119 protein-coding genes and 1 pseudogene (2 of these 120 running past the window's edge) are annotated in these 114350 nt (G+C 41.7%); 49 read left to right on the top strand and 71 right to left on the bottom strand.

The annotated features are described in order from the left end of the window. The 22 genes and pseudogenes from H4K34_RS16375 to H4K34_RS16270 all read right to left on the bottom strand — a co-directional run. Positions 1-671, bottom strand: partial view of a hypothetical protein gene (locus H4K34_RS16375; protein WP_210758465.1) — the 5' portion only. The gene continues 196 nt to the left of window position 1, outside the view; the window shows 671 of its 867 coding nt (coding positions 1-671); it begins with the start codon at positions 669-671; its stop codon lies beyond the left edge, outside the window. Between the two features lie 78 nt (positions 672-749). Further along, positions 750-1334, bottom strand: a complete 585-nt coding sequence (locus tag H4K34_RS16370) for a hypothetical protein (RefSeq protein ID WP_210758464.1) — start codon at positions 1332-1334, stop codon at positions 750-752. A 263-nt stretch (positions 1335-1597) separates the two neighbouring features. Beyond that, positions 1598-1969, bottom strand: a complete 372-nt coding sequence (locus tag H4K34_RS16365) for a TIR domain-containing protein (RefSeq protein ID WP_210758463.1) — start codon at positions 1967-1969, stop codon at positions 1598-1600. Between the two features lie 18 nt (positions 1970-1987). Next, positions 1988-2959 carry a caspase family protein gene (locus H4K34_RS16360; RefSeq protein ID WP_210758462.1) on the bottom strand — a complete coding sequence of 324 codons (972 nt, stop codon included), beginning with the start codon at positions 2957-2959 and terminating at the stop codon, positions 1988-1990. Between the two features lie 99 nt (positions 2960-3058). Then, entirely contained in the window at positions 3059-3550 is a 492-nt protein-coding gene (locus H4K34_RS16355; protein WP_210758461.1) for a toll/interleukin-1 receptor domain-containing protein, read from the bottom strand. Positions 3551-3554: 4 nt separating this feature from the next. After that, positions 3555-4019, bottom strand: coding sequence for a TIR domain-containing protein (locus tag H4K34_RS16350; protein WP_246452142.1), 465 nt, complete (start codon positions 4017-4019; stop codon positions 3555-3557). A 659-nt stretch (positions 4020-4678) separates the two neighbouring features. After that, complete coding sequence (locus H4K34_RS16345) at positions 4679-7330, bottom strand: TrlF family AAA-like ATPase (protein ID WP_407644583.1); 2652 nt, start codon at positions 7328-7330, stop codon at positions 4679-4681. 527 nt (positions 7331-7857) lie between these two features. Beyond that, positions 7858-8025 (bottom strand): type II toxin-antitoxin system RelE/ParE family toxin, encoded by a 168-nt coding sequence (locus H4K34_RS18155; RefSeq protein ID WP_322107633.1) that lies wholly within the window; start codon positions 8023-8025, stop codon positions 7858-7860. After that, positions 8018-8179 (bottom strand): annotated as a pseudogene (locus H4K34_RS16335) (type II toxin-antitoxin system ParD family antitoxin); the annotation flags it as partial. The pseudogene H4K34_RS16335 and the gene H4K34_RS18155, both read right to left, overlap by 8 nt. A gap of 41 nt (positions 8180-8220) precedes the next feature. After that, positions 8221-8961, bottom strand: coding sequence for an IS3 family transposase (locus H4K34_RS16330; protein WP_246452228.1), 741 nt, complete (start codon positions 8959-8961; stop codon positions 8221-8223). A gap of 77 nt (positions 8962-9038) precedes the next feature. Further along, positions 9039-9305, bottom strand: a complete 267-nt coding sequence (locus tag H4K34_RS16325; RefSeq protein WP_210757338.1) for a transposase — start codon at positions 9303-9305, stop codon at positions 9039-9041. 52 nt (positions 9306-9357) lie between these two features. Next, complete coding sequence (locus H4K34_RS16320) at positions 9358-9456, bottom strand: ribbon-helix-helix domain-containing protein (RefSeq protein ID WP_210758458.1); 99 nt, start codon at positions 9454-9456, stop codon at positions 9358-9360. Positions 9457-9784: 328 nt separating this feature from the next. Then, positions 9785-11017, bottom strand: a complete 1233-nt coding sequence (locus H4K34_RS16315) for an erythromycin esterase family protein (protein ID WP_210758457.1) — start codon at positions 11015-11017, stop codon at positions 9785-9787. A gap of 335 nt (positions 11018-11352) precedes the next feature. Continuing rightward, positions 11353-11901, bottom strand: a complete 549-nt coding sequence (locus tag H4K34_RS16310; protein WP_210758456.1) for a hypothetical protein — start codon at positions 11899-11901, stop codon at positions 11353-11355. 174 nt (positions 11902-12075) lie between these two features. After that, complete coding sequence (locus tag H4K34_RS16305; protein ID WP_210758455.1) at positions 12076-12630, bottom strand: 2OG-Fe(II) oxygenase; 555 nt, start codon at positions 12628-12630, stop codon at positions 12076-12078. Positions 12631-13051: 421 nt separating this feature from the next. Beyond that, complete coding sequence (locus tag H4K34_RS16300) at positions 13052-13309, bottom strand: hypothetical protein (protein ID WP_210758454.1); 258 nt, start codon at positions 13307-13309, stop codon at positions 13052-13054. A gap of 9 nt (positions 13310-13318) precedes the next feature. Next, entirely contained in the window at positions 13319-14017 is a 699-nt protein-coding gene (locus tag H4K34_RS16295; RefSeq protein ID WP_210758453.1) for an SMI1/KNR4 family protein, read from the bottom strand. 175 nt (positions 14018-14192) lie between these two features. After that, on the bottom strand, positions 14193-14555 hold the full coding sequence (locus H4K34_RS16290; protein WP_210758452.1) for a hypothetical protein: 363 nt from the start codon (positions 14553-14555) through the stop codon (positions 14193-14195). Positions 14556-14628: 73 nt separating this feature from the next. Further along, entirely contained in the window at positions 14629-15255 is a 627-nt protein-coding gene (locus H4K34_RS16285) for a hypothetical protein (RefSeq protein WP_210758451.1), read from the bottom strand. Between the two features lie 195 nt (positions 15256-15450). Beyond that, the gene (locus tag H4K34_RS16280; RefSeq protein ID WP_210758450.1) at positions 15451-16254 is read right to left on the bottom strand and encodes a CPBP family intramembrane glutamic endopeptidase; all 804 of its coding nucleotides are present in this window, start codon (positions 16252-16254) and stop codon (positions 15451-15453) included. A gap of 57 nt (positions 16255-16311) precedes the next feature. Then, positions 16312-16785 (bottom strand): GNAT family N-acetyltransferase, encoded by a 474-nt coding sequence (locus H4K34_RS16275; RefSeq protein WP_210758449.1) that lies wholly within the window; start codon positions 16783-16785, stop codon positions 16312-16314. A gap of 120 nt (positions 16786-16905) precedes the next feature. Beyond that, entirely contained in the window at positions 16906-17283 is a 378-nt protein-coding gene (locus tag H4K34_RS16270; RefSeq protein WP_210758448.1) for a hypothetical protein, read from the bottom strand. A gap of 189 nt (positions 17284-17472) precedes the next feature. Between H4K34_RS16270 and H4K34_RS16265 the strand changes: the two genes are divergently transcribed. The 8 genes from H4K34_RS16265 (at position 17473) to H4K34_RS16230 (ending at position 22368) form a co-directional block, all read left to right on the top strand. Next, positions 17473-18270, top strand: coding sequence for a hypothetical protein (locus tag H4K34_RS16265; RefSeq protein ID WP_210758447.1), 798 nt, complete (start codon positions 17473-17475; stop codon positions 18268-18270). Positions 18271-18305: 35 nt separating this feature from the next. Next, the gene (locus H4K34_RS16260) at positions 18306-18851 is read left to right on the top strand and encodes a hypothetical protein (protein ID WP_210758446.1); all 546 of its coding nucleotides are present in this window, start codon (positions 18306-18308) and stop codon (positions 18849-18851) included. Between the two features lie 50 nt (positions 18852-18901). Continuing rightward, the gene (locus tag H4K34_RS16255; protein WP_210758445.1) at positions 18902-19150 is read left to right on the top strand and encodes a hypothetical protein; all 249 of its coding nucleotides are present in this window, start codon (positions 18902-18904) and stop codon (positions 19148-19150) included. Continuing rightward, the gene (locus H4K34_RS16250) at positions 19116-20390 is read left to right on the top strand and encodes a DUF4272 domain-containing protein (RefSeq protein WP_210758444.1); all 1275 of its coding nucleotides are present in this window, start codon (positions 19116-19118) and stop codon (positions 20388-20390) included. Before H4K34_RS16255 ends, H4K34_RS16250 begins: the two co-directional genes overlap by 35 nt. Positions 20391-20563: 173 nt before the next feature. Then, on the top strand, positions 20564-20965 hold the full coding sequence (locus H4K34_RS16245) for a hypothetical protein (RefSeq protein ID WP_210758443.1): 402 nt from the start codon (positions 20564-20566) through the stop codon (positions 20963-20965). A 40-nt stretch (positions 20966-21005) separates the two neighbouring features. Further along, complete coding sequence (locus H4K34_RS16240; RefSeq protein ID WP_210758442.1) at positions 21006-21356, top strand: ADP-ribosylation/crystallin J1; 351 nt, start codon at positions 21006-21008, stop codon at positions 21354-21356. Continuing rightward, the gene (locus H4K34_RS16235; RefSeq protein ID WP_210758441.1) at positions 21337-21816 is read left to right on the top strand and encodes a hypothetical protein; all 480 of its coding nucleotides are present in this window, start codon (positions 21337-21339) and stop codon (positions 21814-21816) included. The genes H4K34_RS16240 and H4K34_RS16235 overlap by 20 nt, the downstream gene beginning before the upstream one ends. 18 nt (positions 21817-21834) lie before the next feature. Next, positions 21835-22368, top strand: a complete 534-nt coding sequence (locus H4K34_RS16230) for a nuclear transport factor 2 family protein (protein ID WP_210758440.1) — start codon at positions 21835-21837, stop codon at positions 22366-22368. A gap of 444 nt (positions 22369-22812) precedes the next feature. Here H4K34_RS16230 and H4K34_RS16225 read toward each other — a convergent pair whose 3' ends face one another. The 3 genes from H4K34_RS16225 to gyrA all read right to left on the bottom strand — a co-directional run bounded on the left by H4K34_RS16225 (position 22813) and on the right by gyrA (position 28670). Further along, the gene (locus tag H4K34_RS16225; protein WP_210758439.1) at positions 22813-23523 is read right to left on the bottom strand and encodes a YebC/PmpR family DNA-binding transcriptional regulator; all 711 of its coding nucleotides are present in this window, start codon (positions 23521-23523) and stop codon (positions 22813-22815) included. A gap of 103 nt (positions 23524-23626) precedes the next feature. Next, on the bottom strand, positions 23627-26068 hold the full coding sequence (locus H4K34_RS16220; protein WP_210758438.1) for a T9SS type B sorting domain-containing protein: 2442 nt from the start codon (positions 26066-26068) through the stop codon (positions 23627-23629). A 73-nt stretch (positions 26069-26141) separates the two neighbouring features. Further along, the gene (gene gyrA / locus H4K34_RS16215) at positions 26142-28670 is read right to left on the bottom strand and encodes a DNA gyrase subunit A (protein WP_210758437.1); all 2529 of its coding nucleotides are present in this window, start codon (positions 28668-28670) and stop codon (positions 26142-26144) included. Positions 28671-28899: 229 nt separating this feature from the next. On the opposite strand from gyrA, the gene H4K34_RS16210 reads away from it, so the two are divergent. After that, positions 28900-31482, top strand: coding sequence for an ATP-dependent Clp protease ATP-binding subunit (locus tag H4K34_RS16210; protein ID WP_210758436.1), 2583 nt, complete (start codon positions 28900-28902; stop codon positions 31480-31482). 234 nt (positions 31483-31716) lie between these two features. Here H4K34_RS16210 and H4K34_RS16205 read toward each other — a convergent pair whose 3' ends face one another. From H4K34_RS16205 to H4K34_RS16195, 3 genes are all read right to left on the bottom strand, one after another. Beyond that, positions 31717-32571 carry a hypothetical protein gene (locus tag H4K34_RS16205; protein ID WP_210758435.1) on the bottom strand — a complete coding sequence of 285 codons (855 nt, stop codon included), beginning with the start codon at positions 32569-32571 and terminating at the stop codon, positions 31717-31719. A 125-nt stretch (positions 32572-32696) separates the two neighbouring features. Continuing rightward, positions 32697-33428 carry a LytR/AlgR family response regulator transcription factor gene (locus H4K34_RS16200; protein WP_210758434.1) on the bottom strand — a complete coding sequence of 244 codons (732 nt, stop codon included), beginning with the start codon at positions 33426-33428 and terminating at the stop codon, positions 32697-32699. Between the two features lie 2 nt (positions 33429-33430). Next, positions 33431-36202, bottom strand: a complete 2772-nt coding sequence (locus tag H4K34_RS16195) for a PAS domain S-box protein (RefSeq protein WP_210758433.1) — start codon at positions 36200-36202, stop codon at positions 33431-33433. A gap of 104 nt (positions 36203-36306) precedes the next feature. On the opposite strand from H4K34_RS16195, the gene H4K34_RS16190 reads away from it, so the two are divergent. Then, positions 36307-37728 (top strand): SLC13 family permease, encoded by a 1422-nt coding sequence (locus H4K34_RS16190; RefSeq protein ID WP_210758432.1) that lies wholly within the window; start codon positions 36307-36309, stop codon positions 37726-37728. On the opposite strand, the gene H4K34_RS16185 is transcribed toward H4K34_RS16190, so the two are convergent. After that, positions 37714-38631 (bottom strand): hypothetical protein, encoded by a 918-nt coding sequence (locus tag H4K34_RS16185; protein WP_210758431.1) that lies wholly within the window; start codon positions 38629-38631, stop codon positions 37714-37716. The genes H4K34_RS16190 and H4K34_RS16185 overlap by 15 nt on opposite strands. A 20-nt stretch (positions 38632-38651) precedes the next feature. Continuing rightward, complete coding sequence (locus H4K34_RS16180) at positions 38652-39557, bottom strand: Tll0287-like domain-containing protein (RefSeq protein WP_210758430.1); 906 nt, start codon at positions 39555-39557, stop codon at positions 38652-38654. A gap of 118 nt (positions 39558-39675) precedes the next feature. Here H4K34_RS16180 and H4K34_RS16175 point away from each other — a divergent pair, with 118 nt between their 5' ends. Continuing rightward, a complete protein-coding gene (locus H4K34_RS16175; RefSeq protein WP_210758429.1) occupies positions 39676-40644 on the top strand; it encodes a YpdA family putative bacillithiol disulfide reductase in 969 nt (322 codons plus the stop codon). A 489-nt stretch (positions 40645-41133) separates the two neighbouring features. Here H4K34_RS16175 and H4K34_RS16170 read toward each other — a convergent pair whose 3' ends face one another. After that, on the bottom strand, positions 41134-41961 hold the full coding sequence (locus tag H4K34_RS16170; protein WP_210758428.1) for a CvfB family protein: 828 nt from the start codon (positions 41959-41961) through the stop codon (positions 41134-41136). Beyond that, positions 41961-43553: a SulP family inorganic anion transporter gene (locus H4K34_RS16165; protein ID WP_210758427.1), complete on the bottom strand. Its 1593-nt coding sequence runs from the start codon at positions 43551-43553 to the stop codon at positions 41961-41963. The genes H4K34_RS16170 and H4K34_RS16165 overlap by 1 nt, the downstream gene beginning before the upstream one ends. Before the next feature lie 110 nt (positions 43554-43663). Between H4K34_RS16165 and xseA the strand changes: the two genes are divergently transcribed. The 3 genes from xseA to H4K34_RS16150 all read left to right on the top strand — a co-directional run bounded on the left by xseA (position 43664) and on the right by H4K34_RS16150 (position 45957). After that, positions 43664-45049: an exodeoxyribonuclease VII large subunit gene (gene xseA, locus H4K34_RS16160; RefSeq protein ID WP_210758426.1), complete on the top strand. Its 1386-nt coding sequence runs from the start codon at positions 43664-43666 to the stop codon at positions 45047-45049. Further along, on the top strand, positions 45042-45245 hold the full coding sequence (xseB, locus tag H4K34_RS16155) for an exodeoxyribonuclease VII small subunit (RefSeq protein WP_210758425.1): 204 nt from the start codon (positions 45042-45044) through the stop codon (positions 45243-45245). The genes xseA and xseB overlap by 8 nt, the downstream gene beginning before the upstream one ends. A 76-nt stretch (positions 45246-45321) precedes the next feature. Then, positions 45322-45957, top strand: a complete 636-nt coding sequence (locus H4K34_RS16150) for a DsbA family protein (protein ID WP_210758424.1) — start codon at positions 45322-45324, stop codon at positions 45955-45957. On the opposite strand, the gene H4K34_RS16145 is transcribed toward H4K34_RS16150, so the two are convergent. The 12 genes from H4K34_RS16145 to H4K34_RS16090 all read right to left on the bottom strand — a co-directional run bounded on the left by H4K34_RS16145 (position 45954) and on the right by H4K34_RS16090 (position 57028). Further along, on the bottom strand, positions 45954-46496 hold the full coding sequence (locus H4K34_RS16145; RefSeq protein ID WP_210758423.1) for a DUF4287 domain-containing protein: 543 nt from the start codon (positions 46494-46496) through the stop codon (positions 45954-45956). The genes H4K34_RS16150 and H4K34_RS16145 overlap by 4 nt on opposite strands. A gap of 24 nt (positions 46497-46520) precedes the next feature. Beyond that, positions 46521-46919 carry an SRPBCC domain-containing protein gene (locus H4K34_RS16140; RefSeq protein ID WP_210758422.1) on the bottom strand — a complete coding sequence of 133 codons (399 nt, stop codon included), beginning with the start codon at positions 46917-46919 and terminating at the stop codon, positions 46521-46523. Positions 46920-46959: 40 nt separating this feature from the next. After that, the gene (locus H4K34_RS16135) at positions 46960-47742 is read right to left on the bottom strand and encodes an acetolactate decarboxylase (RefSeq protein WP_210758421.1); all 783 of its coding nucleotides are present in this window, start codon (positions 47740-47742) and stop codon (positions 46960-46962) included. Further along, complete coding sequence (locus H4K34_RS16130; protein WP_210758420.1) at positions 47733-48188, bottom strand: hypothetical protein; 456 nt, start codon at positions 48186-48188, stop codon at positions 47733-47735. The genes H4K34_RS16135 and H4K34_RS16130 overlap by 10 nt, the downstream gene beginning before the upstream one ends. 29 nt (positions 48189-48217) lie before the next feature. Further along, positions 48218-48634 carry a hypothetical protein gene (locus tag H4K34_RS16125; protein ID WP_210758419.1) on the bottom strand — a complete coding sequence of 139 codons (417 nt, stop codon included), beginning with the start codon at positions 48632-48634 and terminating at the stop codon, positions 48218-48220. Further along, positions 48634-49161, bottom strand: coding sequence for a DUF1572 family protein (locus H4K34_RS16120; protein WP_210758418.1), 528 nt, complete (start codon positions 49159-49161; stop codon positions 48634-48636). Before H4K34_RS16120 ends, H4K34_RS16125 begins: the two co-directional genes overlap by 1 nt. 3 nt (positions 49162-49164) lie before the next feature. Beyond that, entirely contained in the window at positions 49165-49488 is a 324-nt protein-coding gene (locus tag H4K34_RS16115) for a putative quinol monooxygenase (RefSeq protein WP_210758417.1), read from the bottom strand. 5 nt (positions 49489-49493) lie between these two features. Then, complete coding sequence (gene ctlX / locus H4K34_RS16110) at positions 49494-50453, bottom strand: citrulline utilization hydrolase CtlX (RefSeq protein ID WP_210758416.1); 960 nt, start codon at positions 50451-50453, stop codon at positions 49494-49496. Positions 50454-50505: 52 nt separating this feature from the next. Next, complete coding sequence (locus H4K34_RS16105; RefSeq protein WP_210758415.1) at positions 50506-51054, bottom strand: YfiT family bacillithiol transferase; 549 nt, start codon at positions 51052-51054, stop codon at positions 50506-50508. 3 nt (positions 51055-51057) lie between these two features. Further along, positions 51058-52434, bottom strand: a complete 1377-nt coding sequence (locus tag H4K34_RS16100; RefSeq protein WP_210758414.1) for a LamG domain-containing protein — start codon at positions 52432-52434, stop codon at positions 51058-51060. Between the two features lie 97 nt (positions 52435-52531). Beyond that, positions 52532-54757 carry a S46 family peptidase gene (locus tag H4K34_RS16095; protein ID WP_210758413.1) on the bottom strand — a complete coding sequence of 742 codons (2226 nt, stop codon included), beginning with the start codon at positions 54755-54757 and terminating at the stop codon, positions 52532-52534. 93 nt (positions 54758-54850) lie between these two features. After that, positions 54851-57028, bottom strand: coding sequence for a peptidylprolyl isomerase (locus H4K34_RS16090; protein ID WP_210758412.1), 2178 nt, complete (start codon positions 57026-57028; stop codon positions 54851-54853). A 191-nt stretch (positions 57029-57219) separates the two neighbouring features. On the opposite strand from H4K34_RS16090, the gene H4K34_RS16085 reads away from it, so the two are divergent. Continuing rightward, positions 57220-58293: a coiled-coil domain-containing protein gene (locus tag H4K34_RS16085; RefSeq protein ID WP_210758411.1), complete on the top strand. Its 1074-nt coding sequence runs from the start codon at positions 57220-57222 to the stop codon at positions 58291-58293. After that, entirely contained in the window at positions 58286-59131 is an 846-nt protein-coding gene (locus H4K34_RS16080) for a hypothetical protein (RefSeq protein WP_210758410.1), read from the top strand. The genes H4K34_RS16085 and H4K34_RS16080 overlap by 8 nt, the downstream gene beginning before the upstream one ends. On the opposite strand, the gene H4K34_RS16075 is transcribed toward H4K34_RS16080, so the two are convergent. Together H4K34_RS16075 and H4K34_RS16070 are read right to left on the bottom strand one after the other, a co-directional pair. Then, positions 59128-60639, bottom strand: a complete 1512-nt coding sequence (locus tag H4K34_RS16075; protein WP_210758409.1) for a sodium/proline symporter — start codon at positions 60637-60639, stop codon at positions 59128-59130. The two genes, H4K34_RS16080 and H4K34_RS16075, sit on opposite strands and share 4 nt — an antisense overlap. A 3-nt stretch (positions 60640-60642) precedes the next feature. Further along, entirely contained in the window at positions 60643-62016 is a 1374-nt protein-coding gene (locus tag H4K34_RS16070; protein ID WP_210758408.1) for a pyridoxal phosphate-dependent decarboxylase family protein, read from the bottom strand. 161 nt (positions 62017-62177) lie between these two features. On the opposite strand from H4K34_RS16070, the gene H4K34_RS16065 reads away from it, so the two are divergent. Beyond that, on the top strand, positions 62178-62720 hold the full coding sequence (locus H4K34_RS16065) for a cysteine dioxygenase (protein ID WP_210758407.1): 543 nt from the start codon (positions 62178-62180) through the stop codon (positions 62718-62720). 8 nt (positions 62721-62728) lie between these two features. On the opposite strand, the gene H4K34_RS16060 is transcribed toward H4K34_RS16065, so the two are convergent. Next, positions 62729-65296, bottom strand: a complete 2568-nt coding sequence (locus H4K34_RS16060; RefSeq protein WP_210758406.1) for a putative LPS assembly protein LptD — start codon at positions 65294-65296, stop codon at positions 62729-62731. A gap of 135 nt (positions 65297-65431) precedes the next feature. Here H4K34_RS16060 and H4K34_RS16055 point away from each other — a divergent pair, with 135 nt between their 5' ends. From H4K34_RS16055 to H4K34_RS16025, 7 genes are read left to right on the top strand one after another with little or no spacing between them, the layout of a single operon-like run. Beyond that, positions 65432-66670 (top strand): N-acetylmuramoyl-L-alanine amidase family protein, encoded by a 1239-nt coding sequence (locus H4K34_RS16055; RefSeq protein ID WP_210758405.1) that lies wholly within the window; start codon positions 65432-65434, stop codon positions 66668-66670. A gap of 35 nt (positions 66671-66705) precedes the next feature. Then, on the top strand, positions 66706-67719 hold the full coding sequence (locus H4K34_RS16050; RefSeq protein ID WP_210758404.1) for an MlaD family protein: 1014 nt from the start codon (positions 66706-66708) through the stop codon (positions 67717-67719). A 21-nt stretch (positions 67720-67740) separates the two neighbouring features. Further along, positions 67741-69057 carry a 4Fe-4S dicluster domain-containing protein gene (locus H4K34_RS16045; protein WP_210758403.1) on the top strand — a complete coding sequence of 439 codons (1317 nt, stop codon included), beginning with the start codon at positions 67741-67743 and terminating at the stop codon, positions 69055-69057. A gap of 9 nt (positions 69058-69066) precedes the next feature. Beyond that, a complete protein-coding gene (locus H4K34_RS16040) occupies positions 69067-69501 on the top strand; it encodes an LNS2 domain-containing protein (RefSeq protein ID WP_210758402.1) in 435 nt (144 codons plus the stop codon). Then, the gene (locus tag H4K34_RS16035; protein ID WP_210758401.1) at positions 69491-70114 is read left to right on the top strand and encodes a hypothetical protein; all 624 of its coding nucleotides are present in this window, start codon (positions 69491-69493) and stop codon (positions 70112-70114) included. The genes H4K34_RS16040 and H4K34_RS16035 overlap by 11 nt, the downstream gene beginning before the upstream one ends. Next, the gene (locus tag H4K34_RS16030) at positions 70114-70905 is read left to right on the top strand and encodes a (Fe-S)-binding protein (RefSeq protein WP_210758400.1); all 792 of its coding nucleotides are present in this window, start codon (positions 70114-70116) and stop codon (positions 70903-70905) included. The genes H4K34_RS16035 and H4K34_RS16030 overlap by 1 nt, the downstream gene beginning before the upstream one ends. Before the next feature lie 9 nt (positions 70906-70914). Next, the gene (locus tag H4K34_RS16025; RefSeq protein WP_210758399.1) at positions 70915-71409 is read left to right on the top strand and encodes an ABC transporter ATPase; all 495 of its coding nucleotides are present in this window, start codon (positions 70915-70917) and stop codon (positions 71407-71409) included. On the opposite strand, the gene H4K34_RS16020 is transcribed toward H4K34_RS16025, so the two are convergent. Genes H4K34_RS16020 through mtaB form a run of 3 tightly spaced genes read right to left on the bottom strand, consistent with a single transcriptional unit; the run spans position 71406 to position 73838 of the window. After that, positions 71406-72206: an inositol monophosphatase family protein gene (locus H4K34_RS16020; protein WP_210758398.1), complete on the bottom strand. Its 801-nt coding sequence runs from the start codon at positions 72204-72206 to the stop codon at positions 71406-71408. The two genes, H4K34_RS16025 and H4K34_RS16020, sit on opposite strands and share 4 nt — an antisense overlap. Continuing rightward, the gene (locus H4K34_RS16015) at positions 72196-72504 is read right to left on the bottom strand and encodes a hypothetical protein (RefSeq protein ID WP_210758397.1); all 309 of its coding nucleotides are present in this window, start codon (positions 72502-72504) and stop codon (positions 72196-72198) included. Before H4K34_RS16015 ends, H4K34_RS16020 begins: the two co-directional genes overlap by 11 nt. After that, positions 72504-73838, bottom strand: a complete 1335-nt coding sequence (gene mtaB, locus H4K34_RS16010) for a tRNA (N(6)-L-threonylcarbamoyladenosine(37)-C(2))-methylthiotransferase MtaB (protein WP_407644574.1) — start codon at positions 73836-73838, stop codon at positions 72504-72506. The genes H4K34_RS16015 and mtaB overlap by 1 nt, the downstream gene beginning before the upstream one ends. A 135-nt stretch (positions 73839-73973) precedes the next feature. Here mtaB and H4K34_RS16005 point away from each other — a divergent pair, with 135 nt between their 5' ends. The 11 genes from H4K34_RS16005 to H4K34_RS15955 all read left to right on the top strand — a co-directional run bounded on the left by H4K34_RS16005 (position 73974) and on the right by H4K34_RS15955 (position 82554). Beyond that, entirely contained in the window at positions 73974-74672 is a 699-nt protein-coding gene (locus H4K34_RS16005; protein WP_210758395.1) for a hypothetical protein, read from the top strand. Next, positions 74662-75201, top strand: coding sequence for a hypothetical protein (locus tag H4K34_RS16000; RefSeq protein ID WP_210758394.1), 540 nt, complete (start codon positions 74662-74664; stop codon positions 75199-75201). Before H4K34_RS16005 ends, H4K34_RS16000 begins: the two co-directional genes overlap by 11 nt. Before the next feature lie 52 nt (positions 75202-75253). Continuing rightward, a complete protein-coding gene (locus H4K34_RS15995; protein WP_210758393.1) occupies positions 75254-76147 on the top strand; it encodes a hypothetical protein in 894 nt (297 codons plus the stop codon). Positions 76148-76228: 81 nt separating this feature from the next. Next, the gene (locus tag H4K34_RS15990) at positions 76229-76648 is read left to right on the top strand and encodes a hypothetical protein (protein ID WP_210758392.1); all 420 of its coding nucleotides are present in this window, start codon (positions 76229-76231) and stop codon (positions 76646-76648) included. A gap of 40 nt (positions 76649-76688) precedes the next feature. After that, complete coding sequence (locus H4K34_RS15985) at positions 76689-77132, top strand: hypothetical protein (protein ID WP_210758391.1); 444 nt, start codon at positions 76689-76691, stop codon at positions 77130-77132. A gap of 100 nt (positions 77133-77232) precedes the next feature. Further along, the gene (locus tag H4K34_RS15980) at positions 77233-77814 is read left to right on the top strand and encodes a hypothetical protein (RefSeq protein ID WP_210758390.1); all 582 of its coding nucleotides are present in this window, start codon (positions 77233-77235) and stop codon (positions 77812-77814) included. Positions 77815-78029: 215 nt separating this feature from the next. Further along, entirely contained in the window at positions 78030-78596 is a 567-nt protein-coding gene (locus H4K34_RS15975; RefSeq protein WP_210758389.1) for a hypothetical protein, read from the top strand. Between the two features lie 138 nt (positions 78597-78734). Continuing rightward, positions 78735-79277: a hypothetical protein gene (locus tag H4K34_RS15970; RefSeq protein ID WP_210758388.1), complete on the top strand. Its 543-nt coding sequence runs from the start codon at positions 78735-78737 to the stop codon at positions 79275-79277. A gap of 56 nt (positions 79278-79333) precedes the next feature. After that, positions 79334-79975, top strand: coding sequence for a hypothetical protein (locus H4K34_RS15965; RefSeq protein WP_210758387.1), 642 nt, complete (start codon positions 79334-79336; stop codon positions 79973-79975). A gap of 187 nt (positions 79976-80162) precedes the next feature. Next, positions 80163-80807, top strand: coding sequence for a hypothetical protein (locus H4K34_RS15960; RefSeq protein ID WP_210758386.1), 645 nt, complete (start codon positions 80163-80165; stop codon positions 80805-80807). Positions 80808-80820: 13 nt separating this feature from the next. Continuing rightward, positions 80821-82554: a VanW family protein gene (locus H4K34_RS15955; protein WP_210758385.1), complete on the top strand. Its 1734-nt coding sequence runs from the start codon at positions 80821-80823 to the stop codon at positions 82552-82554. A 394-nt stretch (positions 82555-82948) separates the two neighbouring features. Here the strand turns inward: H4K34_RS15955 and H4K34_RS15950 are convergent, their stop codons facing one another. From H4K34_RS15950 to H4K34_RS15855, 20 genes are all read right to left on the bottom strand, one after another. After that, positions 82949-83986, bottom strand: coding sequence for a tetratricopeptide repeat protein (locus H4K34_RS15950; RefSeq protein WP_210758384.1), 1038 nt, complete (start codon positions 83984-83986; stop codon positions 82949-82951). A 109-nt stretch (positions 83987-84095) separates the two neighbouring features. Beyond that, positions 84096-85076, bottom strand: coding sequence for a hypothetical protein (locus tag H4K34_RS15945; RefSeq protein WP_210758383.1), 981 nt, complete (start codon positions 85074-85076; stop codon positions 84096-84098). A gap of 79 nt (positions 85077-85155) precedes the next feature. Beyond that, positions 85156-85920 carry an NAD(P)H-binding protein gene (locus H4K34_RS15940; protein ID WP_210758382.1) on the bottom strand — a complete coding sequence of 255 codons (765 nt, stop codon included), beginning with the start codon at positions 85918-85920 and terminating at the stop codon, positions 85156-85158. 589 nt (positions 85921-86509) lie between these two features. Continuing rightward, positions 86510-87337, bottom strand: coding sequence for a hypothetical protein (locus tag H4K34_RS15935; protein WP_210758381.1), 828 nt, complete (start codon positions 87335-87337; stop codon positions 86510-86512). Between the two features lie 210 nt (positions 87338-87547). Continuing rightward, positions 87548-88195: a hypothetical protein gene (locus H4K34_RS15930; protein WP_210758380.1), complete on the bottom strand. Its 648-nt coding sequence runs from the start codon at positions 88193-88195 to the stop codon at positions 87548-87550. Between the two features lie 27 nt (positions 88196-88222). Continuing rightward, on the bottom strand, positions 88223-88600 hold the full coding sequence (locus H4K34_RS15925; RefSeq protein ID WP_210758379.1) for a hypothetical protein: 378 nt from the start codon (positions 88598-88600) through the stop codon (positions 88223-88225). Between the two features lie 173 nt (positions 88601-88773). Next, positions 88774-89265 (bottom strand): hypothetical protein, encoded by a 492-nt coding sequence (locus H4K34_RS15920; RefSeq protein WP_246452141.1) that lies wholly within the window; start codon positions 89263-89265, stop codon positions 88774-88776. A 25-nt stretch (positions 89266-89290) separates the two neighbouring features. Next, on the bottom strand, positions 89291-90196 hold the full coding sequence (locus tag H4K34_RS15915; protein ID WP_210758378.1) for a hypothetical protein: 906 nt from the start codon (positions 90194-90196) through the stop codon (positions 89291-89293). Positions 90197-90211: 15 nt separating this feature from the next. Then, positions 90212-90913 (bottom strand): hypothetical protein, encoded by a 702-nt coding sequence (locus H4K34_RS15910; RefSeq protein WP_210758377.1) that lies wholly within the window; start codon positions 90911-90913, stop codon positions 90212-90214. Between the two features lie 108 nt (positions 90914-91021). Next, a complete protein-coding gene (locus H4K34_RS15905; RefSeq protein ID WP_210758376.1) occupies positions 91022-92008 on the bottom strand; it encodes a hypothetical protein in 987 nt (328 codons plus the stop codon). 32 nt (positions 92009-92040) lie between these two features. Then, positions 92041-92682 carry a hypothetical protein gene (locus tag H4K34_RS15900; RefSeq protein WP_210758375.1) on the bottom strand — a complete coding sequence of 214 codons (642 nt, stop codon included), beginning with the start codon at positions 92680-92682 and terminating at the stop codon, positions 92041-92043. Positions 92683-92812: 130 nt separating this feature from the next. Then, entirely contained in the window at positions 92813-93385 is a 573-nt protein-coding gene (locus H4K34_RS15895) for a hypothetical protein (protein WP_210758374.1), read from the bottom strand. Between the two features lie 246 nt (positions 93386-93631). Continuing rightward, positions 93632-94426 carry a hypothetical protein gene (locus H4K34_RS15890; protein ID WP_210758373.1) on the bottom strand — a complete coding sequence of 265 codons (795 nt, stop codon included), beginning with the start codon at positions 94424-94426 and terminating at the stop codon, positions 93632-93634. 642 nt (positions 94427-95068) lie between these two features. Beyond that, complete coding sequence (locus H4K34_RS15885; RefSeq protein WP_210758372.1) at positions 95069-95536, bottom strand: DUF4304 domain-containing protein; 468 nt, start codon at positions 95534-95536, stop codon at positions 95069-95071. 90 nt (positions 95537-95626) lie between these two features. After that, positions 95627-95758: a DUF418 domain-containing protein gene (locus H4K34_RS18210; RefSeq protein WP_210758371.1), complete on the bottom strand. Its 132-nt coding sequence runs from the start codon at positions 95756-95758 to the stop codon at positions 95627-95629. A 211-nt stretch (positions 95759-95969) separates the two neighbouring features. After that, the gene (locus H4K34_RS15875; protein ID WP_246452140.1) at positions 95970-96779 is read right to left on the bottom strand and encodes a DUF5984 family protein; all 810 of its coding nucleotides are present in this window, start codon (positions 96777-96779) and stop codon (positions 95970-95972) included. 679 nt (positions 96780-97458) lie between these two features. Continuing rightward, positions 97459-97902 (bottom strand): hypothetical protein, encoded by a 444-nt coding sequence (locus tag H4K34_RS15870; RefSeq protein WP_210758369.1) that lies wholly within the window; start codon positions 97900-97902, stop codon positions 97459-97461. Between the two features lie 149 nt (positions 97903-98051). After that, positions 98052-98474 (bottom strand): hypothetical protein, encoded by a 423-nt coding sequence (locus tag H4K34_RS15865; RefSeq protein ID WP_210758368.1) that lies wholly within the window; start codon positions 98472-98474, stop codon positions 98052-98054. 217 nt (positions 98475-98691) lie between these two features. Beyond that, positions 98692-99654: a hypothetical protein gene (locus tag H4K34_RS15860; RefSeq protein WP_210758367.1), complete on the bottom strand. Its 963-nt coding sequence runs from the start codon at positions 99652-99654 to the stop codon at positions 98692-98694. Between the two features lie 536 nt (positions 99655-100190). Further along, positions 100191-101759, bottom strand: coding sequence for an ORC-CDC6 family AAA ATPase (locus H4K34_RS15855; RefSeq protein ID WP_210758366.1), 1569 nt, complete (start codon positions 101757-101759; stop codon positions 100191-100193). 334 nt (positions 101760-102093) lie between these two features. Here H4K34_RS15855 and H4K34_RS15850 point away from each other — a divergent pair, with 334 nt between their 5' ends. The 9 genes from H4K34_RS15850 to ccsA (H4K34_RS15810) all read left to right on the top strand — a co-directional run bounded on the left by H4K34_RS15850 (position 102094) and on the right by ccsA (H4K34_RS15810) (position 109499). Beyond that, on the top strand, positions 102094-102702 hold the full coding sequence (locus H4K34_RS15850; protein WP_210758365.1) for a glutathione peroxidase: 609 nt from the start codon (positions 102094-102096) through the stop codon (positions 102700-102702). A gap of 107 nt (positions 102703-102809) precedes the next feature. Then, a complete protein-coding gene (locus H4K34_RS15845; protein WP_210758364.1) occupies positions 102810-103697 on the top strand; it encodes a PIG-L deacetylase family protein in 888 nt (295 codons plus the stop codon). Positions 103698-103724: 27 nt separating this feature from the next. After that, positions 103725-104078 carry an iron chaperone gene (locus tag H4K34_RS15840; RefSeq protein ID WP_210758363.1) on the top strand — a complete coding sequence of 118 codons (354 nt, stop codon included), beginning with the start codon at positions 103725-103727 and terminating at the stop codon, positions 104076-104078. Positions 104079-104083: 5 nt separating this feature from the next. Continuing rightward, complete coding sequence (locus H4K34_RS15835; RefSeq protein ID WP_210758362.1) at positions 104084-105121, top strand: hypothetical protein; 1038 nt, start codon at positions 104084-104086, stop codon at positions 105119-105121. Beyond that, the gene (locus tag H4K34_RS15830) at positions 105122-105823 is read left to right on the top strand and encodes a heme exporter protein CcmB (protein ID WP_210758361.1); all 702 of its coding nucleotides are present in this window, start codon (positions 105122-105124) and stop codon (positions 105821-105823) included. An 8-nt stretch (positions 105824-105831) separates the two neighbouring features. Continuing rightward, positions 105832-106488, top strand: coding sequence for a cytochrome c biogenesis protein CcsA (ccsA, locus tag H4K34_RS15825; RefSeq protein ID WP_210758360.1), 657 nt, complete (start codon positions 105832-105834; stop codon positions 106486-106488). After that, positions 106472-106678 (top strand): CcmD family protein, encoded by a 207-nt coding sequence (locus H4K34_RS15820; protein ID WP_210758359.1) that lies wholly within the window; start codon positions 106472-106474, stop codon positions 106676-106678. The genes ccsA (H4K34_RS15825) and H4K34_RS15820 overlap by 17 nt, the downstream gene beginning before the upstream one ends. Continuing rightward, on the top strand, positions 106675-107076 hold the full coding sequence (locus H4K34_RS15815) for a cytochrome c maturation protein CcmE domain-containing protein (RefSeq protein ID WP_210758358.1): 402 nt from the start codon (positions 106675-106677) through the stop codon (positions 107074-107076). Before H4K34_RS15820 ends, H4K34_RS15815 begins: the two co-directional genes overlap by 4 nt. A gap of 8 nt (positions 107077-107084) precedes the next feature. Further along, positions 107085-109499, top strand: coding sequence for a cytochrome c biogenesis protein CcsA (ccsA, locus tag H4K34_RS15810; protein WP_210758357.1), 2415 nt, complete (start codon positions 107085-107087; stop codon positions 109497-109499). Here ccsA (H4K34_RS15810) and H4K34_RS15805 read toward each other — a convergent pair. Then, entirely contained in the window at positions 109496-111436 is a 1941-nt protein-coding gene (locus H4K34_RS15805; protein ID WP_210758356.1) for a T9SS type B sorting domain-containing protein, read from the bottom strand. The genes ccsA (H4K34_RS15810) and H4K34_RS15805 overlap by 4 nt on opposite strands. 80 nt (positions 111437-111516) lie before the next feature. Between H4K34_RS15805 and H4K34_RS15800 the strand changes: the two genes are divergently transcribed. The 5 genes in view from H4K34_RS15800 to nhaC are tightly spaced (at most 43 nt apart) and all read left to right on the top strand, a layout consistent with a single transcriptional unit that may run on beyond the window. After that, positions 111517-112260 (top strand): Rossmann-like and DUF2520 domain-containing protein, encoded by a 744-nt coding sequence (locus H4K34_RS15800; RefSeq protein WP_210758355.1) that lies wholly within the window; start codon positions 111517-111519, stop codon positions 112258-112260. After that, positions 112244-112777 (top strand): KdsC family phosphatase, encoded by a 534-nt coding sequence (locus H4K34_RS15795; RefSeq protein ID WP_210758354.1) that lies wholly within the window; start codon positions 112244-112246, stop codon positions 112775-112777. Before H4K34_RS15800 ends, H4K34_RS15795 begins: the two co-directional genes overlap by 17 nt. Next, positions 112771-113703, top strand: a complete 933-nt coding sequence (locus tag H4K34_RS15790) for a geranylgeranylglycerol-phosphate geranylgeranyltransferase (RefSeq protein ID WP_210758353.1) — start codon at positions 112771-112773, stop codon at positions 113701-113703. Before H4K34_RS15795 ends, H4K34_RS15790 begins: the two co-directional genes overlap by 7 nt. After that, positions 113694-114275 (top strand): Maf family nucleotide pyrophosphatase, encoded by a 582-nt coding sequence (locus H4K34_RS15785; protein WP_210758352.1) that lies wholly within the window; start codon positions 113694-113696, stop codon positions 114273-114275. The genes H4K34_RS15790 and H4K34_RS15785 overlap by 10 nt, the downstream gene beginning before the upstream one ends. Before the next feature lie 43 nt (positions 114276-114318). Continuing rightward, on the top strand, positions 114319-114350 hold the 5' portion of the coding sequence (gene nhaC, locus H4K34_RS15780; protein WP_210758351.1) for a Na+/H+ antiporter NhaC. 1411 nt of this gene lie beyond the right edge of the window; 32 of the gene's 1443 nt are visible here — the first part of the coding sequence; the start codon lies at positions 114319-114321; its stop codon lies beyond the right edge, outside the window.

Raw genomic sequence — 114350 nt, 5'->3', positions numbered from 1 at the left:
TTATACTGACGATCACTTATGTATTCTGAATGCACGTAATTTGAGTAAAGCTTCCAACTTTGTTGAATACGACCCAAGCCTGACTTTTCCATTAACACGCTTTTCTTCTCAATAAGGGCGTGTTTTGGATTCTCATATTTCCTGCGCAAATCAATATCAGCACCTTTATAGATTGCCGATTCTTTAAGCAAACTTAAAACTTGCTCATGTTCACTTAGGAGACCCTGTTTTCTTTTATCAGTATTTACAATGTGACTTACTAATTCAAGCTGTCTTAAGATTCCGTTTAGCTTGTAGGTTAAGTTTCTAAACTCCCTTTCGTCTTCAGAAACACCCTCAAAATAAAGGTGGTAGCAGGTTAAAAAAGTTTCAATTTGTTGCCTACTTAGGGAATACACTGAAAACACATCAAATATCTCAATCCGCTGGTCCCTTAAATTAGTTTGATATCCTTTCGAAATCCTAATTATACTTTCATTAGCATAGTATATTCTAAATAACTTACTCTCCAAATCGCCTGCATATTTCCATTTTTCCTTATTATCGTAAATCGAATTTGATATAATCCCAAAATCCTTATTAAGAGAACTATAGTATTCGATAAGTTCATAAAGGTTGGAACCTACTGTTACTCTCTGAAAATCCAATAAATGCTCAATATGTTCCTTCATAATATTTGCAATTCAACCATATGGTTATGTTCTACACATACCGCAGGCATCAATTCATTAAGCTAACACATACTGTCATTACAACACTGCTATCATAAAAGATAGCACAGAAAAAATTAATAAAATCAGCTGGTAGTAAAAATACTTCCAAGATAATCTACCAAGCAACAAAGCCCTTTTACGCAGATCTTTAAACTTACATTTTATTAATCTATCATCTTTAATTTCAGAATCCTTTATGTAGTAGTACCTAGATGTTAATGAATCTAAAAAAGTGGTAAAAATGGGTATCCCTTTAATCGAGATATAGTCATCATCAAGCATCTTGAAGGCATTATCATATGCCTTTATTCTAACAGTATTGATATGACGGGTCAATCTAAGATCAAATAATCTTGATAACATTGTAATTATTCCACAACAAATTGACATAAAAGCTAGTATGGCTGATAGCCTTGACAATGTGATATCCCAATCAATATCGAGTAGCGTGAACCTAATATTCACATTTGTCCCTAATTCTTTCAAGATAAACCCTAAGATTCCAATTGCCACTACAAGAAAGAAATTATTGGCAAACCCAAATTGTGTCAAAGTTTTATCTGCCCAAAACCTATGTCGTTCACGGTATTCCTTGGCAGTATATTTTTGATCCTCTGTCATATCAAATTAATGTAACCAATAATAAATTTGAGAAATAGCGGATTTCAAATCCCTACACTGTCAGATTGCTTCGAATTTTGATTTATAGTTTAATGTTTCCAAATACCACTGAACCCAATTTTGCTTCTCTAAAATATTGTAAACACATACTTTTTCAATTTCTTTTCTATAAGCTTTTGGGCGGCCATACTCTTTGGCAAGTTTTGGATTGTGCGGCTGATTTGAGCGACTACCATTGGTGTTTGGACGCGAAGGGTAAGGAATTAAAGTGAATCAATAAATTCCTTGATATTGTCCCAGGTCCAAACTCTTGTGTAAACTCCTTCGAGGTTTGTTCTGTCGTCTGTGTAAGCCCAAATTCCTCTAACTTTTTTACCTTCTTCTCTTGCGCATTGAATTTCCCATTTCTGGCCACTTGATGTCAATGAATTCTTGCTCACCAAAGCAATCACTCCATCAGAACGTTTAATTCTTGTTCTTACTTTTTCTTTCCATTCTGAGTCGTAAGCCTTTTTTACAGACATATCAATGTACTCAAAAGGTGATTTAGTGTTAAGGGATTGACCTTTTAGAAAGTCTCTCTGTCTTTCGTCTTCAATTGCAAATGCTATAAAAACTACTTTTTTTTCTGCCATGATATTTTTATTTAAGATTTAAATTCTTTTGTCTTTTACTAGTCGCCAATAGTGATAACCCAGTGCTGTGAGTCGGCATGTTTTTGAATGCATTGCTGCGAAATACATATGTTGTTCATCAACTGGAACAACTAATCCAACACTTGCTAGCTTTTGTAGATCCTTAAAGACAACAACATTATTCTCATTTGCATAAGGTTCTGCAAACTCATGTTCAATAGCAGGGTCATTAGTGAACTCAAATGATGGATCAAGCTGAAACTGTTCTTCAGGCGATGTAAAGTATTGATTTAATCTTCTAAGAATTTCTGGCGAAACTTGGGGTGATACTGTTCTTAATGATGTAAAGCGGGTGATGTTTGTTTTAAATACCGGTCTTTGATCCCATGGACCCAAAGCTTGGTCAATGTAGGAGTATATGCTACCTGGTGTAATATGACCTCTCAAATCTGCTGCTCCGCCTTGCAATGCATCCAACAAAAGATTTGTGAAAACACCGTGTCCGTTAACTTCCATAGAAGGCTCGTCTTCCTTACTCGCTGTGAGAATTGAGACCCCTTCTCCGATTTGAGCGTTTTGATTACCACCTAATTTGGGTGTGCCGAATGCTCCTGAATGGCAACAGTCAAGAATTATAACACGGTTTTTGGCTTTTGATTCATTTGCAATATTCAAGATTTCATCCATTGAAATTCCTTCATCATTTGCTTTAAAGTCAGGAGTTACGATTATTCCACCTCCAGTATCATCAAAAAATCCATGACCAGAGAAATAGAATAAAGCCGTTTCACAATCTCCAGCGAATAGTTCTTTGATGTGTCCTTTTAATTCTCCTTTTGTTGGAACATCAGTTAGTAGACGAACATCAAAATTTGGAGAGCCATCTCCATTAGTTTCCAATGTATTTCCAAAAGCAGAAGCATCATTGATACACCCATACAATTCGGCTGTAGAGTAGTTGTTTATTCCTATTACAAGTGCTTTTCTCATATGGTGAAAATATTTACGCTTCGATTCCCTATAATTACCCCTGATTTAAACCATGAATCGAATTGTGAATACGAAAACTCACTCTCGATAACCCATAGTTTATCTTCGTTGGTGCCTTTCAGGGGTATTTTTTTTTATAAATGGGTATAGAATAAGATATTCCGAACCTTTGAATGACTTTGGAGGAGTACCTTCCTTTGATACAGGTATGATTGCACATTTATTTGTATTACCATCTACATACCCCAGTTCCCAAGGAATCCATTTAGACATTGCGACATTTGTAGAAATAGCAAGAAGAAGCGTTTTGGAATTTTTCATCCTATCTCTTACAAGAGTTGCAGATTTTTTAGTAATCCTGGTCCTATCAAGGTGAGGATCCACTATCCAATCAACATAAACAGAGTATCCAAAATCTGTCAACTCCTGATAAAGTCCTTGAACTTCCATTTTGTCTAGAAAACTATGGGATAAAAAAATGTCAAATTTTGTTGTTACTGGAACATCCCTAGCGCTAAACATTTTTTTTTCAAATAACCTCTGTTTTTTTGTTGCAATACTTTTTAGTTCTGCACTACTGTAAATACCCATGATTTTATATCCTTTTAATGACCTTGGCTAAATTATCCCAAGACCATGTGATTACTTTTTTACCCCTCAATTCTGGTGGAATTGCTCCTTGATCGTTTTTTTTGATGTGCATTCCGATTACTGGCAAACCTTCTTCTTTTGCACATTTTATTTCCCAACGTGTGCCACTCGAATGCCAAGTATTTTTGCTTAAAAGGACTATCATCCCGTCACATGACTTTATTTTGGAACGGCATTTCTGTTTCCAAATTTTCTCGTCCCATGGCTTCTTCACTGACATATCTACAAATGTGAAAGGCGACATTTCGTTTTTGGCTTGTTTCACCAAATAACCCCTGTATTTCTCATCTTCTATGGCAAAGCTGATAAAGATGCGTTTCTTCATCTCCTTGCCTGTATCTTTTTCATTTTCAAATAGTGCTTTTAGAAGAAGAGCAACAGCACCCGCTCCAATGATTACTGGCCACATACTTGACTTTTATGTTTTGTTCTCATTCATTTTACTCTTTCAGCTTTTAACTGTGTGTCGGCAAAAAAACCAAATGCGCTAATAGTGCGGGCGGCTTTTTTTGCATGGCATACAACTTGTTTTTATCCTTACCAATACTCCACATATACCGCATTTTCCAAATAAAAACAGAGCTTCATATCAGGATAATTCAAAATTTCAGCTAATCCTTAGTACCCTGCTCCATACCTCATTCAATTGCGGCTAGATCAGTACTATTCCAGCATTTAGTACCAGCCCAAAATACCCAAAACCAATAAGCTGAGCTTTTACCTTGTTTAAAAAGAGGGAATATCCTTATTGGGGGATGGGGGATTTTCCTGGAGGATGGAAGTGAGAAGTGGGAAGTGAGATTTGATACTCAGAGGGATTCAAGGCACTTAAGAATCTAAGATATTACTTAAGGTTTTGTAGTCAAGCTTGGATAAAATAGCTCTTGCTTTTATAAGTTCCTCGATTCTTATGATTATTCAGTTAGGCATAACGGTTTAGCCATGCGCAGTGCGAGATTAAGGAGCACTTCACTGTCCCCTACCGATATGTTTGCTAATATTCATTTACTTTCAATTTACCACCAAAACCCGCATTACGGATAGCCATTGTTGGAGGCTGGCTTTTTTTTATATTCCATAGATTTCCTGTCTTTGTTTGAATGCACTTTTACCGCCTTCAAGAATTTCACAACAAATCTCTCGTGTCGCTCCACGATCAATGGAACCTTCTCCCATTACATGTGATTTGACGCTTGTACTTTTAAGTGGTATAATTAATTCGGCATCACCTAATACTGCAATGTTTGGATTATGCGTAACAATAATGACTTGACGAGCTTCTTTAATTTTTCTGAGATTTATAACGATCGTTTTAAAAATAAACTCGCTATCAAGGTTGTCTTCTGGCTGGTCAATGATTAAGGGTCTCTTGCTCTTAGAAAGCATTAAAATTGCAAGTAAAACAGATTGTTGTTGACCGAGAGATAACTGAGAGATGGTTTTGGAGTTTCTTATCGTTTTACTTCCATCATCCTTAAAAATCTTTGTTACAGTGATACTTGGTAAATCATCAAATTCTATACTCTCAAAATCTTCATACCTATGTTCGTTCTTTAATCTTTGAATCATCGTAGATATCTCTGAACTCGTTAGGAGCTGGTTGCCATTTGAGTCTTGGATAGATTCCAATTTTGCTCGGTCATTTTTCAAGGCAGCTTCAACCAATTCCAAAGGAGTTATTTGTTTTACAACTTGGGGAGATTTTGGGACTTGAGAAGTTCTCCAATCCATCATTGACTTTAGATCATTTTCAAAGACATTTGAATATTTACCTTGTTCAAATTTAACGTCAATAAAGAGGCCGTCAAGAGTATTTTTAAGGTTGCTGTTTATCGATTGAGCAAATGCAAATCGTTTATAATATATTTTGTCTTTTAGTGACTTTCTCTGTTGAATTAACTCTTTCCTTTCTTTTTCATACTGCTCGAGTTGCTTTTTGCTAGCTTCTAACTTTTTAACCCGAGCCGTATAATGAATTATATCTTTTGATATTTGGTTGATTTTACCCAAGTCAAAAGGAATGCCTTGGTCTTCCAACTCCTTCTTTTTTGAATCTATTTTAGATTGAATTTCCTTCTCCTTTTCTGACCAAGATTTTAATTGAGCCTTTAAATCTTCAACTTTCTCAGTAAGGGCAGTATTTAGCTCTTTGGACTTCTCTTTGACTATTACCGAAAACTCTGAAACAATCTCTTTTACACGATTGAAAAAGTCTTTACCTACTACGATTTCATCTTCTGATAGACTCTCAAAAGATTCAAAAGTTGAACTATCATTCAAGATTTCACGGTAGGTTTTAATTAGATTTTTTAAATCTTCAATTAGAGATGATCTAATCTCTCTTTCTTTTATAAGAGCGTTCTGAAATTTAACTAGCTCGCCAGCTTTTTCTTTTTGTAAACTGGTTAGTTTCTTTTGCTCGTTTAAAAGTGCTTTTTTGGTTTCCGGAAGACCTAGTAATTCAATTCGAAGCTTTTTAGATTCACTTTGATTTTCTATGAGCTTTTCAATTACGTCTTTTTCTTCAGCTTTTAGAATCGAGAGCTCTAAGAAGGAGTCCAAAAATGACACTAAAACACTAGGGTTTTCATCACTATGTTGGATTGTACTTGCAGTTTCACCTTGTCCGTAACTTTCAATGTCAACTTTGGTGATACCATTTATCGGGTCAGAAATGTTCTGTAGGCTATCGTTTTTATCTCTTTTAAATTCTATGACCTGACCTGCTTCGTCTTCATATACTAACTTTATTTCCTGTGGCCATACATCAGAATCGACAACCTTCGCTTTGGAAGTATTGCCTGATGCTTCTCTAATTGCCTCGAGAAGGGTCGATTTTCCTGCCCCACGACTCCCGATTATACAAGTTAGATTGGAACTTAATTCTATCTCTACATTATCAAGTAAGCCACCATCAAGCTTTATACTTCGTAGAACGGGTCTTTGTTCTGGAATAAGATCTTCTAACCGAATCCTTGACTCATGACTTAATAGCGCAATTTTAAAAGAGTGAAAGTTGAGTTCATCAACTTTAATTCTAGTAAGTTTTTTTTCACCATCGGCATTAACACCAAGTTTGTTCAATGTGTGGGAATCTGAAGACATGAGTTTTGGTAAATCAATGTTTACTTCTAACTCTAAATGCTCTCTCCTTAATTTAATTAACCTTTTGCGATTATCATCTGTGTCTTTGTCAGTATAATTATCTAGACTAGTTTTAGAAGAAATTTCTAACCCTTTAAGGTTCGGGTGTTTCATTACTTCTTCTATCTGTGGCCCGAACCTTCCAATTGTTTTTTCAAACCCTGATTCAAGCTCTATATGTGCTAGAACGCCTAATCCATTATGCTGATATGCTAAATCCAAACACTCTGCGATACCTTGATTACATGTTTTCCTGTCAGGACTTATGGTTAGTTTTCCAAAGAAATCCCGCAGATTCTTGAATGTCTCAAAATACAGAAGAAGATGTCCTTGTGTTGTACTTACTTCAATACCTGGAATCACTAGTATAGGCTTTCCTTTGGCATGATTAAGTGCTGTGTTAACATTCTGTATCTCGTTGTGGTCGGTAATGCTTATGATTCCCAAGTTTTTTTCAATTGCCTTGTCAACAATCGCTTCAGGAGTCATTGTGTGGTCAGTTACATCATAAGAGCCGAACTCACCATACGAATGAATATGTAAATCTGCTCTTAAAAATCTTGCTCCTGTCATAATGTTTCTTTTTTAGCTTGCCACCAACTTGTTGTTTTCCTTAAAATACTCCACATATCCCTCATTATTCAGACAAAAACAGAACTTCGTTTAAGGATAATTCAAAATTTCAGTTAATCCTTAGAAGACAGCTCCATACTTCATTCAATTGCGGCTAGATGAGTACTATGCCAGTATTTAAGATCACTCTAAAATACCCAAAACCAATAAGCTACGCTTTTACCTTACATAAAAAGAGGGAATATCCTTTTTGGGGATGGGGGAATTTCCCTTAGGAGTAGTGAGATGTGAGAAGTGAGATTTGAGAGGGAATTGGAGACTAAGACGATGCAGCTGTCTATTAAATTCCAACTAAGTTTATTTAAGTTCAGAGCAGACTTTAGTCTATTATTGCCGCTTTAGGTTTTCAATCTTTCCTTCAAATCCAATTGTGCATGGAGAATTCTCGTTATCTCCAAGGCTTGACTAGGAATGAGTCGATAAAAGATGATATGTTTCTTGGTCCTTAAACCCAATAAGCCGGCTGTAATTTATTCATAGCTCTTACCAAGCTTTGGGTTTTCTGAAATATGCTGACAGGTATTTAAAAGCATATTGTAATAATGCTCTGCTTGCTTAGCGGACCATTCCTGAAGGGTATAATCCCAAATGCTGGCTAAATCTTCAAGGGCCTTATTTGTTATTTGAAAGTTAGCCATTTGATTTCTCGGCAGACTTTTTCAAGTCTTTAAGAAACTGATCTCGATCAAAATCAGAAGCAATTCCACTATCAATACCTTCTTCTATCGCTCTTTTCAAAGCGATTGCTTTGTTCTCTTCATTTTCCAGAAGTCGAAGTCCAGCCCGGATCACTGTAAGTCCCCCATTATTCCAACAGGTCTAAATTATCGATTTTAGGCAATAAGCCTTTGTTTAAATTCTCTTGGAGACATGTCTCCAAGAGAAGAATGCGGATGGTTTTGATTGTAGTCTTCCATCCAATGATTGATTAACTCTTGCATCTGCGTCTTCGTTTCAAAGAGATAAGCGTTGAGCACGTCTTCTCTCAGGGTGCGGTTAAAGCGTTCACAAAAGCCATTCTGCATAGGTTTTCCTTTCTGTATTCTTAAGTGTTTTATCTGATGTCGTTTGCAAAACTTTTGAAAGGCTTCTGCCATAAACTCTGTTCCGTTATCAGTTCTTATGGTAAATGGCTTACCGTGCCACTCTATTAGCTGCTCAAATTGCTCTACTACATGTTCGGAAGGGAAACTGCTGGATACCTTGCAAGCCAAAGCTTCGCGGTTGTAGTCGTCAATAATGTTGAGCACACGCATTTTCACACCATTCTCTAAGCGGTCCTGCATGAAGTCGGCACTCCAACATAGGTTAGGAGCTAAAGGCTGCAGCAACACCTCTTTGTCAGGGTTAGGAATACGTCGCTTCCATTTCCTCTTGCGCTTGTTCATCCCCAGTTTGATGTACACCCTGCGGATACGTTTCTTGTTCCAGGCATAACCCTCTTTACGAATACGCTTGGTATAAAATGGGCAGCCACGCGCAGGATAATGCTCCGCGTACCAGCGTAGCTTTTCCTCTACCTCCTTATCGTCTCGCTTGGATATATAGTAATATCCAGAGCGCTCAAGGCTAATGATTTTACAGGCCCTGGCAGTACTGACAGCGTAATCCGCTTTAATCTGCTTTGCTAAAAACCTCTTCTGACAGAGCCCTAGAGCTTTTTTTCCACCACATCCTTAAGGATCCTGTGGTCTAAGCTCAAATCCGCATACATCTGCTTTAGCTTCGTGTTTTCTCGCTCTAACTCCTTGTACTTGCGTAGCATTGCTGAATCCATGCCCCCGTACTTCTTGCGCCAGATATAAAAAGTATTGGCGCTTATACCTAACTCCTTGCAGATATCCTGTACTTTCTTACCAGCCTCATGCTCCTTTAAAGCCTGGCTGATCTGGCTTTCACTAAATCTTGATTTTTTCATAGTCAACAGTTTAAATTTACACACTTTTAAACTGTTGGATTTTTTGGGGGACTTACATCACTTCGCTTACATTCTTATATCGACCCTCGGAAACTTGACTTTGAACAAAGTGATCAAAATAAGTCCCTAAGGAAACGGAGGTATTTTTCATGGTGCCTGCTTTGAATCAAATTTACCAAAAATTGGTAACCACTATAAACTGTTTTACTCTGGATTAGCATTCAATATTCGTCTTCCCCTACATGAAGCTATCAACGAAGGGAAATGCTTATCTAAATTTGGATATAGGCCGAGCAGCGCTGATAAAACTGAACTGGGTGTTGGAGAAATCGAAACCTAGATTGTGCGGATAATAACCTTCTTAAGCATTGTAGCTTTCTCCAGCATTCAAATAATACTTAGAAGCTATAGGTGGCACGTAGTCACGAGTTCCGCGCTGAAAGACCCAAATAAGGCTAGCCCAGCCTGTACAAGCTTCATTATTCCATCCAGTTGATTTTACTGGATTTGTTTAGATATATAAGAGCATCAAATGCTTTTCCAATCTCCTTTGTTTCCGTTTTACTCTTTCTGGCTTGAGCCCCCGCACCACTCATTGTGGTGAATTCTGAATTCAGATATTCGGCTAAATTCTGGTTTTCTCTTGCTTTGCGGATATTGAGAAAGGTGTTCGGGCTTCCTAAATTTTGCAAACACCTTGTGAAGGTGTTTTCGAAAACGCTATCGTAACGATAGGTTTCCATTTTGAAATCTTGTGAAAAAGCTAAAAACTCCCCGGTTCCAAAATCGGTTGCTATATTAAAATAAGCGTTTCCATACATTTTCCTTAGTTGATGTCCGGCAACGTCCACAATTCCATTATCAACCCAATCTCCAACGTGGGCATTATGCGCCCAATAAAGTGCTTTTAACTGTTCTCCGTGGTAATTCAAAATCCACTGAATATTTTCCCCCATATAAACATCCCTGAAGTCATGTTTTCTTTGCTCAGTACTTTGAATAATCGCAGATACGAATTGCCCCAATACCGCAATATGCTGATAGGCCAAGATGAACTCTCTTTCTGATGTCTTGCTTACAAAAGTTTCGTAACTATCGGAAAAGTGTCTTTTTAATTTAGTGTAAGAAATGTAATAATTGCTTTTCTCACTTTCTTCCATTGCTTGCCACAAGTGCTTTTCAAAGCCATATATCTCATAATCAGAATCTACCAAACTAAGGTATTCTCGAATTCTATTGACATCTGAAATAACATACTGCATCTCACAACCGTATATATAAATCTTATCTGAATGGCTTTTGTTGTATTCCTTCAACCGATTCATTAAATGACAAAACTCTTTTGTTTGATACCTCCAAGATGAATTGTGTTCTCTTAAAATGTTTATTAAATCATCTCTTCTACCCTGGATGTAATCATTTAGATATTTCCCTTCACCAAATCCAGTTTCTATAATGAGGATATTGAAGCCATGAACCTGTTTTAAATAGGCCATTAGCTCTTCTGCCAATAATGTGAATTCCGCAGTACCGTGAGTATCTTCACCATATCCAACAATCCTAACCTCATTTAGCGCGCTGTCCAGAAAAGAAAATGAACTAGCCTTTATCTCCTTAAACCCAACAGAATAATTTTTCAATTCTGAATTACATTGAGAGGAAATTAATGAGCTCAATATTCCAAGAAATAAAAAGGAATAAATGTATTTCATGGCTTTCTTTTTAAGGATTTAATCTTGAATATAAGCTTTCTTTCAAGCTCACCTCCCCTCGTAAAGGTAATTTACTACTACAAATGAAAGGCTTTGGTATTAAGTCCAATCAGAGTATTAGATATTTAAATTCCTTAATCCATCTTGCTATTATGCCTTCTGCCTAACTGACATCTAAAGTAATTTAGGTTTCCTTCTTTTCGCGATTATGAATATTGCAGTCACTATTAACCAAGTCAATAGACAATCCCGAACTAAATTACCCAGCCGCCAACCAGAATTGGGAAATGGATTGTTTAGGCAGAATTCTTGGAACATAGAAATGGCCAGTGATCTTATTTCTTAATCTTAAACCGCTTATTATCAATCAATTTAAAAAGGTTTTCCTTCCAACCTTTTGCTAGGGAGCCACCATTATCATTTTCTCTAGAATCGATAATAACTCCATTCAGAAGATATTCAACTGAAGCAACAACTTTCTTGTTATCAACCCTTAGACCTGCTGGTCCTCTTGCGAAATGATGTTCGTGCATCGGCATTTCGGAATAGGAAATCTCAAATCCATTTTCACAAATTTCCTTTGCCTTTAAATTAAACTCAGAATCGATAAGGGAAAGAATTACCAGAATTTGAGGACTTACCCAAGATCCAGACTTTAGACGAGACCATAAATTAGACTTCAATTCAAACTGTAAGTCTTTGTCAATTTTTAGAATTGCCAAGGCAGCAACTAAATGTGGCCTCCAATCTTCGTTTTTTAGCAATAGTCTGATTCCATTTGCTATTTGAGAACCAGAGCTTTCAGAAACAATATGATCAAGTCTTTCAATACTTTTGGTAAGATTCCATTCTTCCGGCTGGTAGGGAGTTTCAATTAAAGTCATGAAAGGTAAATGATTTGGAAATCCATTCCAGAAATCATTAAATACTCCAAAATTTGGTGTCTTACTCATTGCTATAATTAATACAACTCTCTGGCTATTTTCAAATCACTGTGCTCCGATAAACGATTCAATGGCACTTATATAGATCTCAATGCGCTCTAAAAGCAATGCAAACTATTCCAATCGGTACATCACATCCGTTCGAAGCAGGTATTTGGCGCCTTCATCTATAGGATTACCCGAGTGCTCCAGATCGTGGAAAAAGAGCAGCGCATCTCCAGTTTTAGGGATGATTTTCACTTCCTTGAATTCGGTCTCCCCTCCTAAGAATCCCTCATTCAGATATATGATAAATGTAAAATAACTCGATTCACTTTCGTTTCGAATAAAACTTTGGTCACGGTGCTTTTTAAACTCTTGGCCAGCTTGGTATTTATAAAAGCGGAACATCTCATTTAAACCAATGGCGATGCTATTACCCAATTTGGAAAGGACAAAGGGCTTCACCTGCAACCATAATTCGGCCGCCAATTCACGATCCCTAAACAATACGCGTTGATTATTTCGAACCGCTTCAACAAGCTTTTCGCCAATTGCGGTTTGAACTTTTGCCTGCTCATAGCCCAGAGCTTCGCTCTTTGCTATAAAATCCTCGCATTGACTAGGGCTCCAAAACTCCTTAATCGTAAAGATGTAATCGCTATGTTTTATTTGTTGTTTTTCCTTCATGATCCTGCGATTGAGGAAATAAGCTCATTTAGTCTCTTCCTTAATAATTTCAATTAGCTCATTTAGGTTTTTATATAGGCTATTTGTTACTCGAACCTTTTGATTAAACAAAAGAAAAACCGTGGTATCAAACCATGCAGAGTACTTTATTTTCAAATTCTCGGAGATCTCCATTTTCTTTTCACTTCGGCTAATCAGATTTTTAAATATCAGAGTTTGACCTTCTATTTGAATCACGACCAAACGAGTTAAAAACAAGGTCCATATATAGATAAACGTAGTTAGCATCAATATGCTAAAAAACAGGGTCCAAGCGAATTGCTCCTCAAAACTCAAGTTTGTCCCACTTATAATACCAATAGGCAATGCAGGGGATAAAAACGTACATACAAAGATTGCTAGTACCCTAAAAACATTGAATCTACTTTTCATTTGCCCTCATTCTTCGTATAGGCTCATAAAGCAAGCTCCCAATTAAAATCAGCACTATCAAATTGATCAATTGCCCTAGCAATGCTAAGAGCAAACTACCTCCATAGCCGAAGGCAAAACCCAAAATACAGCCTGGGACTAAAAAGCTATTGGAACCGGTACCGGCGTCAGAAAACAAATAGAGGGTAGCCGGAATCCAGTACAATACAGCCAGGATAGTGGGGATTTTATAGTTTTTGGGATTCATCTTTGAGTTTTATCTATTTCCTCTAAAAAGCCTAGCTAGTAAACCTTGTTTTAGTCGCTGCTCAACTATCCAAATTGCTTCATCATTGGGCCTAATAATTTTGGGCTTCGGACCTGATTTCCCCCAAGGAAAACCACTTCCAATTTCCGCTTCCGACAAATCTGCTACGAAAAAGCTTTCTGGTAGTTCAATTGATCCCTTTTCAAAGTCGTATTCCTTTTTATTGCTTTCCATTAAGCCGACTTTTTCATTCCAAATTTCCCATACCGTCTTGTCATGAATATTATCCAAATAGGATTGCCCCATATTTTGCCCAAAATCATCAAGATGCTTAATGAATTCAGATAAATTTTCGGAATGCTTTATAATAACGGCCGGATCGTGACAAACATAATAGACTGAATTCCAACCACCTTTTGAATCAATATCTAAAATCCAAAAATTCCCAAATCCATCTCCTGCCAGTTGAATTGAATAGGGGAACATCTCCTCAAATCCGAAATATCCAAAGGCATCAAAGCGAATTTCATCCAGTCCGAAAAAATCAAATCCTTTAGAGAACCTTAATAAAGCTTCGATTTCTGGCGGGATGCTGTTGTTTGGAAGTTGAGATTTAAACTGTTCTATTTCATGATCCGTCATTCCTTCCATTAATTCTACTTGGAATAAATCACCGTCTTCCGATTCATATTCCTTGGAAAGGATCAATTCTAACTCTTGTTTCGGACTCATAGCATTAGGTTTATTTTCTACAACAGTATTTCTGGTAATTACGTATCCGATTGGGCTCTGAAACCCTCAATATCAGTAGACATTAAAAGATCGCCCAGGGATTAAATCCCGCTGCCTCAATGGCAGGTGCTAAGCTATCAGCCATAAACTCTCATTCTTCCGTATCAAGTTCATCCCAAGGCAGTTCATCAACAATTCGAGAAATCTGTCGCTGCTTAGTAGGGCGTGATTCATTGGAGAAATAGATGGTCTCCAATTTCTCGAGAAAATCATCCGTTGCCCTGCGTAAAATTCGAATCACTTTTTGGTCAGATGGATTTAAACCCCGTGCCAACCAATTTTCTGATTTCTCGTAAATCTCAGAGCTTTTTATTTCTGCCAGAACCTCCTTAAAATTTTGATCCGCCTGGTTATTTGAAGTCGAAGGAGGATTCTTCTCATTCTCACTTTGGGGTCCAACACAGGAACTTAATACCATTAAAATGAGGACCAGAAAAATCAGAGCTTTCTTCATGTTCTTTAAAATTAGATAAGAGCTGCTAAGTTATAAGCGCTTTCTAATCAATTCCGTGAATGGCTTAGGAATTTCATTTCCTATTGTCTTCTACTATTCTAAAACGAATTGCTTGATCTAGCTCCTCCCCCTTCGAGTCTATTTGAAAAATATAAGCTCCTTCCAGTTGATCCCCTTCCCCCTCTGCAATATCTCTGATCTCCAATAAATCGGATTCGAGGGACCGATCCTTCTCCTCGCCATTCAAGATCATGCGATTTCCATCTTGTTTGTACTCTCCATACTTGAATTCGCTTAATCCAATGGCATGCGCATCTACTATATAGGTCCCATCAGTTTTAAAGTCAATATGCACACCATTATAATCTCCATCATAATAGGCCCGAATTAAGGTCGGCTTATCGAACTCCGCTTCAATGCTCTCATTAATTCCAACGATTAGAAGGATGAAGAAAAGACCTATGAACGGAGCTATCAAATGTGATTTCAGTCTGGTCCTTTTATAGTTGCTCAATCCCTTGATTGTAGACCAAATCCAAAACCCAATCCCTACTAGTGCCAAAGCATTTAAGAGGATAGTTTTTAACATAAAAGTGGAATACTTCAACTGAGCCCATTGATAGGTGAGAAATGATCCTAATCCTATTAACACCAAAAGGCCTATGATTTGATTTCTTTCTTTCACCCAGTATTTTTTCAAAGTAATTAGCTTAACAGCAGACATTGGTATTGATTAGCTGAATTTCTAACTCTTGACCCAAAGGAATAGCTGCGAACTATCTGATGGAGCAATTAGACTCGAAAACAATTATGTCAATACGAAACTTAGAACCGCCATCACTCTTAAGGCTAAAAATGCATTACTAGAGAGCCAATTTAATGAACTTCATTAGGCTTAAGCCTTCTGCTTCCGCACATAAACTTCCGTTGCGATAATGCAGCAAATTAAAAGCAGAATATGAAGACCGATCCCGAATTGATTATTGGCCTCAATGGCAGACTCTGAAACATTTGCAGGATAATCTAGGGTCCAAATCGGATCTATTCCTTTTTGCCCGCCAATAACAGATTGCACAAAATTAAGTCCGAAATGCAATCCAGTTGGCAGAGCGATTCCCCCCGACCGCACTGCGGCTAATGCATAAGCCAAAGCCCATATCCCGGGACCTAATAAGGAAGCTTCGGGAGTCCACATCATCAACATATGGTAAACGGCGAATAAGATCGCCAAGATGATCTGGGTGATTCTAAAACCAAAGGCCTGATTGAGTTTTAGAAGTGGATAGGATCGAAAGGCCACCTCTTCCATAAAAGCCAGAGGCACAAAGGCCAAGGACCAAAGTAAAAATGGAAAAAGCGAAACTTCATCATTTAAAACAAGCTCTAAATCACTAAAGGAAATTTGAGAAAATAACATTCCCCCTGCCAGAACTATCCCCAAAAGGAGTCCGATACTGAATTTGGAAAATGTGCTTTTCTCCCAATTCAGGCCATAATCCCTGAGGCTCTTCTTCTCCAATTTGAGGAATAAGCCTACTGTAAGCATTACCCCAGCGGTACCTACCAGCCCCTGAGCGTAGCGCTCATATTGCGGTGGAAAGAAAGGTTTTAGCTGTGCCAGTATCGCTCCGAAGATTAAATAAGAAGCGATAAAAGCGATGGATTTTAGAAGGGCGAAGATTTGGTTTTGTTTGGTCATTCTAGTAGAATAAAAGGATGATTATTAATACCTTATTGAAATTAAAGGCCTTATAAACTAAGACACTCTTTTTCTTAAAAGGATTTGATCTTTGAGTTGAATACCATTCTCAAAAATGGCCTGCTCGTAATTATCAAGGAAAAAGTTCCTGCGGATGGAAGAGCGTTTAAAACCATTTCGTTCGTAAAATCTCAGTGCTGCAAATGATGCATCTCCGGTAGCCACAAAAAGAAATTGGCTGGAAAAATGAGCTTCCAGCTGCTGAATACACCAAGCTCCAATGCCCGAATTCCGGTAAGCTTCGATTAGCGCCAGGTTTTTAATTTCAAGGGATTTTGAGTCAAGCCTTTGAATAGCACATACCCCTATGATCTCGGCAGAAATCTTTATCCGGTATATTTCACAGAAATGAATGTAGCTATTAATCGCTGGGATGCTTTCATCGGCTAAAAGCAAAAGATCATATGGAATGACCTGATCTTCGGCCCTTTTAGTAAACTCTAAATGACTAATTTCTGGTGCGCAAAACATTAGGTCAAATATACTAAAATAGGTCGAGTGTACTAAATTCGATGTGAGATGAAGCTAAAGCTTTAGCTAGTCCTAGCTCCCATTTTAGTAAAAAAGCTTTGAAAAACTACGGCCCTTTCTTTATTGCTTTAATATCTGCCATAAATATTTCCGGTGCCTCTTATCGCCATTATTTTCTGGTTTTTCTAGGTCAATCATAACACCAAGGCTGCTATCAAATATTTGCCAATTGTGCTTTCTGGCCAACTTTATTAATTCGAAGAGTCCCTTTTCACCATATAAGCTGAGCATCATATTGCTTACCGCTTCATCATGTGCAAAATAGTCGATATAATAGCCCTCCCCTTCAATGCTGCGATGCCTGTCATCTTTTATCACTTTATTAAATGAAGCTTCCAGAATAGCACTAAAATCACAAGGCAGCAATTTGCTTTCATCCAGCTCTTCTATCTTCACAATTTTCTCCTCTGAATTAAAAAGTACGATATCCCAACTCATGATACTCTATTCTTTAGGTTTCCTGAAGAGGATTAAAGCAGCTTTCCACTCAATCCTTTATTGACAATTTACATCAAGATCTCATCCATCCAGAACAGTGAATTTAGGCATTTTCGCCTTGGGCTGCTATTTGGCTTTTCTTATATAAATCCCGTTCTTAAAGCTTGAAACCGCCAAGACCAAAATCCCATGATTTTTCGCCTTTACCTTTTACTGCTTTTAGCTTTAGCCTTTGAGGCTGATGGCCAGAAAACTTATTTCAAAAGCATTGACTACAAGAGATATAATGACAGTATAAAAGAAAAAATCGACCAAAATTCGGATCTGCGCATCTCCTATCATTTCTCAAGTTATTGGTTAGGTCGAAGAGATACTCTAAGTAGCCTCCCCGATTTATTTTGGAATTCCAGCTGTCATATTTATAGTCTGGATGGCCACTATTTTTACTATTTCATCAGTCCCTATCTATGTTATGGACCAATAGCTTATACCGGATCAGCCCCAAGCTATTTTCTGCTCAATGACTCCGCTCTTTTTAATACAGACCTTCGCACCAATCAATTGGATTACGAATTAGATAGCCTAGAATATAAGCGTTTGCTGAAGAAAGGCCTTAGCCCTAAAGAGGCACATGCCTTTTCTCAATTAATTATAACTAGAAAATGTGCTGATTGTCCTGGATTTTGGCTGCAACTAAAACAAGGCGATCAACTGAAAAATATTAGCGAGCCGATAAGAATCTTTAATTCAGAGGACCCTTATTATTCTTACAATTCTCAAATGAAAATCTACACCTTTTTTCTTCTCCTTAAAGAGGAGCAAAAATTGCATTCATCCGAGGCCGAGGAGTTCTTAGAGTTTCAGGAAACATCTCATTTAAAAGAGGAAGATAGAATTCAATACCTTATTGAACTGAAGCAAAAAGAGCTAAAAAGATTAAAGAATTTGAAAACCGATCTTAAAAACAAAGTGAAAAGCACAGAATAGTAGTATTGCTTATTAATCCTTCGTAAAACAGAACCATGCCCCAACTTAAATCCCTTTATAATCTCCTACTGATATGTAGTGGGATTTCATTTCTTTACTGGCTTTTCAGCAATCCTAGCTACCCTTATGCAGTTATCATTGGACTTTATGCCTTTATCTTAGGAATAATTGGACTTTTTATTGATTTAATTCTGAGTGGCTTAAAATCAAAGAATAATATATTTCTTAAGATTATAGCTGTTTTTATACAATTAATTATACTAAGCATTATTATCCCAACTTTCTTTTTTACCAGATATAAGAGTTCTGACTTACAGAAGAAATGGCAAGCCCATAAATGGATAGAACGCATTGAGGCCTTCCAAAAAAAGGAAGGGCGATTACCTACAAGCACCTCAGACTTAACAGGTTTACTCTATTGTAAGGAGGAAAAGGATCTGATAAACTTTAGCTATGACTCAAACTCAGTATATATAGACACTGTAAATCAATACTATTATTTGAATTACTGGTCAAGTTCATGGATTGAAAAGCGCTATAGCAGTAATACAAAACAGTGGGAAGAAACTAATTGGGATTAGAATCCCTTTTAAGCACCTTTATTAACAATTTATCGAATATTCAAAGTACAATGAATTTCAGGATCTATTCTCTGCTGCTTTTAATCTGTCTGCAATCCTGTGATTTAAAGACTTCCGCAGAGTACAATGCCGAAGCCGAGATCCTCGAAGAAGAAGAAAAATTTGAAGAAGCGATAGTCCAGTTATTATATGCGCGTCATGATTTAGGCTATTTGGAAGAAGGATGCGCCGATTTGCTGCAAACCCAAGAATTAGGCGATCCTAATGCGCCAACTGTTCTTAAACAATATTGTAAATAAAACCATCATGCATAATCCTTGTACACTTTATGCTAATCAAGATTTAGAAAAGGATCTTCTTAATCTAATTGCTAAACATTTTCGGGATCCTGAGATAGAAATAAAAGCCCTATCGGAAGGCAAAGCCATTTCCTTTACCGAGAAAGGTGGCTTCTTAAAAAGAAAAACGCAGGTTCAATTTTCTCTTAGAAACCGAAATCCTCAGGAGGATCTAAAGGCAGACACCTCAGCCATGGCCAAAAACCTAAAGGGTCTTTACGGTTATATATTGGGCATTTCCGCTAAATCTAAAGAAGCTAAAAAGAGCCTTTTGGATAAAATTGACTCGGTTTTTTACGAAATAGCTGTTTTATGCTCAGATTCAAAATCCTCCAAATTAAAGGCTCTATTAGATGATCTACCCAAAGAAAAGCTAGCCCTAATATTTAGTCAGAGTAATGAATTTACGGGGCGCGGTAATATTCCTCAATTACTGAATCCGGATTTCGAACTTCATCTAAATAGCGAAGGCCATTCTGAAATCTATCCGGATGATTCATTACTCAAGGAAGATGATGATAAAGAACAAGCAGTTCCTAATGAAGATGTATACCCAGACCAAATTAGGCGTAAGAAAGAGAGTATCGAATTGCTTAGCAGGGCCAGTATCCCCTACATTAATCATTTACCCTATGTAGAATCGGAGGAATTAGTACAAGTCAGAGATGAGAAAGAAATCGCCGCACGAACGGTTATTTTAGCTTTACTCAATTACGTTGCTTTTGGAAACATTAACAACAAAGAAGCCCTTCAGGAGATCGCGAAATATAAGCTAGAAGCCTTTGTAACGGACAATGAAAATGCATTTTTATACAATCCTACAGAGAGTCTTAAAACTCAAATGACCTGGAAATGTGAGGCCATTTGGACCCTTTGTTGGGCCTTAGGTATTGTTGATGATTTAGGTCCCGCCGATACCCTCGTCGATTTAAACCAAATTGAGCCGCAAAGCTATCCCTTCATCTTTGAAAAAGATCCAAAGGAATTCATTCAAAAAAAGCATGCACTACGTTCTAAAAAGGAAATTCTGGATCAAAATGATCTGTACTACCGCTATCATTGGGCTTGTGTTAATGCTCATTTAAATGGAGAAGAAGTAGCGGCATTGAATTCCGGAGTAGTGTATGAAAGAATCTATACTCTGAATTGGTTAATTCAGTTTATGGATGAAGATTGGGATGATGTTAGCTGCCCTACCTAAAAATTTGCGTCAGAAATAATGAAAATTGAAATGCAAACCCAAGAATTAGGAGATCCTGATGCGCCATCTGTTCTTAATCAATATTGTAAATAAAACCATGATTCATAATCCTTGTACAATTATGTTAAGCGGGATTTAGAGAACGATCGGTAAAGAACAAACTCAAATTAATTATGAGCACCTCAAAATCTGCCAAGCTTAAAACAAAGCTGAATATTGAAAAACGCGCCGCTCGCATTAAGCAAGCTAAAGACTTAATCCATCAAAAATCCAAGTCTAGCTTAATGAATAATGTGAAGTGGCATGCCCTATTCGAAATTCTAGCTTTTAGAGAAGTACCCTTTCAACTGAAAAGAATCAATGGTTCTGATTTAAAAGCTTGTAGCTTCATTAGAGAACTGGAAAGCAGCGCCCTCCTTATTGATGACAGTGGCGATTTCACCGAATTTCTAGAAATTGAGGAAGTCTTATTTGCAAAGGATTCAGATTTAATCACTGAACTCGAATCGATAGGAGTCTTTTTTGAATTTCGGGATCAACAAATTTGCATACCCGGCTATCAATGGCTGAATTAATCCTTGATCTTATTAAATTAAGGCCCTTATTATTTTAAACATGACAGACACCAAAACTCTCTACAGACCTGTGGGCCCTAAAGAGTTAAAACTGATTAAAGAAAGTGGATGGAAAGCCTTTCCGCCACGCTTACCGGAACAACCTATTTTTTATCCGGTTTTAAATGAGGAATATGCCTGTCAGATAGCAAAAGATTGGAATGTTAAAGCGAGTGGCTCCGGATATGTTACCCAATTTGATGTTAAAGCAAACTATTTAGCCCAATTTGAAGTCCAAAATGTTGGGGGCTTTATCCATGATGAACTTTGGGTTCCCGCTGAGAATTTAGAGGAATTCAATCAAAATATTGTTGGTCAGATAAAGGTGATTCATGAGTTTTTCCCAGACTAATACGGCTTTAAAAGAAGATTCCGTTGTAGATCCGGATTCTCTGGAATTAATCAAAGAATTTCGCAGAGACCTTTATCTGCGAATGGCCTTATTCCTAGCTGTTGTCGCCATTGCCCTAATCTCCGATAAATGGCCTAATGCCATATGGGTCGTACCTATTTTATGGATACTGATAGAGCCACTGGTTAAAGGTTTGTTTTATAATTGGTTACTGATTGACCTTAGTATTGATGAGGAAGAAATAAGCTTTCACTATTATTCCTTTCTTTTTGGAAAACATAGCTGGGTCCTTAAAACTGCAGATTACCAAGATATCAGCATGGCATTCAAGAAGCGTGAAAAACTAACAATTCATTTTAAAGAAGAAAATGGTAGCTCCGAGCAAGACTTTCTCTTTCTTAGTAAACCTTGGTCTATGTTAAACCAGAAAATTATGGACTTGAAGGCCTTAAAGAAATAACAGGTCTGTACTTTATTTATGAAAACGCTCTATTCTACTCTCTTAGGCCTATTTCTACTTTCAGCTTGCAATACCAGTGATCCGGCTTCCAATTCAAGCCGAGAGTCCCGAAGTACAGAATTCCAGCTTGACAGCCTGAGTTCTATAATCCTCGAAAAGGACAGCCTACTTTTTAAGGTGGGTTTCAATCATATCGATACCCAGCAGGTAGCGGTACTTCTGGCCAATGATTTTGAGTTTTACCATGATGAGCATGGCATTACCGATTCCAAAGCAGCCTTTGTACAGTCCATTCAAAATTTGCGGGGTATAGGCTTTAGAACCTGGCGAGAACTGGATCGTAAATCGACGGAGATCTTTCCGCTGTATCGGAACAATGGCCAAGAACTCTATGGTATTATCCAAAGAGGTAGGCATAGCTTTTTCCAACAGAAGAAAAACCGCTCGGCCCATAAAAGCAGCACCGCTCGCTTCACTCACCTCTGGATCTTGGAAAATGGAGAGTGGAAGTTAAAAAGGGTTTTAAGCTTTGATCATCAGGGGGAAGAGTAGGTTGTTTCACCGCCCGCTTCGCTAGAGAAACAGAGGACGCAGAGGAGCACAGAGGCAATTGTGTGTTGCCACCGCCAGCTGCGTTCAAGAAACAGAGGACGCACCTACCTACCGGCAGGCAGGAACAAAGGACGCGGAGGAGTATGGAGAAGCTTTGCGAAACTTAGCGCTCTTCGCAACTTTGCGGTTAAATAGAACTAACGCTATTCCTTGTGAGAGATCCCTCTAAATACTATTGTCTATAGTCTAATATCTATCGTCTTAACCAACTACCAACTACTCTCTCACCGCCCGCTGCACTCCGCGCCTACCGGCAGGCAGGGACTTAGACTTAGAAGCTTCGCGAAACTTTGCGCCCTTTGCTTCTTCGCGGTTAAAAACACCCCACACTATTCCTTGTGAAAGATCCCTCTAATTTCTATTGTCTAAAATCTAATGTCTCCCCTAAGCCATATTCGTAAACACCGCCTGCACATCATCATCATCGTCCAGCTTATCTAAAAGCTTTTCAATTTCGGCAGTTTGTTCTTCGTCGAATTCAACGTCGGTGGTGGGATAGCGCTTAAGACTGGCGTTCTTCACTTCTACACCTCTTTCTTCTAGGGCTGTAGACAAGGTTCCAAAGTCGGTATAATCACCGTAGATATACACCGATTCATCATGATCTTCGATGTCTTCCAAACCTGCGTCGATTAATTCCAATTCCCATTCCTCAGCATCAAAATCCTCAGGCTTGGCAATTTCGAAAACGGCTTTGCGATCGAACATGAATTCCAAAGATCCGGTGGGTACAATCTGGCCACCAGTTTTATTGAAATAAGACTTCACATTGGCAACAGTACGCGTGGTATTGTCGGTAGCGCATTCTACAAAAACCAAAACCCCATGTGGACCTTTACCTTCGTAGTTTACTTCAACATAGGTAGCCGCATCATTACCGCTGGCGCGTTTGATGGCGCGATCGATATTGTCCTTGGGCATGTTTTGCGCCTTGGCATTCGCAATAGCGGTACGCAATGCAGAGTTGGTATCCGGATCTTCTCCCCCCTCTTTAGCGGCCATCGTAATGGCTTTGGCCAAACGCGGAAAGAGTCGCGACATTTTACCCCATCTCTTTTCTTTTGCTGCTCTGCGATATTCAAAGGCTCTGCCCATGGTAAATTGTTTATTCGGTATTAGGCGGCAAATTTATCATTTAGGCTTTAATTCCAGAAGCCTGCCTGCATTTACCGCTGCTTAATCTAGATTATTTAGAATCTTAATGCCTAAGGAAGAGGGATCCCTGGATGCGCTTCTGCTGCTTATAGGGCAATCGATAGCGTAAATCGTAGATATACACCCCTTGCGAGCAGTCCTTACCTTTAAAGGTACCATCCCAGGTATCAAGCGCCGACTGTGATTCGAAAACCACCTCGCCCCAACGGTCAATAATGTAGAGCTGATAATACTCAAACTCACAATCCGATTTAATCAAATATTGATCGTTTAAGCCATCGCCATTAGGAGAGAAAGCATCCGGTAGGGCAAATCCGCAAGTATCACAGTCAATAATCTCCAGGTATAAAGTGTCCTTGGTCGACAAGCAGCCCTCCTCATAAGTAACGATATAACGACGATTCTGGAAGAGGGTACGAATCTTACTGGTTCGTCCATCATCCCAAAGAACGGATCCATTTAAAAAGCTAAGATCCACCGGATAGCCAACCGTAGCACAGGCAATGGTATCGACTTCTTCGAAAACCTCCACAACTGAATCTAATCCGAAGGTGCTAATTTCCAAGGTATCAAATCGCTCACAGCCATTTTCGTTTTCAACGCGTATGAGATAATTTCCAGAAGCACTGAAGTTAAACTGTTGACCACTGGTTCCATCCGGCCAGAAGGCCAACCATTGAGGTGGATATATTCTTTGGTATACATCACCCGCGCAAATGGTGGTATCTACTCCGGTAGCGGTAGTATGAAAATCATCTTCATCAATAAAAATGGAGTCCCGTACCGGGCATCGAGCGCCATTGAGAGTAATATCCAACCAATACCAACCTGGACTGCTTACCGTAATGGAATTCGTAGTTCCGCCGGTACTCCAGAGGTAGGTTCCGTTAATGGAAGTTGACAAGCTTAAAGTTCCACCCTGACAAAGCGTTTGATCCGGCCCGAGGAAAGTTCCGCTACCACCAGCGAAATGTTTAAGATTCATGCTATCTATAAATAAACAGCCTCCCAGGGTATATTGCAGCCAATACCAGCCCACATTAGAGGCATAGATGGATGCTACTGTATCGCCGGTACTCCATAAAATTGACATCGCTCCGGCCGGCGCACTGAGTAAAATTGAATCAACAGAACAAATTGTAGTATCGTTACCTAAAACATTAGCCCCGGCACCAGCACCTCCACCACCCAAGGGGCTAGGGAAAGGCATATTTAAAGTAATATCAAAAGAACCCATGGTACCATCGGTACTGCCATAAGCACTACCATTATTTAAACTACCGTGGTCGCCTCCAAATTGAAAACCTTGTACCTGGCCAGCACTGTAATTGGCTATGGTCGGATCGGAAACACATAAATGACCGCCACCACCGCCACCACCTGGGCCGGCTTGACCACCATTAATACTTCCGCCATCTCCCCCTTCAATGCGGGAGACAATCATCCCCACCACCATTTTAAAGGAAAGTACAGAGGTACCTCCGCCACCGCCGCCACCGGCTCCTTCAGCTCCTTGATTGAGGATAGACTTTCCATTTCCGCCATTGGCTAAAACTTCACCTCCATTGGCTTCCAAGGTATCGGCAATAATCATTACCAAACCACCGCCATTGCCCCCTTCGGAGCTTAAACCTGAAACATTATTATGACCGGAGCCACCGCCGCCGCCCATGAAAAAGCGACTGTGAGAAGTAATCATGGCCTGGCCCCCAATGCCACCATTGGCTACATTACCTGCACAACCACTCCACTCGTCACCACCGTTACCACCGGGTCCGCCTCCGCCGCCGCCTCCGCCGCCAGCATTGTGATTATTTCCACCACCGCCGCCATTAATAGCATGACCACGGCCATTAGCCATTGAGCTGGGAATTGGTCCTATCCCTTCCCCTTTGGGCGCACCACCATTATTTCCAGAAGCAAAGCGATAGCCCAAGGTTCCGCAGGCCACCCCCATATTACTGGATGAAAAACCGCCTTTGAAGCCCTTTTCATCCATATCAATATCAGCTGTAAACTTGAAGCGTTCGGCACGTAATACAAATACACCGCCGGTCCCATTATTGTATGCTGGTGCAGTAAGGGTTCCAGTAGATTCAACAAAACCGAATTCGGGCACCTTAATAATCATGGACCAGTTGCCAAAATCAGGACCTAAAGGACGATCAACTTGAATAAGTGGAGTATTGGCAACAGTAACGTAGGCAAACTTGAATTTACCACTATGATTAAGACTAATACTATCCCCAAAACCGACATTATCGGTAGTAACAAAACTGGCATCCCCCGGATTGTAAAACATCAGTAGGTCGCCCACATTGTAATTCATTAAACCGGCCGTTACCACAGAATCTCCGCAAGACACCTGTCCATGGGTGATGAGCTTATCGTAAGAGTTAATGGTACCTGAAATGGACGTTTGAGCCATTAGGCCTCCAGCACAGAGAAATAGGACTAAGAGGTAAATCAATCGATTACCGTTCATGCATGCAGAGTTATGGAGCAAAGCTAAAAAAAAACCTCCCTTAAGAGGGAGGCTTTATTCTATCGATTAGAACTTAATCTTCTGCCGGAGCTTCACCGTTAGTTTCCGGTGCTTCGCCTGCATTCTCATCAAATTCAACATCTTCTTCTTCGTCGCCGGCCGGAACCTTAGCAACGGAAGCAATGGTATCATTTTTCTTGAGGTTAATCAATCGTACCCCCTGGGTAGCACGGCCCATTACGCGCAGATCGGAAACTCCGATGCGAATCATAATACCGCTCTTATTGATCACCATTAAATCATCTTCGTCACTAACGGCTTTAATCGCCACCAGATCCCCAGTTTTCTCGCTTACAGTAATGGTTTTCACCCCTTTACCACCACGGTTAGTGATGCGGTAATCATCCAACTGGCTACGTTTTCCATAACCATGTTCAGACACTACCAAGATGGAAGTCGCTTCTTGTAATTCCTCAGGAATGGTAACCATACCTACCACTTCATCAGTATCGTTGGCCAAGCTTACCCCGCGTACCCCACTGGCATTACGCCCCATAGCACGAACGGCATTTTCATTAAAACGAATCGCTTTACCACTGCGCACGGCCATTAAGATATCGTCGTTTCCGGTGGTTAATTTGGCTTCTAAAAGCATATCACCTTCACGAACGGTAATGGCATTAATACCGTTGGAACGTGGACGAGAATAAGCCTCCAAAGTGGTTTTCTTGATCACCCCTTTCTGAGTAACCATCACAATGTAATTGGAGTTTACATATTCCTCATCACGTAAGTCCTTGGTATTAATAAAGGCGCGTAATTTATCATCCTGAGGGATATTGATCAGGTTTTGGATGGCACGACCCTTACTGGCTTTGCTGCCTTCGGGCACCTCATATACGCGCAGCCAAAAACAACGACCCCACTCCGTAAAGAACAGTAAGTAATTGTGGTTGGTAGCTACAAATACATGCTCAATAAAATCCTGATCCCGGGTGTTCACCCCTTTCTGACCTACGCCACCGCGACCTTGCTTGCGGTATTCACTCAGTGAAGTACGCTTAATATAGCCCGCATGCGAAATGGTAATTACCACCTCCTCATCAGGAATCATATCTTCAATACTTAAAGAACCACCGGCATAGTCGATGTCGGTACGGCGCTCATCACCATACTTCTCACGAATCTCTTCCAGTTCTTCTTTAATAATGCTCATTCGTAAATCCTCTTCATTAAGGATACGCTTCAAGAATTCGATGGTCTTCATCAGTTCTTCGTACTCAGAGCGTAGTTTATCTTGCTCCAGTCCGGTTAACTGACGTAAACGCATATCCACAATGGCACGAGCCTGAATTTCGGACAGCTCGAAACGCTTTTCTAAGCGATCGCGGGCCTCATCAGGACTGGCAGAAGAACGAATGATCTGGATTACCTCATCGATATTATCGCTGGCAATGATCAGACCTTCGAGGATATGAGCTCTTTCTTCGGCTTTACGTAGTTCGTAATGCGTACGACGAATCACCACATCAATACGGTGATCTACGAAGTGGTGAATCATGTCCTTCAAGTTCAATTGAACCGGACGACCGCCCACCAAAGCAATATTGTTTACGGAGAAACTCGATTGTAATTGAGTGTATTTGTAAAGCATGTTGAGCACCACATTTGGCACTGCATCGCGCTTGAGATAATAAACGATGCGCATCCCTTTACGGTCGCTCTCATCCTTTATATCGGCAATACCCTCAATCTTTTTATCATTTACCAGATCGGCGGTTTTCTTAATCATTTCCGCCTTATTCACCATATAGGGAATCTCGGTAACGATAATCGCCTCACGGCCCTTCACCTCCATAATCTCGGCACGACCGCGTAAAACGATTCTACCGCGACCCGTTTCGAAGGCTTCCTTAACCCCGTCGTATCCGTAGATAATACCTCCGGTTGGGAAATCTGGGGCGGTGATATGCTGCTGCATTAATTCCTCAATCGTAATCTCGCGATTGTCGATATAGGCATTAATAGCATTAATAGACTCGGTTAAGTTATGCGGAGGCATATTGGTAGCCATACCCACCGCAATACCAGAGGCACCATTTACCAACAAGCCCGGAATACGGGTAGGTAATACGGTGGGCTCAGAAATGGTATCATCGAAGTTCAGCTGGGTATCAACCGTTTCTTTGTCGATATCGGCCAACATCTCCTCGGAGATTTTACGCAAACGCGCTTCGGTATAACGCATGGCCGCGGGCGGGTCACCATCAATAGAACCAAAGTTACCTTGGCCATCTACCAACATGTACCGGAGGCTCCAGGGCTGGGCCATCCGCACCATTGTGTCATACACCGAAGAATCGCCGTGAGGGTGAAACTTACCTAAGACCTCACCCACAATTCTTGCGGACTTTTTATACGATCGATTGGAGAGAACTCCGAGTTCATACATACCAAAAAGTACCCGGCGGTGTACAGGCTTCAAGCCATCTCGGACATCCGGCAGGGCACGGGAAACGATCACTGACATCGAATAATCGATGTAGGAGGTTTTCATTTCCTCCTCAATATTGATCGGAATTATACGCTCATCTGCAGCCATACTGTCAGTACTTTAAATGTAGATTATGCAAAAGTCAAATATAACCTTATGCGAAGGGCTCTCCAGCCCTGTAAGACCTAATTTTACTCACAATTTCGACTCATTACTGTTGATAAAACCTCTATATTATTGAGTGCCCCTATTGCCAATAAAGTACTTTTGATGGGAGGGTCTGCTAATGGCATAATCTTAGTACCTTCCCAAAACAGAATTTTCCTGAGAATAAATTATGGACGAGAATTTTTCCCCCCGTGTAAAAGACGTGATCAGTTACAGTAAGGAAGAAGCGATCCGCTTGGGGCACGACTATATTGGCACCGAACATTTAATGCTGGGCTTGATTCGCGAAGGCGAAGGCTCTGCTATTAAGATATTAGAAGATCTCGGTGTGGATGTGGCCGCGTTCCGTCGTCAAATCGAAGCGATTAGCGCTCCCAATGTATCCGGTCAGGTAAGCACGAAGAAACATTTGCCTTTAACCCGTCAAGCGGAAAAGGCCCTGAAAACAACTTTCCTCGAAGCCAAGCTCTTTGGTTCCAGCACCATACGCACCAGTCATTTGTTACTCTGTATTTTACGGAACGACGATGATCCCGTAGCGCGTATCCTGCGGAAATATGATATTGACTACGATAGTGTGAAAGTAGAATACCAATCTATGTTCGACAGCGAATGGGATCAAGATAAAAGCCCACGCAGCGAGAGCCCTTATCGCGATGAGGATGACGAATTCGCGGGCTCCGGTGGCGAAGGCGGTCGTTTTGGCAGTGGACCATCCAAAGCCAAAAGCGAAGGCAAAACTAAAACTCCGGTTCTAGACAATTTTGGACGCGATCTCACCAAAATGGCCGAAGAAGGCAAACTGGATCCGGTAGTTGGCCGGGAAAAAGAAATTGAACGGGTATCGCAAATCCTTTCCCGTCGTAAAAAGAACAATCCCCTGCTTATTGGTGATCCCGGTGTGGGTAAATCAGCAATTGCAGAGGGTCTGGCCCTACGCATCATTAAGCGGAAGGTTTCTCGTGTTCTTTTTGATAAGCGCGTGGTTTCTCTAGATTTAGCCTCTTTAGTGGCCGGTACCAAATACCGCGGACAGTTTGAGGAGCGCATGAAGGCCCTGATGAATGAATTGGAGAAGAACGATGATATCATTTTGTTCATCGATGAGCTTCATACCATTGTTGGTGCTGGTGGCGCAACCGGTTCTTTAGATGCCAGTAATATGTTTAAACCGGCTTTGGCCCGAGGTGAAATCCAATGTATTGGTGCTACCACCCTGGACGAATACCGCCAGCATATTGAAAAAGATGGTGCCTTAGAGCGTCGTTTCCAAAAGGTAATGGTAGACCCTACCAATCCTGAAGAAACCCTGCAAATCCTTAAAAACATTAAGGATCGCTATGAAGATCACCACAATGTAAATTATACCGAAGAGGCCCTGAAAGCCTGTGTTACCCTCACCTCCCGTTATGTAACAGATCGTCACTTGCCCGATAAGGCCATTGATGCATTGGATGAGGCTGGATCTCGCGTGCACATCACTTCTATCCATGTTCCTAAGGAGGTAATGGACCTCGAGAAACGTTTGGAAGACATTCGTGATCAAAAGATTCAGGTTGTAAAAAAACAGAAATACGAAGAAGCCGCTCGCTTACGCGATGATGAGAAAAACCTCGAAAACCAATTGCAAGAGGCCCAGGCCCGTTGGGAAGAAGAGGTGAAACAAAATCGTGAAACCGTAAGTGAGGAAAACGTTGCTGAAGTGGTAGCTATGATGACCGGTATTCCGGTACAAAGAGTAGCGCAACAAGAGAGCAAGCGCCTTTCCAGCATGGGTGCCGATATGAAGAAAGAGATTATCGGCCAGGATGAAGCGGTAGATAAAATCGTAAAAGCCATTCAGCGTAACCGTGCGGGTTTAAAAGATCCCCGGAAACCCATTGGTTCTTTCATCTTCCTGGGCCCTACCGGTGTAGGTAAAACCCAATTGGCGAAAGAATTAGCCAAATCCCTCTTCGACAGTGAAGATAATTTGGTGCGGGTGGATATGAGTGAATACATGGAGAAATTCGCTGTATCTCGTCTGGTGGGAGCGCCTCCCGGATATGTGGGATATGAAGAAGGTGGTCAGTTAACTGAAAAAGTTCGTCGCAAGCCCTATTCTGTAGTGCTGCTCGATGAGATCGAAAAAGCGCACCCTGATGTATTCAACTTACTCCTGCAAGCTCTGGATGATGGACATATGACTGATAGCCTGGGTCGCAAAGTTGACTTTAAGAATACCATTATCATCATGACTTCTAATATCGGTACCAGCAAGTTGAAAGACTTTGGTACTGGGGTCGGATTTGGAACTTCGGCTCGGACCTCAAGTAAAGGTGATCTCGAAAAAGGAGTAATTGAAACTGCTCTGAAGCGTGCCTTTGCCCCTGAGTTCTTAAACCGTATTGATGATGTGATTCTCTTCAACAGCTTAAGCAAGGAGAACATCGTTAAGATTATCGATATCGAATTGCGGAAGCTTTATGCTCGCGTTAATGATTTGGGTTACCAAATTGAAATGACCGAAGAAGCGAAGCTATATATCGCTGATAAAGGATTCGACGAAAAATTTGGCGCTCGCCCATTGGCTAGAGCCATTCAGAAATACGTGGAAGATCCATTAGCAGAGCAAATCATCAATTCGGAAATTGAAGAAGGTGATACCATCAAAATCAGCTTGAAAACGGAAGGCGAAAATTCTGAAATTCAAGTAGAGGTTGAAAAGCAAGCCAAAGCCCTGAAGGAAGGAGATTCCGAAGCAGAAGCATAAGCTTTACAGATAAATCAAAAAGGCCGGTAAAAACCGGCCTTTTTTTATGAACCAAAATCTAAAAGAAAGACGACCCGAAGGCCGCCTTTCCCTGGAATCTCCTACAGGGGGTTAGTAGGAGAATCGTCTCTTTAAAACCGGCGCCTCCCCAAGCGCCGGTTTTGGATTGAGTAGAGCAAAACTCTGGTTATCCTCCCGTAGGAGTTTTCCTTCCTCCCCTTGACAATGATCTATCTACACTGCCAAACGATTTTGCTGCTGAATTAATAGTCCTCTCAATTCTGATTTGATTCCAAACTGGAGGACTAGCTTAAAAAAACGCCTCCAGTTTACCCGAGTTTCCGTCGACAAACGCAAATGGCCATAAGCATCTAAAAAGCCATTATGCATACTCAATTGCATAAACTCCATAAAGGTCTCTCGGGTCATGTCGTTCAACATGGGAATCCACAGCTCCTTGATTTTATCTTGAATTCTTTTTAACTCTGATTCTTGATTCTGATAGTTGATGTGATTGGAGCCAAATTCATTCTTCTTCTTAATATCGAGAATGCGCTCCACCTCATCTACAATCAGGTTATGGGACATTTTCATCTCATTACTCATATTGGAGAAATTATGTTGATCCAATACCAAAGGATGAAATGCGATTTCAAATCCATTGCCCAATTTGAGGCCGCTATTACGCTCCAGGATTTCTAATAATACCACCTCAGCTAAATCGGGATCGATATGAGGGCCAAATACAACCCAATCTCCCACATTCAAGCTGCGAGCAATTTCGGTGGCCGAATCTTTTATACTAGCCCAATCCATGATGGAAGTACTGAGGCCATTGAGATAAAATACCCCTGCGGCACGTAAATCACCGGAGTGATTCGCCAATTCAATTTTGTGCTCCTCAGGATTGATATCCAGACTACGGGCGATTAAGAAGTCTTGCAAACGCACTCCTTCGGGAATCACCTGATCGTAGATCAAAGTTTTAAAACGTTTGGAGAAACTGAGGGCATAACGTATTCCCTCTACATTTAAGCCCAAGACCGCGATGTGGGTCTCTTGTCTTTTTAATTGCTCGTAACGGTTCATGATAGATATCTTTAGGGGTAATTTTATACTGCTAAAGTATCCTGGAACCTTGCGCCCTATTAGAATATTAGTCGGTTGGGATGGCGCTCACGACGAATGGAATCTTTTTCCCGTTGAATGTTTTGCTATAAAGTACGGATGCGACTCAGGAGCTCAGATCGATTGGCTCTACTCACCGGAATCACTTTACCAATAATGCTTACGGTGGTTTCTTCGATATCTTGGATATGATCCAGATTCACCAAAAAACTACGATGTACCTGCAAGAAATTTGGAGCTTCTAATTTGTCTACCACCTTCTTTAGAGTAGAATAGATAATAAAGCTTTCGTTCAAGGTTTTGATCAAGACATAATCACCCTTGGCCTCCGCATAAGCGATATCCCCTTGACGGATTTTTACCAGGCGTTGATCTACCTTCAAGTATAAATGATCATTCAGCAGCATGGGAGCCACCGGTTCTTTACCCTGAATTTCCTGAAAGAGTCGATAATTAGACATGGCCACTTCAATCGCCGCCATTATATCCTTCACACCATAGGGCTTTACGATATAGCCATAAGGACCTTCAGCCTTGGCGCGATTTAAGGTCTCCTCATCCGCATAAGCAGTAGTGAAGATAAAAGGGAGATGGTATTTCTGGCGAATAAGGCGAGCCAACTCTACCCCATCCATTTTACCTCTCAATTGAATATCGAGAAGCATTAAATCCGGTTCATGTTCCATCAATTGCATCACCGCTTCTTCGCCACTTTCGGCAACACTTAAAACAGTATGATCCATGAGTTCCAGCATCTCTGCCAAACTCTCTGCAATCATTGGCTCATCTTCAACTATCAGAATTTTCAGGTTCTCCATGACTAGGCGTAAATAGGTATATCAATTACAAATTCGGAACCTTCCCCTTCCTTACTAAAGAAACGCAAATTAAGATTTTGCATGTCACTCATCTGCTTTACCACCGATAATCCCATACCACTTCCCTGGATACCGCGGGTATTTTCGGCTCGGTAAAATGAGTTGAATATTTTGTTTTGATCTTCCTCTGGCACTCCGATCCCCTGATCCTTAACACTTAAGCGAACCTTGTCTGTGCCAAAATTGAGCTCTAAGCTTGGATTTCCTCTTCCCTTGGAATACTTAAAGGCATTGCCTACCAGGTTCTGAATAATATGCTCCAGCATTTCTGGATCTATCCGCACTAATTTAGGAGCACCCTCCAAAACAATTTTAAGTTGACGGCCATCTTCCTGACTGGAGAAATGCCGATCATTCATATCGTGAATGAAACTCACTAAATCCAGAGATTTTAATTGTGAGTTTAAGCGCCCCGACTCTAGCCTACCTAACATTAAAATGTCGGTCATGATATTGCTAAGTCGATTGGTTTCGCGGTTTAGACGCTCTAAGTAGCGGTTGGCCTTTTCCCGATGTTCTTCCGGAATTTTAGTGGCCCAAAGTTCCAGCATCTCCGCATTAGCTTTAATGGTAGTAAGGGGAGTGCGGAATTCATGTGAGGCCATGGAAATCAATCTCGATTTCATGCGTGCTAGTTCCTTCTGCTGCTCCAGGGCAATGTTCATGTCTTCTTCCGCTTGCTTGCGTGCGGTAATATCCCGTAAGAATGCCGAGAAATAATAGTGCCCTTCAATCTTAAAGGGGATAATACTCAGCTCCAGCGGAAAATGACGCCCCTCCTTATCATGACCAATTAACTCAATCCTGCGATTTAAAACCGGACCTTCTCCACTAGCTAAAAAATGTTCCATGCCGCGTTCATGCGCTGCTGCATATTTTTCAGGAATAATTAATCCACTTAAGGACTTAGCAATAACCTCCGCTTCTTTGTATTTGAACATCTGCTCCGCCTGATGATTCCAATCTTCTACCAGACCACTTTCGTTGATGGTGATTACGGCATCCAAAGCATTCTCCAAAACCGTGCGCATGCGATACTCACTGGCACCTAAACGATTCTCAAACTCATTTTTAATATTGTGAGCGGCCAGCATTTGGGCCATAAACTCCAATAGCTCCTTTTCATCCGCATTCCAGCTTTTTTGAGTGCGCACCGCATCAAAGCCAATAAAGCCTCTAAGCCTGCCATTGCCCAAAACCGGCATGGTTATAATCGATTGAATACCCTGAGGTTCGAGGATCTCCCTAACTGGATGTCCTTCTGGCAAATCGGCCACCCGATCATAAATCATGGGCTTACCCTGCTCATGGGTTTCAAACCATTCGGGGATGGCTTCCAAAGGTACTTCCTGAAGATTCTCTATTTCTGGACTGATACCCTCCGCACACCATTCATAGGTATTGGTGGTATAGTTTTCATCCAAATGATAATCGAAAATATAAACCCGATCGGCATTTACAAAGCTCCCCAATCTGCCCAGGGCCTTTTGGATTACTTCGTTCTCTTTATCGGGGTTCAGGAAAATCAGATCATTCGCCAAATCCAATAGGATTGCCTGCAAGGTGAGGCGGTATTCCAATTGACTTTGCAATGACTTTAAAGGGGTAATATTGTGATGAATTCCCAAAGAGCCAATCACCTTACCACTGATATCCTTAATAGGAGCTCCAGAGATTTGCATCCACAATTGACTCCCATCCTTATGGCGAATGGGAAGCTCATAAACGCTGCTTTCACCGCGCTCTCGCAAATGCTGAGTTTCTTTCAAGCGTTTTGCTGTAAAAGCTATATCCTCCTCAGTTAAAAAAGTGTCTTTGGCATTTTTGCCTTGTAAATTTTTTAATTCGTGCCCCGTAGTTTTTAGGAAGGAATCATTAGCCCAAAGAATGGTTTCATCCTTGTCTACTTCCATCAAACCCAGGTCGATATTCTGAATAACCTCTCGGTATTTTTTCTCACTTTCAATTAGGGCCTGTTCCGTTAGGTAACGCATGGTAACATCGCGGTATACCCACAAATTCCCTCTGTTTTGCTCGTCGATAAGCATGGGGATATAGTCCCTTTCCAAAACCCGCTCATCGGCCATGGCTATGCGCTCACTGCGGCGAATCACTTGTTCTTCCAAACAACGACCAATGCCAGCCCCAAATGCCTCCGGATTCTTAAAAAGGTGGCTAATACCAGCACCCACTTCGGCGCATACTTGACCAGCTAATTCAGCTGGACTGGAATCTAATCGGAAATAACGACAGAAATTATCGTTTACATAGCGAATCTTGCCTTGGGCATCTTCAATTAAAATGGCCGCATCCAAATGCTTGAGTAAGGCCAATAGATGCTCATCGCTTTCCTTAAGATCGGCCTTAACCTTTCGTAATTCGGTGATGGGTCGCGCCACTCCCAAAAGTTCAACCACCTTATTATTCTCGCAAACCAATTCAATGGTTTGACCAATCCATATTTCTTTGCCATCCGCAATAAAGGGAAACTCAAAATAAGAGGAGGCCTGACGTTTCTCAATTTGCAGCGCATAGAAGGCGGCCACCTTTTCCTGAAAATCTTCCCGAACAAAGCTGTAATAGGGCTGCCCTAAAATGGCATCGATATCCATATCGAAAAGCGCCCGTGCCTTCTCATTTACATAGGTGAAGCGGCCTTGCGGGTCGAAGCGATAAATTAGATCAATACCTTGAGGGATTTCTTGTGGGTGCATTTTCGCTAGGATTGAGACTAAATTAAGGAAAGCATAGAATCAAAGCTTTGAAATTCGAGGAATGGTCAATAATTCAGGTCAAAGCTTTCTGCTAAATTGCCAGCATGAACCGACGTCTCCTCTACCTTAGTTCAGGTCCCTTAGCCTTTTTGGCGGTACAGGGAATTCCGCAACTCAATGGCGACCAGTCCTTAGTATTGGGCACCCTGGCTTGGATGCTAAGCTGGTGGATGAGTAATTTAATTCCACTTGGGGTTACTGCCTTATTACCGATGTTGATCTTCCCTTTGGGTGGCATTTTAGATGCTAAAACCGTGGGCTCCCTATATGGGCATCCGATCATCTTCTTATTTCTGGGTGGTTTTGCTTTGGGTTTAGCGATCGAAAAATGGCATTTACATCGAAGAATAGCACTTAATATCCTGATGATTAGCGGCGCCGCCCCAGAGCGAATTCTTTTAGGGACCATGGCCTCTACCGCACTATTGAGCATGTGGATTTCCAATACCGCCACCACGGTAATGATGTTGCCCATCGGCGTAAGCCTCTATAAACTTCTGGAAACAAAACTGGGCTCTGGTAAAGCCGCGCGTAATTTTGGCATCGCTCTAATGTTGGGAATCGCCTACGCGGCCAATATCGGAGGAATGGCCACTCTAATTGGCACTCCACCCAATTTGGTATTCGCCAGTTTAAGCAGCAGTAGCCTCAATCGAGAAGTGGCTTTCGCCGATTGGTTAATTTTCGCCTTGCCCCTGAGTGCCCTGCTCTTTTTTGTGGTTTGGTTTTTCCTGAGCAAGGTATTGTTCCCTAGTAAGGAGATTCAACTCGGAGGCATTAAACCCATGCTGAAGGAAGAATTAGCCAAATTAGGCCCCATGCAGGCAGCCGAAAAAAGAGTGGCGATTGTATTAGCCTCCATGGCAGTACTGTGGATATTCCGTTCCCAACTAAATGCCATCTCTTATCTCAGTCAATTAAGTGATACTATTATTGCCATTGCCGGTATGGTTGCCTTTTTCCTTATCCCTTCTTCCACTGCCGAAAAAGCCCTTTTGCGCGAACATGATTTAGGAAAGCTACCCTGGAATATCATTCTTCTTTTTGGAGGTGGATTAAGCCTAGCTAAAGCCTTGGAAGTAACTGAGGTGGTGCAAAGTTTAGCCCAAATGGTAATGGCTAGTGGTTGGCAATCGCTATTCGTAATTAGCTTAATTATCTGTGCCTTTGCCGTTTTCCTCACCGAAGTAATGAGTAATGTAGCCCTGGTTTCGGTTTTCATCCCGGTGGCCTTTATAATCGCCTCTCAATTGGGAATGGATGCCTGGGCCTTAAGTGTACCACTCACTCTGGGTGCCAGCTGCGCTTTTATGTTCCCGGTAGCCACCCCACCTAATGCCATTGTGTACAGCAGTGGCTTTCTTAAAACTCAGGATATGGCTCGGGCCGGATTGGTCTTTAACCTTTTCAGCATTGCCATAATTACAGTGTATAGCTATTATGTGATGCCGCTAATACTCTTCTAAAGGCTGCCCCAAAGGATCTTGATAGATACAGCCTTCTTCAATCAGATAGATCTGAAATTGATGGTAACGAAATAGCAATTTGCATAAACGATCTTGTGTCGGATAGCCCTCTTGATCCGGATGGGTGCTGCCTTCTTCCAAACTTCCACATAGGCAACCTGCATTTAGGTCATCTGGCAGATAAAGCACTTTCACCAGGCTATCCCCTTCTTCACTAAAATCTACATCGATTTTCTCACCCCAGGATCTGCTATCGATAGTGTAATTGTATGCTTCCTTAATTCCTTCCTCCGTTACCAGAATCAATCCGAAAGATTCTTCAAAACAATAGGAACAGCCCCTTACATAAGCCGTAAAGAAATAATAAGTACTGTCATTTTTAGTCCCGAGGGGAATGATGCTGGAATAACCATCCGATTTTAATTCAATCTTCTGTGGACCTTCCTGCATATAAATGGAACTAAACTGTCCCTGACTGCCGCGATAGTGATAATAAACCACCTGGCTGCGATAAGTACCCCCGGTATTTTCTTCGAAGGAAATCTGAAGGAGGCGACCATCATCAGTAAACTGAACCTCAGCATTGAGTTCGGTTTTCAAATCCAGACTGTATAAATCCGGATGTGCAAATAAGGCTGTAATTGATTTATTCAGTCGACTGAGATAAGCCCATTGTAAATCCGGTGGATAGATTTCATCTGAAGCAGCAAAGTTCTCAAAGAATTCCGCCGCTTCCTCGGCACTTAATCTAGCGCTGTCCAAGGGTATGGGCTCTTGAAAAGGATATACCGATTCATACAAAGCAATATCCCGATTAAAGTGACTAATCAAGGTATCCAGCGATTGGGCATTGACCATATTGAAAGTCAATACACAAAATCCCAATAAGAGGCCTCTGAGCATAGGTGGATTTTCCTCCTAAATTACAAAGAATCCAAAGCTACCACCCACATGCCTCGCAGTTCGCCGGCTCCATAACCAATCGCCTTATCCTGAGGATATAAATTTTGAATTTTAGGGTAGAAATCAGCATCTAATTCCTTTCCCAAGCTTCCATGACATTGCAAACACATGGCATTGGTAGTAATAGGGAAATAGCCGCGACTGCCAAATTTTGTTTCTCGAAGTATTGGCCCTGCTTCCTGACCTTCAGCGATTAGTGCCGCATATTCTGCCAGGATGCTCAATTCTAAAGAATCCGCCTGGTTTGATGGATTACGGGCCTTATCACTTACTCGGCGTATTTTATGATGCAAGTGCTGCGACATGCTATCCGTGAGGATCAAAGCTCTTTCATTACAAAAGGGCAAGGCATGCTCCTTCCCTCCTTCCTTTAGGGCTCCCATTAGGTTTTTACCCAAAACCTTTTTGGTGCTCAAGGCTAATTCCTTTACCCGAGCGCCTCGGCCTTTTCCACCACCTTCATGCTGAGGATGCGGCTGTTCTACGCTGAACAAATATTCGGTGATGGCTTTAAGCTGTTCCTCCTCCACATAAATGGGAGGCATTAAGCCAAATTTCTCCACCGCTCCCAACATCAAGGCATGTTCCTCTTCCGGCTTAATTAAAAAGGATTGCATGGCCGCTTGAAAATCCGCTTGGGCGGGATACTCCTTCAAATAATGCTTGCGAATGGCAAAAAAGGGTGGTGCTAAGCGAGTACTTGAATTGGCCGCGGGTGAATGACAAGATTCACAATTGATGCGCATAAACTCGGCTGTGGCACTATGCTCTTCAGCAGCAGTACTTTCACTGGGCGCTGGACTTCCGGATTGACAAGCCATCAAAGTGCTGAGCACAATTCCCAGACTTATACTCTTTTTAAACATGGATGAGGATTTGCACAAAGATGCAATAGAAAGCCCAAGGAGAAGGTGGTAGAAGTTACATTCCTTTACTTTGTCTGCTCTTCCCTAAACCAATTTAAAAGCACGCGGTTTTCAAATTATGTACGATCTGATTATTGTTGGCGGCGGCCCTATTGGCATGGCCTGCGGAATTGCGGCACAAGAGGCCGGATTAAAGTATCTGATTATTGAGAAAGGTTATTTGGTAAACAGCCTGTACCACTATCCTCATAGCATGACCTTCTTTTCCACCGCCGATAAACTGGAAATTGGTGGCATTCCCTTTATTTCTCAAAACAGCAAACCTACGCGCTCCGAAGCCTTGGAGTATTACCGTCGGGTTTGCATGAAGCATCAACTTCATATTCATCTGCAAGAGCGATTGATAGATGTGCAATCTTCCGAAGCAGGATTCAGTATTACAACGGATAAAGATGCTTACCAAAGTCAATATCTGATTTTAGCCACCGGTTTTTACGATTTGGTGAATCCCCTCAATATTCCAGGTGAGGAATTACCCAAGGTGGCGCATTACTATAAAGATCCACATCCCTACTTTGGTCTGCGGGTAGCGGTGGTGGGAGCCGCTAACTCCGCAGTAGATGCTGCTTTGGAGCTGTATCGCAAAGGTGCCAAGGAAGTGAGCATGATCATCCGCGAAAGTGAAATCTCACCCCGGGTTAAATATTGGGTGCGCCCAGATGTAATTAACCGCATTGAAGAAGGCTCCATCAAGGCTTATTTCGAAGCGGAATTAAGTGCGATTCACGATGACCATATTGTATTTGAGCATCAAGGTCAAAGCAAAGAGATTGCCAATGATGCGGTACTGGCGCTTACTGGCTATCGCCCCGACTTCAAAATGCTGGAAAATATTGGCTTGGAATTCTCGGAGGAAGCCAGTCATAAACCGCTGTACGATGAAGATACAATGGAAAGCTCTGTTTCGAATCTCTTCCTGGCGGGGGTTATCTGCGGGGGCTTAGAAACCAATAAATGGTTTATCGAAAACTCGAGGGTGCATGCGGATAAGATCATCGGGGAGTTGAAGAGACGCATGAAGGGCTAGGTTTTTAACCGCTCGCTGCGCTAAAGGTGCAAAGGAGCTAAGGTTCGCAAAGACTGTGTGGTAGAGGATTGCTTCAACACAGAGGTAGAGAGGACTCAGAGCTCACGGAGAATGATTGCTTCAACACAGAGGCACGGAGGATTGGAGCCCACTGAGCTAAGAGATAAGTTCTCTTGGAAGCCCAATCCCACCAACTACTAATTACAAACTACATACTACCAGCCTACAGCTACCTGCTACCAACTACTACTTTGATCAAATCTACCGTCTATAGTCTATCTACTATCGTCTCAAACCAACTACAAACGACCAACTACCAACTACAAATAACTAGTTAGATAAAAAAAGCTCCTATGCTTGGATTGCTTCAACACAGAGGCAGAGAGGACACAGAGCTCACGGAGCTAAAAGATTAGTTCTCTTGAAAGCCTGATCCCACAAACGACCAACTACCAACTACATACTACCAGCGACCAAAACCTAATCCAGTTACTTCCTCCGAACTCCCCCTTCCTCAATCACAACCAGCTCCTTGCGATACAGGGTGCCAATTGCTTTTTTGAAGGTCTTCTTACTCATGCCAAATTCAGCTTGAATAGCTTGGGGGTCCGATTTATCATGGAAGGGCAAGAAACCACCAGCAGCTTCTAATTTTTCAAGAATGGCCTTGGCGCTCGGCTCTACATGATCCATGCCTTCGGGTTGAAGGATCAGATCCACCTTGCCATCTTCTCGCAACTTGCGGATATAGGCCTTTACTTTTTGGCCGGGTTTAAGAGGCGTAAAGATCTCATTATCATAGATCATCCCGTGAAAACGATCGCCAAAGGTTAGCAAATAACCCAGTCGTTCCTTCTGTAAGATGGTAGCTTGCACCCCATCTTGCTCATTAAGGTGATCGATCTGATGGTTAAAATGGCGCTCCAATCGAGCGGAAGCGGTAATACGCTCACTCAGGGTATCTACATATAGGAATACACCCACATAGTCGCCCACCTTCAATTCGTGGCGCACTTCTTTTTTAGGGAGTAATACTTGTTTGTCTAAACCCCAATCGAGGAAATAACCAAAGGGAGCCACATCCATTACTTGCAAACTGGCAATCTCCCCTACCTGGGCGGTGGGTTGCTCCAAGGTAGCGATAAGTCGTTCCTGAGAATCGCGGTACACAAAGGCTTCCAGCTGGGTTCCCAATTCTGGCTTTTTAGGCAAGCGACTGTTGGGTAATAGCACTTCATTGCCTTCCTCATCCACTAAATACAGGCCTTGAGGAGCAAAACGGTCGGCCTTTAATTGATTGATTTTTCCTAATTCCATTACGACATCACCTGAGCCATCACATGGTAACGAGGGTCATCAATATTCTCTTCAATTACCGCCTCCAATTTAGGAGAGGCTTTAATCATCAATTGCTGACATTCGGTACTCAGGTGACGAATTTTTATTTCCTTACCTAAACTTTGGTACTTCTCTACTAAGGTAAACAATGCTTCCAAGGCAGAGTGATCTGATACCCGAGATTCCATAAAGTCCAAAACCACCTTATCGGGATCTCCAGCCGGATCGAACTTCGCCTTAAAGGCGCTAATACTTCCAAAAAACAAAGGCCCCCAAATTTCATACACCTTGGTGCCATCGGCTTCCACATGCTTGCGAGCACGAATTCGTTTGGCATTCTCCCAGGAGAAAACCAGAGCGCTTAAAATAATTCCGGCCAATACGGCCACCGCCAAATTGAAGATTACCGTTAAAGCCGAAACTGCGATTAATACAATCGCATCGCTCAGTGGAATCTTAAATAATATTCTGAAGCTGCTCCAGGCGAAGGTGCCGATCACCACCATAAACATTACTCCTACCAAGGCAGCAATGGGAACTAGTTCTATCAGTGGAGAGGCAAAAAGAATAAAGGCCAATAAGGTTAAGGCCGCTACGATGCCAGAAATGCGGGTTCTTCCGCCGCCTTTGATATTGATAATAGACTGACCGATCATGGCACAGCCTCCCATACCACCGAATAATCCAGTTACAATATTGGCACCTCCCTGGGCTAAGCATTCCCGATTGGAACTACCGCGGGTTTCGGTTAGCTCGTCGATCAAATTGAGGGTCATTAAGGATTCAATCAATCCAATCGCCGCTAGAACTAAGGCATAGGGAAAGATAAATTGCAAGGTTTCCCAATTAAAGGGAATAGTGGTAAAAATTTCGGATTGGAATTCGGGTAAGCCACCTTTCAGACCATCACCACCCCCATCGCGAATAAAACTACCTACCGTGGCTACATCCAGACCACCGAAAATCACCAAGGCCGAAACCGCTAAAATTGCGATCAAGCCTGCGGGTACCTTTTTACTTAATCTTGGCAGGAAATACATGATCGCCATGGTCAATACCACTAGGCCAATCATTAAATACAGCTCATAACCCTGCAACCAAACATTTTCGCCGGCTATTCGATGGGTGAACATCTCTAATTGACTTTTGAAAATTACAATGGCCAGTCCGTTTACAAAACCCATCATTACCGGATGGGGAATTAGGCGCACAAATTTGCCAAGCTTTAAAGCTCCCACCAACATTTGGATGAGGCCCATTAAAATGACGGTGGCAAAGAGGTAGTACAATCCTGCATTGGAACCTTCGCCACCCATGGCATTTCCTTCAGCCACCAGATGCACCATTACCACTGCCAAAGCGCCGGTAGCTCCGGAAATCATCCCGGGACGACCACCAAAAATAGAGGTGATTAATCCGATCATGAAAGCGGCATAAAGTCCTACCAGCGGGGGAACTCCCGCCACAAAGGCAAAGGCCACTGCCTCGGGCACCAGGGCCAGGGCAACGGTTAATCCGCTAAAAACATCGTTCTGTAAATTGGCTTTCTGCTTGGCTATAAATTCGCGCATGGAGCTTTTGTATAAAAGGCGGCAAAAGTACGAGTATTCCTTAAGTTAATAGCTTGTTTAGCTTATTCCTATCTTAAATTTCCTTGGGATATGCAGTACCTTCGCCACCAATGTCACAGCCCGACTCTAAAGTTTATACTTTACTGGCACTCAGTCAGTCGATCCGAAACCTTATTCAAGAGAAAATCGGAAACCGGCTTTTTGGGCTCAAGGCCGAAATCGCCCAAATAAAGCAAGCCGCCAGCGGACATTGGTATTTAGAGCTGGTGCAAGAGCGCGATGGCAACCGTTTGGCTTCTATACAGGCGGTAATTTGGGCTTTAGACTATGAGCAAATCTTGGCCAAGCATGGTCCGGAGGTTAGCCAACTATTAAAGGCCGGCCAGGAATTGGTGATGCAGGTGCAGGTAGATTATCATCCTGTCTACGGCCTCAAACTTTTGATTAAGGATTTGGATCTCAGCTTTATGCTGGGGGAATTGGAAAAACGCAAACGCCAGACTCTGGAGCGATTGAAGGCTGAAGGCCTGCTCGACCAACAAAAAAAGCTGAGTCCTAAAATGGTTTTCCAAAATATTGCCGTGCTTAGTTCGGCCGAAGCGGCAGCCTATCAAGACTTTGTTCAGCATTTAAAGGAAAATGAATTTGGCTATCGCTTGCAAACTGACCTCTACCCGGTTCCGGTGCAAGGAAGCGGAGCCGCCAGCCAGATAAGCGCTCGCCTTAAACAGATTCCTTATGAGAATTATGATCTTATAGTGCTGATTCGTGGTGGTGGCTCAAAACTGGATTTAGATGCTTTTAATGATGAAGAACTCTGTAGAACAGTAGCCGAAATCCCGATTCCGGTGCATACGGGAATTGGCCATGAAAGCGACTGGACCGTTATTGACCTCACCGCCCAAAAAGCGCATAAAACCCCGACGGCCCTAGCGGATTATCTTTTGGATAAAATGGCGGCTTTTGAAGGGGATCTACAACAATTGGCCGAACTGCTGCAACATAAATGCAAGGACCTGATCAAATTAGAAGATCAAATCCTCCTCTCCTTTCGGGAGAAATTGCAACTCTTACCCTTGAGTCAAATTCGTCGACAAAGGGGTGAAATTCACTTAAGTGGTGGAGCGCTGGTTCGCCTAAGTGCGCAAGGTCTTCGTGAAAATGAAAGAATCCTGGAGCGATTTCAGAGTCAGCTAAAGGAGCAAGCTCCAGCCTTGATTCGCCGGCAACGGGAGAAATTGCAGGATCTTAATCTTCGTTTAAGTCGCGATGGAGAGCAGCAATTACTGCGCATTCAAAAAGATCTATTGAACCTTTCCGAACGCCTCGATCTCTTGAGACCGGAACGTACTTTAGAACGGGGATATTCCATCACCCGAAAGGGCACAAAAAGCCTAAAAACCGTGGAGGGCTTGGCAGAGGGTGATCTACTCCAAACCCAATTGCAGGATGGGCAATTGGAATCTAAAATTGTAAAAATTCTGAAAAATGAGTGAAGCTCAAGAACTCAATTACGAATCGGCCTTTGAAGAATTGCAAAGGATTATGTCGGCCTTGCAAAATGAGGAAATCTCCGTTGACAGCTTAAGCGAAAAGGTGAAGCGTGCCTCAGAGCTGCTTAAATTCTGTCATGATAAATTAAGAGACACTGAAAAAGAGGTCGGAACCGTAATCAAAGACCTCGGTCTTTAATATAGTCGTATAGACAGCGTCAATCAAGATTGCAGAGCCTTCGGACTTATGTAATTTTGCGCCACAATTAAGAAGCATGGAAAGACCGGTAGTATATTATGTGTTTGATGTTCTTTGTTCATGGTGCTATGGATTTAGCGAAACCATGCATCAATTTCATGAAGATCATAAAGACAGTATCGACTTCCGCATTATGAGCGGCGGTATGGTATTAGGCGAACGTGAAGGAGCTATAGGTGATTTACCGGATGCCGTTAAGGAGGGTTTTAAGCGCGTGGAAGAAATGAGCGGTAGACCTTTTAGTGCTGCATTCTATGAAATGCTGGATAAAGGGGAAGCGCAATTGAGCTCTTTACCCGGTGCCCTGGCTTTGGCCACCCTGCGCACTTATCAGCCGGATAATGCCATGGCCTTTGCCAAGCGTATGCAAGAAGCCTTTTATCAAGAAGGTCTCCCTCCTGCTCAAGCTGCTACTTATGGCCACTGCGCCGAAGACTTTGGAATGAACAGCGAAGACTTTATGAAACTAATGGTCGACAAAGAACGACTGGAATTGGTTCAAAAAGAATTTGAGGTAGTAAAACAATGGGGCATCACCGGTTTCCCAACCGTAGTGTATCAAGATAAAGACAAAGCCTATTTATTAGCGCGTGGATATGTTTCGCGCGAGCAATTGGATGAAAACCTGAAAAAGATTCAGGAATTAGTTTAAATGCTTTCGGAATAAGCTTCCTTAATCCAGCTTTTTAATTCATCATCTATTTCTTCGGGCGACTCGATAATTACCCGATGCGTACACATGGTACCAAAAGGTCCGGAGGCACCTAATCTAGAGCCCGTTTCCCGATCCTTAAACTTAAAGCCCAGGTCAATCCGGCTTTTGGTCGCAGGCTTAATCAATAGGAACTGTCGTTTGCGGATTATACTTACACTACCTTTCTTCGGAGCTATTTTCACATCAGCTCCCAAGCTTGGAAGGAATTGCATAATGGCCTCATAAATAGGCATTAAGTTTTCCTTCCCTTGATATTGCAGAGCCACTAAATCTTCTTCCTCTTCAGAATCCTGACGATACAGGCTAACAATAGTATTGGCAAATCCATGACTAACACCATGCTCCGATTTTAAAAGCTTGAGCATTTCGCCATGTTTCGACAAATTGGCCTGAGCGAGAATGGCCTTCCACTCCTCTAAAGACTTACCAGTTTTCTCTGGCATATTAGCAATCATACTTTGTAAAGCCTGATCCATAAAAAAGAATTTATTGTTCTGAACTTATTTCTTGCGCTCCGAAAAATAGGCTTGCATAGGTTTAAAGTAAAACTCTTGCCAACCTTGCAGATACTGGGTTTGCCCTTCAGGAATATGGGTATGGAGTAAATGGAGTTCAGTGCCCCCTTCAACCGATTTAAAGTACAATTCGACCCGCGAATCTTCATCCTCCGGATAAAAATCGGTGGTTCGCCAGCTTTGTACAATTTTGCGATAGGGTACTATTTCCAAATTTCGACCGCGGATATAATCTTCCCAGGCTCGAAACTCGAAACCGGGCTCATCACTGGCCGTAGCTGGAGAACCGGTCATGGCAGTATGCCTGGGTCCATCCAACCAGGAGTCGAACAATTCTTCCACCCCAACCGGAAAAATCATTCGGAGTTCAACACTTTCTTTCATCCCTTTGTAATTACCACTACAAGATACTCAAAATCAAATCTTAGCTCTCTGGGATGAATAAAATAATCTGATTAAAATTAGCGGAGTCCAAATGCCCCATCCACTGTTGGTCCTTGGATAAAAGGTGCATATGCAAATGCGAATCATGATGGGTGAATACCCCTTGATGCTCTTGGGAATAGAAGCCCAGGATATCTGCATTGATATTCTCAAGTTGATAATTAGTCTGCCCAGCATGAGCTTCTTCGGGTGAAGATACCTTGGAGCCCGGCTTGAGATTTTGTAGGTGAATATCAGCGTAAGAAAGTCGGCCTTCTAAGCGAAAGGCATAGGGCTGACCAGAATAATAAGCTTGCTCATCCAGGAATTTCTCCAGAGAATGGATATCCTTTATATAGGTTGGCAGCTCAATTTTTTGCCAGTTTTTGATACGAGAGCCTACAAAGAAAGGAGCACCGGATCGAGGGTCTTCAGATACCTGCATGCTATCGGCACTAATAAAGCGAGATACCCAAACTTTGCCGTTCCAAATCATTAATTCTCCGGCTAATCCTTCCAGGGGGCCCAGGCCATAATAGTCATCCAGATTAAGGCTATCAAAACGAATTTTGGCCTCCAGCTCTCCCTTCCACATTACTTTACGCATGGCCGCTGTAATGTCTAATGCTGGTGCAATGGATGAATCTTCTTCTTTTTCAATGGCCTTTTCCTTTGATTCCGAGCTGCTATTCGAATTTTGACAAGCTCCCAATTGAAAGAGTATTAAGAGTAGTAAAGTTGACTTAGAAATAAGCTGAAAAAGTTGGATTGGCATTAATTCCATGGGCTCTGACTTTCCATTAACTGTAGATAATATTCTTGATGTCGACTGAGGTAAATGCTTATCAATCGAAAGAACTGATCCTTATCTTCGATTTTCAGCATATCCAGTTTTACTTCTTGTTTCTTTTCCTGTTCTCCTTGATGAAAATGCAATATCAAGAGCCCATCATGAACATCCATCGCTACCTCTTGCATTTGCTCCCAAGCTATATAAACTTGTTTCGGATAATTGAGGTCGAGGCCGCTTTCGCTCAATTTTAAAGCATAGGCATCACTGCGAATTAGTTTGAAAATCTGGGGCTTATGGCCAATTACTAAAATCAGAACCAGAATTAGTATTCCAAAAATGTAATTAGCCTGGATTAGGTAATAAATGGTTAAGCCTAGAAAGAGCATTTTTAAAGCTAGCTCCAGGATCAAGTCATTTTTCTTTAGGGCGAATTCCATTTGCCAGGGCGACTCCAAATCCAGCTTTGTTAGACCACCTCTTCCAAATGCTGTAAAAATTCGTTGATTTCGGATATCACCTCCGCTTCCCCAAAACTGCGTTTTTCAGAAGCTTCTCCTGCTTCAAACTGAGGATAAATTAGATAGGCACGCTCCGCACTATCCTTTAGGAGTAACCAGTGTTCTTGATCCACCCAGGAAAATGCTTTGAGACGCCACCAGGTAATCATTCGGGCCCAATACAGCTTGGCAAGCAGGTATCCCAAACTTAGGTTCGAAAGGGCTAAAACTAGCTTCCAGTTCCAGTCTAAGTTTGCCTTTAGGAAAAATGGAAAACCCCCGAAAATAAAAATGAGGATAGGGAGATTTATGCAAAGCTGTCCTAGCACCAAGGCCTTAAGTATGCCGGTGCGGTAAAGTTTAGCCCAAGCTTTAAATTCAGACATTAGGATTTGCCTTGCTTCATATAGGCATTAAAGCTTTCCGACTCTCCTTTGGGGATGGATAAGCTTTGCCAGTCGGCCCCTTTAATCATCCGACCGATGTACTGAATCTGCCCAATATGGGAAGCATAATGCCCTAATTGCCGATGAAAGGCTTCGATGATGCTATGGGCCTCCGAACGGATGTAAATGGTCTGCTGAAAATTGCTTTCGTTCACCGCATCCAAGGCCTCGAATAAGCAGGTCCAACCTTGGTTCCAGCGTTCTTCTAGCTCCGCTCTACTTTTAATTTTATCCTCAAACTCTTGATCGCGATGTCGCCATTCTTTCTCGCCATCGCTGTTTAGAAAATCTGTCCAACGCGATAGCATATTCCCAGCCAAGTGATTCACGATTATGGCGATGGAATTGCTCTCATCATTAAAATGCCAAAACAAATCTTCATCCCTTAATTGGGCAAAGGTCTTTTCTCCCAAGGATTTATAGCGTTCAAACTCCTTTCTTAAGCTCTCGATATAAGCAGAAACCATGGCTTAGGATTTTGAAGATGCTGGGATATAGCCTCCTAAAAGATCTAAAACCTGGCCTCCTTGCGGGGCTCCATCCAATAGGGGCATGGCCTGACTGATTAAAGCCAGCACTTCTGGCATTTGTAAAGAAGCCTGATGATCGGCTTTAGAATCCCAAATTTCAGTAACCCAAACTTCATTGCCTCCTTCAGCAGCTTGAGATACTGCATAAAGGCGACAGGCTTTTAGGGCCCCTACTAGTTCTGAGGCTTGAATAAGGGTTTTTGCTAATTCTTGCGCTTTGGAATCTTGAGCTCGCAAAGAGCCATGCAATACAAATTGGGACATATTTCTTAAAAAATCTCGGCCATCATGCAACGGGCGCTCCCCCCTCCCACCTTCTCGATGGTATTGATGCTAACCGGAATGAGTTCAACATACTTTTCCAGTTGCCTGATTTGTGAAGAATCAAAAGCCTTTAAGGCAGTTTCGGAAACTACCAGGAAAGCCCGACCTTCTTCACTGCGCACTTCCAGCATATTGCCGCAATAATTCTGCACCTGCTCAGGACTAATCAATATTAAGTCCTTTCCACTTTGCTGCAAAGTTTTAAGCACAGAATTTCGTTCTTCTTCATCCGATATCGCCTCTGCACAAATCACGGCAAAGTCGGTTCCCAAAGTTAGAATCACATTGGTATGATAAATTTCCTGCCCCTTAAAATCGAGGGTATGAAAAGCATGGAGCTCATATTCCAAGTGATCGCAAAAGTCCTTTAATGCACTCATATGCGTACGAGGCGATAAGGCCGCATAAGCTATATGGTGAATGCGATCCAAAACCAAGCTGCCGGTTCCTTCGAGGAATTCTCCGCGGCTTTCCGACTCACTTAAATCCAAAATGGTTTTAACCTGAAAACCACATTTTAAGGTGCGTACCAAAACGGGACGTCTCTCCCAGCGGCGATTGCGAGCCTTCATGGGATGCAAAACCATCACGCCCCTGCCGTGAAAAGAAACCCAATTATTGGGGAAAATGGCATCGGGTTTTATAGGCAAATCCGTATCATCTGCTACCAAAATCTTTACTCCTTTAGAACGTAACTTTTCCACCATGGCATCAAATTCGGCCAAAGCTCGATTTTGAATGGCGGATGCTTCTTCTCCTGAGTTTTCTTGAAAACTATTGCTGTCTGCCGTTTCAGAATTGAATCCAAAACGAGCCGGACGGATCATTAGAATTTGGGAGGTGCTTTGTTGGGCACTCAACTTATTTCCAAACCCATCTTGGGCCTGATTAAAATTGAAATGCATGGTTGGTGAATTTTGGGGCTAGCTCAAGGTACGGAATTTATATTAACTCTAGCTACTGATAATCACCATTTGAACTAATAGCCAGCTGCATATGAGCTAAATGATGGCGACAATGCCAGGCGTAGCCTCCAATGGTTCCGGCTAAAGTGCGCAACTCATCATGATCCGGATGTTTATACTTTCTCTGGAGCTCCTCATCAGTTAAAGAGCGCATTAAATCAACCCAGCGTGCATGGAGCGCCACTAAAAAATTGAGACTTAAAGTCAGATCAGTATTGGTATAATCACTTTGTGCCGCCCAGCCATTTTGGTCGTATGCCTTAATGGTGGGACAGTCTTCACTTAAAGCCCATTTAAAGCGCACCAGACTGTTCAAATGACTGTCGGCCGTATGATGCACCAATTGGCGAATATTCCAGCCTCCAGGGCGATACGGCCACTCTCTTTGAGCTGCGGTACTTTCCTTTACAATCTTTAATACTGCTGCCGGAAAATCAGCGATGGTTTGAAGCCATTCTTGAATTTGCTCCTCAGAAACGCTTTCCGGCCAATCATATCCACCAACGGGATATTGTAATTGTTTCAGGTCTTTGTTTTCCATTCTTTATTTGAGAATTCTAATTTTTTCAAGCTGCTGGCTTTGGCCACTTTGTAATCGCAAGAGGTATAATCCTGCTTCCAATTCTTCCGTATCAATTGTACTCGCTTCCCCATTTAGGGCTTGGCTTAAGAGGATTTTTCCACCGAGGCTAATTACTTCCAGTTTACCTTCATGCATTCCGGGATGGGAAACCTGAATTGGACCCTGCGCCGGATTAGGATACACCTCAAAGCTTGTCCCACTCTGTTCGCTTAAACCAATACCCGCCAAAAATGTACAATCAGAAGTATCCACACATCCCCTATAATTGACAATTACCGCATAAGAGTGTGTAGGATCCGGAGGGCTTAGTAATTGGCTATTGGCACCATTTACCCAGGTATTGCCATTGCTGCAATCCACCCACTGATAAGTTCCATTCGTTTGCTGGCTAACCAAAATATTACTGTTGGCTGTTACGGCATTATTCACGGAGTTAACGGTGAGGTTTAGTTCAATTATCGAATCACAGCCATCGCTATTCTGAAGGGTATCCAAATAAATACCGGTGGAATCATAAAGGATCCCTCCTGCTCCTAGATAATCGGTACAGGTACTATCCACTATCTGAACAAAATCGGAAGCCGGATTGATGGGTGAACCCATTACCCAGTTAGACACCGATCCCGTTAAGGCAAAATTGCTAAGGTTGCCGGTATTCCCATTCCCACTTAAATCGGGAGCGGTATTCAGGTTGGCATTGCTGCCGCCGGCTTGTCCTTCATTCAATTGATAATAAGCTACCAAACCGGCAGGTGCGGTACAAAATTCAGCATTCATATTTGCGGCAATCTCCCCTTTAGTACGTACAACATTCCAAACCCTTACTTCATCAATGCTCCCCATAAAAGTCCGATCGGGGGTATTGCTCCAATTGCCGATGGTAAGGTTCTGTAAACCACTGGAGAAGCTCATGCTCATACTGGCAGAATCTACTTGAATTCCGTTTACATAAAGGCGAATCATGGAGCCATCATAAGTACCTGCTACATGCTGCCAGGTATTTAAGCTTAGGGTATTGGCTGCGGTGGTTAACTCATTCCAGCTGCCATTACCGAGATTGAAATTCAATTTTCCATTATCGCCACAGCGCAACATATAGCCGTAATCGGGCGAATTATTCTCCTTATTGATAATATTCCCTTGCCAGACTTGGCTGGTCCAGGCAGTGGGGAAAATCCAGGCTTCCAAACTAATGGCCGAACCTGATAATTGCACGCTGGCATCATTGCCACAGCTTAGGCGATCATCGGCCCCATCGAAATTGAGGGCATTTTGGGCATTAAGACTTAGGGAGCTGCAAAAAAGGACCAAGCTCAAAAGGGGGTATATGATTCGCATAAAGACTGATATTGTATGTATTACCTAGCAATGTATAAAAATAGATAGGCTCATTAACAAAAAACCCCGCACGAGGCGGGGCTAAATTATTAGAAGCTTATCCAGCTTTCTTTAAGGTTTCGGTTGATTCACTTTCAACCGCATCTTCCTTTACTTCCTTTTGATCATCGGGATGCACGGTCACCAAATCCATTTCATCTACTAAATAACTGGCTCCGCCAAGTTTGTCGATAATGAAAAGTACATAGCGTAAATCCACCATCACATTACGACAAATGCTAGGATCAAAATACATATCACTCATAACGCCATCCCAGGCGCGATCGAAGTTTAATCCGATTAATTCGCCGCGGGCATTTAATACCGGAGATCCGGAATTACCACCAGTAGTATGGTTGGTAGCAATAAAGCAAACTGGCATCTCTCCATCCTTGCCATAGCGACCATAATCCTTTTTCTCGTATAGATCGATAAGCTTTTGCGGCAAGTCGAACTCATAATCCCCCGGAATGTACTTTTCCATTACTCCGCTTAAATGAGTTTGAGATTGGTAGATCACCGCATCACGCGCTTCGTAAGACTTAACCTGGCCGTAGGCTACACGCAAGGTGGAGTTCGCATCCGGATAAAAAGGCTTTTTGGGAAATGCTCTTTGTAAGGCACGCACATAACGAGCTTGCAGGGCTTCAATCTTCAATTCAAACTCACGGTTCCGTGCATTCAATACCTGGAAATAATGATCATACATCTCCCAGCTCAATTCATAAAGATCATCATCAGCAATCTTCTTAGCCATTTTGGCGGGATCCTTTAAGAGCTTCTCACTGAAATCACTGGCGAAATAAGGCGCATCTTCAAACATTTCGGCAATCTCCTCTATCTGCTCATTCATATCCTTGCCTTGCAATTCGCGCACTTCTTCTCCGGGCTCAGTTTTAATGGCTTTCAAATACATGGGTAGGATGTTCTTGGCCACTTTTAAGTCCAGATCATAATCATAATCCTTCTTAAAGCCTTCCATGGCCTTGGCTAAACGTTCGGCTTCCGCTTTGAGTTCCTCCGTACGTCCTGCTTCTGCCAAGGACACTAATTTGCCATAGCCCAATACATGGCGGAAGGCTTCAATACCGAAATAACCTACTTCGATATAAGCGTAGCGCTCCATGTTTATTGGACGACGTTTGGTGTAGAGGTCTACCATTTCGGCTACTAAATGTTGCTCAGTCTGTAATTCAGGAATAGCCTTACAAGTTTGCTCAAATAGACGTTCCTCCTTGCGCAAGGCTTCAATAGCATGGGTTCTTTCGATGCCAAGGATTTCCCCCTTCCAACGTTTCCAGCTATTGCTGATACGAGCATATTTACTAGCATATCGCAAACGCGTAGCTTCGTCTTTACGCATCTTTTCATCCAGAATCATCAAGATCTTATCGCGCACGGCAATGCGGGCAGGATTATAATGCTCTACGGTATTCTGAACTTCTGCGGCTGGTAAATACTGTTGGGTACTACCAGGGAATCCATAAACCATCGTGAAATCGCCTTCTCTAACACCAGCAATATTCACTTTCAGGTGACGAGCAGGTTTAAAGGGTACATTATCGGCAGAATAGTCGGCCGGTTGATTATTAGAATCCGCATAAATACGGAAGATGGAAAAGTCTCCGGTATGACGAGGCCATACCCAGTTATCGGTATCCGCACCATATTTACCTACGCTGCTGGGAGGAGCTCCTACCAAGCGCACATCATTGTAAATGGTTTTACTGATCAATAAATATTGATTGCCAAAGAAGAAATCCTTCAACTCAAATTCAAGTTTTGGATAGGCTTCTTTCATTTTAGCTAATAGCGATTGACGATTGGACTGAATAATAGAATCGCGCTCGGCTTCTGCCATCTCGGTAGTTGTTCCTTCTAAGACATCATTACTTACATCCTTAATTTCTTTGATGATGGCAGCATACAATCCGCTATTGGGAAGTTCCTCTTCGCGAGAAGCGGCCCAAAAACCATCTTTTAGGTAATTATCTTCTAAGGTAGAATGACTTTGGATTTGGCTATAGCCACAGTGGTGATTGGTTAATAAGAGTCCTTGAGAGGAAATAAGTTCGCCGGTACAACCGCCATTAAAATGCACTACTGCATCTTTTAAAGAAGATTGATTTACCGAATAAATATCCTCAGCACTGATCTGCAAGCCCATCCTTTGCATTTCGGAATAATTGAGCTGGGCAATAAGATGAGGAAGCCACATGCCTTCCTTGGCTGTTAGAGAACCGCCAATGCTTAAGGCTATTAAGAAGAATAGAACTCTTTTCATTAAAAGTTGATTTTGCACAAAACTAAGAAGCAGCGCATAAAAAAAGACCGTCCCCAGAAGGAACGGTCTTCATTTTATTGCGGAAAATTCTGTTTAGAAGAACTTTTTACGACTGTCAACGATCTCAGCTTCGTTTTTCAATGACTCTACCACACGAGTAGCAGCGGCATTGGCCATTTCGGTTTCAACCCGGATACGCTCTGAATCGTAGTTGTTTAATTCGTTAGGCTTATTACGACTATTTACATAAACCACGTATACACCACGCTCACCTGCGATAGGTTGAGAAAGACTTCCGGGTGCCATTGCAGTAGCACTACCAATTACAGTTGGTTCAGTTCCATAGCTAGTTAGAGTAGCGGTTCCAAAGTTGATGCTTTGGTTTTGAACTGTTTTACTGAAGGCAGTAGCTAAAGAAGCGATATCAATATTGGCTCCCATTTTAGAGCTGATTTGCTCGCTTAATTGGGTAGCTTTCTTTTCATTAATTACTTCGGCTTTCACTTGATCTTCTACCAAATCCAATGGCAAGTAATCCTCAGGACGAATCTCAGTTAGCTGAGTTACCACATAAGAAGAGTTATCCTGGCTAAAGATCTGAATCGCTCCTAAGGGAGTCTCATCATTGTGAATCCATTTTACCATTTCACGGTTAGAACCGATACCTAAAATGCTTTCTTGCATAGGCTCAATTCCTGCCGCTGGACGTGCAGCATAGCCCATAGAAGCAGCTAAGGCAGCAAAGTCGCTAGTGTCATTTGCTTTAGCAGCAAAAACGGTAGCTAAGTTGTAAATACTATCGCGGGTAGCATCAGAAGGCTCAATCTCACGCACGATGTCGATTAATTTGATAGCCTTATTAGCACCTTTCTGATCCTGAATATGGATGATGTGTAAACCGAATTGGCTAATTACCATTCCGATATCTCCTACTTTATGGTAGAAAGAGTAGTCATTAAAAGCTGGTACCATTTGACCCGGCTTAAACCAACCTAATGCACCACCTTTTGCACCTGAACCAGGATCATCGCTATACTGCATGGCTAAGGCGCCAAACTGAGTAGAATCTTCTTTTACCAAGGCCAAAAGGCTATCGGCTAAGTTTTTAGCTTCCATTGGAGGACGAGTAGACTGAGAACGTCCTTGATTGGCTCCCTGATAAGAAATTAAGATATGACGCGCTTGAACACTATCAGGCTTATCAATAATTTTAGAAATCTTGGAAAGAAAAAAAGTTCCGTTTTGCTCGTAAGGACCGTAAACAAAGCCTACTTCCTCGTTGAAGAGAATGCTATCCAAAGGAGCAGAGAATTCCTTTTTAGTGCGGAAAATTGGATTTACCGGACGATCCGAACGACCTACCGCGAAAGTAGAATCATCTTTGGCAGTAGCAAAGCTCGGTAAAGTATCGGTCTTACCACGGTTGCTGATTACCTGAGATTGTTTGTAAGACTCTAAATCGGCACGTAATACATTACGGTCTTTTTGGGAAGCTTCAACCGGGAAGTTTACGAAGGCAATCTCGCGGCTGTTATCACTTTTAAAGTCTTCTTTATGTGATTTGTAATAAGCTTTCAAATCAGACTCGCTTACGCTGATATTGGAGTCTGCAATTGAGCTATACTCCAATCCAAAGAACTGAATTGAGGTAGCTTCATTGCGACGTTGATAATCCAACTCAGCTAAAGTAGAAGGCATGTAAATACCTTTACGTACGGCATTTAAATACTTGTCTTTGAGGATTTGCTCACGTGTTCCGTCCTCGAAACCAATCCACTGTTCGAAGGCTTTTTGAGCCTGTTCATCTGTATTGGTACGAATTTGATCGATATACTCCTTCAATTTTGCGGGAGAAAACTTTCCGGTAACTGGGTCACGGAAACCTTCCTGTTGCTGAATTTGAGGATTCTGGACGATGCGCTCCATCAATTCCTTGCTGGTAACCTCGATACCCAAATCCTCGAAATTATCCGTCAATAAATATTCTTCTTGATACTCCGTCCAAATCTGATTGGCTACTGCGGTACGAGAAAGATTGGCAGCTTGCTGCGGATTTTGGTTTTGCAGTAATTCAATACGCTTTTCGATACGGGCTGTAAATTCCCGGTAATCAACTTTTTTACCATCAATCTCTCCTACATTATTCGCATCATTGCGAAACATAGAATTGCCAGAGCTAAAAAGATCGGTAAGAATGAAAGCCAACATGGCCAGACCGATTACAATTAGCAATAAACCTGAACGTTGACGGATACGCTCTAATGTCGCCATTTATCTGAGTTTGGATTTTAAGGCTGCGAATATACAACTGTTGTTGAAAAAGCCTTTATATTTAAAACCATCAATTTAAATGGATTTTCATCCATTATCAAATCAACAGCATTTTTTGACCGTTCATCGAATAGATTCCCGAATTCCATTAGTCCTTGCCACATTTGTTCTGCATTCTAAACGAAGCCAAAATGGAAGCGCGAGAATTTAAAATAGACATCAATCAGCAAGAGCCTGTCCAGCTATCGCAAGAGGAGCAGCGCTTAAAAGCGATCAAAAAGATTCTGGTAGGGAATCAGATCGAGCGATTGGAAAACCGTTTCCGGGGATTGAGCCGCAGAGTAGAATCTACTAACGGCCATCTTGTAGCTACCGTTGATGACCTGAACAACGAGCTTCAAAAACTGAAAACCGAAATGCAGCAGCGCGGAAATAATTCTCAGCCAATTGGTGAAGAATTACAAAAGGGCATGCAAGAATTGCTGAATGCGAGAAAAGACTTTAATTTAGTCGATCCCGCAATTTGCAATCAATTGGAAGAACGAATCAATACCCTGGAAGAAGACCTCAAGGCCAGCAACCCTCTGCATGCCGAAAGCAAAGCGCAGATCAATGCCATGTCTGAGGACATCAAGATATTTAAAGATAAGCTGCAAGCTACCCAAGAGAAATTAAGTCGCTTGGATCGTGAGGCCCGTCCGGAAGATAAAGCTAAGGTTGATGCTCGTTTGAGCAGCCTCGAAGCTAAAATCAAATCATTGAACCCCAAGAGATTGGAGCAGAAACTGACTCAGCGTCAGGATGCATTTGAAGATGGCGTTCAAGATTTGGTGGAACGTTTAGCCGGTCGGGTAAATGAACGTTTCGACTTTGCCAGCAATAGCCGCAAAAAATTAGCGGATAACCAAGAACACTTGGCTCAAAAGCAAGTGGAATTGAAACAAGAGCAGGCAGAGCTTGGTAAACAGCAGAATCAATTACAAAGCCGCGTAAACAGCATCCAGGATATTCTGGAAAACGATATCATCAATTTCTTACAAAACAATCCTGGTGGCAGCGGTATTTCCGATAGCCAAGTGAAGCAACTGGCCAGCGATATGGAACGTAAGATTTACGAGAATAACATTCGCTTAGAGGCTAAGATGGATGCTTTGTTTGACATGACCCAACGTCAATTAGCCGCCAAACAAGCTCCTCAGGAAGACCCTAAGTTGCAAGCCATTAAAGGCACTTTGAAACAATTAAGTCAATTGTTAGATGAGTGAGAAACCCAATAGCCTGGAGATCCTAAAGGACCTGCTTCTTCGTGAAGAGCGCGCTCAGCAAGACGATTATGAGCGTGACTTGCAACGCCTAGAAGATGAAATAAAGGTTCGTGCGAAGTTGGAGCAAAATATGGAGCCTATCCTTATGGATTGGTTTATGCGCTTCCGTCGCGACTTCCCCAGAGAATTTGGACATCTTTTCTATAAAACCCTGGAAAGCGAAATCCAGGAAAACCCCGAAAGAATTAAAGCTGCTCTGCATCCGGTAATCGACGATATGATCGGTGAGCATTTTAATAATCGTTTCCGCTCCTGGCGGGATCGACTGGGCTTTGGGCGCATCAATAAACTCAAAGACCCCACCGAACTCTACCGAGAGAAAGTGGATTTGCCCGAAAGCGATCCCATCAAACAAGAAGAGAAACAAAAGCGCGAAGACAAAGTACAGATCAGCGATATCTTCGTTCTCGAAAATGACGCCCGTAACCTATTAGGAATGCGCAGTCGTTACAATGCGGTGGATGATCAGGAAGTAACTTCTCTGATGTTGGATACCATTAGACGTATGGTAGAAGATGCCGTATTACGTAAAGGTCAAGCTTTGGATTGGGTTGACTTCAATGGTTATAAGATCTATCTGATCACCTTTAAACGGATATCAGTAGCCACCACTGTTACCGGTCAACCTGAGCAAGATTATATGAATCAGCTGGAAGATCGAGTAATGGAATTCGCTAAAATGATGCTGCCTGAAATGCATCCCGGTGATTTCGATTTTAACTCTAAGCTTTGCATCCGCCTTTTAGCTGAATCTTTCCCAAAGGTTGGTAAGAGCTAATTCTGCTCTTCTGGAATTTCTGCAATCTTATGCTTTTTTGCCATCATTAAACTGACGGCCCCTCCTATTATAAAGGACACCACGAAGGCTGGTCCCATTACATCCAGTTCCCTAAAATAAGGTCCAATGCCATCCAATTCCTGAACGTAGAATTTAAAGAAGGGAACAGCCAAGAAGCCACTGATCATACAAGCCAAAGCCCCGCTCTGATTGAATTTCTTCCAAAAGAGGGCGTAGATAATCATCGGACAGAAAGTAGCGGCTATTCCCGACCAACCAAAAATCGTAAACCAAAAAACAGTTCTGCCGGGAACATTAATGGCCACCAACATCGCTACCGCTAAAGCTAATAAGGCCATGGCTAAGGTTATGTAGGACGACATCCGCGTAAGCTTATCATTGCCAATCTCTGGATGAAAAACCTTTTGATACAGATCCCGAACAATCGCGCTGGAGGCTACGACCAATAAGGAGTCGATGGTAGACATGATGGCACTGAGGATAATAGCGATATAAATAGCAATAATCACCGCCGGGAAAGTATCTTTTAATAGAACCATCAAGGTATCTTCTCCACTCATTCCTAGTGCGGCCTCGGGATCCATGCCTGTATCGGTAAACAATGCCCTGGCCAATAATCCAATACTTACAGCGGCGGCATCGCTAATCAGCGTAAACACAATCGCTACCCAGCGTCCTTTATTGATTTCAGCCGTGTTTTTCACCGAGATAAAGCGAGCGTATACCTGAGGAGAGCCGAGGAAACCCAAGCCAATAAAGGCAAAGCCCAGCATTTTGGCGGTTTGCATCCAGGGATCTTCATTGCCACCCCAAATATTTACCAAATTGGGATCAATGTTTTCCAAACGACTAAAGAGCTCCGCATGCTGATCCCAAGCAAAGTAAGCCACTACCGGCAAGGCTAATAAACCCACGAACATCAGGAGTCCTTGAAAGAAATCGGACCAAACCACCGCCAAGAAACCTCCAATGAATATATAGGCCACTACAATCAAGAAACCGATAATGGCACCAGTGAAGTAGTTCAGATTTAAAAAGGTTTCGAAGGCCTTTCCGGTGATATCGATCTGGGCGCTTACATAGATCACAACAAAGCTGGCCAGGCAAAGGGCTGCCACCATCCGTAGGGTATGGCCCTTGGCTTTGAAATGGCTCTCCAGAAAATCAGGAACGGTTAAAGAATCGTATTTATCGGTAAGCCTTTTAAAGGGCTTGGCCATGAAAAACCAGGAAACGGCAACACCCAGCACCTCTCCTACTACTACCCAATATGCAGAAACTCCGGCCAAGGCTCCCATGGCCGTTAAGCCAATTAGCAACCAGCCAGATTCACCCGTAGCGCGAGCAGAGAATGCTACCATCCAATAGCCTAAACTTTTGCCCCCTGCATAGTAATCGTCCATATTCTTGATTCGGCGAGATGCCGCAATGCCAATCCCAAAAAGAATGGCGAAATACAATCCGAGTACTATGAGGTTAATGAGCATAGGCTATACTTTAGAAGTGCTTAGTTTATCAGCGAAGGCTTCCATTTTCTGGAAGAAGAGGTCGATATCGCTTTTTTCATTGCCGGCATTTACCGTAACCAAACGAACAAATTCATTGCCGTGGAACTGACCGTAACCTACCATCAATTCTCCGGCTTCATACAATTGATTACAAAGCAAATCGGCCGGTATATCCTTATAATTAAAGCAGATACCCAGCGAATTTTCATAACTGTAAACGGTATAATCCGGATTGCTCTTAACGTATTGCAAGGCATGATCAGCTAGTTCGAACTGTCGATCCACAATTTCCGCCAAGCCACGCGTGCCCACCGATTTCCAGAGGCTCCAGAATTTGAGGGCATCATTACGCCTACCACATTGGAGGGAAGTCTTTCCTAAATTGTAATCATCCCCATCGGTTTGATAGAGATAATCGGCATCATTAGCAAAACTCTCGTAGAGCCAACGCTTATCTTTCACCAGAATTAGGGAACAGGATAATGGAGTTCCCAACATTTTATGGGCATTATAACTAAAGCTATCCGCTCGATCGGCGCCCTTCACCAAATGACGATAGCGATCACTGAAGATCACGCTGCCACAATAAGCCCCGTCGATATGAAACCATAAGCCTTCCTTTTCGCAGATATCCGCCATTTCCTCAATCGGATCAAAAGCACCCATTACAGTGGTTCCAGCGGTAGCAATGGCTAAAAAGGGCTGGAAGCCCGCTTGGCGATCTTCAGCTATTAATTTCTTTAAATCATCCATTCGCATCCGACCGTGATCATCACTCGCTACATAGCGAATTTGATCGCGGCCAATGCCCATAAAGGCAGCGTTCTTAGGAATGGAATAATGGGATTCTTTGGAGGTATACAAGGTCATTTTTGATCCTTCTACCCCATTGGCACGGATACTTTCCTGAGCCTTATCGCGAGCCATCAACATGGCCATAAAATTGGTCATGGAACCACCGGGAGCCAAGGTACCATCCGCTTCTGCGGGATAGCCTAAGAGTGACGCACTTTGTTTCAAAACCTCTTTTTCGACGCCCACCATCGGTCCGCCAACTTTGTAGGTATACATGCTATTATTGAGCACTACCGCCAGGAGGTCGCCCAGGGTGGCTTTGGAATTTCGACCACCAAATAATTGATTGAAAAAACGTCGCGTAGCGGTACGCGGAGTATGCAGCACCAAATCCTTCAGTAAAGGAGCAAATTCCTGGTCGCTGATTCCTTCTTCTGAAAGGTGAATATTAAGCTTGTTAAATAGAGCTTCCGGCGCTTCAGGTTGAAGTACCGGCTCCTTCTCCTCCTCATTCATCAGTTCATTAACGATGCTTCGGAAGAGGTCTAAATCATGATTCATGGATTGTTTTTGAGGAAATCTTGACAAATGTAATTTTTAATTTTTAAGCGAAAACCCTTCATTTTCGAATAAAATTGAGCTATTTTTGAGCATTCTTGAATAAAATCACCTCATTTTTCATCGTTTTTCCACATTTTTAGAGGTGGTCAAAAAACCGTCAAGTGCAAGCTATTAGTAGTATAGAGGAGTTGGTTGAAGTCCTGCCTCACTGTTCTGGAACCGAGTTTATAGATATCACAAAAAAGCTATCCTTAGGGCCTGATGACTTGGAGCCCTTTGCCCATTGGGACGAGGATTCCTACACTCGAAATTGCGTGAGCCGCAATGATGATTATGAACTTATCCTTCTCTGTTGGGAGCCTGGTCAAGAAACCCCTATCCATTGCCATAATGGCGAGGAATGCTGGGTTTACTCCGTTCAAGGTGATCTAGAAGAGCGTCGCTTTAAACTCATTGATGAGCAAAAGGACCAGGATGATCTAAAGGAAACCCGCCGTGCCATGATGCGCGAAGGCCGCGTGGCTTATATGAATGATGATATGGGCTTTCACAGCCTCCACAATTTAAGTGAGGAGCGTGCTATGACCTTACACCTCTATGTAAGCCCTATTGACTCTTGTAGGGTTTATGATGAAGAGGAAGAATGCTTCGTTCGCAAAGAAATGCAGTACACCAGTTTCGAGGGTGACTTGCTTGAAGATTAAATTTCGGCTTAACGCTGGAAATCTCCCACGCCTCGACGACGCTCTAATTTGAGATCTTGCAAGATGCTCGATTTCACCCGAATGGTGAGCATATAAGATTGCTGGAATCCGAATGGTACCCAAGAGCAGCTCATGGTCCAACAGTGTAAATCGCGGTAGAAATTAAAGGAGGTAAAGGTGAAGTCCTGAGCCTCGAAATCATAACCCGTGCGGAAACCTACTTTCCAACCTTGGGTTAAATCCATATCCCCAGAAATATCCATAGACTGACGCACCACGGGATCTGCAGCTCCATTCTTGGTATAGGATAGGTTATAGTTCAAATTGAGAGACCAGGGCACATTAAAGTCTACATAGCCCGGTAAGCGGTAATAATCGATATCCCCCTCAGTAATGCCCAAAGCTGCCGCTTGATTGGGATCATTTTGCTCCTCCTCTTCTTTTTTATCCTTTTTCTTATCCTTGGATTTAAAGCTGCTGGCATCTAAGCGGGTACCGGCCGTAAACCTTTGGGAAGTGAGGCGGAATAAGCCCTGCCCCTGCCCAATCGCATATTCATTTACTCGGGTATTCAATCCTTCATCAAAGGCATAAGGATCGAGAGTAGCATTATAGTTCAAGGTAATTAAGCGATCAAACATGCTGCTGGAAGCGGCCATGCGAATGGTACTGAGTTTAAATTCCTCAGCCGCCATATTGTAGCTTCCATTTAAACTAAAGCGCTCTAGCAATTTAATTTTCTTCAATCCGGTAGAATCGCTTTTAGAGCGAACCTTGGCTTCCAAAGTGTTCTGAATACCGAAGGTGATTGCCCCGTTTAAGCCCTGCCCTGCTGATCCATACACACCACGACTGTAGGGATTCACCAGAGTGGTATTGCCCAGGGTATCACTTTGAATTTCTTGATAATAACCCCAGAATGGCGTGCTGAAATCCGGGCGATAACTTAAACCAACGGTAGGGGTCATCACATGTCGGATGGCTTTCAAAAATCCGCGGTAACGCCATAAACCATAAAGCTTGGTGGAGAGGTTGGCATTGGCATTAAAGTCGCGGTTGGCGAAAAAGCCATTCAGAGTATCCGTAACCACTACCCGATTTAATTCAGGATCAAAACCATATTCAAGTTTGTTTGGATACCAACGCTCGGTAAAATTGATGGATGGGTTAAATACGAAGAACTTAAAGACCTTGTAATTGGCCGAAATAGGTATGCTGTGCTGTAAACCCATGCGGCTGGAATCGCGGAATACTGTTTCAGTAAACAGAGGCTTGTCCATGCGCGTTTGAATCTGGTTCTTCGCATTGGCAGTATAGGTAATACCGATTTCCTCGTACCATTTTTTCTTGCCTACAATTCCCCCTTCACTCTTAAAAGGGAACATCCGGTTAACCGAGAAGTTGACCTGTGGCAAAGTTAGGGTCATATCCTTGGTTTGATTGTTCTGTGAGTGGTTCAGAGTAACGTTTAAGTTATAGGGTTTTCCGGCCCAACGACGGGAGAAAGAAACACTGGAGTTCAATCGGTTTTGTAATACCTGATCGGGATTGATACTGGTAATCTGATAAAACTGGGTGGTGGCGATATTTACGTTGGCACTGAAATTATAATAAGGATTGGCTTTGGCATCCTGACGGTGACTCCAAGTAACTGAGAAGTCGGAACGATTATCATAAGCCCCGGGCACTACCGATTCAAATTCCTCCCGACCATACTTTAATAAGTTATAGCGAACATTGAAGTTACCATTAAACTTATAGCGCACCTTATAATTACTTTGCCCTTGCAAGCCGAAACCACCTTTGGTGTACACATCACCGGTAGCACTTAAATCGAAGTAATCGCTGGCCGCCCAATAGAAACCACCATTCTTTAAAAAGTAACCGCGGTATTGAGATGAACCATAGGTAGGAATGATAATCCCTGACTTACGCTTATCGGTAGTAGGGAAAAAGCCAAAGGGCAACATTAAGGGAGTAGGGATATCAAAAAGTTCGAGAAACGCGAACTGCGTAACTACCTTTTCTCCAGGTATAACCTTGGCTTTGGGCGTTCGGATACGGAAATGAGGATGCTCATGACTACAGGTGGTATAAGCAGCATTCTTCACGAAAAAGGCAGCGCCTCCGGTCTTTTTCACCTTTTCGCCATGTAAAAATCCTTCACCTTCTTGCGTGATAACTTTATTAATACGTGCCTTTCCGGTTTCGAAATTATAGCGCATTTCATCGGCGCGATAGGTTTTACCCGCCTCTACAAAAATGGGCTTCTGCGTCATCTTCCCGGTGGAGTCTGGCAGGCCTGAAGCATAAATCTCGGCCTTTTCAAATTCGATGCGGATATAGCCCGCTTCAATCTTCATGGAACCGTACTCTATAATGGCCTGATTGTAGAGCTCAATAATACTATTGTCGGGAGATGAAGGAATACTATCCACGGCATCGTAAACAATGTCATAGTCTAAAACAGACTTCTTTTTGTTGGGATCACCCGGCTTGATGGGAACTGGATCGGGAATAGCAAAAGTATCCTCCGCTGCCGAACGAGCTCGAGCCGACGTGTCTTTCTGAGCCATTGCCGCATCAGAAATGCCAACAAGACACGTTAATAAAATGATAATCTTAAGGGCCGAAGGACGCAATATGAAGGTAAATTTGCTATTAAATATGCTGCCGCAAATTGAGGCCAAAACTAATCAAAATTCGCGCCATTGAACTCTAGAACGACGCTATTCCTCGCTTTATTCTTTCTATCCTGTTTTTGGGCTCCAGCCTATGCACAACAGGACTTAGGCGGGATACGCACAATTGTACTAGATGCCGGGCACGGAGGCCGGGACCCCGGAAACCTGGGAACCAAACGCTATAAAACGGTAGAAAGAGATATTACTCTGGCAGTTACGCTCAAATTAGGAGAGTACATTCGAGAGAATTTACCCGACGTTAAAGTGGTTTACACTCGTACCAGCAATACCTCAGTTACTCTGGAGAAAAGGGCGGAAATCGCCAATGAAGCCAAGGGTGATCTCTTTATCAGTATTCATTGTGACTCTTTTACCAAAAGCTCTGTAAACGGATGTACAACAATCGTTTTAGGGAAAAATCATGATGATGAAAACCGGATTGCGATTATTGAGAACTCCGCCATCCTTTTGGAAGAAAACTACGAGCAACGCTACGAAGGCTTTGATCCCAAGAACCCAATGTCTTATATCGGTTTGAACCTGATGCAGCAAACCTATTTAAATGAAAGTGTAGAATTTGCCAGTGCGGTTCAATATCAATTTCGGGAACGCGTACAACGCAAGGATCGCGGGGTTAAACAACAACCTTTATATGTAACCAGTCGTACCGCCATGCCAGCTGTATTGATTGAATTGGGCTTTTTAACCAATCCTGCTGAAGAAGATTTCTTGAACTCAGAACGTGGACAATCTTATATGGCTTCTGCTATTTTCCGTGCGATTCGCGATTTCAAGGAGAAACAAGATTTATTGATTGCCGATGCTATTGCCAACCAAGGTGCCAGTGAAGGCGCATCCGGCGAAAAGCCTAAGGAAGAAAAAACCAGTACTGATTCTGATAAAAACAAGCCCAAAGAGGATATTAAGCCCAAAGCCCAAGAACCTTTAAAGGTGGAACCTCATGCCCAAACGATTAAGAAGGAAGAGGAAAAGCTCAATACTCAAGGCGTAAAATTTGCGGTGCAAATACTCACCTTGAGCAGTGCTAAAAAAGCGGGAGACCCCATTTTTAAAGGGCAAAATGGCATTGGTCAAATTGAAGAGAGTGGACTCTTTAAATATTATACCGGGCTAACGGATAATTTTAATGAAGCTCAGGCTACAGCCAAACGTATGCAAGCCCTAGGCTTTAAAGGGGCCTTTGTGATAGGCTTAGACAATGGCAGGAAAATTAGTGCCACCGAAGCCCGTAAAAAGCTGCGCTAAATTTTTAATCTTTGTGGGCTTAAAAAGCTTTCTTCTTGAAGTTATCTCGCGAATTTAAAGTAGGGCTAATCACCTTAGCCGCTCTCGCCTCATTATACTGGGGTATCGAATTCTTAAAAGGTCAGGACCTTTTTAGTTCAAGATCCATCATTTACGCTGAGTATAAGACTGTTGACGGTCTTTCCCCTGCTCGTCCGGTAACTATAAACGGGCTAAAAGTAGGTCAGGTGGATAAAATTTATTTCCACCCCAATGGCTCGGGCACTTTAATGGTAGCGATGAATATCACTACCGACTTCCCGATTCCGGATAATAGCGTGGCGCTCATCTCCTCCGATCTATTAGGTAATCGTTCGATCGAATTAATTCTGGGTAAAAGCCCTAATGCCCTGGTTGCCGGCGACACCTTGGAGTCTAAAGTTCAATTGAGCTTAGCGGATGAAGTAAATGAGCAGGTACGCCCGATTAAGGAGAAGGCGGAAAAACTCATTGGCTCCATAGATACCGTAATGGTGCTGGCTTCCGCTTTTTTGAATGAAGAAACTCGTGATAATTTCCGCAGCACCTTTGGTAAATTACAAGAGGTTGTAGAAGGCTTAAACCGCGCGGTAAAACGCAGTGAAGAAGATATCGTAAGCTCGGTAGATGATCTGAGTAAAATTACCTCTACCGTAGAAGAAAACCGCGCCAATTTGGATGCGATTTTCACCAACTTAGCATCCTTGAGTGATAGCCTAGCGCATGTAAACTTTAAGCGCACCGTAGAAAATTTGGATAGCACCCTGTTGCGGGCCAATGCCGTTATGACCAAGATTGACGCCGGTAGCGGTAGCGCTGGTGCCCTAGTTAATGATCCGGAGCTCTACGCCAATTTGGTTAAGGTTACCGAACAGCTTAATTTGGTATTACTCGATCTGAAATACAATCCCAAGCGCTATGTTCATTTTTCGCTTTTTGGCAGAAGTGATGAATACAGTGAGGAGGAAATCCTGGCCAAAGAAGAAGAGGCCAAAGCCAAGCGCGAGCAAAGCGAGGATTCGTCTAAATAGGGACTGTAAAATTTAAGGTATATGGAACTACATTTCGGCATCCAAAACATCCTCTTTCTGGTAGCATTGGGCCTAGCAGCCTATTTTTTCGCTAAAAATTTCGGGAAGGTTTGGCGTAATATCAATCTGGGCAAAGCCGTGCTGCGCAATGATCGCCCTAATGAGCGTTGGGCGCTGATGACGCGAGTAGCACTGGGCCAAAGTAAAATGGTAAAGCGCAAGGTTGTTGCCGGCTTCTTTCACGTTATTGTATATGCCGGTTTCTTGCTGATTAATATCGAAGTAGCTGAAATTTTACTGGATGGCATTTTAGGTAGTCATCGCATGTTTCGTCCCTTTTTAGGACCGGTATATGATGCCGCTATTCACTTCTTCGAAATCCTGGCGGTAATGGTGATTATCGCCTGTTTGATTTTCCTGTGGAGAAGAAATGTTCAGAAGGTAGATCGCTTTAAAGAATTAAAAGGCTGGGCCAAAAGAGACGGGAATAATATCCTTTACATTGAATTGGTATTAATGACTGCCCTCCTACTTTTAGGTGCCGCAGAGGCCAATATTGAAGGTAATGGTGTGGATGGATGGATAGTAAGCTCCCAATTGGCGCCCATTTTTAGTGGTATGGATCAAGGAACCTTGCATGCCATTGAGCGCTTTGCCTGGTGGTTCCACATCCTGGGTATTTTGGCCTTTTTAAATTACCTCCCCTATTCTAAGCACTTCCACATTATTATGGCTTTTCCTAATGTTTGGCACAGCAAATTAGAGCCTGCCGGACAGTTCACGAATATGGAAAGCGTGAAGAAGGAGGTGGAATTAATGATGGACCCTAATGCAGATCCTTTTGCCGCTCCTGCAGAAGGTGATGCTGCCGAAGAACCTTCACGATTTGGAGCCAAAGATGTTTTGGACCTGCACCGCGTACAATTGATGAATGCCTACTCTTGTACAGAGTGTGGCCGTTGTACTTCATCCTGTCCCGCCAATCAAACTGGGAAAAAATTATCGCCTCGTAAAATTATGATGGATACTCGCGATCGCTTAGAAGAAGTGAGTGCCATTGTAGATGCCAAAGGAAAATTTGAGGAGGATGGCAAAAGCCTGCTCGACGATTATATCAGCCGCGAAGAAATTTGGGCCTGCACCACTTGTAATGCTTGTGCTGAGGCCTGTCCGGTAAACATCGACCCTATGTCAATCATTGTTGAAATGCGTCGCTATTTGGTGATGGAAGAATCTGCTGCCAATCCTGCGCTCAACACCATGATGACCAATATTGAGAACAATGCGGCGCCCTGGGCCTATGCACAGGCAGATCGTGCCAATTGGATCAACGAATAAAATAGAGATATGTCCAAGACCAAAGAGAATGTAGAATTAGAGGAACTGGAGGTCGATGGGAAAAAGTTAAGTCCCCAATTACCCAAGGGGATCAAAAACTACCTCATTGATATCGATGGCACCGTATGCGATGATATCCCCAATGAGGAGCCAGAGCGAATGGCCACTGCCAATCATTATCCGGATGCTTTAGAAACCTTAAACCGCTGGTACGATCAGGGGCATATTATTTACTTCTTTACCTCCAGAACAGAGGAACACCGAGAAGTAACCGAAAAATGGCTCAACGAAAAAGGCTTTAAATACCATGGTATGTTGATGGGAAAACCTCGTGGAGGTAACTACCATTGGATTGACAATCACCTGGTAAAAGCCACTCGCTATAAGGGTAAATTCACCGATTTAGTTGAACGCGAAGTAAAGATTCAGGTTTTTGAAAAATAGGCTGGGCATATACGTTTGGATACTGGGTATCTTGATTTCGGCCACTGCCTGTGAAACCGAATCGAGTCAAAGCCTGGTGCTCAATAATGCCTTTCTTTCTTTAAAACCCGCCAAGAAGTACAGTAAGCGCTTTGCTAATGATGAGGGCGATACTACCTCCCTCAATCTGATTAAGAACTTGCAGGAATTCGAAAACTTTGAAGGCTCCACCAATTTGGGATCCTTCGGAGGTACCGATCGTATTGAAGCGGAAAAGCGAACCTATCAACTCTATAATAGCGATCCTGAAATTTATTTCACCTATCGCTTTTACCTCCAATCTACGGCCAGTGATGCCCGCGGCTATTCTGATATTTTAAGCCTGGAACTGCAAGATTCCAGCAGTGTTTTAGCAGATCAAATTCAGTTCAGCTATCGCAATGATAGTCTCTATCTGAATTCTGCTAATGTCTTTTATGCGGACTCTTTAAGCTTAATTTCCAAAACCTTTACGGAGGTTTTTGGTCCTACTGTGCAAGATCCCACCGAAAATAGGATGTACTACTTTAACCTAAGCAAAGGCTTAGTGGGCTTTAGAACCCAAAGTGGTAAACTTTATGAATTGATTGACTAATGGAAGAACAATTAGTAGTCCCCACCATGGCCGAGTTGGCCGCCAGCGATAAACTCCCCGAAGTATTATTTTGGGTGGGATGCGCCGGTAGTTTCGACGACCGTGCTAAGAAAATAACCAAGGCTTTTGTTAAGATTTTACATAAATCCGGCGTTGAATTCGGTGTTTTAGGTACCGAAGAGTCCTGCACCGGAGATCCCGCTAAAAGAGCTGGGAATGAGTTTGTATTTATGATGCAAGCCATGCAGAATATTGAGGTCTTAAATGCTTATGAGGTAAAGAAGATTGTTACTACTTGCCCGCATTGCTTCAATACCCTGGCCAATGAATATCCTGAATTGGGTGGTAAATACGAAGTATTACATCATAGCCAATTTATCAATCAGCTTTTAAAGGATGGTCGCCTCACTATTGAAGGAGGCCAATACAAAGGCAAGAAAATCACCTTCCACGATCCTTGTTATTTAGGTCGGGCCAATGGGGTATACGAAGCTCCGCGTGAGCTTATCCAAAAACTGGATGCCGAGCTGGTGGAAATGCGTCGTTGTAAAAGCAATGCTTTATGCTGTGGTGCCGGTGGTGCCCAGATGTTTAAGGAGCCCGAAGCGGGTAATAAAGACATCAATATCGAGCGTACTGAGGAAGCCCTGGAAACCAAGCCCGATATTATTGCGGCCGGTTGCCCCTTTTGTAATACCATGATGACCGACGGAGTGAAGCACAGTTCCCGCGAAGGCGACTTACCCGTATTAGACCTTGCCGAATTAATCGCTAGCGCCGAAGACCTCTAAACGAAGACTATGTATTCAGCATTTGACGAAATGAATGAGGATGCCCGTATTTGGATTTACCAGAGTACGGAATTCTTGGAGTTTGAAAAGGTGGAGCGCATTACCGCCCGCCTCATGAATTTTCTCGATGATTGGAAGGCCCACGGTCATCCCCTAAATGCCAGTTTTACCATCATTTACGATCGTTTTATCGTGGTGAGCCTGGATGAAGCTTCTTATCAAGCGACCGGTTGCAGCATTGACAAGCTGGTGCAGCATATGCAAAATCTGGAGCGCGAATTAAATATCTCTCTATTAGATCGCACTCAGATTGCCTTCCGCGACCATAACTCCATGATTGAAACCATGCATATGATGGATTTCCGTGCCGCTTTGGAAAATGGAGATTTAGATCAGAATACAGTGGTCTTCAATAACTTGGTGGCCACCAAAGGTGAGATGGAAAAGAAATGGGAAACCATTATCAGCAATAGCTGGCATAAAGACTGGCTTCCAATCGCTTAGGGAAGCATATACTCGGCTACCAGGCCCTGAAATTCATTAAAGATCGCATCCGCGGAAGCTACAATTTCGCCGCTGAATACCGCATCCGGACCAGCGCTGAAGTTAGTTACCTTCCCTCCTGCCTCTTGCACTAAGAGGATTCCGGCTGCCACATCCCAGGGACTAAGTCCGTATTCGAAATAGCCATTAAAACGACCGGCTGCGACATAGGCCAAATCGGTAGCAGCTGAGCCTAAGCGGCGTACCCCACGGGTATGAGTATAACAATGCGCTAAAAGCTTATTGAAAGGCTCCAGACGATCAAAATCATAATATGGGAAGCCGGTAGCTAAGAGAGTTTTGCTGAACTCACTTTCGTCGGAAACCTTAATCGGTCGATCATTACACCAGGCTCCCAATCCTGCAGCAGCGGTGAACATCTCATCCTGACCTACTTCGTAGACGATTCCTAATTGCGGACGATCGCCTTGATATAAGGCTACGCTTACCGCGAAGATGGGAAGATCGAATAAGAAATTGGTGGTACCATCCAAGGGATCGATAATCCAATTCCACTCCTTGCGTTCTTGGGCTACCGTTTCTTCCTCAGTAATAAAACCTGCTTCAGGGTATATTTTGGAAAGGCCTTCCACGAGGCGACGTTCCGCTTCCTGATCTACATAGGAAACCAAGCTGTTTAAGGACTTAACTTCTACTTGATTGCCACTTACTTGGCGACGTTGTGAGGCGATAAATTGACCGGTTTCCCGGCAAAGATCAGCGGCTTCTTGTAGGAGCTGCTTCCAATTAGGATTCATAGAGGGGAGAATCTTTGATAATATCCATTCGGTGTAAAACCCGTACATCATTGCAGCATTCTTCGATCTTTTGCTGAAATGTCCAGGTAGGACCTTGGGGGTCGATGATATGATTTTCGAATTCCTTGCGATCCGACCAATGCGCATAGCTTAGATAGGCAATTGGCGTTTCGCGATGTAAAACTGCATATTCCAAGACCTTAAGATCCATTAAATACTGACGATGCTCTTTCCAATAGCGGAAAAAATCGGCTTTAAAAATCGGATTAAGGCGGTATTGGATAAGGCTTGCGAACATTAGACTAAGATAGGCACATTATCGAGGTAGTCAAAACGAACCAGGCCATCTTCATCAATATCTTTTAAGCTGATTTTGGCTTTCTGATTAATGAGTTCGGGATTCCAGGTGGTTTTTACTTTCACATAATTTTCGGTAAAACCAGTGATGTATCCCTCTTTAAAATTATCCTCAAAAAGCACTTCTCGCTGGGTTCCTAATTGCGATTCGTAGAAGGAACGACGCTTTTTAGCGCTTAGAACACGTAACATTTTAGAGCGCTTTTTTCGCTCGCCATAAGGTACTTGCGCTTCCATTTCGTCGGCTTCCGTATTAGGACGCTGACTGTAGGTGAAGACATGCAAGTAACTAATATCAAGATCTTTAAGGAAGTTATAGGTTTCCATAAAGTCTTCCTCCGTTTCGCCTGGGAAGCCACATATTACGTCAACGCCGATGGCACAATGAGGAATAACTTCCCGGATTTTCGCTACCCGCTCTGCATAGAGTTCGCGGAGGTAGCGACGCTTCATTTTCTTGAGAATCTTATTGCTTCCACTTTGTAGTGGAATATGGAAATGCGGCACAAATCGCTTGGACTGTGCTACAAATTCGATGGTCTCATTTTTTAGGAGATTAGGCTCAATGGATGAAATCCGGAAACGGTCGATGCCTTCCACCTCATCCAGGGCTTGCACTAATTCTAAAAAGGTATGCTCATGGCGTTTATTGCCAAACTCCCCTTTACCATAGTCGCCAATATTAACCCCGGTTAAAACGATTTCCTTAGCTCCTTCCTCCACAATCATGCGGGCATTGGCCAACACATTATCCAGGATATCAGAACGGGAAATACCGCGAGCCAGCGGAATGGTACAATAGGTACATTTATAATCGCAGCCATCTTGAACCTTTAAGAAGGCACGGGTACGATCGCCAATGGAATAGGCGCCTACATAGAAATCGGCCTCATTGATTTCGCAGGAGTGCACCTCCCCCTTATCACTTTGGGTGAGACCATCGAGGTAATCGGTGATCTTGAATTTTTCAGTAGCCCCTAAAACTAGATCAACTCCTTCCATGGCCGCAATTTCTTCGGGCTGTAATTGGGCATAGCAACCTACAATTACCACCAAACTATCAGGATTGGCCTCCTTGGCCTTGCGTATCCAAAGCTTACATTCCTTATCGGCATTATGGGTTACCGAGCAGGTGTTAATTACGTAAACATCAGCCGCTTGCTCAAAATCTACCTGGGCAAAACCCTGATCTTTAAAATCGCGGGCGATGGTTGCCGTTTCTGAAAAATTCAGTTTACATCCTAAGGTGTGGAAGGCCACCTTTTTCCCATTCATTTCCATGCGGCAAAGGTAAGGGAATTGGGGCGATGGATGGGCGGAGAAGATATTGGGGATTTCTATTGAATAGCCACCGAAGAATGCGATATTTGAGGTTACTGTTAATCGCTAAGACCTTAGCACTTCATTCGCATGAAACTCATCCCTGTACTAGAACTAAGCTACTATAATGAAGATATTGCCATGCCTGAAGAAGGCCCGTACTGGAAGTATCCTAAGGAATGGGATGAATACCATTTAAAGTGTTTGAAAAGCGCTGGTTTTTCGGAGTCTCTCCAAGCCATTGAAGCAGGATCTTCATTCTTTGCTTTGGCGGAGCTGAGTGATGCGGACCTGAAAAAAATTGTTTTGGATTATACCGAAGATTATAGAAAAGGATTAGAAAACCGCGATGAAATAGTACCCTTTTATGGCGGTTATATTTTGGAGCTTGGTGCTAGAAAATTGCTCTACCCTCAATGCTGTAGTGACTTGGGAGATATTCAATATTGGAAGGACCTTTCTATGAGTAAAATATCTTTTGAAAATGGGCATCCACAGCCAAAGCTTCGATTTGAAAAAGAATGGCTTTACTTCGATTTGAATATGGAAGACAGCTCTGAAGATTTCTGTCCCTGCCCTACCGAACGCAGCTTTAAGCTTAGTATAGATGAACTAAGGCTGGCAATCCAAAGTACTGAGATCATCCTGGAAAACTTTGAACAGAGAATTAAAGCATTATTCGAAAGAGAATACTTGGAAATGCTCGGCATTGAGGAATTACTAATCTGGCGTAAGTCGAACAAAAGTTATGACTTAAGTGAGCCCTATAAACAGTACAATGGCGACTAAACGCAATAGAAAATTGTATTGGTTATTAGGAAGCTCAATGATCCTTTGGCTCGCCCATTTCCTTTTAGGCACTGGATTTGAAACTGAAATTGGCATATGGCTTAAAGCTATGAGTTATCTATTCCTCATAGGCACTTGGGGATCCTTTATAATCTTTCGACTGAAAAAAAACCGACTAGCCTACCGTATTACCCTTTTATTGAACTCCTTTCTTTTAGTTTCATCCATACTGCTCCTTTCTCTTTGGGGCTTGATAGAAGAACATAATTCCCAAAGGTCTGAAATTGAAAAAATTAGCAGCTGTGAAATGGCAGAGAAACAGTTTAAAATAGACCTCAAGAATGACGATTTAAAATACTTTACTTTCGGAATAGCAGCTGATGAAATGGAAACCATATACTTGAGAACCAGATATGATTTAGAAGTTTGGCATATGGGCTGTTTATTTGATTCAAACCTTATTTGTTATAACGACTTGGTAAGAAAGCATTTAAAAATGAACGAAGAGACTTCAACTAGATTAGAATAATATTAGTGCTCCGCCAAGAAAATCTTTAATCCAGAAAAAATAAACCTTAGATATGAAAATCCGATTTATCATTCTCTTTGTCACATTAATAAGTAGCAGTCTCATTGCCTCAGAGCTTAATAAGGATATGGTAGCCTTGGCAGAAATCTATCGGAGCTTTATGTTTCGTAATAATCCTACGGAAAGCTCCTTAAAGGAAATTGATCATATAGAATCAGTTGAATTAGAAGGAAGCAAAGCTTTTATAAAGGAATGTATTAGCAGTGAAAATAAACTTACTGATGCACAATTTCTTAGCCTACCAGATGAGTCAACAATGAAGTACATCTACATCATTAGACGAATCAATTGGAACCTTCGAGAAGCTGAACCTCGTAATAATGATACCCTCATTTCTGAATTAAGTAACCGTTCCATTCAACGTTACGAGCTAATTGACAATTATTATGACATGCTTTTTACGGGCATCGGAAATAAAAATCAGCCTTTCGACCTTTCGGAGCTGGATTTTAAAATAAACGAATACAAGTTGCAGGACAATACTGAAAAAGGCATCTTCTTCTTAAAAGCCATGGATCTTTGTGGAACTTCGATTTGGGGTTATATGAATATTGTTAAACCACCTAATTATAAGAAGGCTCTAGCATTTATTGAGAAGTTCCCGAAATTTAATGGACAACCCTATTATCAATATCTCGATTTCAGCTTCAAAGATTTTGAAATGCAAATTGAAGAAGGTAAAGATCCGGAGAGTTACAAAGCCTATTATATCAATAAATACTACGATTGCCTTCTCTCGCATTTGGCCTGCTTAAGCCAGAAGAAACGGCAGAAGGAAGAACGAATGGATTTGCTTCTAGGATCTATCCTGAATGAATCCAATTACTATCCTTACTCCCAAAAGAAAGAAGTACTGGAATCTCTATTTACAAAGGCTAAAAGATAGCCCCCATTTTTAAGCACTTGAATTAGAAGGGAGCTAAGCTCGTATATTGTTATCCGGTACCAAGGCAAGGTAAAGCTCACTATGAAATTACCGGAAAAGTCTCTGTTAAATAAGGTAATTACTGAACCGCAAAGGGCATTTCTTATCGATGGCCTCGGTGCTATGGCATCAGCCCTCCTCTTGGGATTGCTGTTGCCGAGTTTTGAAGAATTCTTTGGTGTTCCTTCGGATACGCTTTATTGCCTGGCTAGTATCCCGCTGTTTTATGCGGTTTATGATTGGGGGGTTTATCTCATCAAACCTAAGAGAATAGACTGGTTTTTGATACTCATTGCCCTCCTCAACCTGGCTTACTGTGGGTTAAGCTTTAAACTCATTTTTCAAGATCTAAGTTCTCCTACTATTTATGGAAAGCTCTATTTTGGAATTGAAATAGGCCTGGTTTTTATTCTGGGATGTTTTGAACTTTATTTAGGCTTAAAAAAAAGGAATAGGCTCTAGAAATTACCATGCCCATGCTAGCTTTAAAGTCTCTGAGAAAATGAAGATTAAGGATTATACAGAATTAGACCCAAAGAATCCACTTAGGATTCAGTTTGAGTGCTTGGTCATTACGCTTATTGCGATGACTTATGAGCCCCATGAACAAATTCAGTTTTATGGAGAAGGTACCATTCCAGGGGATGAAATGCTGCTTGACTTTGATGATTATTATTCGGCTATCAAAGAACGAATGCTTGAGGAGGAATTGATTTCTGAAAAAAGCAGGAATATCCTTGATGAAATCGGCGCTTTAAGCGTAAAATGGTCAAGCGAGAAAGACCCTGAGTTTTGGAAAGATTTGGAGAAATATCGAGAAGATTGGAACCCGCTACGCAAACTCGCTCTATCCGCTTTAAAAGCAATGAAAATGGAGGGTTTTATGGTAAAAACTCACTTTAGTAAGGGTCGTAATTTTAAAACCTATTCCCTGCACAAGAATTGATGCCTTTATGCCAATTTTGGAGAAATACAATTAAGTCCATGGTCGGGAGTTCTGTTTCTAAATCTTTGACCAATACTCACACCCTGATGCCAATTGCTTAATGCCCCGATATCTAAAACTGCTGGTCTTATTCCTTTTGGGCTCCTGCACTAATCAATTTCTTTATTTGGATGATTTCAAGTCTAGACCATCCGAAAGCAATAAAAGCCAGAAGATTCATGATCAAATCAGGATCGCCCTACCCGAGTCCTATCAAGTTTATCCTGAAAAATTTGATTCTGAAAACATAGAATTCAGTTTAATGCTTCAGGCTCCATCATCCTTAAAGGATAGTTTGGAATATATTCAGATTCAAAGAATTAAGAGCTTCAATAGTTCGATATCTCTAGGTTCGGAGTATAAATATGCGCTGCGAAGCCTCCAAAGTGGGTACTTTCCTGTAGAGATTTTAGAATCTGGCCCCACTGATATTTTGAAATATGAAGCTTACTTTATTCATAGCCAAGTACTAAAGAAAGGGAGTGAGAAAAGCCGAGTCATCACCTTTATTTTGAATACGGAAAATGACACTTGCTTTTATTATTTAAGTGCTGTGGCAAGGGAGAATGATAGTTTAGAGGCCAGAATGTCCGCGCTGATTCATTCACTGAAATCCTTAGAAATCATTCCACTGAAAAATTAGCTTATAGATTCGCGCATTTACTCTTTCGGAAACAGATAATTGCTCTTAAACAAGGACAACTGAAGAATTAAAATTTAGTCTAAAAGGATAGAAAAAGATTAGAAGTGAAATACCTCAGCATCTTTGTCAATTCAATAAACATCGGCAGTGGGTCAGAAGGAAATCCTTAATCCTGCTTCCATTGCCTCTTTTATCTCTAGCTAAATATCTTGCTTATGATCTTCGCCCAATACCTACTCAGCTTATTACTTAGCCTATCCGCTACTAATTCAAATGATCTTGCAATTAGCTCCCCTAAAAACCCTGAGTTAAGCCTCGAAATTATCCCTCATACATACGCCGATAACTTTAATCCGGCATCCATCTCACTTTATTATCCAGAACGACAAAAATTTCATGTTCTCCTGACCAACAAGGGTGAAAAACCTATTCGGATTTGGAAGGAATGGTGCTCTTGGGGTTATTTTTCCCTTTCTTTTAAGATCGAATTAGCCGATGGTAAAATTCTCTATCCTAAAAAACAAAGGACTGACTGGGATAAGAACTTCCCGGATTGGATGGAAATACCGCCCCATGGCCATGCTGTTTTTGAGGTGAACTTTGCTAATGACTCTAGTCAGCCAGAATATTGGACTGATTCCCCCTTAAGCCTCCCTGTCACTCCAATAACTTGCAAAATGACGGCTCTTTTTGAAATTAGCAAAAGTTCAGAAGCCAAAGAGTACAAGGTTTGGACAGGCAGTATTGAGTCGAAAAGCGAAGAAATTATTTTATACCATTAAAGACTTTTTTGATTAGAATCCAGAAAAATGCGCCCAAGCTTATTCTGGCAAAAAAATTGCTACCATCCTGAACCCAAAAAACACCAATCACCAAAGCAAAGAGCTATTTAAACAGTTCCAGCCATCAAACATTCCTCCATGCGCATTGCCCTAAAAATTATAAGCTTAGTCCTGGTCCTAGCCGCTTGTTCTACTAAGAAGTCGCAAATCCAAACTGTGGTGCACTTGAACTCCAGAATTGAAGGTGATCAATTTATAGATAGCTTAATCAGCAATGGCACCGACAGCCTAATCGCCTATTATAGCGGATGCAGCGATTGCTCTCGAAATTTCAACCGACAATATGCTATCTACTGGTATTCCGAAGGGCATTGGAATTTGCGGAAATTCACCTCTAAAGCTCGCTATCAAACTTTGAAAGATTATGAGCCGCCAATGGCCTATCTAATGGCAAATCGAAAGAGCATCGCCGATAGCAGTCTGAACTCCTCCAATTATGTTTTAAGTGCCTATGCCTTTGAGCTGATTCGGATCCAATTCGCAAGTCAGTCCATCGAATATAGGATTAAGGACTATGAACGATTAGGGAATGAAGAACATCCTAAAGTGCAGCTCATCGATCAAATGCGCAGCGCTCTACAAAAGATCCCTTCAGAAAGCTGGAAGTCTGGAATGGAATAAATGCCTAGTCTTCTAAATCATTTACGATATTAGAGGACGAGATCTGCAATCTACCCATGAACCCTTCCCTTAAGCTCCAAATCCTCGTAATCGTCTGCTTGCCTTTCAGCCTTTGGTCACAGGCTAATTTTGAACCCTATCCCATCTCTGAGCAGCATTTAGAGCGAACTCAAACCTATTGGTCCGACCCTAGTTATTGTTCCTGGTATTTGGATAAAAGCTTAGTGGGTCCAGATGAAAGTTTGGAATTAGTGCAGTTGAATGGAATATATCAATTGCAGTATAAGCGCATTGAAAGGGATACTATTTTAAGCATTAGCAAAGCGATTGATACAAGCCTGGCGAAAAGCCTACATAGGCTATTTGTAATTGCCCTTTTGCATGTAGAATACCGTCCTACAAATACGGGTTATAAGGATGGCAGTCATCAATATCTTCGTTGCAGCTTTTGGGGACACCATGGAGATCTCTTTGGCTATACTTATCAAGCAGATCATGGAAACCTCGAAAGATTCAGCCTACTAATGCAAGAGTTAATTGCCCTTTGCTTGGAATCGAGAAAGCATAAGAGCAAAACGGAATTACAAGCAGATTTAGATGAACTGGCCAATCAAATGAACTCCCGAAATTTGATCCGGGTGGATGAAGAATCGGAGAATATCTTTAATCCTGATTATCAATTTTTTGAGAATGATTAAAAGCTTGATCACTCCAAAAAACAGTTTTTACAATGAGTACCGGACTTTGGTGATTTCTAATTTGCCCTCCCCTTTTGGGGTCTGCTTATATGCTAATCAGGATGAAACGATGTTTTCCTTTGTGGCAGATTCAGGTGCTTCGGCACAGGACTCATTTCATTAAAGCCTAAAATTCAGACAGAAAAGAATGAACCCCAATAGGATTTCCAGAATTAAGAATAATGTGCAGGATCGCAATAGCAAAGCGTGGTTAAAGCTTTGTTCCTATGTGGAAGAGTTGGCAAAATCGGGAGGCAGCGTTTTTGATCCCCGGGAAGCACTGGGTGATGAGCTGTATCTACAAATTCAGGAATTACCGGAATCCATCGGTCAACTTAAGCAAGTTCGCCAAATTGAACTCTATGGCAGTAAACTGGTACGAATACCTCCAGAAATAGGTCAAATGGAAGCATTGGAAGAAATTGACCTCTATACCTCTTATGACCTGAAATGGCTGCCATTTGAAATAAGTCATTGCAAGAATTTGAAGAAAAGTCGCATAAGCACCCGGGCCCTATACGGCAATATTAAAAACCGCAAAGGCTTCCCTCGTTTAGACCATAATCCTGTGCGATATCAAGGCGAAAAACTTCATTGCAGTGTCTGTGCGCAAGAAATTAGCTACGAGACTAGTTATCAAATGTGGATTTCAATTAATGTAGCTACAGATGTAATGCCCTTACTAGTGATGCTCTGCTCCAAAGAATGTGAGTTGAAATTACCGCAAGGAGCAGAATATCACATTGCTGAAGCACATCGGGGTGGTGCCGATTTAAAACAAAAACCAGCTTAAATTAATAGCTTGAATGGAGCAGGAAGAACTCAAGGAGAAGCACAGTTTTATTAGGGATAGTTTGTTTAGGTCTAAAATGCTGGCTTTAAGCGGAATTCGCTTATATAAGAATCTGAAAGCTCCTCTTCCCAAATTTCAAGACGACAATCAGCTTTGCAATGCTCCGATCCTTGCAATTTCTGAAAGTGAACTTTGGAACCCTAATGACAATGCTAAAAATTGGATTTTAACCGCCGGAAAGATTGAGAATCTGCGTATTGCCAGTCAGCTACTCGATGGCATTGAGGTGAAGGCCAATCAAGTATTTAGTTTTTGGAAGCATTTGGGCAATCCTAATTTTGGCAAAGGCTATGTTATAGGTAGAGAAATTAGAGAAGGCTGTGTGGTTCCTACCATTGCCGGAGGCTTATGTCAGCTCTCCAATGCCTTGTACGATGCAGCCCTTAAAGCGAATCTGGATATTGTTGAGCGCCATCGACATACCAAGGTCATCAAGGGTTCCTTAGCTGAAAAAGATCGCGATGCCACGGTTAAGTGGAATTATATTGACCTCCGTTTTAAAGCCCCCTTTGATTTTAGAATTGAAGTGAAGCTAACAGCTGATAAGCTCATTGTGAGCTTTAAAAGCGCTGAGGCTTCAGTTGAAAGCAATGCTAAAAGAACCGCGCTACGCCATAGTTCGCTAATTAACGATTGCTACTCTTGCGGCAATGTGGCATGCTTTAAACATCCTAAGCAAGAACCAGAAAAAGCTGAAACTGCCAGTAGCTGTTTCATCCTGGATGAGCGATGGCCGGAATTCGACCAGTATATTCAATCCATAAAAAGAGAATCCGATAGTTTTATTCTTCCCCTCGCCCCAAACAAAGTAGTTTCTAGTGATCGATATAAATGGCGGGCGGCTCAAAACCATAAAAAAACAAGGTATAACAGTTTAGCGAGCATTGCTCGGGCTGTACAGTTACGCCGGGCGGCAAAATACGGATCAAGCAATATTTTTGAACTGCAATTGAAATGGGATCAAAAACTAGCTAGAAAGGCGGCGGCTAAAATCCCCATCGATTCCCAACATTTGGTGATCAGTCAAAATTTGCTTCCCTTCCTCTATAAAAGCGGAGCTTTGGGCGGTGGAACTTATGATGTACTGATGACCCGACTCCCCATGGAAAGCCTGCATGCAAAGCTGGACCGGGCCTTCGCCAAACATCCTGGAAGTCCCACTTTAAAAGACTTTCGTGCTCCCTCCTACCTTATCGATTGGGAAAACAAGGCGCTTAATCGCGCTCGAAAAATTATAAGCCCACATCAGGAAATAGTGAATCTTTTTAGTGCTAAAGCTTCGCCTTTAAACTGGCAGCATGATCCAATTGCCACTGATAAACCCAAAGGGAGGAAGATTTTATTTCCAGCATCGGCGCTTGGCCGCAAAGGAGCTTATGAAATGAAGGAGATTGCCAGCGAACTCAATCTAGAATTCATGGTATCGGGTCGAAGTATAGAGGCTGCTAATTTCTGGGATGGATTGAATACTCAGAGTTTTGACGGTGATTACGATCAAATAGGATTGATTATTTACCCCACCTATATCGAACATCAACCTCGAACTATCCTCAAGGCCATCGCCAAAGGTATTCCAATCATAACGACCACAGCTTGTGGAATCAAAGCTTCGGAGCAAGTGCAAGTTCTTAGTGCCGGTGATAGAGCTGGGCTATTGCATGCTGTGCAAGGCTATCTGAATACCTAAGGACTAAGGGAAATATTCCTCATTTACTTTTTAATTAGTCAAAGCCTAAGTATGCTGGCCTGCGACCCCCAATGTTTCGGACAATTTTTGGTTGATTTATAGTTTACTCATGTTGTTTTTAGGCAGCATTTTCATGTATCTGCTTTGCTAAAAAATAACTGTCTTCGCCATTTAACTCACTAACAGTTCCGTCCTCATTGACATATACATATTCAAACCCGGCCTCTTTCGATCTCAATGGCCTATAGTATCTGAAATAAACTAGGAGTCCGACGCCAAAAAGCAATCCAATTAAGATGTAGTATACTGTCAATATATTTAGGTTAAGGGATTGGCGATAAGCACCTTACATCAAACTAAAATTAGCCCTGGCTATTGGTACTCCCTCTGCTATTTATTCGTCATTTTCGAGATTTCCATGCCGACTGCAGTCAAAGAGTAAACATCCACAATACTCCACCAAAAGAAATCCTAATAAATCTGATTGGGGTTTTTTCATACCCCTTTCCAGTGTATCAGTTAAAGCCGCTACCTCACTTTTAAATTCATTAAGACCTTCGCTTTTTTCTGCTGTTGAGAAATCAGCCCATCGTTCATGATCACCTTCTATTTCTGCAATCCAATCGATTCTTCTATTTAGGTTTCGAGTGATTTCCTTACGCCATAAATCTGAATCACTTAAGAAAAGGGAATACGAAAGTTCAGGCCATTCAAATAAGTCAATTCTATCAATTCCTTGCTCAAGCAGGCAGGCAGTCGCCAATGAATAATCCTCCAGTAAATAGAAAAGAAAAGCAATTTCATAGCCGCTTACAATCTTATGGCAGCTTATCTCAGCCTTCAGCCTCTCAGCAATTGATTTCAATTGATCTAATCTATCAGTCTTGAAACAAGCTAAAGCCAAGTTGAAAAGACTTACACTTTCTAAATCATCCGCCTGGGCTGAAATGTCAAATAGTTCATAAGCTAAGTGATAGTCTTGAAGCTGAAAATAACAGTAAGCAAGGTCATGAGTGAATTCTCTGCGTTTTTCAATCTTATTTGCCTTTTCAAAATATGGAATTGCTTCTCGATATCGCTTTTGATCTAAGAGCATATAGCCGTATAGAGAATAGGGATAATAAGACTTTGGATTGAGTTGAATACACTCATTTTGCACCTTAAGGGCTTGGTTTACAGCAGAACTTTCATTCCAATCTCCTTCAAATTCAGCCCTTTCAAAGTAGAGGAACCAAGCGAAATTGTGCGTTGATTTAACGGTCTTCTTCAGAGTGTAAGCTCTTTTAAAGAAGTCATAATCTTCCTTATCAGATTTTTGTTCGTAATTCTCAAAGTATCCAATAGCCACTTTATTTATCAGGTCTAGATTAGTGGGGTCTTTTTCTAAATCTGCTATTAATGACTTAAGCTCTTTGGCTGAGATTGCGGTCATTCTTCTTGTATTAATTAAGAATCGAATTGCAATTTCGATTCAATTAGAATTGCAATTTCGATTCAATTTTCAATTCTTATTCGATCTAATAAGTAAAGCTGCCAAGTAATTAATTCCCTTTGATTTCAATTTTTCCCTCCACCCAATCTGGTAAATAAAGACTGATACCCGTTTTAGCTTCAATGGCTATCAATTTATTTCTTAGTTCAACCGAGCCTAAGCCAATGGCGTTTCTGGCTTTGTTAATTCGGGAAATATTGGATCTCTTGGGCGGTACCAGATAGCCATAGGGCGAATCCTCCCCTTCAGATAGTATTGTTCCCTTCCAATCTTCCGGCAAAGCCATTTCATAGGGCGATATATAGCCCAGTTTTAAGTATTGCTTCAGTTTTGGCTTGATGAAATCAAATAGGGAATCCGTTTTAACATATTCCAGGCCCTGGGAATTATGATGACTCAATATCGTGGATACCCAGAAATCATTCCCTATTAGATACTCCCCGGGGTAGCCCTTCGTTTCCAGAATCTCCAAAAGCTTAGCTAATTGTACTTCGCTATGCCTTGGGAAATTCTCCGCTATGAATTTCTCTTGTTCTTGCTCATCTTCAATTATGTAAGCCTCATAGGCAAGTTCTTGATCCTTTTCAAACATGGCCTGAACTCTGGCTCTAAGGCTTACATCTATTCTATTTAGGAATTGACTACGCAGGTCCTCATATTGGTCTTCAATGGATTTCCAGTCTGCAGCCAAAAGATGCTGATTTAAGAATTTATGCTCTTTGAACTCAGTCCATTCCCAGCCATTGGCAATTGCTTTTTTAAGGTAGAGCAAGCCTTTTTCCTTATCTCCAATCAGGAAGGAAATTTGAGCCGCTATTTTATAATCACGCAGAAAAATGAAATCATAGTCGGCAAACAAGTCTTCATACTGAGTCAAAGCTGCTTGATAATTTTCCTGACTAATTAGTTCTTCCGCTTCTATAATCCTTGCATGATAGATCCTGTAATCAGTATCCTTTTGGGTACTGCCCTCGCAAGCGGTTAAAGCGTAGATAAAGCCTAATACACTAATTAAGGATCTGATTTTCATTTCTCAGGAAATTATATGCCAGTAGTAAATCAAGTCTATTGATCTTAGGGCTTACCGTTAGACCATTTTTTCACTCATGTCAAATCATTAAATCAGCATATTTAAACTGGTAGTTCAATAAACTTTTTAATTTTTCAGAGCTAATAATTTTGTACTCATTATTTGAATTTTCATCAAATGAAATTGACTCAAGTCCAATCTTCCTAGATTCTTTAAGGTAAAAATCTCGTCTGCTTGGGTGATCAGCTGCACAGGCATTTAGTACTTCAGCCCACAGGTTCTTCATAATAATTTGCTCAATGATTTCTATGCAATCATCTCTATGTATCAAATTCACATAGCCTTGAGGGTTTTCAATAATAGGTTTTTGTTTAATAAACAATCCTGGTTTTCGGTCATAGCCAAACAAACCTCCAAACCTCAAAACAGTCGTCTTAAATGAAGGATTTGAAGTGAATAATTTTTCTATTTCAACAAGAGGTTTATTTAAAGTATTACAATTTTCATCTACTATCCCATTTGTGTATGGATAAACCGAAGTTGAACTAATGAAAATGACCTTTTGCACCTGAGACTTTTCAATATATTTCACCAGTGTTTTAAAGTGGTCAACACTTTTCGAAGTAATTGCGATTATTAAAAGGTCGGAATTCAAAAACTCATGTATAACAGAATCTATCGAAGCTATATCGATAAGATATGGGCTGATTCCGTAATCAGAAAGTTCCTTTATTCTGTCCTTAGATGTAGTTGAACCACTGACATCATAGCCTTTGTTAAGCAGGTCATTGGCTAATGCTAAACCAAGCCAGCCACATCCTAATATGCTAATCTTTTGATTCATTTATATTCCTTACGATACAAGGGTTTGAGTAGAGTTCGTTGCAATTTCGCTCCTTTCATTTTCAATCCAGAGGCCTTTACTGCGGTTTTGGGTTGCTTATAGGCAGTTTATACAGGACTAATAGACCAGCTATAATGATCAAATTTTTAATGATGTACTGACCTAATAAGGTGAGTTGTAGTGGAATATTACCGAATACCTGATCCCTAAAGAATAGCAAAGGGAAAAAGGTGAAAGTCATGTGTATTAAGGCCAGAATAATGGCTGTTCTCCTGAAAATATTCAATAGAAATAGAAGGCCCACCAGCGATTCCCAAGTCGCAAGAAGGATTATCGATAGCCTAGGAGAGATCAAATTAAAAGTCAGCAAGCCTATTGTGTTTTGAGCCAAATCCTCTGCAGGACTAAGATTTGGAAAGTACTTCAAGATTCCGAACCAGAGATATATAAGGCCAATACTGATAGCCAGGATGAGATTCGGGGATAGTTTAAGTTTCAGGTTCAATTTGAAAGTTTAATAATTAAAAGTGTAGATGGCTAAAGAGGTATAGGAGCGATTCCTTAGCTCCAAAGCCATCAAGTGTTAGTCCTATTTATACTCAAAGCTGTATTCAGTAGTATCTTCACCAAGCTGCACTATTTTTGTGATTAGTCCAGTTTCGGCTCTGTAAATCTTAGTAGTCCATTGGAGGCCACGTCTTTTATGAAGGAGTTCGATCATTTGCCAGTTCTTGTTAAAGAAGGCAATCCATTCTTCAGTGTGATCTTTGACAAGCCTACCATTCTTAAAATGATAATTAAAAGTAGTTTCCTTGAAATTCGAAGAATCTACGATACTCACTAAACTATCTTGGATCTTAGCCTCTTTATCATAACTAATCCAATCTGTACCCCGGTAGAAAACCTTAGTGGTTTGAACCTCTGGCTGCTCCGACTTTGAATTACCACTAAAATTATAAGTGATTTCCGAAATCAGCTGGTTTTCATCATACTGATAGCTTATTAGCTTACTCAAAGTAGAATAGTAAAATAAGTGGCTTATCAACTTATTATTGAGGTCATATATAAAACATTCCGATAGCTTTTCCTGGAATTTAATTGAGCTTTCACCAAAGTCTGATCTTTCTGTTTTTTTCAGCAATCTACCTTCGGTATCATAATAATAAGTGCTTATACTTCTTCCATTTATGGAAGAATCACTTTGAGGGTGATAAGCTGTTGGAAATGAAAATGTCTTGATTCTCCCCTCTTTATCAAATGAATATTTTTGAGGATAATTGGCTGCAGACTCACACTTTATTATGCATGAATCAATTTGGGCTTCCTTGATAAGCTCTGCTGGAAAATCAGAATCTGATTGGCCATAAACTAAACTGCTTAGCAGACCCAGGATAATTAGAGCTTTGATTCTTAGCATAGTTCTTTTTCCATAGCACAAATAAGCCTTTAATAAAGACTCGTCACAATTTAGCTCCTTTCATTTTCTTCATAGTCGACCAAGGCCTTCTATGGGCACATTCCCCAAAACTATGTAGAGACACCAGAGAGAATATAATTTTAGATCTAAGATCTTCATTTTAAGACTTCAAGCCCTATTTATTTAGACCCTATCAGGTCTTCTTCTTTTTTATTCTCCCTCCTTCCAGGTCGAGAGTTCCTTCCAATCTTTCAAAATCGAATGGGCTCGTTCAATGTCAATAATACTATAGTCTGAGTGAAGCTTATTATTGTCATCTAAACCAGTACCACAATACCAATATCCCTTTTTCTCGGCCCCTTCATTTAAGCTGACCATTTCTTTTTGATGGTCCAGGCTGTCTAAATAAGCTGCGATTTTATTTCGGCTAAAGTCAAACTTAATGGCTAATTCAGCTGATTTTGATCCTTTCAGATCCCTCTTATAGTGGTCAAATTCAAAAAGGACCCGGTTTTTCCAAAACCATCTGCTCTGTACATAACATATTCTTTTATAGTAGCTTGGATTAGTTTGAGCTTTAGGAGACCAATATTCACAAAGGAATTTTTCATCCTCCAACCAGAGTCTCCATGGGGCTATGTCTTCCAATTCTGAAATACTGTAATTCCCGTATCCAATAAGTTCTGTGCTGTCCAGATGCCAATTTCCCGCCATTTGTTGCAGTCCCATTTCAGCTCTCTGTCCATTTAAAGGCATTCGATATCCTTCTAAAAATAGCTCTGAAATTGATCCGGCAACAATTAGGTAAGTCATTAATAGTCCGGTAATTAGGAAAAGGATGAGTTTAATTATTCGCATTATGATCTTGGTGCCTCGATTTGGATTCTACTTCAATCTTATTACTATTCTCCTGTTCTGAGGCTCAATGTCAATCCAATTCATAGAGTCTGAACTTGGAATGCAGTCTAGCATTTCAGCTCCTTTCGCACATCTACCCAAGGCGGATTGACCAAGTCGGATAGTCATTTCATACTCATCTTGTCCGTCTTTTCCTATCCAAGCTTTAGTCACAATTTGCCTGGTTTCCTGCACACTTTTCTTTGTCAATTGGTCGGGAATAGGATCCCAAGAAACTCCATCACACCAAAAACCCTTGAGATCTTGTCGATCAGAATTTCCAAAGCTCCGTCCAAGCTGATATTCTAAGTGAGTACAAAAGTTCTCATTAAACTGAATCGTATTGTCGGTTTTGGGGTCCTTCATTTTATATCTATACTCAAAGGGTTTGCTTTTGATTAAGGCGATTTAGCTGCATTCATTTACAATTCAAAACCCTTTCCATCTGGGCGATAAATAGGAAAGCGAATACACCAGGGGCAGCCTTGCCGGTAGACCTTTAGCTCTTATACTCTAAAAGCTGCCTTGGGCACCGTCCTTTATCTTTCTATTCTCTTGTTTTCTGGAATGTTTATTATACCTGATCCTTCAACAAGCCACTTTTCATTTACTAATTTCACTTTTAAGGTCAGCTTAAAATCTGGCCAATCTTTTCCCTTCACCGTCAAATATTCCGAGTCAGTTGTATCAAGCACAAATTCATCTGGACTGTCTTGAGCATCAAGAATGGGATCAAAGCCTAAGCCGTACTCTGGATCAGCTCTTTCGGCTTCATCTATTATTCTTTTCAGTTCATTCTTAAAACCAAGGGTCACATCATTTCGTTGGTCCAACCATTCGAAATAAGCAAGTTCAGACTTTGGGCCATTTATAAAGTCGAGGTAGTCATTTATAAACTTAAGTGCCGCTTCAAAATTTGGTTCTGATTGCTGAGTTTTTGCCGCTTCGGAACTTTCATTTTTTGAGCCGGTAGTTTGACAACTAAACATTGTTAAGACAACAAAGAGTATCGCTAAGTTTCTCAATTTCATTTTGTGATTTGGAATAAGGTTTTGGTTAGACGTCAAATCCCGAAGGGCTTTGCGCAGGAACTTTTCTGAGGTTTTGTCTTTTTTTTATTTCGTATTCAAATTCAAGAACTTTTAAATTCCACAAAGTCAAAGTTTGAATCGCTGTAATTTTATCTTGAATAGTTTTTACGACCAATTTATCTCTGAAGGACTTGATAAATTTAGTCCATAATTGACCTTTTGAATCCCTTAGTAAGAAGTAAAAACCGCTATCTCCTATTCTTTTGCCAGATGAATCCAAAATGAGCTCTCCATTTTCACCAACACGAGGACTTAGCAGTACCGTGGCGCTTCCATTTGGTAAAGGGAAAATTGCTTTAATGCAAATCTGTTGATTGGGTAATGTGCATGTTTCATAAACTCCCGAGTACACCATTTGACCAGTCGATTTAAAAGTCCTTAGCCAAACTGTTCTTTTAACATCGTTGGTCTTGATATCGACTAGTTTTAGGATTTCGTTTGTAAGGCCAGAAGCATCTTTTAAGTTTTCAATTGGAACATTCAATTGTTCAATTCTATTACTGAAGACTCTTTTTAGTACGGTTCCGAAAACTTTAAAGATTGGATTCCATTTCACCTTCAAAAGCAGGTCATAATTTGCTGTGTTTTCATAAAAGTCGATTACATCTAAAGAAAGCCTGCTTAGTTCTTCCTCTGATAGTCCTAGGTCCCTAATTGAATTCAGTAATCCCTTTTTTTCTCTTTGATCATCAATCACTAAGTCTTCATCCTTAACCAAGTGCTTGATGAATTTCAACCCTATTCCTTTTGTACCACCAAATGGGCCAATAAGCCATTGGTATGCTGCCTCGTCAATTCTTTCTCCAGTTAGAATAACCCATTGTTGGCTAATCCAGTCTTGGATACTTTGATTTTTCTTAGCTACTCCCATCTCCCTAAATAGGATTTAATTGTTGGGAAGAAAATTTGATTGACCTTTCCATGTTCCATACTCGGCTATTGGCTTAAATCGAAGAGTGCTAAACTCAAAATGAAAGTCTTTTCTTTCTCGCTCTTTCATTGCATTTGAGTGCCTTTTCGGTCTTTCGACCTTACTATGACCATGAACCATATCAGTCATTTCCTTTTCAGTTTTCCAAATTGAAAAAGTTGATACCGTATTGGGAAATTTAACTGAGGCTAAGGAAAGAGTAGTTCCCGGATGGTCTCTAACCAGTTTTTCAACCGGTCTACCCCAATGTATAAACCTAGGAACTGCTAAAGGCTTCATTCTTGCCAAGGTTACAGCAACCACTGGTGAATTTGAACTTTCTAATTGGGCCTTATCATTTGGAATCTTAAATCCACTAAACTTTCCCCATTCTCGAACAAAAGACAAGCGTACATGCCACGCTTTGGCTAAGGTTCTTCCAAAGCGGTCTTGTTCTAAAAAGTTTTCAAGGGCCTTTTCATTTTCCCATTGCATAAATAGGGCTACTTGACCTATTAAAACTCTGGAGGGTGAAAGAATTGGAGAACCTAGAGTCATTGCCGTCATGGTTTCCGAATGAATAAGTCCTTCTGTATTTTCAGAAATGGGATTCGAGAATATTCCTTTTAAGGCAACAAAAAAAGGAAGTTCGACTAAATGATAAGAGAAAATGCTCATTTAGATTTAATTGAATCATTAGTTCTATTAGGTTCGGCAACGGCCCGGCTTTGAAACCTATTTCTGATGCAGGTGCTATCTAGAATTTTGAGGTTGCACTTTAGCTTTTCAATTATTGTCTGGAATTAACCCTGACCAAGACCCACTGCTTTCTCCCCAAGAATGAATGTTTTTCATCTTTTTCAATTCTACAAATTCTCCAGTCCAAGGATTAAAGGAATAAACATTGAATTTGTAAACAACACTCGAACGACCATTTTCCTTTAGGTCCTTAATCTCCTCTCTTAATTCAGCAATGTAGTATCTGAATTGTCCATTGTAAAATTCTGTTTTCCTAAACTTTTCCCAATTTAGATACTCAGTAACCTTATTGGGGTCGGTGGTCATTAGCCCATGCTCTTTGGCTGCTTCCATAGCTTTCACCTTGTCAATTTGAAAGGTTCTATTTTGGGACTTTACATTTTCAAAACCAGAGTTATTCCAATAGCCACGAGTAGGTTGGTAATTCCCAACTGAGTCCAATTGTATTCCTATCATTTCTGGATACCAATTAGATTCTCCAATTTTCACGCTATATCTGAACACGAATTTTGTAGGCTTTCTTTCAATTGGTTCAATCCAAGTGCCTACATATCCTTGATCATCATAAAAATTACAGTTGAAATCAAAACGAACATGCTTGTTAAAAAACTCGCGGCTGTAGGTTGAAATGATTAAGCTGTCTGCCTTTGATTTCATTTGCTCTACCAGGTCGTGATAAGGATAAAAGTCTTTGTTTACAATACAGCTTGCTTGATCATAGTCACGGGTGTAAAGCAGATCTCCTTTAAAATTGTATTCTCGCCACACACCAAGTGCTTGGTCATCTTTGGTTTTCCAGCCTTCAGTGTTCAATCTTGTGGTGTCATCAATGAAATGCACACTATACCAGACGGAGTCCTTTTCCTTGTACGTCTCTTCGTAAATATGATATTCTGAATTTCGGATTATTTCAATGTAGGACGAATCTGTTTCAATATTCTGTTCACTGAATTGTCCAAAGCTTGTTAGGGAACTTAGAATTAGAAAAGTTGTTCCGATTGTTCTCATATTCATTTTAAGCTAAGGTTTATATACTCAAGACTATTTTAGCCATTTAATTTTTTCACGAATATGTCTATTGGAGTTTCGAATGAACCTAGTCTTTTAATAAAGTCCTTTTCCTCTTCGCTTAGTTCTCCTAGTCCGAGACCAATACCTGCTTGGACTTCACCATTATCCCCTTTATCATAAAATTCTACTGCTTCAATTTTAGCTCTTCTGCTTAGGCCTAGCATCTTTAGGTCAATAAACTGACCAATCTTAATCTCTCCTTTTGTTATTTCACCTAGAAGAAAAAATTGTCTTCCAGTGAGCTGAAAGGATCTTTCAAGTTTAAAACGCGCTAAAGCATTCTCATGCCAATTAAATCCACAACTTTTACATTGCCTGGCATAAGGCGTTCTTGCAAGTGAATTACATTTTGGACACCGATTGAAGTACAGCTTATCAGGATACTGATTCACTATCTTTTTAGCCACCCCCAGTTCAAACTCTTCATAAGCCTTCCCTAGTATTTCCTGATTTTCTACTTTTTCACTAGTCTCCGCTCTTTCATTTATTGCTTTCTGCAATTTTGGATCATCAGACTTGCTATGGGTATACATATGATACTTAAGCGTCAACCTATCATCCTGGGGCATTAAGTGGCTGAAATAATTGAGTATGTAATTGACTTCTTCTTTAGTCATTAATTCCATTTTGCTTTAAGGATCTCGTTAACTGTAAACTTCCCTAAAAATGAACTCATTAAAATAGTACGAACAGGTTCAATTGTTGCCCATGACAAAGCTTGCAAAGAGATCGAAACCACTGCCTGACCTATGCTTCATACCCTTTATTGGCATTGCTTAAGCTTTTTAGGATTTCGTTCATTTCAATGGTCCTTTGAGCTTCTGCTTTCGGCTTAAAAATCACTTCTGAGCCAAACCAGAGTTGATCTCCATGGTAATAAAACAGTCCCCATTGCAAGGCACTGTCGAAAACTAAAAGGTCCTCAGCGAAAAATATTCCTTCCCAATATTTTAGTATCATTTTCCAAGTCAACATTAGCGCATGTCCACTTCGGTCGTAATCAATGAAAACGTACTTTGAAAAGGGTATTCCTTTGTTATATAACCACTCTTTTATTTCAGTATCGCAATTTTCCGTGATCCGGAAATCTTCAATCCTTTTGAAATAATCATTAAATGGCTTAAAAGGAAAGCCTTTTGTCATTTTTGAACTTTCCAGAAACTGCTCAATCAGCACAGTCCCCTTTTCATTTAGGAAGTGAATCTGGTCCTTATGTTCAGTTGGAATTTTTCCTGCTTCTTCAGGCGACCCTAAAAATGACCAAACACTAGGAAATTCTTTCATCCAATATTGAGTCATTTGTTTTTCGAAGTCCTTCATTTTTTAATTACGCTAATAATAAATATGGTGTCGCGGTAATCATTGAAACAGTGCTATTTAGGGTCTACTAAGGTTTAGACGACCGCAAACGCTTTAGCTGCTTTAAAACTGCCTGTAATTGCTAGGCGATTTATTAGTTTTCAATTTAAAGGTTCTAGAGCTAGGTCTATTCTCCGATATCAAACCGAAGAATATTTTTCCTCATCTCCCAAATTCCTTTAAGCCCTCCTATTATTTCTATTCTTCTTAACTGCAACCCCCACAGCCTCCGCAACCGCTGCACCCACTGCAACTACTACACCCGCTGTCTCCTCCTCCTGAGTCAGCCGAGTCATAACTGCTATCGAAGGAATCTTCATAGCTGTCATAAGTATCCCAGGTCGCACAGCCGTAACATCCAGTGTCATAGTCTCTGTTTTGCCGCTGGAATTCTTCCATTAATTGTCTGTCGATTTGTTTCAATAAATCAAAGTCAAGGTCCTTTAGCAGGAAAATATTACCCTTTATAGTGAGGAGAATTTCAAGTGCTTTTTTCTTATCAGCCTGAAGAATCTCTGGCAGCTCCTTTTCAAGTTGAGCAATTTTCAATTTAATTTTTTGTTGTGCATCAAAGCCTTTATCAGTCAACTTGAGCTCAGCAAACAAGTAATTGAATAATCCGCTTTTAAAGTATCCTTCAAGATTTGGTGATGTCACCAGATAATTTCGGATGAACCTTTTTTTACCGCCAGCATTTTGAAAGCCCATAGCTACCAAGTTTCGAAAAAGGATTTTCATGGACTTACTTCTGTAATATGGGCTTAGATAAATCATTTCATGAGCTAAGGGTTTGTACTTAGGGAAGTTCTTAGCCGCAATTACATAATTGTATACCCGAACACGGTCCTTACGATGACTTTGTTTTTTAAGCTCTGTTGTTTTAAGGACTCGCTTGAGAAGCAAGTCCATAAAGGTGTATTTCAATAATTTTTTTAGGTCCGCATTTGAGCTTTCAAGAAGCAAATAGGTTTCCGCAGGCGTAAGTTTTGAGAGTAATTCCATTAGTTTGTTTTTAGCTTTGGTTTAGGAACTATCCAGTTTCTATGTCTATTGACTCTCGTATAGTTCAATTCACCAAATCTAATTTGACTTGATGGCCAAATGTCTTCAGGAGGGCGTGTTTGAAATATTCTTTGATAAAGTGTTTTCGTCTCCGCGTACCAATCCTTGTATTTGTCCTTTTCTTGTTGCCCTCCTTTCGTAGGGCCGTGATGAATGTCTCGATGGATTGTGTTTTTACAAAAGTCAATCCAATAAGATTGGGTATATATCAAATGTAAATGCCAAACTTGGTCAACTTGATCAGATGGAGTTAAGGGATGGTCTGCTATACAGATTAAAAAGATGAACCTTTTATATTCCTCTACCGTCCGCAGTGAAAACTCTATAGTCCAGCCATTTTCTCTTGCAAGTCGATCTGTAAAGGTGAAGCTCGAGTCTATGTCATCTATCTCGAATTCTTCAATCTTGGTCCAAAGTATCTTCTGTTCCTCTGTCATTAATCAAGTGGTGCTAAGATTTTAGCTAAATAAGTGCAGTTGTTGGCGCTTAGCAAGGGAAAGGTGATTTTATTATCATCTAAGGCTGGGGCATCTGAAGGCGTACTAGCTGCATTTACATAAACAGAACTTAGTGGCCGATATTTTAGCTTTTCTTTAGATCGTTCACCTGTTTTTGAAGTCGCTCTCCCCAAAAGGTAAATGGTCGATAGAATTCTAAACAGTCTTGAAGCGTCTTTAGTCGATTTAATTTTGGTAGAATATCATTCTCAAAATCGATCCTAAGTTCATTTTTGAAATCTTCAAGCTCTGTCTTCTCGGTAATCAGATAGCCAAGCGAAGCGTCCCGTCGATACTTGTGCTTATCCCGTTTATCCGACAAGTAGGCTCCTTCCCGTAATGGCGTCGCTAGGTCAAAATAGGTCGCCCTTTTCTTGTTTGGGTCTTTCAGGTTCTCGGTTAAGCCAATTCCGACATTGAAGCAAAAGCTTAAGCTCTCTTTAGTATTCCATTGTGAATTTTGAAGATTAATCAGGATAAAGAAATCATCCATAATCTTCCACCAGGTTTGCCCAGTGGTCCTAAAACCTTCTTCACGGAGTTTCGGCTTCAAATAAGACTTTATAAATTCTTTCTGTTTGTCTTTAGCATTCATCTTTTTCAGCCTGCAGCAAAGCTGTTCTTAATATCGCTTCTCCTCCTTTTAATTTGATCTATCAAAATTGCTATAGGTTAATTTTCTCCAGACCCACTCCAAAGGACCTTGTTGAAATTTCCTTAAGCACAAGAAACTTAAAACCAACTGTAAAACCCAGATGATATTGCAGATCTTCAATTTCTGTTTTAGAAAAGGTTTCCCTAAAAGCCTTGTGCTCCGCGAGTTTATCTTGACTAAGCGAACAATTTGTTAGTCCAAGAATAAGTCCAATTATGAACAGGTATTTCATTTATTCAATTAGTGTTTAAGAATCTAGGAATTGAGTCTAGGTTGATTCGAAGCAATTTGTTTTGCTTTTGACTTTATCTACTCAAGGAACAAGACTTTATTAGGCTTTCCTTTTTATTTCCTCATCCATTTGAGATTTCAGTTCTCGTATAAGTTCCCACTTTGTTTCTGATGGTGACTTTCCTTTTAATAGCTTGAACTGTTTCCAAAAATCAATTTCTCTTTCACTATGCTCAGCCAACAATCTTTGCTTATCGATCTGAATGCCATTCCATTCCTTTTCAACTGCTAAGTCGACCTGTTCTTGCATTTGTTTAAAGAATCTATCTCCAAAATCTTTAACATCATTTATAAATTCCGAATAAGAAAATTCGATGCTCCCCTCTCCAGCCGTCCACAGGTCAATTCCATTTTCAAGCTTATAATCTGCTTGCCAAGTGACTCTTATTTTGTCTTTATTTCTAAAGAATGAGAGCTTAGGACCTCCAACTAAATGACCGGAATCCAAACTCCTCCTATTTATCCAAGAAATTAATTTGTCATATTTCTCAAAATAGAAATCATCTTGCTGGTCTTCCTCAGCATCATTTAAATCCAACCATTTTTGAGCATCCTGTAGGAATTTCGCGGAGTTCTCTGCTAACCGATAAATATCATTGGGAATTGATTCACTAATAACTTCAAACAATGCGGTGAAATCTTCAATAAATCGAATGATTTGATATTCATTGTATTGAGATTTCAAGCCCCCGAAATACTCTTGTGCCTTAGGCGAATATTCATACAAGCTTGAATCTCCTAAATCAATCCACAAATCACCCTCAGTAAGCCAATACCAACTCATGCTTAAGCCGGTAGATGACCCCACTGGCTTATAGCTTTTTGTATCTTTTAATTTGAAGTTTATCATTTCTACTGAGGACCATGGATTACACGCCAAAACCCAAGCTCAGCAATACTAAGATCCAGCTCAGAAAAATGCAGCTTCTAGATTGCGATTAAATTCAGGTTTTAGCTCCCCTAAAATTACATTTTTATCCCATCACATTCCACGGCCTCAAAAAGCAAAATATCCTTATAAAGCCAAACCGAGGCCTTCAATCGCCAGTTCCTTGCTGCATTCAATAAATGAATATTGGCCATCCATCTCCGGCTAAGCAAAAGCCTAGAATCGAGACATTCATTAAAAACATACTTATGTTTTAATCCAAACATCAGCATGAATGAAGGCAACCATCAGCATGTTTGAGTCAAATCATCAGCATATTTGGGAGCGAAGATCAGCATAGTCAAAAAAGAACCTCCGCTTCTTTTTCTTGGTAAGGTCGCTTAGGGATTTATGATCCTGATCTTATTGATAAAAAGGCGGGGAATTTAGATCTAGATGCCAATATAGGTTAACGCGCTTTTAGAGTCCAAGGGACTTTTTTAGCTACAAGGTGAATAGCTACCGATAAGGATTGTGGCGGTTTAGCTGTGCTGATTTCCAATTCGAAGCAGCTTTTCGCCCACCAAAGCCAAGCCTGGTTGCTCTCCGTAAGCCCCGCTTTCAGCTAGTCCATTCACCCTCCAAAAGCCTAGCCTCCTAACTAGTTTTTTATTCTTTCTAGAAGCCTGTAATAGTATTTCTCTTGAGGGCACTCCCTGATGGTATCGAATCGTTCATTATTAAATTTGAAGATCATCTTACAGCTAGTTCCTATGCCATAGGCCATATTTGGAACTGTCCTTAACTCAAAATCAGAAAGTTCCTTTTTAAAGGTAAGCGGAAGCGTTTTGCTTATTAGTTCAGACTTGCCACCTTCCTGATAGGAAAGGTGAATCTGATCTGATTCCATGAAAATTTCAAGTGTAAAACCGCTTTCAGAAAAACATCCCGAAAAAGAACTAATTATTACTAATGAATCGCCATTCTGTAATTCGTTGGTATAAAACCTTTCCCTTTCAGGAATTGGCTTTGATTCTGATCTAATGAATGAGGAAAGGCCAGCGATCAATAGTACTCCAAAGACTATTTTGAGTTTAGGATTCATGTCAATTAGCTAAAGCAGTTAGTGTTTAATGTCTAAGCCGGAGTACTTACTATTACCTTTTTGGATAGGGTATTCCAATTTACATCTTTCAAACATCTTAACTTGAAATGAGGAGATCCATAAACTCACTGAAGGTGCGAAGTCCGCTTTTATTTTTCCATTATTCTGGTCCTCAAAATATAGGTTCCCACTCCATAAATGAAAAGCTCATCTCCCTTTTTATAGTCGATGCTTAAATCAAAAGTTCCGGTGGAATCGGAAGTCAAAATTTCAGAATTGCGAAATATTTTGTTCCGATGTTCCTTTCCTGTAACAAAGCTCATGTAGGGATAGGCTTCACCATAATTGCTTGTAATCCTACCTTTTAGTTTTAGCTGGTCGAGTTTCTTGCAATACTGGATTTGGTCAAAATGAGCTTCAATTGCTTCCGTCCCACCACAAATGCCGGTAAATTCCAGTTTTTCAAAATCGCCCATCATTGCGCCTTCGACGTATTTAACTTCGAGGTCTGTGGGCTGTATGTCGACCCATTTACAAGTAAGAAGCAATAGGATGATGGTCAGGAATTTCATTTTTCGAGTTGAGGACAAGGGTTTGCAAATGGCTTATAACGGTTAAACTTGCTTATCAAAGTTAAGTACATTCCTGGCTTCTGATATACTTTGAAGCGAAGGCAGGTCCATAGAAACCAAGGTGGGCAAAGAAGCGAATGTCTATCTTATCGGAAGGCATGCTTGGTGGTATCAATTTAGTAGCTATAAGCTATGTGCTTTGTAACTTCCACCTTTATTACTTGGTCGTTTTAAGATTTATAAATATCAAATGTAATTCAATCGTTTTGGATCTATCTGTTGGATGTACAAGCCGAAAGCGAAATTCATTTTCGATAAGTTTTCCTCTTTTTTCGAAGCTATAATTGTCCTTCAAGAACTGTTCTGACTTATTTAAAACTGATGTGAAATCTGAATTGTAGCAAAACATCACAATTCCTGAATATTTATTATGCCAACTCAAATAACCTTGCAATTGATCAATAGCCTTCTTTAGAGTCCGAATTCCACCCCATACTTTTAATTCAAAAATATATTCATTTAGACCGTCTTTCGTTCTAAGTAATATGTCTGTTTTACCCTTATTATTTTTTGCTTCAGCATTGATACGTCCTTTAAAGACAACATTCAAAGGCGTTAGCATTTTATCACGGAGATTCTCTTCTTGAAGATTTTGATACTCACTAGGTTTTCTTTGCATCTCAGCAGTAAGATGTTGAAGGGACTTAATAAGCTTTTGAAACTGAATTAGGTCTTTATTATTATTGAGGTTTTCTGAGTATTTCTTCCCTTTCCCAAATTTGTAAGTCAACCATTTATCAAAATCGCATTCTGAAACAATGCCCATTACATTTTTTTTAGCACAGGCTTCTCTTAATTTCAAGATTCCACTTGGCCCGTAACCAAGATAATAGTTAGAACCACAATCACTAGCTATAAACCACTCGTCTGCTAATTTCACAGCTATATGAATAATTGCGGGGAACTCATCAACAATGCCGTAAGAATTGAATATTTTATAATAATTAATTGATCTCGCAGTAAATGATTCTAATCCTTCTAAGCAGTTAATGATTTTTGTAGCCTCAACTTTTTCATGAAATTCATAATACAGAATATTGTCATATTTTCCATCGTTTATAATACTTGCAAGATTGTATGCACTGTCTGTTACAAGGGATAAGTCTTGATATAATTTCATTTGGTTGCACTTAACTTATCAAAATTAAACCCATACTGAGCAACAACAAGATCCTATCTAAGAAAAAAGCAGATTCTAGATTGCGATTAAATTCAGGTTTTAGCTCCCCTAAAATTACAATTAATCCCATTTCTTTCCCAGCTTAATTCTAATAAGCCTGACCGAGGCCCTCAATCACCAGTTCCTTGCTGCATTCAATAAATGAATATTGGCCATCCATCTCCAGCTTGGAAGCCGCCTAAAACAAGCTTCCCCGCCTCTTCCAGACAAGCAAAAGCCTAGATTCGAGACATTCATTAAAAACATGCTTATGTCTTTATCCAAACATCCGCATGAATGAAGGCAAACATCAGCATGTTTGAGTCGAAACATCAGCATGTTTGGGAGCGAAGATCAGCATAGTCAAAAAAGAACTTCCGCTTCATTTCTGGGCTAAGGGGGCTTTTGATTTTAATGTGATAGGCGCAGGCATGGCTTCGAGTTTTTTACAGCATTAAAAACATTCTATATATGCTGCATATACGGGAAGTTATGTATTAGATAAGTTGTTGTGTTTTCGTGCTTTTTTTGAATTCTTCTAAATCAAGAATAGCCCGTCTGATTGCTCTATAATCATTCATGGGGACTTGAATAAACTCAATACCCTCATCAGTTTCAGCTTGAAATAGACCTTTTGGAGCTCTGTTAGTATTTATTAGATCCACATAGCATCCATAATCAATACTGTACACATTATAGCGAATCCCCGGTTTATCTTGACCAGCTATGCTCTGTTTGATAAGATGAATAACCCTTGAATCGTATAGAAAATCAATCAATGAATTCTTTACGTCAGTTTGAAGTAAAAAGGCTCGTGCGTTTCTATTACCCAATACTTCATCGATTATCCAACGAAGAAGTGTCAGTGCGTTTTCTTTTGAACTAACTGATTTTTCTTTATCCCTAGTATACCACACTCTTGCAGCTGCCCTTAGGTTTACCAATGAAATTTTTTCATTCCTTGCTTTAAGTGCAGCTTGTGAAAGGATGTTGATAGCATCCCTTGGAACTCCTTCGGTTGCTCTTACAAATTCAGTGAAAGCCCCTTTCTGTGTAAATGCTGCGTTTAATAATTGGGATGATGAATTAAATTTAATCGCTTCTGGTAAGTGAGGATTTATATGTTTGAAAATCAATCTTTCGAAAAACTCTGTAGCCAAATTGTCATCATTATCAAAGACCATATACTCGTCCATATTTACACTAGAAACATCAGCACCTATTTCAATCCCAATATACTCTGAACCTTCTTTTGAGATTTTAAAATTTGACCTATGTTCGATGGCTCCAATTTTAACAGACGCTCCAAACAACGGAAATAACGAACGCCTTAAAAGATCTCCTAGAAACGGCTGGAGATCTAATGGTATTTCAGCCCATTCATCAGCAATTATCCATAGTTTTTTACCATTTAGATTTTCAATAACACTTTTAAAATGATGCTGTATTGCAGGAAAATGAATTCTATGCTTTTCTAATCCAGATGTCGCCTTTCTTTGCGTTTTGCCTTTCGTTTGTTCGTCTTGGGAATTCATGTTAGCTAATACCCCTGTTTGGCTAACACCTATTGTTAAACCAGATTTTTCTGTACCTGAGGTAGTTGTAGTTTCTTCAGTTTCAATAGGACCTTCAATCTTTACTTCAGTAAAAGCATCTGCTAAACTTTCTAAAGGTGGGCCGATTTTAGATAGGTCAATATTTTCATCGTTTAACAATGTAAAGTCTAGAATCTGATCATGAATACTTGAGAGCACATCAACCAGTAGTCTAGTTGCTCTTTCTGCTAGAGGTATAGAAGTGTCTGAATAAAGCCCTCCTGTTGAACCTATTGTTCTTAAATCTAGGTAAACGGAACAGTCTCCCTTGTTGGTTTGTATCCTCTTTAAATAGCTTAAAACGTGAGTCTTACCTGTACCTCGTCGTCCATACAGAATTTGATGATCCGAGTTCTGTAAAAGAGTAAATAGGGGCCCCACGTCAACAAAGGTTTCAACGAGCTCTTCATCCGTATACTTTTCAGCACGTTTATGAAGTTGAAGTATAGCTCTATTTATTTGATCATTCATTTCTTACTTTTTGCTTGAAGTACATCTTACATATACACCATCCCAAATCCAACAACAACATCCAGCCTGAGGAAAAACAGAAGATTCAATTGCGATTAAATTCAGGTCTATCACTCTCTAAAAATAAAATTAATTTTCCCTTAAGCCTTACCCCCAATCCCATCTTTTCTCAAAAAAACCTCAGATGATTCACAAAGGGACTAGCCATTATTCACTTAAAAGTATTTTACACTATTGAGCTAGCCCAAACTACCAGCTACCAACTACTCCATACCTCTCTCTAGATCCCGAACCTTTCCTACCTTTAGCTCGTTATTTCCCAAAACACATTTCCATGAAACGCATTCTCCTGTCCTTTCTCGCTCTCGGCCTATTGGCCAGCTGTAATCAGAATAGCGAAACGGCTCTAAAAAGTGAAAAACTGGCATTCAATGAGGCTAGCAATAAAGTAGAAGCTGAAAGTCCCTCCTTCTATGATTTTACCGTAACCGATCTCAATGGTGAGCAATTCAGTTTTTCCCAATTAGAAGGGAAAAGAGTATTGATTGTAAATACCGCCAGTAAATGTGGTTTCACCCCGCAATACGAAGATCTACAAGCCTTATACGAAAAGCATGGCGGCGAGAAATTCACCATTATTGGATTCCCTTGCAATCAGTTTGGCAAGCAAGAGCCGGGCACCAATGAGGAGATCGCCAGTTTTTGCCAGAAGAACTATGGTGTGAGCTTCCCCATGATGGATAAGATAGATGTGAAAGGCGATGAGCAAGCACCCATCTACCATTGGCTTACCGACAAAGATTTAAATGGGGTGGATGATGCCAAGGTGAGCTGGAACTTCAATAAATTTTTAATTGACGAAAATGGAAAGTGGATTGCCCATCATGGCAGTCGCACCAATCCCCTGGATGAAGAAATTGTGGCCTTCGCCATGGGTAAATAAATTTCGATTCCAAACAAAATTCAAAAGCCTCTCTTCAGAGGCTTTTTTTTTGGACCTTCATATCGATTTGAGCTTTAAGTCGTTATTGATTTTACTAAACCTCGCTAATGTCAAACATCCAATCCTTAGGCTTGCTTAGCCTAGCCCTCCTATTTAGCGCTTGCTCTCACAAGCCCAGTCTCGAAGAACTGCAAAACTTTGCCGCAACCGAGCAATTCCCCGAAGATCAATTTCTGGCCCAAGAAAGCCATAAAAAGGCCCTTATTATTATGGCCCACGACGACGATGATTGCGCCATGTCGGGAACCATCGCCAAGCTCACCGCTGCCGGCTGGACCATCCAGCAAATGAGTTTTCAAATCCATTTAATGCCCGGGAAAAAGGAAAATGCCGCTTCCATTATCTGTGCTGGCAATCTGCCCATTGTGGACGATGGAATCTACCGCAAGGGATTAGATACTATGCAAAACCCCTATCTGCCTATTCCCTATGCGGAAATCGCCCCACAATTTTACCAGGAGAAAATCACTGCAGCCCTGATCCAAAAGGTAAATGAATTTAAGCCCAGCGCCATTTTCACCTTAGACAATGTAAAAGGTGGCTATGGACATCCGGAACATATTTATATCAGTCAATTGGTGCTCGATCTCTTTCAGGCTGGAAAATTAGATTGCCAGCGCATCTACCAATCCGTTTTTACCGATCATATGGAACGTGAAATCGTGGATACCTGGCTTAAAGCGAAAATGGAAAAATACGGCTATCCCAATCCCAGTGAGATTGCCAATGAAATGTACGGCATAGAAGGCATGCCTGCCCCCAATGTGCAAATCGATATTCAGGCCCAAGCCCAAAGCAAAATGGCCTATTTACGCGCCTATCCAGAGAATGTGAAGCGTAACCTGCGCAAATTCCTTCCCTATTACGAAGACTTTAAGGCCGAGGAATATTTCAAAATCTTTCACCACGAATATTTCCGGGTGATTGAATCCTAAATCCGGGCCTTCCCCTAAATTAGGCCTATGAATGCAGTGGAAGAATACATTGCCGCTTTTCCCGCCGAGGTGCAGGAGCGGCTGCATCAAATCCGCAATTTGATCTTAAAAGAGGCAGCACAGGCCGAGGAAAAAATCGCCTATGGCATGCCCGCCTACAAAACCTTTGGCAAGCCACTTATTTATTTTTCCGCCTTTAAAAAGCATATTGGTCTATACGCTACCCCCAGTGGACATGCCGCTTTCGAAAAAGAGCTATCCTCCTACAAACAAGGGAAAGGTTCGGTGCAATTTCCTTTGGATCAAGAACTACCCTTGGATTTAATAGCAGATATTATCCGCTTTCGCCTGAAGGAAAATCAAAGTAAAGCCAAAGCTTAGAATTCATGGCCCTCAGCCGAAAACGCATCTTTTCAATTCTGGTGATTCTACTGCTTTTATGCGGAGGAATGGGCTGGTATATCTTGAAATATGCGGAAGAAGGTCCTATAACAATTCTGGACTACAGCTATCAATTGGAAGAAGAAAAAGACAGTCTGGATCTTAGCTATATCTTTTGGGCCTGCGCCTGTGCCAATTGGCTGGAAGTATCGAAGTTTCCCAAAACTAAAGGTGAAGAAATCCAGGCAGAGGATTGCCTTTTTATTGAAGCGGTCTCTGCACAAAATCTTTTGCCGGATTCCCTCCATAATTCCCAGCAGACCATTCGCTTTTATGGAAGCTTTTATCAGCACCCAGGTATATCGCGTGATTATAAAAAGCCCACTTCCCAAAAGCCCGAGGCCGCAAGGGTTTTTCGATATGATAGTTTTAAAATCGTCCTTCCCCAAATAGAAGTCTTATGGGATAGTAGCTATGTTATTAGGGAGGATTCCTTTCAGCTTTCCTTCCTTAAAAAGGATAAGCAGGAATACCTCCGCATTCAAAAAAACCAGAAAGACCGCCTAATGCTTTCCATTGATGGAATCCTTCACCAGCTTTCCATAGAAGATATCAATCAGGACCACTATCCAGACCTGCTTATTTGGCAAATTCAAAATTCAATTTGGGCTGATCTTTACCTCTACGATACCCTATTGGGCCAATACCATCATGTAGAAGCTTTCGAAAAATTCCCTGAGCCCAAATTGCTAAAGCATGGCTATCCCTATTTCTACTCTTATGCTACTACGGGCTGCGCAGATATAAATTGGGAAAGTGTACTATTTAAAGTGAGTGATTATCACTGTCAGGAATTCGCCAGGATTTCGGCCGACTGTTGCGATGCGGCAGGAAATGAGCAATCCTGTATCCGCTTAATTTCAGCTTCCAATAAGCTCATTCGCAAATTCCACACGGATTCGATAGCTGCCTTTGATGATGATAAAAGGGGCTTCATTGAGCATATTTGGAATACTGAGTTCCAGCAATTCAGTATGGACTAAGTGGAAGTAGCACTGAAGGCAAGCCTTAGCACCTTACCTTTGCCCTTCATGAAAAGCATTAGCAAGATTGTAGTCCTCAATTTTAAACTGGAATGGTCGGAGCGCCGCTCCTATTTTTCCCTCTTGATCTATGTGCTTTCTACCGTTTACCTCAGCAATCTGGTTTTTAAGGAGCAATTATCCGTACAAAGCTGGAATGCCTTTTTCTGGGTCATCTTTCTCTTTGCTGCCGTACAAGCCGCCTACCGCAGTTTTAGCTATGAGGCCGATCAACGCTTTCTACTTTATTATGGCTGGCTAAAACCGGAGCATCTTATCCTCGGGAAAATCGCCTATAACTTTATCTACCTCTGGATATTAGCCCTTTGCACCACCGCTGTTTTTGGCTTCTTTGCCGGCTTTCCCATCGAAGATCCCTGGGCCTTTATTACGATTTTGAGCTTGTCCGCTTTAGGTTTTAGCGCCATCCTCACTTTAGTGGCAGGCATATCGGCCAAAGCGGGAAATAATCCGGCTCTACCCGCCATTCTGAGCATCCCCCTGCTCTACCCTCAAATCCTCACTTTAAGCCATTTAAGTGAGCGCAGTTTAACCGGATTTGACTGGGAAATAAATGCCCGATTGATTCTAGTTATCGCCTTACTGGCATTGGTCTCGCTCCTCTTGGCCTTCCTCTTATTTCCCTACCTTTGGCGCGATTAAAATCGGCTATGAAAGGCATTTGGTGGAAAGCGATTGGCGTAGCATTAGTGCTCTATTCCATTATTCAAGGACTACTCGGTCCGGTTCCGGCTTTAGATGTGCTCAATGAAACCATTCGGGTTTTGTATTTCCACGTTCCCATGTGGTTTTCCATGATTCTGATGCTCTTGCTCAGCCTTATTTACAGCATTAAAACCTTAAGGGGAAATCTTAAATGGGATATCTATGCGGAGCAATTCGCGCGGACCGCATTTCTGCTTGCCCTATTAGGCCTTACAACCGGCATGGTTTGGGCTCGTTTTACCTGGGGTGCCTTTTGGACCAATGATCCCAAATTGCAAGGTACCGCGGTGACCATCCTAACTTATTTAGCCTATTTCATTCTGCGTAATTCCGTGGAAGATCCGCATAAACGCAGTCGCCTGGCGGGGGTCTACAATATTTTCGCCTTTGTGATGATGATTGTCTTTATTGGCATACTTCCTCGCATTACCGACAGTCTGCACCCGGGTATGGGCGGCAATCCCGGTTTTAATGAATACGATTTAGACGATAATATGCGAAGGGTCTTTTATCCGGCCGTTGTAGGCTGGATGCTCATGGGACTTTGGATTAGCTCCCTTAGTATTCGCATCCAAAAATTGAAATATGCGCAAGAAAATTAATCTTCTGGCAGTCTTTCTTTTGCCCTTCTTCCTACAGGCGCAAAATGCAAAACCGGAAATGGCCGAGTTCTTTCGCTCCAACGGAAAAATCTATGTGGTCGTTGCTATTATGTCGATCATTTTCCTGGGAGTGGTTTTCTATTTAGTTCACCTCGACCGTAAAGTCAACAAACTGAAAAAGTCCTTATGAAACGTACGCATATTGCGCTCATCATAATTATTGCCGTAGCCATGGGCGCCATTATGGTGAGCCTGGGTGATGCTTCTACCTATGTAAACTTTGAGCAGGCCGAAAGAAATCCCGGTACCAAATACACGGTAATTGGCTATTTGGATAAGGAGGCGGCCATGAATTACGATGCGCAGGCCAATCGCTTCAGCTTTGGAGCGGTAGATAAAAATGGCTCCAAGCAAAAAGTGATCTACCATCAGCCCAAGCCTCAGGATTTTGAGCGTAGTGAAGAAATTACCATGAAAGGTTTCGCTACCGACAGCGCTTTTATCGCCGAAGAAATTCTGATGAAGTGCCCCAGCAAGTACAATGAAAAGAATGAAATGGCTGGTAATCAAAACAGCTACGTGAATTAAGCTTTTGGATGGAATACATTGGCGAACACCTCCTCCCCGGCTTTATCGGCCGCCTTTCTGTTAGTACGGCTTTTGTAAGTGCCTTGGTGGCGATGGTGGCCTACTACCTTAATGACCGCACCCAAAATGCCGGCTACCGCAAAATTGCCCGTTATTCCTTTGGATTGCATAGCCTTGCCACCCTTGGCATTGTTCTAAGCCTCTTCTACTTATTGCTCAACCATTATTTCGAATACGACTACGTTTGGAAGCACTCCTCCCTAAACTTGGAGCCTCGCTTTGTTTTTAGTGCTTTTTGGGAAGGTCAGGAAGGCAGCTTTATTCTGTGGCTCTTTTGGAATGCCGTTTTAGGTCTCATCCTGATGTTTAAGGCCAAGGATTGGGAAAACCACAGCATGATGGTCTTCTCAGCCGTGCAGGCTTTTATCGCTTCCATGGTTTTAGGCGTTTACCCCTTAGGCTTAAAAATTGGCAGCAGTCCTTTTGTATTGATGCGGGAAACCGCCGAAAATATCGGTCTACCCTGGACGCAATTAGCGAATTACCTGGAGCGCTTTCCAGCCTTTATGGATGGTACCGGATTAAATCCCTTGCTCCAAAACTATTGGATGACCATACATCCACCTACCCTTTTCTTGGGCTTTGCCTCTACCCTGGTTCCCTTTGCATTAGCAATGGCGGCCTTAATTAAAGGCGATTTTAAATCCTGGGTAAAACCTGCCCTGCCCTGGGCTTTCTTTAGTGTGGGCATTTTAGGATTGGGTATTTTAATGGGAGGTGCTTGGGCTTACGAAGCTTTAAGTTTTGGCGGATTCTGGGCCTGGGACCCGGTAGAAAATTCATCCTTGGTGCCCTGGATAGTAATGGCCGGTGCAGCCCACCTATTATTGATTTACCGCAATAAGCGCGCGGGCCTCAGTGCAGCCTTTATCATGAGCCTACTCAGCTTTATCCTTATTCTCTATTCTACCTTCCTTACCCGAAGCGGAATATTAGGCGATTCCTCCGTGCACTCCTTTGTGGATTTAGGCTTAAGTGGTCAGCTATTAATCTACCTCCTCTTTTTCAGTGTCTTGGCCTTGGGTCTTTTCCTTTGGCGCTATAAAAAGATCCCTAAAAGCAAGAGCGATGATGATCTGAGCTCCCGTGAGTTCTGGATGTTTATTGGTAGCCTGATTCTCTTTATCTCGGCCTTTCAAATCATCTTTAGCACCTCGCTGCCAGTGATCAATAAACTGATTGGCCCCGAAGGTTTAATCCCCATCCTCAGCGAAAACAAGGCGCCCCATTTAGATCCTATTGCTCATTACCACAGCTGGCAATTGCCCTTTGCTTTGGTGATCGCCATCTTAATGGCCATTGGTCAATTCCTGCGCTATGGTAAAACCGCCAGCAAGGTATTTTGGCGCGGCATTAGCATTTCTTTAATCCTCAGCATTGCTCTGGCTTCCTATACCGCACAGGTTTATTATCTCTGGTCGGAGCCCCTCTATTTAGCTTTACTCTACAGCGGAATTTTCGCGGTATTCTCCAACCTTTGGTATTGGCTCATTTCCGGAAAAGCTAATTGGAGCTTTGCTGGTAGTTCGGTAGCTCATATCGGTTTCGCCCTCATATTGGTAGGTGCCCTTATTTCCAATGGACGCAAGCAGGTGATTAGTCGCAGTCAGGTTTTCACCGAGAATCAAGCGGCTAATGAGAATATTCAAATGTTGCAAGGCGACAGTTTAAAACTGGGTCCATACACCGGCGTTTACGAAGGCGTGGAAATGGAAGGCCAAAAACAGTTTTACAAAGTATCCTACTTTAATAATCCCGGGGATAGCGAGCCACTCTTCCAATTGAGACCCTTCCTACAGTTTAGTGATCAAATGGGGCCCAATCCCAATCCGGATACCAAGCATTATTGGAATTATGACATTTATACCCATATCACCTATTCCTCCGAATTGGAAGTGGCCAGCCCCGATGGTTTTGGCAATGAAGCAGAAGTAAGTTTAGGTCAGGGTGACACTGCCATTTACGAAGGTCATTTTGTGGTGCTCGACAGTACCTTGGCCAATTTCGTAGGTAATGAAGAACGCCAGGAAATATTAGCCGGCAAGCTTACGGCACACCTGAGGTTAATCAACCCAATGGGCACTGAATTCCCCATTCAACCTGCCTTTGTGGTGGAAAACGATTTTAAGGAATTCCGCGATACGGTATTAGCAATGCAAGGCTTCAAATTTCGCTTTGAGGATGTAGATCCAGATAAGAACGAAATTCAGATTCGCGCCTGGACCAAAGTGGATCCAATTGAAAAGCCTTATATCGTTCAAAAGGCCATCGTTTTCCCTATGATCAATATCCTTTGGATAGGATCTATCTTAATGGTAATTGGCAGCTTTATCGCCGTTTGGCAACGTGTAAAACGATCCTAGTCGTAAAAGCGATTGATGGTGATGGGTCCGGTGGAACGCACTTCCACTCCGCATTGCACCACATAGTAATAGGTGCCATCCGGTAAGGGATTACCATCCTGATCGGTACCAAACCAATCATTACTATAGGCATTATCCCGATACACTTCGGCGCCCCAGCGATTCATAATATAAAGTCCACAATTCCCGGAAGGGTTGATATAGCTGATGTCGAAAAAGTCATTCACTCCATCTCCATTGGGGGTAATGATATTATAGACGGCGGCATCCAAATCATCACTGATATAAACCCAAAGCGAATCTTTACCCTTACATCCGTATTGATCGGTTAAAATCAAATACACCATCACCGTATCATCGCGCTCCCTGAAACGGAAAGTTGGATTGCGAGAAAAAGGATTATCGATTTCAATCGGACTGCTGGCATACCAGTAATAATCGGCGCCGTAATTGGCATGCAAGCGCAATTCTGAACCCCGCTGAATGGCAGTATCCGGACCGGCATCGGTAAATACATTTCCGCGCACAATGTCGATGGTATCTACAATTTCCTGCGAGCAACTATCCCAATACAAGGTGAGCTTAACCGGCTTAGGCCCTGGTTGCATCCAGCTAATACCAAAGGCACTACGGCCGGTAACAGTCGGAATTAAAGCATCAGCGCCAAACTCCCATTCGTAGCGGGTATTGGGGCGAATATTGGTGCCTATCGCTTCAAACTGTATACCCTGTACTTCATAACAAGGCACCCCATCCCACAGAAAATCGCCCTGCACCGGAGCGGTAACCTTAAAGGGGGCAAAGGTGGTATCGCTACAGGTTTCCCCTGGATTGGCAATTAAGCGTACATAATAGGTTCCGGGAGCCGGATAGGTATAGGTAGGATTGGCTAATCTGCTGGTATCGCTATTGGTATTAAGATCTCCAAAATTCCAGAGCAAGCCATTGGCATTATTGGTTTCACTTTCAAACTGAACTGTAAGTCCATCACATAAAATGGTAGGGTCTTCCAAAGGCGTACGCATATCGCTTACAATGTTCTGCGTACACTGGGTTACCGCAAATTGATAATCGAGGCGTACCGTACTCATGATCTGCCCATCACGCCATTCGGTAATACAAATACCGGCTACATATACTCCAATTTGATTGGCTGTACCGCGAAGTTGTCCGGTACGCGGATTAATGGTGAAATTGGTAGAGGCCGGAATAGGATTGGAAAAGGTTTGAGGCGCCGCAAAGGTTAAGGGCGTAAAAGGCGGTGGACAAGGCGGATTGGGAATTACCGAAAAGCAATTACCGCCACCACCACCGGCATTTCCACCTCCGGCGAAAATTTGGCAAAGATCATAGCTAATCGAATCGCCATCGGCTTCAGTAACTTGTAAATTGATGGTCGCCGGACGGTTTAGGCAGAGCACATTATCGGGCGGACTCACAATATGCGGGGCACTATTACAAGTGGTATCCATACTGGGGATACGCACGGAATAGGTATTCCCAAAACTTCCGGGATTATTCACATTTCCAATAATAGCATTGCGGCAACAACGCTGATGTACAATAGTATAGCCTCCAACTACCGGCGGCAAAGTAACCGTATCTATATAATCGGCATACTCAACACAAAGGTTAGCAGGCACCGATACACAAGGGTCACTGGAAAGACTATTATTCAAAGAAATAATCTGACCACGGGGAATGGATAAGGTGCGAATCAGCTGATTATTAATATCGTAAATGGCCACATTGGCATTGCCATCAAAGGCAGCACCACCACCGGCACAATCGCGGTAAACCCGCAAGGAAACGGTATAAAGATTATTACCCTGACAACTATAGGTGATTTCGCCACCAATAAGGTGAGCGGCATTTAAAGAGCTGACAGAAAGCAGCATCAGGACCAATAGAAATCCGGTACGTTCTAATAACTTCATTTAGGCAGGGTTAGGGATCGTGAAGATAGGATTATTTTTAAGCGTGAGGAAGAGCCCCGTCCAATGCGTACTTTTGAGCTATGATTCACAAAATCGCTATCATTGGAAATGGTAAGGTAGGCACATTCTTGTCCAAAGCCTTCGCTGATATGGGTCTGGATGTGAGTGTTTATGCGCGAAATCCCAAATCAGCATCCCAAAAAAAGCTCAGTGAATTAGGTGATGATTCCGACCTCTGTTTAATCTGTATTGCCGATCGAAATATTGCGGAGCTCACCAAATGTATACCGGCCCAAAAAGGCATTTTAGCCCATAGTTCGGGAACGGTACCTCTGGAAGACCTGGATATTCGCCATCCTAATCGTGGCATTTTCTACCCCTTAATGAGTCTTCAGGCCGAAAGTGAGGTAGATATCCAAAGCATTCCCTTTTGCCTGGAAGCCTCTTCCGAATCAATACTCAATCAATTAAAGAGCTGGGCGCAGTCTTTAGATCTTTCCTATTATGAGATCGACAGTAAAAAGCGCAAGCAATTACATCTGGCCGCAGTGATTAGTCATAATTTCAGCAATTACCTCTACCATTGGGCCTGGCAAGTGCTTCAAAAAGCGGATATTGATTTTGAGATTCTCAAGCCTTTACTAAGCCAACAGGTGAAAGGCCTCAGTGCTGCCGACCCTATTTTGAATCAAACCGGCCCGGCCGTGCGTGGTGATCTCAATACCATAAAAGCCCATCAGGAACTCTTGGAAAATCCTGAACTTGCAGACCTTTATCAAAAGCTAAGTACCCTCATTCAACAGAGCAATGAAAAAGAATTATAAGGAACTCCTCCACCCTATCAAGGCCTTTATTTTTGATATGGATGGCGTTCTGAATAGCGGAAATCTGGCCATTGGTCAAGATGGTAGACCCATCCGCAACCTCAATAGCAAAGACAGTTATGCCATACAGCTGGCCATACGCAAGGGTTATAAAGTGGGCCTTATTTCCGGTGGCTCCTGCGCAGGCATTAAAACCCGACTTCAAGGCTTAGGCCTGACCGATATTTACATGAGCATCCCCCATAAATTGGAAGCTTGGAACGACTTTTTAGCGGTCTATGAGCATGAAGGTCTGCAGCCGGAGAACATCCTTTATATGGGTGACGATATTCCTGATATTCCCGTTCTCAAGGAGGCCGGTGTGGCTTGCTGCCCCCATAATGGAGTGCCCGAAGTTCGCCAATTGGTAGATTATGTTTCGCCCCATTTAGGCGGCGAAGGCTGTGCTCGCGATGTGATTGAACAATGCCTCAAGGTGCAGGATAACTGGATGCTGGAAGACGATTTTAGATGGTAAAAATTCTTCGACTTATACGTTGGCCCAATTTGCTGATGATCGTATTTATTCAATACCTCATCCGCCTTAGCTTTACTGAAGCCCTTTATATGCCCCATGCCTTGGATCATTGGTATTATGCTTTGGGGGTTCTCTGCTCAGTATTATTAGCGGCCGGTGGTTATATCATTAACGATCTTTTCGATTTGGAAACCGATGCGGCCAACAAGCCCAAACGCATTACCATTGGCCGAGGAATTAGCGAAGACCGGGCCTGGTATCTCTATTTTGCCACCGTGATCTTAGCGGCTGTTTCGGCCTATTTTCTGGCCCAACAAGTAGAATTAGAAGGCCTTTGGTTGGTTGCTCCTCTTGCTTCCATCCTGCTCTACCTCTATGCTACCAATCTAAAAAGAAGACCCTTAATTGGCAATGTATTGGTATCGCTGCTCAGCGCCATGCCGGTATTTTTAGTGGCCATTTTCGATCTCCTGCCGGCGGGAACCGAGGAAAATGCCGAAATGGTAAAACAAGGCTTTCAGGTATTACTGTATTATTCGGCTTTTGCCTTTTGGCTTACGCTGATTCGAGAAATCGTAAAAGATATGGAAGACCGCAAGGGCGATACCATGGCTGGCTACCAAACTCTGGCCATCATTATGCCAGAGCGTGGACTCAAGGCCCTGCTTATCTTACTTATTGCCGTGGCCTTAGCCCCTATTATTTGGTACGCTCAAGATTTATTGAGCATGGGCGGAAATATTAGCTCTGCCCTCTATGTTTTGCTGGCTGTAGCATTGCCTTTAGCTTTTGTAGGCTTTCGCCTGATGCGTGCCAGTTCTGCAGCCGACTTTCATCGCATTAGTAGCTTCACAAAAATTGTGATGCTTTTGGGCATCCTTAGCATGCCTGTCTTCACCCTATCACTTTTGTATCAATGGCCTTAAAATGGCAGGAAAGTCCCATTTTACTGGGATCGCAATCGCCACGCAGGGCGCAATTACTAAAGGACCTGGGACTTAATTTCCGTCAATGCAAAGCGGATTTAGATGAAGTATATCCCGCTGAACTTAAGGCCGGAGCGATCGCTGAGTTTTTAGCCGAAGCCAAAGCTGATTTCCTATCCGCCGAAAGGCAAGCTCACGAAATATTGATTTGCTCTGACACCGTGGTTTGGAATAAGGGAAAGTCGCTGGAAAAAGCGGCCAATCGCGAAGAAGCCCTGGCCATGTTAGCCGCCCTCTCCGGCGGTGAGCATGAAGTTATTACCGGAGTGTGCTGCATTGCCCCCGAAGGAAAAACGGTGTTTTCCGATGTCTGCAAAGTGCGCTTCCGCGCGATGGATCAAGCGGAAATGGAATACTATGTAGATACCTATAAGCCCTATGATAAGGCCGGTGCCTATGGTATTCAGGAGTGGATTGGCCTGGCCGCCATCGAAGCCATTGAAGGTTCCTTTTTTACGGTTATGGGCTTACCTAGCCATCGAATCGTAAACTACCTGAAAGCGCGGCCCTAAGAATGCCGCTTTTTTCGTATTATGGCCGGCCTTAATACGCACTATGGATCAAAAAGCGCCTCTCGGTCTCGCCCT

The sequence above is a fragment of the Croceimicrobium hydrocarbonivorans genome, from assembly GCF_014524565.1.
GTDB lineage: Bacteria > Bacteroidota > Bacteroidia > Flavobacteriales > Schleiferiaceae > Croceimicrobium > Croceimicrobium hydrocarbonivorans.
This window is presented reverse-complemented; position numbering and strand designations above follow the sequence as displayed.

Excerpts from the sequence above, each read along its gene's own strand:
- H4K34_RS16370 (WP_210758464.1), bottom strand. The coding sequence starts at position 1,334 with ATGACAGAGGATCAAAAATATACTGCCAAGGAATACCGTGAACGACAT.
- H4K34_RS16365 (WP_210758463.1), bottom strand. The coding sequence starts at position 1,969 with ATGGCAGAAAAAAAAGTAGTTTTTATAGCATTTGCAATTGAAGACGAA.
- H4K34_RS16360 (WP_210758462.1), bottom strand. The coding sequence starts at position 2,959 with ATGAGAAAAGCACTTGTAATAGGAATAAACAACTACTCTACAGCCGAA.
- H4K34_RS16355 (WP_210758461.1), bottom strand. The coding sequence starts at position 3,550 with ATGGGTATTTACAGTAGTGCAGAACTAAAAAGTATTGCAACAAAAAAA.
- H4K34_RS16350 (WP_246452142.1), bottom strand. The coding sequence starts at position 4,019 with ATGTGGCCAGTAATCATTGGAGCGGGTGCTGTTGCTCTTCTTCTAAAA.
- H4K34_RS18155 (WP_322107633.1), bottom strand. The coding sequence starts at position 8,025 with ATGGCTAACTTTCAAATAACAAATAAGGCCCTTGAAGATTTAGCCAGC.
- H4K34_RS16325 (WP_210757338.1), bottom strand. The coding sequence starts at position 9,305 with ATGAAAAAATCAAGATTTAGTGAAAGCCAGATCAGCCAGGCTTTAAAG.
- H4K34_RS16320 (WP_210758458.1), bottom strand. The coding sequence starts at position 9,456 with ATGAAAAATACCTCCGTTTCCTTAGGGACTTATTTTGATCACTTTGTT.
- H4K34_RS16315 (WP_210758457.1), bottom strand. The coding sequence starts at position 11,017 with ATGAAATACATTTATTCCTTTTTATTTCTTGGAATATTGAGCTCATTA.
- H4K34_RS16310 (WP_210758456.1), bottom strand. The coding sequence starts at position 11,901 with ATGACTTTAATTGAAACTCCCTACCAGCCGGAAGAATGGAATCTTACC.
- H4K34_RS16305 (WP_210758455.1), bottom strand. The coding sequence starts at position 12,630 with ATGAAGGAAAAACAACAAATAAAACATAGCGATTACATCTTTACGATT.
- H4K34_RS16300 (WP_210758454.1), bottom strand. The coding sequence starts at position 13,309 with ATGAATCCCAAAAACTATAAAATCCCCACTATCCTGGCTGTATTGTAC.
- H4K34_RS16290 (WP_210758452.1), bottom strand. The coding sequence starts at position 14,555 with ATGAAGAAAGCTCTGATTTTTCTGGTCCTCATTTTAATGGTATTAAGT.
- H4K34_RS16280 (WP_210758450.1), bottom strand. The coding sequence starts at position 16,254 with ATGACCAAACAAAACCAAATCTTCGCCCTTCTAAAATCCATCGCTTTT.
- H4K34_RS16275 (WP_210758449.1), bottom strand. The coding sequence starts at position 16,785 with ATGTTTTGCGCACCAGAAATTAGTCATTTAGAGTTTACTAAAAGGGCC.
- H4K34_RS16270 (WP_210758448.1), bottom strand. The coding sequence starts at position 17,283 with ATGAGTTGGGATATCGTACTTTTTAATTCAGAGGAGAAAATTGTGAAG.
- H4K34_RS16265 (WP_210758447.1), top strand. The coding sequence starts at position 17,473 with ATGATTTTTCGCCTTTACCTTTTACTGCTTTTAGCTTTAGCCTTTGAG.
- H4K34_RS16260 (WP_210758446.1), top strand. The coding sequence starts at position 18,306 with ATGCCCCAACTTAAATCCCTTTATAATCTCCTACTGATATGTAGTGGG.
- H4K34_RS16255 (WP_210758445.1), top strand. The coding sequence starts at position 18,902 with ATGAATTTCAGGATCTATTCTCTGCTGCTTTTAATCTGTCTGCAATCC.
- H4K34_RS16250 (WP_210758444.1), top strand. The coding sequence starts at position 19,116 with ATGCGCCAACTGTTCTTAAACAATATTGTAAATAAAACCATCATGCAT.
- H4K34_RS16245 (WP_210758443.1), top strand. The coding sequence starts at position 20,564 with ATGAGCACCTCAAAATCTGCCAAGCTTAAAACAAAGCTGAATATTGAA.
- H4K34_RS16240 (WP_210758442.1), top strand. The coding sequence starts at position 21,006 with ATGACAGACACCAAAACTCTCTACAGACCTGTGGGCCCTAAAGAGTTA.
- H4K34_RS16235 (WP_210758441.1), top strand. The coding sequence starts at position 21,337 with ATGAGTTTTTCCCAGACTAATACGGCTTTAAAAGAAGATTCCGTTGTA.
- H4K34_RS16230 (WP_210758440.1), top strand. The coding sequence starts at position 21,835 with ATGAAAACGCTCTATTCTACTCTCTTAGGCCTATTTCTACTTTCAGCT.
- H4K34_RS16225 (WP_210758439.1), bottom strand. The coding sequence starts at position 23,523 with ATGGGCAGAGCCTTTGAATATCGCAGAGCAGCAAAAGAAAAGAGATGG.
- H4K34_RS16220 (WP_210758438.1), bottom strand. The coding sequence starts at position 26,068 with ATGAACGGTAATCGATTGATTTACCTCTTAGTCCTATTTCTCTGTGCT.
- gyrA (WP_210758437.1), bottom strand. The coding sequence starts at position 28,670 with ATGGCTGCAGATGAGCGTATAATTCCGATCAATATTGAGGAGGAAATG.
- H4K34_RS16210 (WP_210758436.1), top strand. The coding sequence starts at position 28,900 with ATGGACGAGAATTTTTCCCCCCGTGTAAAAGACGTGATCAGTTACAGT.
- H4K34_RS16205 (WP_210758435.1), bottom strand. The coding sequence starts at position 32,571 with ATGAACCGTTACGAGCAATTAAAAAGACAAGAGACCCACATCGCGGTC.
- H4K34_RS16200 (WP_210758434.1), bottom strand. The coding sequence starts at position 33,428 with ATGGAGAACCTGAAAATTCTGATAGTTGAAGATGAGCCAATGATTGCA.
- H4K34_RS16195 (WP_210758433.1), bottom strand. The coding sequence starts at position 36,202 with ATGCACCCACAAGAAATCCCTCAAGGTATTGATCTAATTTATCGCTTC.
- H4K34_RS16190 (WP_210758432.1), top strand. The coding sequence starts at position 36,307 with ATGAACCGACGTCTCCTCTACCTTAGTTCAGGTCCCTTAGCCTTTTTG.
- H4K34_RS16185 (WP_210758431.1), bottom strand. The coding sequence starts at position 38,631 with ATGCTCAGAGGCCTCTTATTGGGATTTTGTGTATTGACTTTCAATATG.
- H4K34_RS16180 (WP_210758430.1), bottom strand. The coding sequence starts at position 39,557 with ATGTTTAAAAAGAGTATAAGTCTGGGAATTGTGCTCAGCACTTTGATG.
- H4K34_RS16175 (WP_210758429.1), top strand. The coding sequence starts at position 39,676 with ATGTACGATCTGATTATTGTTGGCGGCGGCCCTATTGGCATGGCCTGC.
- H4K34_RS16170 (WP_210758428.1), bottom strand. The coding sequence starts at position 41,961 with ATGGAATTAGGAAAAATCAATCAATTAAAGGCCGACCGTTTTGCTCCT.
- H4K34_RS16165 (WP_210758427.1), bottom strand. The coding sequence starts at position 43,553 with ATGCGCGAATTTATAGCCAAGCAGAAAGCCAATTTACAGAACGATGTT.
- xseA (WP_210758426.1), top strand. The coding sequence starts at position 43,664 with ATGTCACAGCCCGACTCTAAAGTTTATACTTTACTGGCACTCAGTCAG.
- xseB (WP_210758425.1), top strand. The coding sequence starts at position 45,042 with ATGAGTGAAGCTCAAGAACTCAATTACGAATCGGCCTTTGAAGAATTG.
- H4K34_RS16150 (WP_210758424.1), top strand. The coding sequence starts at position 45,322 with ATGGAAAGACCGGTAGTATATTATGTGTTTGATGTTCTTTGTTCATGG.
- H4K34_RS16145 (WP_210758423.1), bottom strand. The coding sequence starts at position 46,496 with ATGGATCAGGCTTTACAAAGTATGATTGCTAATATGCCAGAGAAAACT.
- H4K34_RS16140 (WP_210758422.1), bottom strand. The coding sequence starts at position 46,919 with ATGAAAGAAAGTGTTGAACTCCGAATGATTTTTCCGGTTGGGGTGGAA.
- H4K34_RS16135 (WP_210758421.1), bottom strand. The coding sequence starts at position 47,742 with ATGGAATTAATGCCAATCCAACTTTTTCAGCTTATTTCTAAGTCAACT.
- H4K34_RS16130 (WP_210758420.1), bottom strand. The coding sequence starts at position 48,188 with ATGGAATTCGCCCTAAAGAAAAATGACTTGATCCTGGAGCTAGCTTTA.
- H4K34_RS16125 (WP_210758419.1), bottom strand. The coding sequence starts at position 48,634 with ATGTCTGAATTTAAAGCTTGGGCTAAACTTTACCGCACCGGCATACTT.
- H4K34_RS16120 (WP_210758418.1), bottom strand. The coding sequence starts at position 49,161 with ATGGTTTCTGCTTATATCGAGAGCTTAAGAAAGGAGTTTGAACGCTAT.
- H4K34_RS16115 (WP_210758417.1), bottom strand. The coding sequence starts at position 49,488 with ATGTCCCAATTTGTATTGCATGGCTCTTTGCGAGCTCAAGATTCCAAA.
- ctlX (WP_210758416.1), bottom strand. The coding sequence starts at position 50,453 with ATGCATTTCAATTTTAATCAGGCCCAAGATGGGTTTGGAAATAAGTTG.
- H4K34_RS16105 (WP_210758415.1), bottom strand. The coding sequence starts at position 51,054 with ATGGAAAACAAAGACCTGAAACAATTACAATATCCCGTTGGTGGATAT.
- H4K34_RS16100 (WP_210758414.1), bottom strand. The coding sequence starts at position 52,434 with ATGCGAATCATATACCCCCTTTTGAGCTTGGTCCTTTTTTGCAGCTCC.
- H4K34_RS16095 (WP_210758413.1), bottom strand. The coding sequence starts at position 54,757 with ATGAAAAGAGTTCTATTCTTCTTAATAGCCTTAAGCATTGGCGGTTCT.
- H4K34_RS16090 (WP_210758412.1), bottom strand. The coding sequence starts at position 57,028 with ATGGCGACATTAGAGCGTATCCGTCAACGTTCAGGTTTATTGCTAATT.
- H4K34_RS16085 (WP_210758411.1), top strand. The coding sequence starts at position 57,220 with ATGGAAGCGCGAGAATTTAAAATAGACATCAATCAGCAAGAGCCTGTC.
- H4K34_RS16080 (WP_210758410.1), top strand. The coding sequence starts at position 58,286 with ATGAGTGAGAAACCCAATAGCCTGGAGATCCTAAAGGACCTGCTTCTT.
- H4K34_RS16075 (WP_210758409.1), bottom strand. The coding sequence starts at position 60,639 with ATGCTCATTAACCTCATAGTACTCGGATTGTATTTCGCCATTCTTTTT.
- H4K34_RS16070 (WP_210758408.1), bottom strand. The coding sequence starts at position 62,016 with ATGAATCATGATTTAGACCTCTTCCGAAGCATCGTTAATGAACTGATG.
- H4K34_RS16060 (WP_210758406.1), bottom strand. The coding sequence starts at position 65,296 with ATGGCTCAGAAAGACACGTCGGCTCGAGCTCGTTCGGCAGCGGAGGAT.
- H4K34_RS16045 (WP_210758403.1), top strand. The coding sequence starts at position 67,741 with ATGGAACTACATTTCGGCATCCAAAACATCCTCTTTCTGGTAGCATTG.
- H4K34_RS16040 (WP_210758402.1), top strand. The coding sequence starts at position 69,067 with ATGTCCAAGACCAAAGAGAATGTAGAATTAGAGGAACTGGAGGTCGAT.
- H4K34_RS16030 (WP_210758400.1), top strand. The coding sequence starts at position 70,114 with ATGGAAGAACAATTAGTAGTCCCCACCATGGCCGAGTTGGCCGCCAGC.
- H4K34_RS16025 (WP_210758399.1), top strand. The coding sequence starts at position 70,915 with ATGTATTCAGCATTTGACGAAATGAATGAGGATGCCCGTATTTGGATT.
- H4K34_RS16020 (WP_210758398.1), bottom strand. The coding sequence starts at position 72,206 with ATGAATCCTAATTGGAAGCAGCTCCTACAAGAAGCCGCTGATCTTTGC.
- H4K34_RS16015 (WP_210758397.1), bottom strand. The coding sequence starts at position 72,504 with ATGTTCGCAAGCCTTATCCAATACCGCCTTAATCCGATTTTTAAAGCC.
- mtaB (WP_407644574.1), bottom strand. The coding sequence starts at position 73,838 with ATGAATGGGAAAAAGGTGGCCTTCCACACCTTAGGATGTAAACTGAAT.
- H4K34_RS16005 (WP_210758395.1), top strand. The coding sequence starts at position 73,974 with ATGAAACTCATCCCTGTACTAGAACTAAGCTACTATAATGAAGATATT.
- H4K34_RS16000 (WP_210758394.1), top strand. The coding sequence starts at position 74,662 with ATGGCGACTAAACGCAATAGAAAATTGTATTGGTTATTAGGAAGCTCA.
- H4K34_RS15995 (WP_210758393.1), top strand. The coding sequence starts at position 75,254 with ATGAAAATCCGATTTATCATTCTCTTTGTCACATTAATAAGTAGCAGT.
- H4K34_RS15990 (WP_210758392.1), top strand. The coding sequence starts at position 76,229 with ATGAAATTACCGGAAAAGTCTCTGTTAAATAAGGTAATTACTGAACCG.
- H4K34_RS15985 (WP_210758391.1), top strand. The coding sequence starts at position 76,689 with ATGAAGATTAAGGATTATACAGAATTAGACCCAAAGAATCCACTTAGG.
- H4K34_RS15980 (WP_210758390.1), top strand. The coding sequence starts at position 77,233 with ATGCCCCGATATCTAAAACTGCTGGTCTTATTCCTTTTGGGCTCCTGC.
- H4K34_RS15975 (WP_210758389.1), top strand. The coding sequence starts at position 78,030 with ATGATCTTCGCCCAATACCTACTCAGCTTATTACTTAGCCTATCCGCT.
- H4K34_RS15970 (WP_210758388.1), top strand. The coding sequence starts at position 78,735 with ATGCGCATTGCCCTAAAAATTATAAGCTTAGTCCTGGTCCTAGCCGCT.
- H4K34_RS15965 (WP_210758387.1), top strand. The coding sequence starts at position 79,334 with ATGAACCCTTCCCTTAAGCTCCAAATCCTCGTAATCGTCTGCTTGCCT.
- H4K34_RS15960 (WP_210758386.1), top strand. The coding sequence starts at position 80,163 with ATGAACCCCAATAGGATTTCCAGAATTAAGAATAATGTGCAGGATCGC.
- H4K34_RS15955 (WP_210758385.1), top strand. The coding sequence starts at position 80,821 with ATGGAGCAGGAAGAACTCAAGGAGAAGCACAGTTTTATTAGGGATAGT.
- H4K34_RS15950 (WP_210758384.1), bottom strand. The coding sequence starts at position 83,986 with ATGACCGCAATCTCAGCCAAAGAGCTTAAGTCATTAATAGCAGATTTA.
- H4K34_RS15945 (WP_210758383.1), bottom strand. The coding sequence starts at position 85,076 with ATGAAAATCAGATCCTTAATTAGTGTATTAGGCTTTATCTACGCTTTA.
- H4K34_RS15940 (WP_210758382.1), bottom strand. The coding sequence starts at position 85,920 with ATGAATCAAAAGATTAGCATATTAGGATGTGGCTGGCTTGGTTTAGCA.
- H4K34_RS15935 (WP_210758381.1), bottom strand. The coding sequence starts at position 87,337 with ATGCTAAGAATCAAAGCTCTAATTATCCTGGGTCTGCTAAGCAGTTTA.
- H4K34_RS15930 (WP_210758380.1), bottom strand. The coding sequence starts at position 88,195 with ATGCGAATAATTAAACTCATCCTTTTCCTAATTACCGGACTATTAATG.
- H4K34_RS15925 (WP_210758379.1), bottom strand. The coding sequence starts at position 88,600 with ATGAAGGACCCCAAAACCGACAATACGATTCAGTTTAATGAGAACTTT.
- H4K34_RS15920 (WP_246452141.1), bottom strand. The coding sequence starts at position 89,265 with ATGAAATTGAGAAACTTAGCGATACTCTTTGTTGTCTTAACAATGTTT.
- H4K34_RS15915 (WP_210758378.1), bottom strand. The coding sequence starts at position 90,196 with ATGGGAGTAGCTAAGAAAAATCAAAGTATCCAAGACTGGATTAGCCAA.
- H4K34_RS15910 (WP_210758377.1), bottom strand. The coding sequence starts at position 90,913 with ATGAGCATTTTCTCTTATCATTTAGTCGAACTTCCTTTTTTTGTTGCC.
- H4K34_RS15905 (WP_210758376.1), bottom strand. The coding sequence starts at position 92,008 with ATGAATATGAGAACAATCGGAACAACTTTTCTAATTCTAAGTTCCCTA.
- H4K34_RS15900 (WP_210758375.1), bottom strand. The coding sequence starts at position 92,682 with ATGACTAAAGAAGAAGTCAATTACATACTCAATTATTTCAGCCACTTA.
- H4K34_RS15895 (WP_210758374.1), bottom strand. The coding sequence starts at position 93,385 with ATGAAGGACTTCGAAAAACAAATGACTCAATATTGGATGAAAGAATTT.
- H4K34_RS15890 (WP_210758373.1), bottom strand. The coding sequence starts at position 94,426 with ATGGAATTACTCTCAAAACTTACGCCTGCGGAAACCTATTTGCTTCTT.
- H4K34_RS15875 (WP_246452140.1), bottom strand. The coding sequence starts at position 96,779 with ATGATAAACTTCAAATTAAAAGATACAAAAAGCTATAAGCCAGTGGGG.
- H4K34_RS15870 (WP_210758369.1), bottom strand. The coding sequence starts at position 97,902 with ATGAATCCTAAACTCAAAATAGTCTTTGGAGTACTATTGATCGCTGGC.
- H4K34_RS15865 (WP_210758368.1), bottom strand. The coding sequence starts at position 98,474 with ATGAAATTCCTGACCATCATCCTATTGCTTCTTACTTGTAAATGGGTC.
- H4K34_RS15860 (WP_210758367.1), bottom strand. The coding sequence starts at position 99,654 with ATGAAATTATATCAAGACTTATCCCTTGTAACAGACAGTGCATACAAT.
- H4K34_RS15855 (WP_210758366.1), bottom strand. The coding sequence starts at position 101,759 with ATGAATGATCAAATAAATAGAGCTATACTTCAACTTCATAAACGTGCT.
- H4K34_RS15850 (WP_210758365.1), top strand. The coding sequence starts at position 102,094 with ATGAAACGCATTCTCCTGTCCTTTCTCGCTCTCGGCCTATTGGCCAGC.
- H4K34_RS15845 (WP_210758364.1), top strand. The coding sequence starts at position 102,810 with ATGTCAAACATCCAATCCTTAGGCTTGCTTAGCCTAGCCCTCCTATTT.
- H4K34_RS15840 (WP_210758363.1), top strand. The coding sequence starts at position 103,725 with ATGAATGCAGTGGAAGAATACATTGCCGCTTTTCCCGCCGAGGTGCAG.
- H4K34_RS15835 (WP_210758362.1), top strand. The coding sequence starts at position 104,084 with ATGGCCCTCAGCCGAAAACGCATCTTTTCAATTCTGGTGATTCTACTG.
- ccsA (WP_210758360.1), top strand. The coding sequence starts at position 105,832 with ATGAAAGGCATTTGGTGGAAAGCGATTGGCGTAGCATTAGTGCTCTAT.
- H4K34_RS15820 (WP_210758359.1), top strand. The coding sequence starts at position 106,472 with ATGCGCAAGAAAATTAATCTTCTGGCAGTCTTTCTTTTGCCCTTCTTC.
- H4K34_RS15815 (WP_210758358.1), top strand. The coding sequence starts at position 106,675 with ATGAAACGTACGCATATTGCGCTCATCATAATTATTGCCGTAGCCATG.
- ccsA (WP_210758357.1), top strand. The coding sequence starts at position 107,085 with ATGGAATACATTGGCGAACACCTCCTCCCCGGCTTTATCGGCCGCCTT.
- H4K34_RS15805 (WP_210758356.1), bottom strand. The coding sequence starts at position 111,436 with ATGAAGTTATTAGAACGTACCGGATTTCTATTGGTCCTGATGCTGCTT.
- H4K34_RS15800 (WP_210758355.1), top strand. The coding sequence starts at position 111,517 with ATGATTCACAAAATCGCTATCATTGGAAATGGTAAGGTAGGCACATTC.
- H4K34_RS15795 (WP_210758354.1), top strand. The coding sequence starts at position 112,244 with ATGAAAAAGAATTATAAGGAACTCCTCCACCCTATCAAGGCCTTTATT.
- H4K34_RS15790 (WP_210758353.1), top strand. The coding sequence starts at position 112,771 with ATGGTAAAAATTCTTCGACTTATACGTTGGCCCAATTTGCTGATGATC.
- H4K34_RS15785 (WP_210758352.1), top strand. The coding sequence starts at position 113,694 with ATGGCCTTAAAATGGCAGGAAAGTCCCATTTTACTGGGATCGCAATCG.